The 99,921-nt window shown below is 58.6% G+C and carries 96 protein-coding genes and 1 tRNA gene (1 of these 97 cut by a window edge); 52 read left to right on the top strand and 45 right to left on the bottom strand.

Annotated elements, in window-relative coordinates; translation table 11 throughout:
* Window positions 1–50 precede the first annotated feature (50 nt).
* Window positions 51–1,073: an amidohydrolase family protein gene (locus QNM96_RS08400; protein ID WP_283835662.1), complete on the top strand. Its 1,023-nt coding sequence runs from the start codon at window positions 51–53 to the stop codon at window positions 1,071–1,073.
* A 68-nt stretch (window positions 1,074–1,141) separates the two neighbouring features.
* Window positions 1,142–1,798, top strand: a complete 657-nt coding sequence (locus tag QNM96_RS08395) for a hypothetical protein (RefSeq protein WP_283835639.1) — start codon at window positions 1,142–1,144, stop codon at window positions 1,796–1,798.
* A gap of 35 nt (window positions 1,799–1,833) precedes the next feature.
* Here the strand turns inward: QNM96_RS08395 and QNM96_RS08390 are convergent, their stop codons facing one another.
* The 3 genes from QNM96_RS08390 to QNM96_RS08380 all read right to left on the bottom strand — a co-directional run bounded on the left by QNM96_RS08390 (window position 1,834) and on the right by QNM96_RS08380 (window position 4,600).
* The gene (locus QNM96_RS08390) at window positions 1,834–2,754 is read right to left on the bottom strand and encodes a formyltransferase family protein (RefSeq protein ID WP_283835638.1); all 921 of its coding nucleotides are present in this window, start codon (window positions 2,752–2,754) and stop codon (window positions 1,834–1,836) included.
* Window positions 2,755–2,935: 181 nt separating this feature from the next.
* A complete protein-coding gene (locus QNM96_RS08385) occupies window positions 2,936–3,715 on the bottom strand; it encodes a 4-phosphopantoate--beta-alanine ligase (RefSeq protein ID WP_283835636.1) in 780 nt (259 codons plus the stop codon).
* Between the two features lie 57 nt (window positions 3,716–3,772).
* Window positions 3,773–4,600 carry a pantoate kinase gene (locus QNM96_RS08380; RefSeq protein ID WP_283835635.1) on the bottom strand — a complete coding sequence of 276 codons (828 nt, stop codon included), beginning with the start codon at window positions 4,598–4,600 and terminating at the stop codon, window positions 3,773–3,775.
* Window positions 4,601–4,817: 217 nt separating this feature from the next.
* Between QNM96_RS08380 and QNM96_RS08375 the strand changes: the two genes are divergently transcribed.
* The 3 genes from QNM96_RS08375 (at window position 4,818) to QNM96_RS08365 (ending at window position 9,199) form a co-directional block, all read left to right on the top strand.
* Complete coding sequence (locus tag QNM96_RS08375) at window positions 4,818–6,536, top strand: cation:proton antiporter (RefSeq protein WP_283835633.1); 1,719 nt, start codon at window positions 4,818–4,820, stop codon at window positions 6,534–6,536.
* Entirely contained in the window at window positions 6,529–8,181 is a 1,653-nt protein-coding gene (locus tag QNM96_RS08370) for a cation:proton antiporter (RefSeq protein WP_283835631.1), read from the top strand. Before QNM96_RS08375 ends, QNM96_RS08370 begins: the two co-directional genes overlap by 8 nt.
* Window positions 8,182–8,311: 130 nt before the next feature.
* Complete coding sequence (locus QNM96_RS08365; RefSeq protein ID WP_283835630.1) at window positions 8,312–9,199, top strand: alpha/beta hydrolase; 888 nt, start codon at window positions 8,312–8,314, stop codon at window positions 9,197–9,199.
* Window positions 9,200–9,786: 587 nt separating this feature from the next.
* Here the strand turns inward: QNM96_RS08365 and aspS are convergent.
* Window positions 9,787–11,091, bottom strand: coding sequence for an aspartate--tRNA(Asn) ligase (gene aspS, locus QNM96_RS08360; RefSeq protein ID WP_283835629.1), 1,305 nt, complete (start codon window positions 11,089–11,091; stop codon window positions 9,787–9,789).
* Window positions 11,092–11,162: 71 nt separating this feature from the next.
* Complete coding sequence (locus QNM96_RS08355; RefSeq protein ID WP_283835628.1) at window positions 11,163–11,483, bottom strand: antitoxin VapB family protein; 321 nt, start codon at window positions 11,481–11,483, stop codon at window positions 11,163–11,165.
* A gap of 102 nt (window positions 11,484–11,585) precedes the next feature.
* Between QNM96_RS08355 and QNM96_RS08350 the strand changes: the two genes are divergently transcribed.
* Window positions 11,586–12,473 (top strand): Sir2 family NAD-dependent protein deacetylase, encoded by an 888-nt coding sequence (locus QNM96_RS08350; RefSeq protein WP_283835627.1) that lies wholly within the window; start codon window positions 11,586–11,588, stop codon window positions 12,471–12,473.
* 27 nt (window positions 12,474–12,500) lie between these two features.
* On the opposite strand, the gene QNM96_RS08345 is transcribed toward QNM96_RS08350, so the two are convergent.
* From QNM96_RS08345 to QNM96_RS08310, 8 genes are all read right to left on the bottom strand, one after another.
* Window positions 12,501–13,151, bottom strand: coding sequence for a helix-turn-helix domain-containing protein (locus QNM96_RS08345; RefSeq protein ID WP_283835626.1), 651 nt, complete (start codon window positions 13,149–13,151; stop codon window positions 12,501–12,503).
* A gap of 124 nt (window positions 13,152–13,275) precedes the next feature.
* Window positions 13,276–13,977, bottom strand: coding sequence for a phosphoglycerol geranylgeranyltransferase (locus QNM96_RS08340; RefSeq protein WP_283835625.1), 702 nt, complete (start codon window positions 13,975–13,977; stop codon window positions 13,276–13,278).
* A 122-nt stretch (window positions 13,978–14,099) separates the two neighbouring features.
* Complete coding sequence (locus tag QNM96_RS08335; protein ID WP_283835661.1) at window positions 14,100–14,417, bottom strand: AzlD domain-containing protein; 318 nt, start codon at window positions 14,415–14,417, stop codon at window positions 14,100–14,102.
* The gene (locus QNM96_RS08330) at window positions 14,410–15,183 is read right to left on the bottom strand and encodes an AzlC family ABC transporter permease (RefSeq protein WP_283835624.1); all 774 of its coding nucleotides are present in this window, start codon (window positions 15,181–15,183) and stop codon (window positions 14,410–14,412) included. Before QNM96_RS08330 ends, QNM96_RS08335 begins: the two co-directional genes overlap by 8 nt.
* Window positions 15,184–15,325: 142 nt before the next feature.
* Window positions 15,326–16,075: a class I SAM-dependent methyltransferase gene (locus tag QNM96_RS08325; RefSeq protein ID WP_283835623.1), complete on the bottom strand. Its 750-nt coding sequence runs from the start codon at window positions 16,073–16,075 to the stop codon at window positions 15,326–15,328.
* Window positions 16,076–16,192: 117 nt separating this feature from the next.
* Window positions 16,193–17,386 (bottom strand): threonine synthase, encoded by a 1,194-nt coding sequence (locus tag QNM96_RS08320; RefSeq protein ID WP_283835622.1) that lies wholly within the window; start codon window positions 17,384–17,386, stop codon window positions 16,193–16,195.
* Between the two features lie 122 nt (window positions 17,387–17,508).
* Window positions 17,509–17,685 (bottom strand): 50S ribosomal protein L37e, encoded by a 177-nt coding sequence (locus tag QNM96_RS08315; RefSeq protein WP_283835621.1) that lies wholly within the window; start codon window positions 17,683–17,685, stop codon window positions 17,509–17,511.
* Complete coding sequence (locus tag QNM96_RS08310) at window positions 17,682–17,909, bottom strand: LSM domain-containing protein (protein ID WP_283835620.1); 228 nt, start codon at window positions 17,907–17,909, stop codon at window positions 17,682–17,684. Before QNM96_RS08310 ends, QNM96_RS08315 begins: the two co-directional genes overlap by 4 nt.
* 399 nt (window positions 17,910–18,308) lie before the next feature.
* On the opposite strand from QNM96_RS08310, the gene QNM96_RS08305 reads away from it, so the two are divergent.
* The 3 genes from QNM96_RS08305 to QNM96_RS08295 all read left to right on the top strand — a co-directional run bounded on the left by QNM96_RS08305 (window position 18,309) and on the right by QNM96_RS08295 (window position 20,154).
* Window positions 18,309–18,608: a hypothetical protein gene (locus QNM96_RS08305; protein ID WP_283835619.1), complete on the top strand. Its 300-nt coding sequence runs from the start codon at window positions 18,309–18,311 to the stop codon at window positions 18,606–18,608.
* A gap of 57 nt (window positions 18,609–18,665) precedes the next feature.
* Complete coding sequence (locus QNM96_RS08300) at window positions 18,666–19,622, top strand: zinc-dependent metalloprotease (protein ID WP_283835617.1); 957 nt, start codon at window positions 18,666–18,668, stop codon at window positions 19,620–19,622.
* 196 nt (window positions 19,623–19,818) lie between these two features.
* Window positions 19,819–20,154 carry a hypothetical protein gene (locus QNM96_RS08295; protein ID WP_283835615.1) on the top strand — a complete coding sequence of 112 codons (336 nt, stop codon included), beginning with the start codon at window positions 19,819–19,821 and terminating at the stop codon, window positions 20,152–20,154.
* A gap of 47 nt (window positions 20,155–20,201) precedes the next feature.
* Here QNM96_RS08295 and QNM96_RS08290 read toward each other — a convergent pair whose 3' ends face one another.
* The 3 genes from QNM96_RS08290 to QNM96_RS08280 all read right to left on the bottom strand — a co-directional run bounded on the left by QNM96_RS08290 (window position 20,202) and on the right by QNM96_RS08280 (window position 21,467).
* Complete coding sequence (locus QNM96_RS08290; protein ID WP_283835665.1) at window positions 20,202–20,402, bottom strand: hypothetical protein; 201 nt, start codon at window positions 20,400–20,402, stop codon at window positions 20,202–20,204.
* Window positions 20,399–20,788 (bottom strand): nuclear transport factor 2 family protein, encoded by a 390-nt coding sequence (locus tag QNM96_RS08285; protein ID WP_283835613.1) that lies wholly within the window; start codon window positions 20,786–20,788, stop codon window positions 20,399–20,401. Before QNM96_RS08285 ends, QNM96_RS08290 begins: the two co-directional genes overlap by 4 nt.
* A 127-nt stretch (window positions 20,789–20,915) precedes the next feature.
* Window positions 20,916–21,467 carry a hypothetical protein gene (locus QNM96_RS08280; RefSeq protein WP_283835612.1) on the bottom strand — a complete coding sequence of 184 codons (552 nt, stop codon included), beginning with the start codon at window positions 21,465–21,467 and terminating at the stop codon, window positions 20,916–20,918.
* A gap of 127 nt (window positions 21,468–21,594) precedes the next feature.
* Between QNM96_RS08280 and QNM96_RS08275 the strand changes: the two genes are divergently transcribed.
* The gene (locus QNM96_RS08275; RefSeq protein ID WP_283835611.1) at window positions 21,595–21,840 is read left to right on the top strand and encodes a hypothetical protein; all 246 of its coding nucleotides are present in this window, start codon (window positions 21,595–21,597) and stop codon (window positions 21,838–21,840) included.
* A gap of 16 nt (window positions 21,841–21,856) precedes the next feature.
* Here QNM96_RS08275 and QNM96_RS08270 read toward each other — a convergent pair whose 3' ends face one another.
* Together QNM96_RS08270 and QNM96_RS08265 are read right to left on the bottom strand one after the other, a co-directional pair.
* A complete protein-coding gene (locus tag QNM96_RS08270; RefSeq protein WP_283835610.1) occupies window positions 21,857–22,429 on the bottom strand; it encodes a hypothetical protein in 573 nt (190 codons plus the stop codon).
* Window positions 22,430–22,569: 140 nt separating this feature from the next.
* Window positions 22,570–24,999 (bottom strand): MEDS domain-containing protein, encoded by a 2,430-nt coding sequence (locus tag QNM96_RS08265; protein ID WP_283835609.1) that lies wholly within the window; start codon window positions 24,997–24,999, stop codon window positions 22,570–22,572.
* A gap of 356 nt (window positions 25,000–25,355) precedes the next feature.
* Here QNM96_RS08265 and QNM96_RS08260 point away from each other — a divergent pair, with 356 nt between their 5' ends.
* Window positions 25,356–26,336, top strand: coding sequence for a tyrosine--tRNA ligase (locus tag QNM96_RS08260; protein ID WP_283835608.1), 981 nt, complete (start codon window positions 25,356–25,358; stop codon window positions 26,334–26,336).
* 462 nt (window positions 26,337–26,798) lie between these two features.
* On the top strand, window positions 26,799–27,914 hold the full coding sequence (locus QNM96_RS08255; RefSeq protein WP_283835607.1) for a M24 family metallopeptidase: 1,116 nt from the start codon (window positions 26,799–26,801) through the stop codon (window positions 27,912–27,914).
* A 145-nt stretch (window positions 27,915–28,059) separates the two neighbouring features.
* Here QNM96_RS08255 and QNM96_RS08250 read toward each other — a convergent pair whose 3' ends face one another.
* The 6 genes from QNM96_RS08250 to QNM96_RS08225 all read right to left on the bottom strand — a co-directional run bounded on the left by QNM96_RS08250 (window position 28,060) and on the right by QNM96_RS08225 (window position 33,746).
* Window positions 28,060–28,719 (bottom strand): helix-turn-helix domain-containing protein, encoded by a 660-nt coding sequence (locus QNM96_RS08250; RefSeq protein WP_283835606.1) that lies wholly within the window; start codon window positions 28,717–28,719, stop codon window positions 28,060–28,062.
* Between the two features lie 81 nt (window positions 28,720–28,800).
* Window positions 28,801–29,883, bottom strand: coding sequence for a glutamate--cysteine ligase (locus QNM96_RS08245; protein WP_283835605.1), 1,083 nt, complete (start codon window positions 29,881–29,883; stop codon window positions 28,801–28,803).
* Between the two features lie 128 nt (window positions 29,884–30,011).
* Entirely contained in the window at window positions 30,012–30,653 is a 642-nt protein-coding gene (locus QNM96_RS08240) for a fibrillarin-like rRNA/tRNA 2'-O-methyltransferase (RefSeq protein WP_283835603.1), read from the bottom strand.
* Window positions 30,646–31,572 (bottom strand): NOP5/NOP56 family protein, encoded by a 927-nt coding sequence (locus QNM96_RS08235; RefSeq protein WP_283835602.1) that lies wholly within the window; start codon window positions 31,570–31,572, stop codon window positions 30,646–30,648. The genes QNM96_RS08240 and QNM96_RS08235 overlap by 8 nt, the downstream gene beginning before the upstream one ends.
* Window positions 31,573–31,723: 151 nt before the next feature.
* The gene (locus QNM96_RS08230) at window positions 31,724–32,845 is read right to left on the bottom strand and encodes a DUF63 family protein (protein WP_283835601.1); all 1,122 of its coding nucleotides are present in this window, start codon (window positions 32,843–32,845) and stop codon (window positions 31,724–31,726) included.
* A gap of 97 nt (window positions 32,846–32,942) precedes the next feature.
* Window positions 32,943–33,746 carry an inositol monophosphatase gene (locus QNM96_RS08225; RefSeq protein WP_283835600.1) on the bottom strand — a complete coding sequence of 268 codons (804 nt, stop codon included), beginning with the start codon at window positions 33,744–33,746 and terminating at the stop codon, window positions 32,943–32,945.
* A gap of 89 nt (window positions 33,747–33,835) precedes the next feature.
* On the opposite strand from QNM96_RS08225, the gene QNM96_RS08220 reads away from it, so the two are divergent.
* Complete coding sequence (locus tag QNM96_RS08220; RefSeq protein WP_283835599.1) at window positions 33,836–34,603, top strand: glucose 1-dehydrogenase; 768 nt, start codon at window positions 33,836–33,838, stop codon at window positions 34,601–34,603.
* Window positions 34,604–34,862: 259 nt separating this feature from the next.
* On the opposite strand, the gene QNM96_RS08215 is transcribed toward QNM96_RS08220, so the two are convergent.
* Window positions 34,863–34,945 (bottom strand) — tRNA-Leu (locus QNM96_RS08215).
* A gap of 123 nt (window positions 34,946–35,068) precedes the next feature.
* The gene (locus tag QNM96_RS08210) at window positions 35,069–35,224 is read right to left on the bottom strand and encodes a hypothetical protein (protein WP_283835598.1); all 156 of its coding nucleotides are present in this window, start codon (window positions 35,222–35,224) and stop codon (window positions 35,069–35,071) included.
* A gap of 138 nt (window positions 35,225–35,362) precedes the next feature.
* Between QNM96_RS08210 and QNM96_RS08205 the strand changes: the two genes are divergently transcribed.
* From QNM96_RS08205 to QNM96_RS08165, 9 genes are all read left to right on the top strand, one after another.
* Window positions 35,363–35,845 carry a DUF309 domain-containing protein gene (locus QNM96_RS08205; RefSeq protein WP_283835597.1) on the top strand — a complete coding sequence of 161 codons (483 nt, stop codon included), beginning with the start codon at window positions 35,363–35,365 and terminating at the stop codon, window positions 35,843–35,845.
* Window positions 35,846–36,071: 226 nt separating this feature from the next.
* Window positions 36,072–36,869 carry a succinylglutamate desuccinylase/aspartoacylase family protein gene (locus QNM96_RS08200; RefSeq protein ID WP_283835596.1) on the top strand — a complete coding sequence of 266 codons (798 nt, stop codon included), beginning with the start codon at window positions 36,072–36,074 and terminating at the stop codon, window positions 36,867–36,869.
* A gap of 167 nt (window positions 36,870–37,036) precedes the next feature.
* Window positions 37,037–37,540, top strand: coding sequence for a YeeE/YedE family protein (locus QNM96_RS08195; RefSeq protein WP_283835595.1), 504 nt, complete (start codon window positions 37,037–37,039; stop codon window positions 37,538–37,540).
* Window positions 37,537–38,004: a DUF6691 family protein gene (locus QNM96_RS08190; protein ID WP_283835594.1), complete on the top strand. Its 468-nt coding sequence runs from the start codon at window positions 37,537–37,539 to the stop codon at window positions 38,002–38,004. Before QNM96_RS08195 ends, QNM96_RS08190 begins: the two co-directional genes overlap by 4 nt.
* Window positions 38,005–38,129: 125 nt before the next feature.
* Window positions 38,130–39,488 carry a PQQ-dependent sugar dehydrogenase gene (locus QNM96_RS08185; protein WP_283835593.1) on the top strand — a complete coding sequence of 453 codons (1,359 nt, stop codon included), beginning with the start codon at window positions 38,130–38,132 and terminating at the stop codon, window positions 39,486–39,488.
* A gap of 169 nt (window positions 39,489–39,657) precedes the next feature.
* On the top strand, window positions 39,658–40,374 hold the full coding sequence (locus tag QNM96_RS08180; protein WP_283835592.1) for an alpha/beta fold hydrolase: 717 nt from the start codon (window positions 39,658–39,660) through the stop codon (window positions 40,372–40,374).
* A 148-nt stretch (window positions 40,375–40,522) separates the two neighbouring features.
* A complete protein-coding gene (locus tag QNM96_RS08175; protein WP_283835591.1) occupies window positions 40,523–40,867 on the top strand; it encodes a glutaredoxin family protein in 345 nt (114 codons plus the stop codon).
* Between the two features lie 145 nt (window positions 40,868–41,012).
* On the top strand, window positions 41,013–41,594 hold the full coding sequence (locus QNM96_RS08170; RefSeq protein ID WP_283835590.1) for a hypothetical protein: 582 nt from the start codon (window positions 41,013–41,015) through the stop codon (window positions 41,592–41,594).
* A gap of 335 nt (window positions 41,595–41,929) precedes the next feature.
* The gene (locus QNM96_RS08165) at window positions 41,930–43,564 is read left to right on the top strand and encodes a BCCT family transporter (protein ID WP_283835589.1); all 1,635 of its coding nucleotides are present in this window, start codon (window positions 41,930–41,932) and stop codon (window positions 43,562–43,564) included.
* 147 nt (window positions 43,565–43,711) lie between these two features.
* Here the strand turns inward: QNM96_RS08165 and QNM96_RS08160 are convergent, their stop codons facing one another.
* The gene (locus QNM96_RS08160) at window positions 43,712–45,109 is read right to left on the bottom strand and encodes an SLC13 family permease (RefSeq protein ID WP_283835588.1); all 1,398 of its coding nucleotides are present in this window, start codon (window positions 45,107–45,109) and stop codon (window positions 43,712–43,714) included.
* 151 nt (window positions 45,110–45,260) lie between these two features.
* Between QNM96_RS08160 and QNM96_RS08155 the strand changes: the two genes are divergently transcribed.
* From QNM96_RS08155 to QNM96_RS08135, 5 genes are all read left to right on the top strand, one after another.
* Window positions 45,261–46,208 (top strand): ribokinase, encoded by a 948-nt coding sequence (locus QNM96_RS08155; protein ID WP_283835587.1) that lies wholly within the window; start codon window positions 45,261–45,263, stop codon window positions 46,206–46,208.
* An 82-nt stretch (window positions 46,209–46,290) separates the two neighbouring features.
* Window positions 46,291–47,289, top strand: a complete 999-nt coding sequence (locus QNM96_RS08150) for a Gfo/Idh/MocA family oxidoreductase (protein ID WP_283835586.1) — start codon at window positions 46,291–46,293, stop codon at window positions 47,287–47,289.
* 104 nt (window positions 47,290–47,393) lie between these two features.
* Window positions 47,394–48,140, top strand: a complete 747-nt coding sequence (locus tag QNM96_RS08145; RefSeq protein ID WP_283835585.1) for a hypothetical protein — start codon at window positions 47,394–47,396, stop codon at window positions 48,138–48,140.
* 137 nt (window positions 48,141–48,277) lie between these two features.
* Window positions 48,278–48,664 (top strand): hypothetical protein, encoded by a 387-nt coding sequence (locus QNM96_RS08140; RefSeq protein WP_283835584.1) that lies wholly within the window; start codon window positions 48,278–48,280, stop codon window positions 48,662–48,664.
* A 247-nt stretch (window positions 48,665–48,911) separates the two neighbouring features.
* On the top strand, window positions 48,912–49,121 hold the full coding sequence (locus tag QNM96_RS08135) for a hypothetical protein (RefSeq protein WP_283835583.1): 210 nt from the start codon (window positions 48,912–48,914) through the stop codon (window positions 49,119–49,121).
* A gap of 114 nt (window positions 49,122–49,235) precedes the next feature.
* Here QNM96_RS08135 and QNM96_RS08130 read toward each other — a convergent pair whose 3' ends face one another.
* The 6 genes from QNM96_RS08130 to QNM96_RS08105 all read right to left on the bottom strand — a co-directional run bounded on the left by QNM96_RS08130 (window position 49,236) and on the right by QNM96_RS08105 (window position 56,254).
* Window positions 49,236–50,207, bottom strand: coding sequence for a phosphoadenosine phosphosulfate reductase family protein (locus tag QNM96_RS08130; protein ID WP_283835582.1), 972 nt, complete (start codon window positions 50,205–50,207; stop codon window positions 49,236–49,238).
* Window positions 50,208–50,435: 228 nt separating this feature from the next.
* Entirely contained in the window at window positions 50,436–51,551 is a 1,116-nt protein-coding gene (gene wecB, locus QNM96_RS08125) for a UDP-N-acetylglucosamine 2-epimerase (non-hydrolyzing) (RefSeq protein WP_283835581.1), read from the bottom strand.
* On the bottom strand, window positions 51,548–52,627 hold the full coding sequence (locus QNM96_RS08120) for a DUF354 domain-containing protein (RefSeq protein WP_283835580.1): 1,080 nt from the start codon (window positions 52,625–52,627) through the stop codon (window positions 51,548–51,550). The genes wecB and QNM96_RS08120 overlap by 4 nt, the downstream gene beginning before the upstream one ends.
* Before the next feature lie 391 nt (window positions 52,628–53,018).
* A complete protein-coding gene (locus QNM96_RS08115; protein WP_283835579.1) occupies window positions 53,019–53,849 on the bottom strand; it encodes an aldo/keto reductase in 831 nt (276 codons plus the stop codon).
* 72 nt (window positions 53,850–53,921) lie between these two features.
* Window positions 53,922–55,298 carry a geranylgeranyl reductase family protein gene (locus QNM96_RS08110; RefSeq protein ID WP_283835660.1) on the bottom strand — a complete coding sequence of 459 codons (1,377 nt, stop codon included), beginning with the start codon at window positions 55,296–55,298 and terminating at the stop codon, window positions 53,922–53,924.
* 215 nt (window positions 55,299–55,513) lie between these two features.
* Entirely contained in the window at window positions 55,514–56,254 is a 741-nt protein-coding gene (locus tag QNM96_RS08105; protein WP_283835578.1) for a PAC2 family protein, read from the bottom strand.
* Between the two features lie 131 nt (window positions 56,255–56,385).
* Between QNM96_RS08105 and QNM96_RS08100 the strand changes: the two genes are divergently transcribed.
* The 4 genes from QNM96_RS08100 (at window position 56,386) to QNM96_RS08085 (ending at window position 59,150) form a co-directional block, all read left to right on the top strand.
* Entirely contained in the window at window positions 56,386–57,294 is a 909-nt protein-coding gene (locus tag QNM96_RS08100) for an RsmB/NOP family class I SAM-dependent RNA methyltransferase (protein ID WP_283835577.1), read from the top strand.
* On the top strand, window positions 57,294–57,920 hold the full coding sequence (locus QNM96_RS08095; RefSeq protein WP_283835576.1) for a hypothetical protein: 627 nt from the start codon (window positions 57,294–57,296) through the stop codon (window positions 57,918–57,920). The genes QNM96_RS08100 and QNM96_RS08095 overlap by 1 nt, the downstream gene beginning before the upstream one ends.
* A 116-nt stretch (window positions 57,921–58,036) precedes the next feature.
* Window positions 58,037–58,243, top strand: a complete 207-nt coding sequence (locus QNM96_RS08090) for a hypothetical protein (RefSeq protein ID WP_283835575.1) — start codon at window positions 58,037–58,039, stop codon at window positions 58,241–58,243.
* A gap of 172 nt (window positions 58,244–58,415) precedes the next feature.
* The gene (locus QNM96_RS08085) at window positions 58,416–59,150 is read left to right on the top strand and encodes an MBL fold metallo-hydrolase (RefSeq protein WP_283835574.1); all 735 of its coding nucleotides are present in this window, start codon (window positions 58,416–58,418) and stop codon (window positions 59,148–59,150) included.
* 83 nt (window positions 59,151–59,233) lie between these two features.
* On the opposite strand, the gene QNM96_RS08080 is transcribed toward QNM96_RS08085, so the two are convergent.
* Entirely contained in the window at window positions 59,234–59,647 is a 414-nt protein-coding gene (locus tag QNM96_RS08080; RefSeq protein WP_283835573.1) for a VOC family protein, read from the bottom strand.
* 326 nt (window positions 59,648–59,973) lie between these two features.
* On the opposite strand from QNM96_RS08080, the gene QNM96_RS08075 reads away from it, so the two are divergent.
* From QNM96_RS08075 to QNM96_RS08065, 3 genes are all read left to right on the top strand, one after another.
* On the top strand, window positions 59,974–63,177 hold the full coding sequence (locus QNM96_RS08075) for an MMPL family transporter (RefSeq protein WP_283835572.1): 3,204 nt from the start codon (window positions 59,974–59,976) through the stop codon (window positions 63,175–63,177).
* On the top strand, window positions 63,174–63,977 hold the full coding sequence (locus tag QNM96_RS08070) for a helix-turn-helix domain-containing protein (RefSeq protein ID WP_283835571.1): 804 nt from the start codon (window positions 63,174–63,176) through the stop codon (window positions 63,975–63,977). Before QNM96_RS08075 ends, QNM96_RS08070 begins: the two co-directional genes overlap by 4 nt.
* Before the next feature lie 159 nt (window positions 63,978–64,136).
* Entirely contained in the window at window positions 64,137–65,216 is a 1,080-nt protein-coding gene (locus tag QNM96_RS08065; protein WP_283835570.1) for a hypothetical protein, read from the top strand.
* A gap of 777 nt (window positions 65,217–65,993) precedes the next feature.
* Here the strand turns inward: QNM96_RS08065 and QNM96_RS08060 are convergent.
* Window positions 65,994–66,668, bottom strand: coding sequence for a helix-turn-helix domain-containing protein (locus tag QNM96_RS08060; RefSeq protein ID WP_283835569.1), 675 nt, complete (start codon window positions 66,666–66,668; stop codon window positions 65,994–65,996).
* Window positions 66,669–67,226: 558 nt separating this feature from the next.
* On the opposite strand from QNM96_RS08060, the gene QNM96_RS08055 reads away from it, so the two are divergent.
* The 3 genes from QNM96_RS08055 (at window position 67,227) to QNM96_RS08045 (ending at window position 69,520) form a co-directional block, all read left to right on the top strand.
* Window positions 67,227–67,787: an isoprenylcysteine carboxylmethyltransferase family protein gene (locus tag QNM96_RS08055; RefSeq protein WP_283835568.1), complete on the top strand. Its 561-nt coding sequence runs from the start codon at window positions 67,227–67,229 to the stop codon at window positions 67,785–67,787.
* Between the two features lie 333 nt (window positions 67,788–68,120).
* Window positions 68,121–68,621 carry a hypothetical protein gene (locus QNM96_RS08050; protein ID WP_283835566.1) on the top strand — a complete coding sequence of 167 codons (501 nt, stop codon included), beginning with the start codon at window positions 68,121–68,123 and terminating at the stop codon, window positions 68,619–68,621.
* Window positions 68,622–69,007: 386 nt separating this feature from the next.
* Window positions 69,008–69,520 (top strand): hypothetical protein, encoded by a 513-nt coding sequence (locus QNM96_RS08045; protein WP_283835658.1) that lies wholly within the window; start codon window positions 69,008–69,010, stop codon window positions 69,518–69,520.
* Between the two features lie 138 nt (window positions 69,521–69,658).
* Here QNM96_RS08045 and QNM96_RS08040 read toward each other — a convergent pair whose 3' ends face one another.
* Window positions 69,659–70,108, bottom strand: coding sequence for a universal stress protein (locus QNM96_RS08040; RefSeq protein WP_283835564.1), 450 nt, complete (start codon window positions 70,106–70,108; stop codon window positions 69,659–69,661).
* Between the two features lie 299 nt (window positions 70,109–70,407).
* Between QNM96_RS08040 and QNM96_RS08035 the strand changes: the two genes are divergently transcribed.
* The 3 genes from QNM96_RS08035 (at window position 70,408) to QNM96_RS08025 (ending at window position 73,993) form a co-directional block, all read left to right on the top strand.
* Entirely contained in the window at window positions 70,408–72,210 is a 1,803-nt protein-coding gene (locus QNM96_RS08035; RefSeq protein ID WP_283835563.1) for a PAS domain S-box protein, read from the top strand.
* 141 nt (window positions 72,211–72,351) lie between these two features.
* On the top strand, window positions 72,352–72,759 hold the full coding sequence (locus QNM96_RS08030; RefSeq protein ID WP_283835562.1) for a response regulator: 408 nt from the start codon (window positions 72,352–72,354) through the stop codon (window positions 72,757–72,759).
* Window positions 72,760–73,087: 328 nt separating this feature from the next.
* On the top strand, window positions 73,088–73,993 hold the full coding sequence (locus QNM96_RS08025) for a hypothetical protein (protein ID WP_283835561.1): 906 nt from the start codon (window positions 73,088–73,090) through the stop codon (window positions 73,991–73,993).
* A gap of 133 nt (window positions 73,994–74,126) precedes the next feature.
* Here the strand turns inward: QNM96_RS08025 and QNM96_RS08020 are convergent, their stop codons facing one another.
* Together QNM96_RS08020 and QNM96_RS08015 are read right to left on the bottom strand one after the other, a co-directional pair.
* Window positions 74,127–75,980, bottom strand: coding sequence for an ATP-binding protein (locus QNM96_RS08020; RefSeq protein WP_283835560.1), 1,854 nt, complete (start codon window positions 75,978–75,980; stop codon window positions 74,127–74,129).
* Window positions 75,981–76,366: 386 nt separating this feature from the next.
* Window positions 76,367–77,275, bottom strand: a complete 909-nt coding sequence (locus QNM96_RS08015; RefSeq protein WP_283835559.1) for a hypothetical protein — start codon at window positions 77,273–77,275, stop codon at window positions 76,367–76,369.
* A gap of 984 nt (window positions 77,276–78,259) precedes the next feature.
* Here QNM96_RS08015 and QNM96_RS08010 point away from each other — a divergent pair.
* From QNM96_RS08010 to QNM96_RS08000, 3 genes are all read left to right on the top strand, one after another.
* The gene (locus tag QNM96_RS08010) at window positions 78,260–79,702 is read left to right on the top strand and encodes a sugar transferase (protein ID WP_283835558.1); all 1,443 of its coding nucleotides are present in this window, start codon (window positions 78,260–78,262) and stop codon (window positions 79,700–79,702) included.
* 91 nt (window positions 79,703–79,793) lie between these two features.
* Window positions 79,794–80,294, top strand: coding sequence for an ArsR family transcriptional regulator (locus tag QNM96_RS08005; RefSeq protein WP_283835557.1), 501 nt, complete (start codon window positions 79,794–79,796; stop codon window positions 80,292–80,294).
* 155 nt (window positions 80,295–80,449) lie between these two features.
* On the top strand, window positions 80,450–81,535 hold the full coding sequence (locus QNM96_RS08000; RefSeq protein ID WP_283835556.1) for a glycosyltransferase family 4 protein: 1,086 nt from the start codon (window positions 80,450–80,452) through the stop codon (window positions 81,533–81,535).
* A gap of 107 nt (window positions 81,536–81,642) precedes the next feature.
* Here the strand turns inward: QNM96_RS08000 and QNM96_RS07995 are convergent, their stop codons facing one another.
* The gene (locus QNM96_RS07995; RefSeq protein ID WP_283835555.1) at window positions 81,643–82,047 is read right to left on the bottom strand and encodes a hypothetical protein; all 405 of its coding nucleotides are present in this window, start codon (window positions 82,045–82,047) and stop codon (window positions 81,643–81,645) included.
* Between the two features lie 243 nt (window positions 82,048–82,290).
* Here QNM96_RS07995 and QNM96_RS07990 point away from each other — a divergent pair, with 243 nt between their 5' ends.
* The 3 genes from QNM96_RS07990 to QNM96_RS07980 all read left to right on the top strand — a co-directional run bounded on the left by QNM96_RS07990 (window position 82,291) and on the right by QNM96_RS07980 (window position 85,445).
* Entirely contained in the window at window positions 82,291–82,527 is a 237-nt protein-coding gene (locus QNM96_RS07990) for a hypothetical protein (protein ID WP_283835554.1), read from the top strand.
* A gap of 1,025 nt (window positions 82,528–83,552) precedes the next feature.
* A complete protein-coding gene (locus QNM96_RS07985; protein WP_283835552.1) occupies window positions 83,553–83,720 on the top strand; it encodes a hypothetical protein in 168 nt (55 codons plus the stop codon).
* A 36-nt stretch (window positions 83,721–83,756) separates the two neighbouring features.
* Window positions 83,757–85,445, top strand: coding sequence for a hypothetical protein (locus QNM96_RS07980; RefSeq protein ID WP_283835551.1), 1,689 nt, complete (start codon window positions 83,757–83,759; stop codon window positions 85,443–85,445).
* A gap of 136 nt (window positions 85,446–85,581) precedes the next feature.
* On the opposite strand, the gene QNM96_RS07975 is transcribed toward QNM96_RS07980, so the two are convergent.
* Window positions 85,582–88,050, bottom strand: coding sequence for an MFS transporter (locus QNM96_RS07975; RefSeq protein WP_283835550.1), 2,469 nt, complete (start codon window positions 88,048–88,050; stop codon window positions 85,582–85,584).
* A 426-nt stretch (window positions 88,051–88,476) separates the two neighbouring features.
* Here QNM96_RS07975 and QNM96_RS07970 point away from each other — a divergent pair, with 426 nt between their 5' ends.
* Genes QNM96_RS07970 through QNM96_RS07955 form a run of 4 tightly spaced genes read left to right on the top strand, consistent with a single transcriptional unit; the run spans window position 88,477 to window position 92,798 of the window.
* Window positions 88,477–89,583, top strand: a complete 1,107-nt coding sequence (locus tag QNM96_RS07970; RefSeq protein ID WP_283835549.1) for an SDR family NAD(P)-dependent oxidoreductase — start codon at window positions 88,477–88,479, stop codon at window positions 89,581–89,583.
* The gene (locus tag QNM96_RS07965) at window positions 89,583–90,536 is read left to right on the top strand and encodes a GDP-mannose 4,6-dehydratase (protein WP_283835548.1); all 954 of its coding nucleotides are present in this window, start codon (window positions 89,583–89,585) and stop codon (window positions 90,534–90,536) included. The genes QNM96_RS07970 and QNM96_RS07965 overlap by 1 nt, the downstream gene beginning before the upstream one ends.
* On the top strand, window positions 90,529–91,716 hold the full coding sequence (locus tag QNM96_RS07960) for a DegT/DnrJ/EryC1/StrS family aminotransferase (RefSeq protein WP_283835547.1): 1,188 nt from the start codon (window positions 90,529–90,531) through the stop codon (window positions 91,714–91,716). The genes QNM96_RS07965 and QNM96_RS07960 overlap by 8 nt, the downstream gene beginning before the upstream one ends.
* 35 nt (window positions 91,717–91,751) lie before the next feature.
* The gene (locus tag QNM96_RS07955; protein WP_283835546.1) at window positions 91,752–92,798 is read left to right on the top strand and encodes an N-acetylneuraminate synthase family protein; all 1,047 of its coding nucleotides are present in this window, start codon (window positions 91,752–91,754) and stop codon (window positions 92,796–92,798) included.
* Here QNM96_RS07955 and QNM96_RS07950 read toward each other — a convergent pair.
* From QNM96_RS07950 to QNM96_RS07935, 4 genes are all read right to left on the bottom strand, one after another.
* Window positions 92,795–93,607 (bottom strand): hypothetical protein, encoded by an 813-nt coding sequence (locus tag QNM96_RS07950; RefSeq protein WP_283835544.1) that lies wholly within the window; start codon window positions 93,605–93,607, stop codon window positions 92,795–92,797. The two genes, QNM96_RS07955 and QNM96_RS07950, sit on opposite strands and share 4 nt — an antisense overlap.
* Window positions 93,608–93,733: 126 nt before the next feature.
* Window positions 93,734–94,723: a UDP-2,4-diacetamido-2,4,6-trideoxy-beta-L-altropyranose hydrolase gene (gene pseG, locus QNM96_RS07945; protein WP_283835543.1), complete on the bottom strand. Its 990-nt coding sequence runs from the start codon at window positions 94,721–94,723 to the stop codon at window positions 93,734–93,736.
* Window positions 94,720–95,466, bottom strand: a complete 747-nt coding sequence (locus QNM96_RS07940) for a glycosyltransferase family protein (protein ID WP_283835541.1) — start codon at window positions 95,464–95,466, stop codon at window positions 94,720–94,722. The genes pseG and QNM96_RS07940 overlap by 4 nt, the downstream gene beginning before the upstream one ends.
* 81 nt (window positions 95,467–95,547) lie before the next feature.
* Window positions 95,548–96,555 carry a glycosyltransferase family 52 gene (locus tag QNM96_RS07935; RefSeq protein WP_283835540.1) on the bottom strand — a complete coding sequence of 336 codons (1,008 nt, stop codon included), beginning with the start codon at window positions 96,553–96,555 and terminating at the stop codon, window positions 95,548–95,550.
* Window positions 96,556–96,672: 117 nt separating this feature from the next.
* On the opposite strand from QNM96_RS07935, the gene QNM96_RS07930 reads away from it, so the two are divergent.
* Window positions 96,673–98,163 carry a hypothetical protein gene (locus tag QNM96_RS07930; protein ID WP_283835539.1) on the top strand — a complete coding sequence of 497 codons (1,491 nt, stop codon included), beginning with the start codon at window positions 96,673–96,675 and terminating at the stop codon, window positions 98,161–98,163.
* Here the strand turns inward: QNM96_RS07930 and QNM96_RS07925 are convergent.
* A complete protein-coding gene (locus QNM96_RS07925) occupies window positions 98,157–99,236 on the bottom strand; it encodes a glycosyltransferase family 4 protein (RefSeq protein ID WP_283835538.1) in 1,080 nt (359 codons plus the stop codon). The genes QNM96_RS07930 and QNM96_RS07925 overlap by 7 nt on opposite strands.
* A 222-nt stretch (window positions 99,237–99,458) precedes the next feature.
* On the opposite strand from QNM96_RS07925, the gene QNM96_RS07920 reads away from it, so the two are divergent.
* Window positions 99,459–99,921, top strand: the start of a protein-coding gene (locus QNM96_RS07920; protein ID WP_283835537.1) for a hypothetical protein. The gene runs 638 nt beyond the window's last position; the window shows 463 of its 1,101 coding nt (coding positions 1–463); it begins with the start codon at window positions 99,459–99,461; the stop codon falls past the right edge of the window.

Raw genomic sequence — 99,921 nt, 5'->3', positions numbered from 1 at the left:
CTCTCGACCGTCAGCGAACGGTTCAAGAGGGAGTCACCGAAAGAGGGAGTATGGAACGCACGGGCACGATCCTCCGAGGGAGGGAGTTCGAACCCGTCGAGGGTCGGATCGTCGTCGATAGCGATGGACGGATTGATCGGATCGAACAGGAACGCGTCGACAGCGACGACATCATCATACCTGCCTTCGTGAACGCCCACACGCACATCGGCGACTCGATCGCGAAGGAGGCGGGTGGCGGACTGTCGCTCGAGGAGCTCGTCGCGCCTCCGGACGGGCTGAAACACCAACTGCTCCGCGAGGCCTCGCGGAACGAACTCGTCTCGGCGATGAGCCAGTCGGTGCAGTACATGGAGCGAGCGGGAACCGCCGCGTTTCTCGACTTTCGCGAAGGAGGGGTCGAGGGCGTAGAGATGTTCCGCGAAGCCACAGCCGGAACGGATATCGACGCGTTCGCGTTCGCTCGCGGCTCGGTCGAAGCGATGGAAGCCGGAGACGGATTCGGGGCCAGTGGCGCGAACGATGATGTTTTCGATCGCGAACGAACCGCGACGCGAAACGCGGACAAACCGTTCGGGATTCACGCCGGCGAGGTCGACGAAAGCGACATCAATCCGGCACTCGATCTGGACCCGGACTTTCTCGTCCACGTTGTCCATCCGCGCCCGCTTCACCTCGAGCGGATCGAAGACAGCGAGGTCCCGATCGTCATCTGTCCGCGTTCGAACCTGGTGACCGGAGTCGGACTCCCACCCGTTTCAGAACTGCTAGAACGGACTACCGTGGCACTCGGTACCGACAACGTAATGCTCAACTCGCCGTCGATGTTTCGCGAGATGGCGTTTCTCTCGAAACTTACCGACGTTCCCGCAGGAGAGATTCTCCGCATGGCGACTGTCAACGGTGCCGAGATCGCCGACCTCGAGTACGGCGTTCTCGAGCCCGGGAAGAAGGGGAAATTCCTCGTCCTCGACGGCGACTCGAGAAACCTCGGTGACGTGCAGGATATCGTCCGTGCCGTGGTTCGGCGCGCGAGCGTCGACGATATCCGCGAGGTCGTCTTTTCGAACTAATCGGTACGCGGGTCCGAATCTGCCGGCCCAACGCTCATCCCCCGCGGCGTCGAAGAACGAGCAACTAGATGGGGTACCGAGAAGACGTCGTCAACGCGTTTCGCAGAAGCTTCCTCCCACAGATTCACTACCTCCTGCAAGGAACCTTCGGGGGGTACGCGGTCAGTCACACGTCCGCCGAGGAGTACGTCCTTACGACGGAGTGTTCGGAGGCCGACCTCGAGGAGATCCTGGCGGAACTGGGCTTTTCACGCAACCCGATCGCCGCGCTGAAGGTCCGCACGGACGGCAATACGGCCGAGGGATCGTGGGTGTGGCGGTCGTCACCGCTGGCTTCGTATCAGCTTCACATCGTCCTTCACGATCTCGAGAACGAGACGGGAGTCGACGTCTACGCCCACTGGGAGTGCTCGTGGATTCGCCATCCCTACAACCACTACGTCGCTCGCGGCTACGACGCCGAGAAAGGCGTCGAACTTGCTCGCCAGTGGCTCGACCAGTACGACGGGGACGTCGTCGGGAACGGACCGGACCTCGAGTACGAGGTCGACACCTCGCTCGAGCGCCGCCTCAGCGAGTCCCTCTCGCTCTCGTACTATCAGGTCGAGGAATTTGCGGCCGGGATCCGATCACGTCTCCCCTTCGTCGACAGCGGCTCGTCGAAGGTTGACGATCGCGACGGCGAACGAGACGATGTTTCGCCCCGAATCACGGACGACATGTAGGCGGCGAAACGAACGCCGCGAAACGGGAACCGATCTCACTCCGAAGATCCGCTGGGCTGTTCGATTGTGGTTTCCGACGGTGATTTCGTTCCGAATCGTCGCCTGATTCGACCGACGACGTTTTTGAACAGAACTCGGCCGGAGAACGCCAGTCCGTGGCGCTGTTTGCGATAGTAAAACTCGCCCAGTTCGTCGTCGGTGAGTCGGGTCGGTTCGAAATCGGGATCGCGGACGTTGGTAATCCCCTCGATCAGGAGCCCGCGTTGTCGACTGAGGACTCGATCGAAAACGTCCCAAAGCGTGTCGCAATCGGCGATGTCGATATCGGCGTACGCGACGATCTCCCCGCCGTCGATCGAGTCGTCCAGTCGTTGCAGCGTCGAGCCGGTCACGGTCCGTCCGTCGTGAAAGACCGCCGGTGGTCCCATCCCCCGAAACCGTCTGATATCGGCGGGATGAAAGCTTAGGACGCCGTACCGCGGTGCCGTCAGAATACTGCCGCGAACGAGTCCGAATCCAAACCGGACGACGACGTCACAACAGTCACGAATTCGAGCGACGATGTCCTCTGGAAACTCGGTCCACCCGTCGTTGGTCTCCGGCGAGCACTGAACGAATTCAGTGTCGTCGAAACACTCGAGACCCTCGACTGTATGCCGTCGGAAGGTTTCTTTTTCAGTTCCGATTACCTTTGCGACATTACGTTCCGCAAGCACCAATGACCACGCTTTTTCCGTTTTAAGCACCTCGAGAAACTGTCTTAGGTCTCCGACGCGGAGTCGGTTTTTTTCGTTCCACGACTCCGCATCGTTTTCGCCCTTCGTTCCCGTCTCCCCTACAACTAACGGGATCGTCACGCCATTTTCGGTTCGAAGTCGCTCGAGGGCGTCGACTTGCCACTCGTAGAGATACGGCCCAACCAGTACCCCAACCGATAATTGGTCGTCGAACGACATGCTTCCGGTTCTCGGCTACCGACGCTTAGTTACCGCGTGCTTTTGCTCGAATGCGCGGTGAAAACTGATCGTAACCGTTGGTTCGTCCGCTGTATGGCCCGCTTGTCTGGAGACATCTGTACGTAATTTGACACGCCAGTTGCCGATAGACGGCGAGGGGATCGGTACTCCCACGCTACACTCAAAGCGACCCGGACCGAATCCGTTCTTCCGCCGCCTCAAGCGCCGCGTCACGATCGAACTCTTCGAGTATCGCTCGAAGTTTAGAGTCCGATGCGCCTTCGAGTTCTCGAGCGTGTTCGGTCACGTTCGGAACGGCTCGAATGATGTTGTCGACGATGGGAATCTCCGCGACCTGTGGTGAACGTGAGAGTGGATTGAGATCGATCACGATCTCAGTTTTCCCCATCGCCTCGAGCGCTTCGGCGCGGTCACCGTCCTCGAGCGGAACGACGACGACGTCGGCTTCGAAAATTCCATCCGAATCGACCTTCGCGCGTTTGTGGTCCAGATTCGGGATCCGAGCGTCCGCGTCGATCCCTTTGATTTCTGTGCCACCGTGATCGCGAAGATGCTCCGCGATGGCGTCGATCCGTTCGGGCGTTCGATTGAACAGATTGACCTCGAGGTCAGCGTCGACGGCAGCCGCGAGGTCGACCATTTCTCCCGGAACCAGCGCCGCGACGTTTCCGTTGATCGAGAGCACCGGATGATCCGCAAGCAGTAGCCGTGCGGCCGCCGCGCGCTCGGCGGCTTCGGCGCTCGGAATCGTCTCCTCACCGAGCAGGTAATCAAAGGCACTACCACGGCCTTCCGCGTGCATTCCCTGCAGGTGGGTAATTCCCTTCTCAACGCCCGCTTCGATTCGATGGCGCGTGAGTAGATCCTGATATCTCGGATGATCCTCGGGAATCTCCTCCTCGTCCTCGACCTCGGCGGGGACGGTCTCGTGATCGGTCACGAATATTCGCTGGCGACCGGCGATAAAAAACCGACCGATTCCCGCGAATGAGCCGTCTTATTTGAGCGTTGCTCCCGCAGGGTGCGTGTGACACGCGTCGGGTTCGTATCCGGCGTCTGAGAGGCCGGTACCGAGTGCGAACACCGTCTCACCGAGCATCGCCATCGAGGCTCGGCCGCCTCGTTCGGCGACGGCCTCGATGGTCTCGAGTACCGCCGGCGTGAGCAACTCCGCTTCGCGAGCGAATCCGATCGAGGCGTCCATGAACGTCTCGAGTGTCGGTTCGTCGATCACGTGCTCGAGCGCTTTCTCCCCTGCCACAGAGAGCGTCTCCGTCTCACCAGAGAGGACGTCCGCGGTCGATAGCTGTCCGAACGAAACGTATTCGACGCGTGCTCGAGCCGGAATCCCGTCGAGCTCGTTCGATCCCGGTGCCCCCGGCTCGAGGCGAATCGGAATACCACCCTGTGCCTGTGCGACGACGTCGCCCAGACCGGTTCCAGCCCGTACTTCAGTCGTGTGAGCGAGCGTCACCAGCTCGTTTCGAGACCGCTTCCGGTCGAAAACCTGGTTGGCGGCCAGTGCGGTTCCGAGCGCCATCGCACCGGAAACCCCGAAGCCCGACCCGAGCGGGATATCGGATCGCGCCTCCACTCGAGCCGACGCGTCGAGGTGTTCGAGCACGGTCGTCACCGGGTCAATGGTAATCGGTTCGCCGTCGAGGATGATCTGCGATTTCGAAGCCGAGGTAACCGTTACCTCGACGCCGTCCGTCAGCGTGAGTCCGGCCCCTCGAGAGCCGGCCCTGGTCGGGTCTTTGTCCGGGTGTGCGCTAAAAAATCCCGTGATGTGACCCGGGACGAACGCCGTCGCTTCCTCGCGCATATGCCCGTGATTTCGGCCCGGCAGGTATAACGTTAAAGATTCTCTCCCTCGTGCCGAGAGCGGTGGTTGCATCTTCAGGCTCTCGGCTTTTCCATCAGCTACCCGAACGGTCGGTACATTGAATTTTGGAAGCGAACGCCGCGGGGTTAGGAGCCGTTTCGCGGGGGCGGATGTGACCGCCGTCCGCGAACCCGAACTCGAGTGAACTCTGCAGAGCATGTCGGCAGAATCAATCGCACTCGCGACCGATTTCGCGATACTGTTGCTCGCAGCCGCAGTTTTGAGTACCGTCGCACGATTGGCAAAACAGCCGACGATCGTCGCGTACATTCTGACCGGGCTCCTCGTCGGTCCGGTCGTCTTCGGCGTCGTAACCGAAGACGCGTTGATCGAAGTCATCGCCGAACTCGGCCTCGGATTGCTACTGTTCTTGCTCGGGATTGAGATGTCGTTCGAGAACGTCAAGGATATCCTCAAACCCGTCGGTGCGATCGCGGTGGGACAGGCGATCCTGCAGGCGTGTCTCTCGACGGCGGTCGCGCTCGGCCTCGGCTTTACGCTGTTCGAATCGCTCGTCATTGCGCTGGCGACCACCTTTGGCGCGACGCCGATCATCGTCAAGGTCCTCTCGAGCAAAAACGAGCTGAAATCCCTCTACGGCCGCGTCGACGTCGGCGTTCTCATCTTTCAGGATATCTACCTCATCGTCGCGCTCGCGATTCTCAGCGTCGAGGCCGCAGGTGATCCGCAGGCGATCGCCCTGAACGTCGGCCGCGTCTCCGGACTTATGATCCTCGTGGGCGTCGTCACGTACCTTTCATACAAGTACGTCCTTCCCGCGATTCTTCGAGCCAGCGCCGACGACGATCGGACGCTCTTTACCGTCGCAGTCGGCTGGGCGTTTCTGTTCATCTACGTCGCCGAAGTCGGCGGACTCACCGTCGAAGTCGGCGGCTTCTTTGCGGGGCTCGCGCTCGCACAACTTCCCTACAGCCTCGAGATTAAAGAACGAATGCGGCCGATAACGGACTTTTTCATCGTCATCTTCTTCGCCAGTATCGGGCTCCAGATGGAGACCGCGCAGCTGCTCGCCTACTGGCAAGAGGCGCTGATCGCCTGCGCCGTCTTGCTGGCCGGCAACTTCGTCATCGTCTACGGCCTCTTCGTGAGCCAGGGGTTCGACAGCGAAACCTCGTTTCTCGGGACCATTTCGATGCTGCAGGTCAGTGAGTTCTCATTGGTCCTCGGCGCGCTCGCCGTCGATCAGGGGTTCATCGAGGCCGACATTCTCGGATTCTTCAGTCTGATGGCGCTGGTAACCATGACGCTCTCGACCTACGTCATCATCTACAACCGGGATATCTACGATCGCGTCGAACCCTATCTCGAGCGATTCGAGCGCGAGGAAACGATCGACTCGAGCGTCGGCGCCCACGAAAACCACGCCGTCGTTGTCGGCGTCGACGGGCTCACTGACAGGTTACTTCCCGCCTTGAGAGACCACTGCGACGAAGTAGTTCTGGTCGATCGCTCCGTCGAGTACGTCGAGGAGTTCGCGGATACCGGTAAAGCCGATCAAAACGACGACATCGAGTTCGTCTTCGGCGACGCCCGCCACGCCGACGTGAGACAGGAACTTAACCTCGAAAACGCGGCCGCCCTCATCTCCGTCGCCGAACGCCCGGCTGTCAATAAACGATTGCTCGAGGAAACGAGAGGGGGAGCGATCGAGGATCCGCTAACGATCGTCACGGCCAACGATCCGGAAACGGTCGAGAGACTCTACGAACAGGGGGCAGACTACGTCGTTGCGACCCAGAGTCTCGTCTCAGACGCCCTCATCTCGTTGCTCGAGGACTACTTCGAGAACGATGACGCGTTCGCAGATCGCCTCGAGACGCGCGCAGCGTCGATCAGGGGTGAGGACGATGATTGAATTCATCTCGATATTGACGGTCGTCTTCGTCGTCGCCGCTATCGTGGTCTTGCTCGCGGCTCGACTGCCGGTCTCCGCGATTCCGCTGTACCTCCTCACGGGCGTCCTCGTCGGCGCGTTCATCGACGAATCGCAGATTCTGGAACTCGCCCAGTGGGGAATCGCCTTCCTCGTCTTCCTGTTCGGCGTCCGAATCGATGCTGAGACGCTCGAGACGACGGGGCGAGTTGGGACGCTCACCGCGCTCGCACAGGCGGTCCTCGTCGGCGGAATCACGTTCATCCTCGCGGTTGTACTCGACCTTTCGGCGTTGAACGCCGGTTACCTCGCCGTTGCCGCGGCGTTGAGTTCGTCGCTCGTCGGCGTGAGCTATCTCGAGCGCGCCGTCGAGTTCCGGACGACCTCCGACCGGCTCGGCGAGTCGATCCACTTCGTCGAAGACGTTCTGGGCGTCGTCGTTCTCCTCGCGCTCGCCGCGTTCGTTTATCTCCCAGAATCGGACGAGGCGGTGGTGATCGGGACGGGAATCGAAACCCTTCTCGTCGGAACGGTCGCGCTCTTTGCGACCGCACTCGCGATACGGCGATGGGTATTCTCGCGGTTGATCGCCCAGTTCGAGGGAGATTCCGAGGTGCTCATGCTCGTCGGAATTACGTTCGTCGTACTCGGAATCGGCGTTTCAGAAGCCATCGGCGTCTCTATCGCCGTAGGCGCGTTCGCCGCGGGACTCGCGGTGGCGGACGAGTACCCCTACTCGCTGGAACTCGTCGACACGGTCGACGATCTCACGGACTTTTTCGTTCCGATATTCTTCGTGACGGTCGGCGCGCTCGTTTCGCTTCCGGACGCCACGACGGTTACGTACACAGTGCTCTTACTCGTCGTCGTCCTCGTCGTGAATCCGTTGCTCACCGCAGGAATTCTCCGCTGGCACGGGTTTTCCGAGCGGACCGCCGTTCTCACCGGACTCCGCCTCGACCAGTTGAGCGAGTTCAGCCTCGTCATCGCGATTCAGGCCGCCATCCTCGGCACGATCGCCCCTTCAGTGTTCGAGGCGATCGTTCTCGCGGCGCTCGTGACGATGCTCGTCTCGTCGTACACGACACACCACGACGAAGCGATCTATCGGCGACTCGCTGCAATCGTTCCCGGCGATCCGACAGTCGGCGGTGCCCGCGTCGAAACCTCGGCGGTCCTCGAGGATCACGTCGTGATTATCGGCTTCGAAACCGTCGGTCGGGTGCTGTTCGAGCACTGCCTCGAGCGCGGCCACGACTGTCTCGTGGTCGTCGATAATCCGGTCCACGCCGAAGCCGTCGCGGATGCCGGTGGCGAGTACGTCGTCGGCGATGTCGTCGATCCGAACACGCGGGAGCACGCGTCACTCGAGTCGGCCGCACTGATCGCCTCGACGCTTCCCCAGCGCGACCTCAACGAATCCGTCGCTGCCGTCGAGACGGACGCGCCCGTCGCTGTCGTCGCTATTCCCAGCGAACACGCCGAGGCGTTCTACGACGCCGGCGCGGACTACGTTGCGGTTCCCGACCTCGAAGCCGCGGACCGCCTCGAAGGATACGTCGAACGAGCGCTCGAGGGGAAGATCGAGCACCTACGAGATGCGGTTGAGAGCGAACGAATCGAGTAGCACTCGAACGATGAGCGAGCCGATTCGCTGGATTGATACAATATGTGGCATGACAGCAGACGCCATATAAATGTATTCAGTATGGAGACGAAAAACACATTCAATAAACATGAGGGATAGTAACTGTCTCATGGTAGACAACGAATCCGACGGACGAAATCGATCGACCGATGACCGACAGACGACCCGGCGAACGATGCTCAAAGCCGGCGGAACGGCGCTCGTCGGGGGTGCAGGGATCGCGGCCGCATCCGGCTCGGCAGCCGCAGTCTCCAGTTGGGATATCGAAGTAATCGATATCGGCGGCGGTATCTGGGGCGGTGGGTCGCCCGATCCGCTTCCCATCGAAGACGAACTGTTCGTCTTCGTACACGGCTGGTTCGGGGACTCGACCGTCGCAAGTCAGGCGTCGGATGTCGCAACGTCGATGGAAGATGCTGGCTACGAGGCCGACGAATACGCCGCCATTGAGTGGGACGCGACGACGATCAACTTCCCCGCCGCAGAGAGTGAAACCGAGGAAGTGGGCGAAGAACTCGCCGAACTGCTCGAGGACTTCTACGACGACGGCGGCGGCGATGTCCGGCTTATCGGTCACTCGTTGGGCGGCCGGGTCGTCCTCGAAACGGTCAACCACATCGACGATGGGTACTCGGTCGAAACCGTCGCACCGCTGGGCGCGGCGGCAGACGGTGACATGGTCTGTAACGGCGGCGGTGGCCTGTTCGGCGACAACTGGTACGACGGGATCGAAGAGAACGCAGACGAGGTCCGGAACTATCATTCCGAGGACGATTCGACCGTCGGCGCAGCCTACGGCGGCTTCTTCGGCGCGGCACTGGGTACCGACGGTTCCGGCTGTCCCAACGATGTTGCGGACAACTACACGGACGTTGACGTGACAGATAGCGTCGGCAGTCACCTCGGATTCCTGGGCGACGAGGCGGTCGGTGCCGACCTTGCCGATGCAGCTGGCGTCGATGTCGACGACGGCGATAACGGCTGGGGATGGTGGTAATCCGGCGATTCGATCGAACCAGTTCCCGACGCGTTGCCGATCACCATCGGCACCTCGAGACGGTATCGACCCGCCGTCACTGATTGTTCACTGTCGACGATTCCGAAGCTCTTCGAAGAGTTTCGGGGCGGCGACAGGCTCCTGTTTTACCCGCCAGAACGTGCGCTCAAGCGTTGTAAGACTGCGACCGAATCTTCGACAGTTGCGCTGTCGCCCCTCGCTGTCGTTTCGCTCCCGCTCGCGTTTTCGAGGACGCTCCTATCGGTCGCGTCCTCGCCTACGGCGAGAGTCGCTGCCGGTCCGGCGACACTCACTTCGTTCGCCTCGCTGGCTCCCAACGTCTTCGCTACGGGCTCAGACGTTGGCGATCTCTCGGGAACACGGTCGGAGCAGGGCTCCTCCCTGCTCCCGATCGACGAACAGCGACCTCGCCTACGGCGAGAGTCGCTGCCGGTCCGGCGACACTCACTTCGTTCGCCTCGCTGGCTCCCAACGTCTTCGCTACGGGCTCAGACGTTGGCGATCTCTCGGGAACACGGTCGGAGCAGGGCTCCTCCCTGCTCCCGATCGACGAACAGCGACCTCGCCTACGGCGAGAGTCGCTGCCGGTCTCTCGGGAAGAGAACAGCCTCTCGAATGTTCTCGAGGCCCAGAATCGTCATGACCAGCCGCTCGCCGCCGAGGCCGAAGCCGGCGTGGGGCGGCATGCCGTACTTGAACATCTTCGTGTAGTACTCGAACTGGTCGGGGTCGAGTCCCTGCTGTTCGAAGCCTTCGATGAGGTTTTCGTGTCGGTGTTCGCGCTGACCGCCGGAGACGAGTTCCATCCGCGGATGCATCAGGTCGAAACCGGTCGAGAGCTGCGGATCGTCGTCGTGGTCTTTGATGTAGAACGGCTTGATCTCGCTCGGCCAGTCAGTGATGAAGTAGTGACCGCCGACGTCGTCGCCGAGGGCCTCCTCGGCCGCCGTCGAGAGGTCGTCGCCCCAGACGAGTTGCTCGTCCAGTTCGCCCGTCGCGTTGATCCGTTCGATCGCGTCCTCGTAGCTGATGCGCGGGAACGCGTCGTCAGAGAGACCGAATTCGTCTTCGAGACCGAGCGCCTCGAGTTCGTCCTGACAATTTTCTGCAATCGCTTCGTAGGCCGCCTTGACGACGCCCTCGACGACGTCCATCGCGTCGTTCTGGTCGCAGAACGCGCCCTCGAAGTCGATCGAGGTCGCTTCGTTCAGGTGCCGCGGCGTGTTGTGCTCTTCGGCGCGGAAGATCGGACCGATCTCGAAGACGCGCTCGACGTTGGAGCCAGCGATGAGCTGTTTGAACAGCTGCGGCGACTGGTTCATAAAGGCCTCTTCGCCGAAGTACGTGATCGGGAAGAGCTCGGTGCCGCCTTCCGTTCCCGTCGCGACGATTTTCGGCGTAGTGATCTCCGTCGCGTCGAACTCGCGGAACTGCTCGCGCGTCGCACGGAGGATCTCCGCGCGAATCTCGAAGACTGCCTGCACCTCGTCTTTGCGCAGGTCGAGGGTCCTGTTGTCGAGTCGGGTCGACATTTCGGCGTCGACCTTCCCCGACGGATCGAGCGGAAGCTCCGGATCCGCGGCCGAAACGACCTCGAGCGACTCGGGCGTCACTTCGACGCCCGTCGGCGCGCGCGGCTCTTCTTCGACAGCACCGGAGACCTCGACGACGCTCTCTCGAGCGACGCCCAGGCCCGTCTCGACGAGGTCCTCGTCCATTTCATCTTTCTCGAACTTGATCTGGATCTTTCCGGTCGCATCCCGAAGGATCAAGAAGGCAATTCCGCCGAGATCTCGGATCTCGTGGACCCAGCCGGCGACAGTAACGTCGTCACCTGGCTCGGCGTCGGCAGTGTAGGTTCTGTCCTGCATACCCACCGATTCTCGGAGCCGAAACTTAAGCGCCATCGTTCGCGATCGAGGGAGAAATACCGATACGAGAATCAATACGGCGTCACTGAAGCGCTGGTTCGTTGAAATTCCCCGACGTTCCGGGTGACAACCGGCTTGTTTGCTTCGATCGCCGTCCCCGCAATCATGACGTCGACTGCGCCGATTGTCGCTCTGCGTTCACGAAGGCGTCGCCGTTCTTCGATCGCCCGATGACTTTCCTCGTCGACGAATCCGATCAGTTCTCGGAGCGGATTGCCGTCGTCTGTCGTGAGAAACCGATCGATCGCGTCACTAAAACTTTCGTCGTCCCGCTTTTCTCGAGTAAGACGACGATAGGTTTCGTGTTTGAGACAGACGGTTTTGCTCTCCATCTGTGTATCTATCATTTCTATTCTGTGTATGTGTATTTTCTGCCGCCAACCGCTTGCTGGTATCGGCCGACCAACTTTCACAGTTCGGTACGACTATCGAACATGAACGACCTCGAGCGACTCGCTGACGAAATCGAACGGGATGCGACGGTCGTCGCCTTGACCGGTGCAGGAATCTCTGCACCCTCTGGTGTCCCGACGTTCCGGGGCGACGGCGGCGTCTGGGAGCACTTCGACGAAGGTCAGTTCACCTACGGGCGGTTTCGACGCGATCCGGCCGGATTCTGGGAAGATCGTCTCGAGTTACAGGTTGCGATGTTCGGCGACGGCTACGAACCAAACGTGGCACACGAGGCGCTGGCGGAACTCGGCGAGGAAGGGTATCTCGACGCGATCCTCACCCAGAACACGGACGGGTTACACGAGCGTGCCCTCCGCGCGGTCGGATCCCCGACGGACGCGACCGACGAGGCTCCGGCGGACGCGACGGACGAGGAAAGCGGAGATCCCGAGGAGGGCAACGGCGACTGCGACGAAACGGTCGGTGGAAACGACGATCCTGGTGAGCACGGTGGGGAGACGACGCTGATCGAACTCCATGGCAACGCTCAGCGTGCGGCCTGTACGATGTGCGGTCGTCGTATCGACGCCGAAGTCGCCTTCGAGCGGGTCGACGACGGCGAACTGCCCCCGACCTGCGACTGCGGCGGGACCTACAAGCCCGACGTCGTCCTCTTCGGCGAGCAACTTCCTGGGCCAGCGATCCAGCGCGCTCGGTCGCTGGCCCGCGACAGCGACGTATTCCTCGCTATCGGCTCCTCACTGGTCGTCGAACCGGCGGCGTCGTTACCACAGACTGCGGCCTCGACCGGCGGAACGCTCGGTATCGTCAACCTCGAGTCGACGCCGTGTGACGACGCTGCGACGGTCGTCTGTCGAGCGGACGTGACGACAGCGCTTCCAGCGCTTCGGGACGCCGTGCTCGAGTGATCGGCGAAATTCCGGTATCTCACCGCGCTAAACGAGGTACTCCTCGATCAGCCGTGCCTGTCCCCGACGAATTCGCTCGCTCACGGCTTGATCCGAGATATCAAGTGCGCCGGCGATATCGCTCAACGTCGCTTCGCGAGGAACCGAAAAGAACCCGTACTCGTTCGCGAGCGTCAGCGCCTCTCGCTGTGAGCGAGTCAGGATCGTCTCGGTATCGCGTCTCCGTTCACCGTCGAATATTCGTTGCAGGTCGAACTCGACGCCGTGGCGCTCGAGAAACTCGTGATACTCGGTGAACGAGTCTCGGTCCGGAAACCGCATCTCGAACTCCCAGCGGCCATCCATCGTCTGACCGGTGAGTAACTCCGCACCGAGTGACACCCAGCGCCGATAGCTTTCGATGACCTTCGTTTGCTCCGCACGACTACGTTTGAGCCGGTACAAGTCCCGTCCACCGGTTCGTTCGAGCTGGGAGAATTGTGCGATCGTTCGATCCTGCTCGAGCATTCGGTCGACGTCCGTCTCGTCCGAGAATCGGATCCAACAGAACAGGATCGGCTGATCCGGTTCGAGCGCGTACTGACGCTCGAGTTCGACATCGAGCGACGGGACCGACTCGAGCGTCGGCCCCAGGGTAAGGTCTGGGGACGAAACTTCGAATTCGGCGAGGAGACTCATACTGCACATCTCCGGCCGACACGCAAAACAGTTTAGGCCACTGATACTTTTTCCAGCCGATTCGGTGTAAGTACAACACCCCGTACCGACCGGATACCCGTGGTGTTACTCCCTCGCACCTGAGCTACGCGTCGTTAGCGGCTTCGACGGTTTCACGAACCGCCTCGACGCTCGCCTCGTGGGCGAGGTTGCCGACCACAACGACATCGGCGTGTGACGCCATACGGTGTGCAGAATCGTAGCCGTCGATTCCGCCGCCGTAGAAGAGCGTCGACTCATCAACCGCCTCAGCCGCCGCTTCGACGATCGACGGCTCGCCGAAGGTTCCCGAGTACTCGAGATAGACGATTTCCTGTCCGAACATTCGCTCGGCGACCTCCGCGTAGGAGGCGACGTCTTCCGCCGAAAGATCACAGTCTGCTTCCGTGTAGGTCGCGACGTCCGCATCGGGGTTCAAGACGATGTAGGCCTCCGTCGCCGTTTTTTCCCAGTCGAGATCGGTGTCCAGGCGAACCCACTCCTTGTGGGCACCGGTGATCCAGAACGGAGAACCGGCGTTGAAAACGGTCGGGATGAGGTAGCCGTCCAGCGCGTCGTCCTCGACGACGACATCGGGGCTCGAGGGCTCTTGATAGAGCGCGACGTCGTGTTCGGCACAGGCTTCGATAACGGCGCTCATGTTCTCTTCAGTAATTCCCATCGTACCGCCGACTTCGATGGCGTCGGTCCCGGTTGCACAGAGATCGCCGTAGGTGACACCCTCGGGAAGATCCTTGTCGGGATCGATCTTGAGGATGTGGTTCCAGTCCGCCCAGGGCGCAGTCATACCGCTCCGTTTCCCGACAACGAGCAAAAGCCCTGCGAATCGGCGCTTTCTCGAAGAACGGTCGAATCGAGTAATTTGCGACCGTCGGGCGTCGACACCGATCGTGACAACGGCGACAAGCGTCACCCGATCGACCGGAACGCGACGACGGCGATAACCCCGGCAACGAGGGCCAGCAGGATATTCTCCGTTCGCCACATGACCAGCACGACGACGGCGGCGGCCCCCCACTCCGCGGGACCCCCTTTCGCGAGTTCGGGCCCGAGGAGTGCGACCACGATCGCGCCGGGGAGCACCGATAATCCCGCTTCGACCCGGTCGCTCACGTCGAATCGACTCAGGAGCCACAACCCGCCGACCTTCGTGACGATCGTGGCGGCCGCCATCGCGAGGATAACTGCGACGACGATCGGCTCGAGGGAGAGGAATTCCTCACCCATCATGGCGAATCACCTCCACGAGAGCCGCTGCGATCCCGCCGATGAGGATGTACCATTGTCCGGGAAAGACGTTCGCGGCGGCGATCGCGGTTCCGAGTGCGACGAGCCACGGGAGGAGCGTCGACGAACCGTCCCAGAGTTCGACCGCGAGGGCGACGAAGACAGCCGCGAGGATGAAATCGAAGCCGTACTGTTCGGGCTCGCCGATCGCGCCGCCGACGGTCGCGCCCAGAATCGTCGAGGCGACCCAGAACAACCACAGAACGATGCCGCTCCCGAGGAGAAATGCGCCGAGGCTCCCCCCGGATTTGAACTCGCGCATCGTCAGCGCCCAGTTTTCGTCGACCATAAAAAACAGGCTACCGTAGACCTGCTTCGAAGTGAGGTGGCGAAACCACGGCTCCAACGCCGCTCCCATTAACGAGTACCGAAGGTTGATCGCGAACGTCGCGAAGACGACCGTCGCGATCGGAATCGGATCCGCCCAGAGTTCGACTGCGACGATCTGGGATGCACCGGCTAACACGACCGCGCTCATCAACGCGGCCTCGGCGACGCTTAACCCCGACTGTCGGGCGAGCACGCCGAACGCAACGCCGTAGCCCGCGACGCCGATCGCGATCGGAGCGCACGTAAGAAATCCGATGCGGATTCCCTCCCTGCTGAACGTCACGGAGTCGGTGTCGACCTCGGATGCTGACCGCTCGCTGACGGTCTCGCTCGGTTCTGGAGGGGATGACTCGTCTGTATCCGGATCAGTAGACATCGACTGGGCCTCCTCGAGTCGAACACGCTCGGCGGATAAATCGCTCTCGAAATAGCGTGCAGTCTGCCGGTTGTCCCCATGTGACTAGTCCACATGAGATCGAAAGAGCGCCGGCCGCTTTTTCCACCCGTCCAGGAGGTGCCTACTTCTCGGCGATCCAGACCATCTCCTGGTTCGCGTCTTCGATCGGGTCCCAATCGAAGCCGCCGAAACCCTGCCACGATGAATACGACGAGAGCCGAAAAAGCAACTCGAATTCTCGCCGCGAGACCAGGTTCAACGGTGTATTCGTCCGGAAGCGTTTGTCGCCAGATTGATCGAGAACCACCGTCCGAATATGAGCGAGCTGTTCCACCTCGTTGACAACTTCGGTCTTCGTTCGGTACATGTACGTCTCTCCCTCGATCTCGAGCGTTCGTTCTTCCCACGTGCCGTACTGTTCGCAGATCACCTCGAAGCTCGGGACGAAGGCGTTGAGGACGAGACGGCCGCCGGGCGCGAGGGCGTCGTGTATTCGCTCGAGCGCCTCGAGTTGGTCGTCGATCTCGATGACGTGCAAGAACGTGCGGAACGGGACGATAACGAGCGCGTACTCTCGATCGGCCTCGAACGCAGTGACGTCGACTTCCCGAACGGTGGGATCGAGTTCGTCTTCGGCCGCGTTTTCTCGAAGGATCTCGAGCATGCTACTCGAGATGTCGATTCCATCGGCGTCAACGCCGTCGCGAAGCAGTTCGAGGTAGATCCTGCCCGTACCACAGCCGACCTCGAGCACCGGACCGTCCGCTTCCCGCGCGAGATCTCGGTAGAACTCGAGATCGCCGTCGACGCTCTCGTCGTAGACGGCATCGTAAAACGCGGCTGTCTCGTCGAAGTATTCGTCAACGTCCATGCGAACTGCAACGAATCGAGACACAAAAACGGTAGCCGTGGTATGGGCCACGATACCAATGTAGTTTCCTCTAATCGCTCGCCAACTCAGGGGCCGCTTTGCTCCTCCCCGAGCCGGTCAGATTCCGTGACCCATCAAATGACTTCGCAACACGTCGGCTTCCTTATTCCCGGTCCCCGTGTTCAGGATCACGATCGTCTCGTCGCCGTCGAACTCGCCGTCTTCGGCAAGGTCCCACGCGCCGCTCGCGGCTGCGGCGCAGGTGGGTGCCATCTCGAGTCCCTCGCCTTTCGCGACGGCGATAGCCGCCTCGAGGATGTCGTCGTCGTCGGTGGCGACCGCGCCGCCGTCGGTCTCCCGGAGCGCTTCGAGAATCCACGGACCCGCGTCGGGATCGGGGATTTCGATTCCGCCGCAGATCGTGTCGGGATGCTCGACGGGTTCGTGTACGTCGCGTCCGTTCTCGAACGCCTCGACGATGGGCGCACAACCCTCGGCTTGGGCGGCGTAGAGTCGCGGCAGTTCGTCGGTTATGCCGAGTCGCTCGAACTCCCGTGCGGCTTTGTACATCCCGACGAGGCCGACGCCGCCGCCGGTCGGATAAACGATCGCGTCGGGAACCTCCCACTCGAGTTGTTCTGCGATCTCGTAGAACATCGTCTTCTTGCCCTCGTGGCGATAGGGCGTCGAGAACGTCTGGAGCGAGTACCAGTCGTCGTTCTCCGCGAGCGCCTCCGCGAAGGCCGCGCCCGCGTCTCCGATTCGACCCCCGACGACGTTCATGTCGCCACCGTGGACGTTGATCATCGCCTTGTTCGTGAAACTCGAGCGCGAGGGGACGAAGACGTGCGAGTCGATATCGGCCCGTCCGGCGTAGGCCGCTCCGGCCTGCCCGGCGTTGCCCGCCGTCGCCAGTGCAACGTCGCTCGCCCCGTGCTGTGTCGCGGCCGTCACGGCGACGGTCTGACCCCGATCCTTGAACGTCCCCGTCGGATTTCGGCCCTCGTCTTTGAGCAGGACTCGCCCGACGCCCAACTCCTCGGCCAGCTTTTCGCATTCGACCAGCGGCGTCGTTCCCTCGTCCATTGTCACGGCCGACTCTCGCGTGAACGGCAACAGTTCCTCGTACCGCCACAGCGAGTCGAACGGCCGCGACTCGAGTTGCGTTCGATCGAGGTCGATCGCCCCGTACTCGTAGCTCGGATCGAGAATCCCGCCACACTCCGGACACTCGTGGCTCGCGTCCTCGGCGTCGAACGTCGCCTCGCAGTCGACACACTCGAGGCCGCGAAAGGCGTCTGTCGTCTCCATACCGTTCGGTTCGTCGCCCAGAACTAAGGACTGTCCATTGGCCTCGCTACGCACGGATTCGACCGGCTACACAGATTTCACTTTGGGTGTCTCGAGAACGGCAGACGCGAATACCTGCAGAATTAGTTGTCGCCGGTCTTCGACTGCCACTCGTAGCCTCGCCGTTTGGCCGATTTGCCGAAGCCACACGAGGAGCATTCGCCTTTCTTCACGTGGTACGATTTGTTGCCACAGCGTCGGCACTTGACGTGTGTCGTCTTGTTCTTCTTTCCTTGGCTCGGGGTTCCTGCACCAGTCATGGAGTGATCGAAACGACGTTATCGCCGCGTATAATGGTTGTGTCTTCGCCCGGCGCTTCCTCTGCGAGTTCGTCTTCGACGGGAATCGTCACGTCTTCTAAGACGAGGTTCATGTGTTGGTCATAGCCGGTGAGGTCGCCGACGTACTCGTCGCCGCTCTTCAATCGGACTGTAACCCGTTCGTCGAGTGACGCCTCGAGGACGTCCAGCGGTCGTCCACTCATACGAAAGACCGCAGGTGATGGACACTTAATCGTACCGGTCGTCTCTGGAACAAGATTACCACCTCAAAACCGGCAATAGCGGGCCTGAATTGCCGAGGAACATGAATGTACTGGCCAAATAAATTGGAACATGTCGACACATTCACCACTCAGTTTGGAGTTCAAAGAAACACCAAAAATTGGTCGTTCTCTCTCTCGAATCAAGTCAACCACTTGATGACCGAGGTGCAGTGGTCGACACCCGAAGTGTATCCGAGCAGACATCCCTCGAGTTCGTTGCGAGCGCTACGCCGGCTTCCGTGGTTCTGGGCGTCCACGCTCCCGTTCGCTTCCGTTTCACTGGCCGTTCTCGCTTCGATCAGCACAACGGCTAAGTGCGCTCCCGTGGATGTCCATCGTATGGGCAACAAGAAGTTTACCCTCATCGAGTTGCATCTGGACGGCGACACCCAATTCGGTCCGAAAGTGATCGACGACGCGCTTCCGTTCGGCGAACGGGTCGAAACGGAAGCGCTCGATTCCGAGGAAGAGGACGAGGCCGCAGCCGCCGAAGACGACTCGAGTGGCAAGGGTGCAATCGGCGTCCTCGTCGGACTCGCCCTTCTGGTCGGCATCGGCGTCGCCCTGAAGAAGTTCCGCGGTGACGACGACGAAGACGAGTTCGAGCAACGTGAAGAGCCGGACGTCATCGTCAACTAAGTTCCGCAGACAGCGACCGGGCCGAACGCTTTTGCGTCCGCTCGTCCTAGTTCAGCTATGAATCTTTATCGCAGCGCCCGGGCAGTCGCCGGGGCCTCCGGTGACGATGCAGTCGACTGGCAATCCGCCGCCGACGCCGCCAAGGCTGCAACTGATCCCGGATCGCTGGATCTCGCGTCCGGCGAACGCGAAGCGTACGCCGAGGATGTCCGCGAGGCCAGAGCAGGCGTTCGCGAGGTTTCGGGAGCCGACTTCGACGTCCCCGAAACCATCGAAATCCAGAACCGCCACCACTGGATCGACGCCAACGTCGCCACCTTCGAGCGGGTAATGGCACCGGTCGAGAACCACACCGAGGTGTTCCCGGGCGTCGCCAGAACGATCAACACGGGAACGATGACGGTATTGCTGTCTTTTCTCGGACGCAACGTACTCGGCCAGTACGATCCGTTGTTGCTCGCCGACAGACCCACCGATGACCACGCCCTCTACTTCGTCAGGCCGAACATCCTCAACGCCGCCGAAGTGCTCGAGGTCGACTCCGACAGGTTCCGCCGCTGGATCGCCTTTCACGAGGTGACACACGCCGCGGAGTTCGGTGCCGCTCCGTGGCTGTCGGACCACCTCGAGAGCCGCATGGAGGACGGGATCGACGCGCTCGCGGAGGGGAGATTCAACAAGGCCGCGTTTCGCGATCTCGACGCCGCGATGACCGTCGTCGAGGGCTACGCGGAACTACTGATGGACCACGCTTTCGACGACGAGTACGAAGACCTGCGTCGAAAGCTCGACGCCCGCAGACAGGGTCGCGGGCCGCTCCAGCAACTGTTCCGTCGACTGCTCGGACTCGGACTCAAGCAACGACAGTACGAACGCGGAAAGAACTTCTTCGAACACGTCGTCAGAATTCGGGACCTCGAGACCGCGAGTCTGGTGTGGGAACGGCCGGGGAACCTTCCGACCCACGACGAACTCGACTCTCCGGGAACCTGGGTTCGGCGAGTCGAGCGGTAACCACTGCCGTTCGGGAAAGCGGTCACCGACCACTCCGTTTCACACGTCTCTCGTTCCTGTTGCTGTCCATCTCGACTGTTGCTGTCCAATCTCGGTCACGTAATCTTCCCCTCAATGTCATCCGCGGTTTTCGGCGGCCTCCCCGTTGAGGACGACCGCCGAGACAGCTATAGCGATCGGATGCGACTAGACACTAATGGTTTCGCTCGATACGGTTTTCGACCTGCTCAGTGACGAACGTCGGCGGTACGCTATCTATTATCTCAAAGAGCACGGAGGCGAAGTTACCGTCGAGGAGCTACTCGAAACGGTCGCGTCCTGGGAAACGGATACCCACCCGCCGAACATCCCGGACGACTTTCTCCGGGAGATCAAACTCGAACTGCAACACCTCCACCTCCCGAAGGCGAGCTCCGTCGAATTTATTGAATACCTTCCGGAAGACGACGTCGTAAGAGTTCGTGGACAGCCCTCGGAATTCAAGACGGTCGTAACAATCGCTCGACTCATCGAACAACCCAGCGAAGAGTGACCGTCCTCGCCGTTTCCGACGGACGGCCGAAATCGAAGCCGGGGAAATCATCGAAGGATCCAGCGAAGATACCAGAGTAGACAGCTCCCAACCACCAGTCCGCCGATCGTCGCCAGCCCGACGACGGGGACGGAGGCGTCGCCGAAGATCGCCATCAACCCGCCCGAAAGGCCAACGAGACAGACGAAACTGATCATGAGCCGATTATCGTCCGAAAGCTCTCTCGACGTCGTGTCTCGCCGGCTCACAGTTGGTGTGGGGCGCTGACGTGCATCGTTCTGAACTTCCATTCCGCTTGATCGGCATCCAGGCCCTGCCGCTCAAGCGTTCCGCTCCACCGGGTGTCGAATCGCCACCGCTGCCCGCTCTGCGTGTCGGTCCACGCGAGGGTAACCTCGTCGGCGAAAATTGCGTACTCGTCGCGGTCGTCGACGACGAGGTTTTCGCTCTCGACGGTCCACTCCGCGGTCGATTCGGCCTGTTCGCGAAGGGCGTCGGCGACGTCTTCGTAGCCGAAAACCGCCTCGCTCACCCCGAACTTGGTCGTCGAGTCGCCCTCGAGGAAATACGGATGTAGTTGCCCGCCCCGGCGTAACGTCTCGTAGTACTCACGAATCGTTTCCTCGACGTTCATGTGTGGATGCTCGAGACCAGTACACAAAGCCTCTCCGGCGGACCGTCGCCCCAAATTGGGAGCGAAAAAACTGGTTGTGGAGGTTCGATTCTGTGGAGGGAGAGAAAGCTGTTGGAATTATCAGAAATTACATGAATCCGCGGTCGACCTCGTCGGCCTCGATGAGATCGTCGAGTTCCTCGCTCAACAGTTTCTCCGCCTCGTCGAACTGGTCTGCGAGACCGTCGAGTTCGTCGGGGCGGTCGTACTGATCGTACTCCATCGGACCGAACGCCGGACTCTCGAGGGCGTCCATCATGTCGTCGAAGAAATCCTCCGCGGTCGTCGGCGCGTCCGCGTGGGTTTCGACAACCGTCTCGAGCCGTTTCGCGACGGACTCGGCGTGATCCTCGTCTTCGGGCGGAGACTGGACGGCGAATCGACCGCCGCTTTCGCGTTCGGGCAGGAACGAGCCGATTTCGTCGTCGAGGCTTCGAGCAACTCGGGTCCCAACGCCGTGGACCTCGAAGGGATTCTTCGCGTACGTCTTCAGGAAGAACACCCCCGCATTCGGGTGGGCGAGATACATGTCTTCGCCGACCCCGCCAGCGCGGTCGCCGGCGACAGCGCGCCAGTCCTCCGGATCGGCGCTGTGATCGGTGACGTCCTCGAGTACGTCTTTAAACTCTCGGATCCGCATAATTGGAGATTGGAGGGCGTGAAGAAAGAACGTATCGGTCCGACCGAAGCCGGTTCGAACTGCTGACGATCGAACCAAAAAGAATACGACAACCCGCCCCTCAACAACCGTAACCCCTGTTTGAATCATGGTCTGGTCTGAAACAATCAGTTATTCCGAACTGTTTCGCGAATCGCCGATCGAATGCTCGCTCATCTCTATCGGCCCGGTTGCACTCGCGTTCGGTCAACTCGGAAATAGTTACATCAACGGCATCTCTCCGGTACTCGCGATCGCGTTTGCGATTGCGATGATCACCTTTGCAGTCGTCGCGACCGGCCACTACGCCGCAGCCTATCGACTTCGACAACTCGAGTCGTCAGCCACCCGGTGAGAACGAACTGTTTCTCTCATCGCGTCCCGGTATCGGGATCTGTCGCGACCGTCGTCGCTTCGCGAGATTCGTAGGCGTTGTACCCGGCCAGCCCCGCGATAAGTAGTCCCGAGACGGCGGTGCTCCAGAAGAGGCCCATCGTCATCTCGAGAAGTGCCGCCGCAACGATCAGCCAGATACCGAGGAGCGCGACGAGCGTCGCGATACCGGTGCTAAGCGGGATGTCGTTCGATAACCGGTAGTAGTTGTAGCCTGCGGCGAGGAAAACGACGGCACCGACCGCGACGTTGTTCCACAGCGATGCCGTCGCGACATCGTAGACCAGCACCGACAGCGCAACCCAGGCACCGATCACGGCGACGATACCGCTGACGAACGCCGTGTTTCGCCGGCGCTCTTCGTTCGCGATTTGCGTCGACTCGTTTCGCGGATCCCCACCCGCGTCGACCTGCGCGGCGTTCGTCGTCCGTTCGTCGGATCGAATCCGGTCGTCTGCGCCGATATCGTCGTCGGTAAACTCGTCTCCGGCCCGGTGATCTGAACCCACGCTCGTCTCGCCGTCGTCGTCGTTGGGACTGGGGTCACTCATCGCGGGATCGGTTCGAGTCGGATCCCAAAAGCGCCGGCGACTGTTCCAATCGCGTTCGCATCACTGTCGGTGGTAATACCGTTTTACTACGGAAACGGTTCGATCTTCACCCCCTCCAATCGATGCGGGTCCCGGTGAGATCAACTCGGCCGCGTCGAGGCGAATTCCCCGGAGGTTTGCAGCGAAAACGAAAACGTCGACCCCTCGCCGGGTTCGGATTCTACCCAGATTTCGCCACCGTGGCGTTCGATGATCCGCTCGCAGATAGCGAGACCGATACCGGTGCCCGCGTACTCCTCGCGGCTGTGCAGCCGGTCGAAAACATCGAAGATCCGATCCGCGTTATCGGAGTCGATCCCGATCCCGTCGTCATGGACCGAAATAATCGTTTTCCGACCGTGTTGTTCGGCAGATACGTGAATCTGGGGCGGCTCCTCGCCGCTGTACTTGATCGCATTACTCAGCAGGTTCTGGACGACCTGCTGGAGCTGACTCGAGTCGCCCCTCACACAGGGGAGTGACTCCGTGGAAATCGCCGCGTTCTGCTCTTCGACCTGAATCTGGAGGCTTTTGAGAACCCCTTCGAAAACGTCGTCCATCTCGACCGGTTCGAAGGACTTTCCGTGGGTTTCAACGCGGGAGTACGTGAGCAACGCATCGATCATTTCCCGCATGCGATCAGCTCCATCGACGGCAAACTCGAGGAACTCTTCGCCGGTGTCGTCGAGCTCCTCACCGTAGCGTCGGTCGATTAGTTCGAGGTAACTCGAGACCATCCGGAGGGGCTCTTGGAGGTCGTGAGACGCCGCGTAGGCGAACTGTTCCAGCCGTTCGTTCGACTCCTTGAGGTCCTCCTCTCGGTGTCTTTGCTCGAGTTCGTATTTGATCCATTGGCCCATCAAGTGATGGAAGGTTCGCTCGGCGGCGGAGAATTCCCGCGACCGTTCCTCGTCGGAGACGAAAAAGAACGTTCTGTCCTGACACGCCTCGAGTTCGATTCGCGTTCCGAGGTAGGTCTCGATCCCGTACTCGTCGTAGGCGGCGGTCTCTTCGAATCCGTCGCCTACCGGATCGGTAACGCTGATGGTTTCTTGGCCGTTCACTATCGACTGACAGTACGCTTCCGAGAGCGGGACTTCTCCTTCCGGAACAACCTCGCCATCGGATTCGCTCGTCAGTTCGACCTCCAGCGCATCGTTCGGTTTGTCGATCCGGGCGATACAGCCGACATCGAGATCGAAGCGTTCGCAACCGAGTTCGAAGATCGCGTCTAGTTTTTCCTCGAACGTCCGATCCGTATCCGCTGCGATCTCGTACAACGTTCGCTGGTGGCGCTCGCGTTTCTCCTGCTCGAGTTCGTATTTGACCCACTGACTCAGCAACCGATGAAACGTGCGTTCGTCGTCGCTGAACCCTTCGCTTTTTGGCTCTTGAGAAACGAAGAAGAACGTTCGGTTTGTCGTCGCCTCGAACTCCAGATACGTGCCGAGATACGCCGATACGCCGCATTCTTGATGCGCGATGGTTTCGTCGAAATCGTCCAGCGATGGATCGGTCACAGCTGTGACGCCAGATCGATCGATCACTGCGGGACAGAACGTCTCCGAAAGCGGCATTTCGAGACCGGGTTCGAACGCGTCCTCGGTCGCGTTTGTATACTCGAGTTCGAACGAATCCGTTTCGGGTTCGACGCGGGCGAGGCCGCCGAAATCGAGTCCGAACCGTTCACAGCCGAGTTCGAACAGATCTTGAAGTTTTTCCTCGAAGGTCTGTGTCGAGTCGGCCATGATTTCGGTTTGCTCGTGGAGCGACTGTTGGCGTTCCTCCAGTTCGTTCTTCGCCGTCGATCGGTCATAGAGCGTGTCCATCATCCGATCGACAGTGTTTTTTGGGGTTTCAGGACCGAAGAAATCAGCAGGGGGCGTGTAGTAGAAATTCTGGCAGATTGTCTGTTGTTGGACCACGTAGGGATGTGTCTTGATGATATCCCGGATTATCTCCGGGGAGAACCGCTCGCGGTTGTACTGACAGAGTGCGATGGCGTTAGCCTGTGGGAAAAACTGGTTGAGTTTCGTTTCGTATTCGATGAGATCCTCGAGGTCGGTGCTCTCGCTGAGCACCCACGTCATTTCTCCCGTAATTCGGAAGCCGTCGTACGATTCGGTGGCGTCGTCGATCGCCGTCGAGAGACTCGACAGCATCTCGTCTGGATCGAACGCTCCGTTTTGGAGGTAGGAGTTTGCCGCAGTGTCAATGGTGAGCGCGCCCGACTCGAGTGTTGCTTCCGTATCGATTCCCGCGGTCTCCATCGCCGCTCGAACCTCCGCCTTGCTGTTCTCATCTGCAAGGTATAGACATCGTTCGCCTCGCTCGAGTCCTTGCCGGACGAACGGAATCGCGGTCTGGAACTGCTCGTCTCGGGATTCGTAGACGAGCGCGAGGTGATCGTTCGACTCGTGATGTCTCGAGGATTCGACCGGTCCTCGAAAGTCGGGACTCGCTTGAAGGGCCTCGACCCCGGTCTGGGCAGTCGGATCGTCTGTTTCCGCGTGTTGTCTAATTTCGCTCATGATCTCCCCGTGTTCAGTCAGTTGAAGGCATCGACGTTCACGGCAGCCGTCCACCAACGAGATCAGCAGAGATCGGCGTGGATATCGTCTTCGGTACCCTGTGAGGACGCATTCGGGTAATTTCAGCTGTAGTTCTGAAGGGCAATTCGCGTACTAAGGGATCAACAGATGAACACATAAAAGTCCGCGGGTGGTTCCCATTCGATATTCTAGAACTCTTCGAGAGCGTCTCCTCCTCCTGCTTTCTCCTTTGAACGTTCTCTCTTTTCTGAGCGCTCGAAAGGGAAGCCCCACACTATCCGAAGTGGTGGCATCGTTCAAGAACGCATAAATCCCTGCCCCGGTTGCGTCCACGTATGGACGCGTACGAGTTGATTATGCGAAACGCCGAGGAGGTTGTCACCGACGAGGAGGTGCGGGAACTCGCTTCGAATCCCGACGGCAAGCGCGCCTACGTCGGCTACGAACCCTCGGGTGTGCTCCACCTCGGGCATCTGCTGACCGCGAACAAACTGATCGACTTACAGGAGGCCGGCCTCGAGGTCGTCGTCTTGCTCGCGGATGTCCACGCCTACCTCAACGGCAAGGGAACCTTCGAGGAAATCCGCGAGACGGCCGAACAGATGCGCGCGCAGTTTCTGGCCTACGGACTCGAGGAAGACCAGACCGAGTTCGTCTACGGCTCGGAGTTCCAGCTCGACGAGGAGTACACGCTGGACTTGCACACCTTGGAGCTCGAGACGACGCTGAACCGCGCTCAGCGCGCGATGGCTGAGATTCAGGGCGGCGAGACGGCGAAGGTGAGCCACGTCGTCTACCCGCTGATGCAGACTCTGGACATCGAGTACCTCGACCTCGACCTCGCCGTGGGCGGAATCGACCAGCGGAAAGTCCACATGCTCGCCCGCGAGGAGTTGCCTGAACTGGGCTACGACGTCCGGCCATGCCTCCACACGCCGATCGTCGCCGATCTCACCTCGGGCGAGGGCAAGATGTCCTCGAGCGAGGGCGTCACCATCTCGATGGAGGACTCGACGGACGAACTCGAGGACAAGGTCAACTCCGCGTTCTGTCCGCCGACGGCCGATCCGGAAGGCGACCTCGAGAACCCGGTTCTCGAACTGTTCGAGTACCACGTCTTCCCCCGCTTCGAGGAAGTCGTCGTCGAGCGACCCGACGAGTACGGCGGTGACATTACTTACGAGAGCTACGAGGCCCTCGAGGCCGACCTCGAGTCCGGCGAACTCCACCCCGCAGACGCCAAAGGAACCCTCGCGAGTTACCTCGACGAACTGATCGCGCCGGGCCGAGAGAAGCTCCGAGAGATTCGGTCCTGACGAATCACTTGAGACGCGCGAATCCCTCGACAAACGAACCACTTGTCAGCGAAGTAGTCACGGCATACGCGCCTCTGGACCGACCACAGCACGCGCGGCGGCGCGCGCTGGATCGGGGTTCGATCGAACCCCGATCAAAACCCGTGCGAGGTTTTCGATCACAAAGTGATCGAACGGCTTGGAAGTCGTAAAGCGTCTTCCAGTGGATGAGGGAACGAGCGTGCGAGTGACCGAATCGGTTGGGGAGGATGTGGAAATCCCTATTGTCGGCGATAGTGGGGTGTTAAAATCATTTTGCAGCTGAACCGTGGAAGAATATCAATTACCCAAAACACTATCGAACGAACAACTACCGACTCCAGATTGAACTCCTGTCTTCGAGTGAGTATAGCGAAGAAAATCGCGAGACGAGTAAACGAGCGGCTTCGTCGCATTCAAGAACCACCCACGCAAGCACCCGACATGGAGAAACTCGAGCGGCTCGACGACTATCTCGAGAATCGCGACCTCGCGTCGGTCTGGTTCGCCCGTCCGAACTCGTTTACCTGGCTCACCGGCGGCTCGAACGTGATCGACCGAGCCGCGGACGCTGGCGTCGCGGCAATCGGTTACGACGGCGACGAACTGACGCTTCTCACCGACAACATCGAAGCCGACCGCATCCTCGACGAGGAGTGCCCGAACCTCGAGGAACCACCTGTAGTCGAACGATTTCCGTGGCACGAAACGTCCCTCGAAGACGCACTCACGGAGTACACAGGGAAAAACGCCGCGGCGGATATCGACATCCCGTGGTTCGAACGGGTCGATCCGACGACGCTTCGCCAGCCGTTGACCGAGCAAGACTGCGAGCGATACCGCGATCTCGGGGCCGAAACCGCCGCCGCGGTCGAATCCGTTTGTCACGAGCTCCGTAGCGAGGACACTGAACACGAAGTCGCCTCCGCGCTCCGGGTTGCGCTATCAGCTCGAGAAATCGAAGCGCCCGTCATCCTCGTCGGCGGCTCCGAACGCGCCACCGAGTATCGCCACTACACGCCCAAACGCGAGGAGCTCGGCGACTACGCGCTCGTTTCGGTAACCGCACAGCGAGACGGCCTGCACGCGAGTTGTACAAGAACCGTTGCGTTCGACCCGCCGACGTGGCTCAAGGACCGCCACGCGGCCGCGACTCGAGTCGAGACGACGGCGCTTGCGGCCACGCAAGAACTCGCAACTGCAACCAAAACACCGGAGACGACCCCAAGGGCGGGCGATGTCTTCGACGCGATCCAGCACGCCTACGACGAAGTCGGCTGGGACGGCGAGTGGGAACTCCACCACCAGGGCGGTGCCGCTGGCTTCGCCGGCCGCGAATGGATCGCCACGCCGGATCACGAGGCGGCCGTGCGAGCGCCGATGGCCTACGCCTGGAATCCGACCATACAGGGTGCAAAAAGCGAAGGAACCGTTCTCGTTACCGACAACGAGTTCGAACCGCTGACGGCCACCGGCCAGTGGCCGACCGTGACCGCCCGAGCCGTCGACCGCGATCTCGAACTCGAGCGACCGGGTATTCTCGGAATCCACGACGAGTGACTCACAGTGACCAGTGCCAACCGAAGTTTCGGAGATCAATGAGACGTGAAGCGACAACGCGTTAACCGACAACACTGAGCCGTTGAAGTCGACGAGACCGGTTCTCGAGACTGTCACCCGGCCTATCTTACTACCGTCGGTACAGTTATTCTGACCCTAAATCCGACGCGTCATCAGCCGATGAGTCTTGATCCTCAGAACTGGGGTCTTCCGTAGCGGAATCCGTTTCTGTGGTATCGTCGGACGCCGCGTCGTTGCTCTCACCGTTCTCGAATTCTTCCTCGAGTGCGGCCACGTCGTCCTCGTCGACCGTGATCGTCACGGGTTCGGCGTCTTCATCGTCCTCGAGCTCCCGCTGGCCGTCTCGATCGAGCAGTCGGTCGAGCGTGAAGATGGTGTTCAGTTCCTGTTGGACCTGATCGACGACGCCGCCGACGAGGTCGCTCGGCTGGATCGCCGTGTACTCGTAGGGATTGTTCCCCGCGCCTTCGCTGGCGCGTTTTTCCCGGATAACGCGGTCTTCGTCGTTGAGCTCCGCGAGTGCTTCTCGGACGGTACTCGGATAGAGGCCGGTCCCCTTGGCGACCTCCTCCGACGTGCTTCCTGGATTCGCCAGCAAGTAGACGTAGATCTTCGCTCTCGTTTCCGTGTCGAGGATCCACGAGAGGAGATCGACGATCCGCTGGTCGACCTCGTCAGCCGCCGTTTCACGCATTCGTTCGCCAGTCTCGGATGAATCGTTCGGACCGTCCGCTCGGTCGTCCGGACCATCTGGCTGGTGCTCGTCGATCTCGTCTGAAGCCATGTGTCCTCTCGTCGGGGACAAAGTTGTCCGCGGTGTTAAAGCTTTGCAGCGGCTAGCGAATCGTTCGCAAGCCGATTCTACTCACTCTCCCTCGAGAAGCAGCGACTCACACAGCGCATCCGTCCCCTCCTCCTGTCGAAGCCGGCGCTGGGTGTCCGTCCCGCTCGGGGAGTCATAGACGTCTTTGATGCCGTCGATGCCCAATCGTTCGCACTCTCGATCGACGACCTCGCCAAGCCCGACGGTGCCCTCGAGATCGCGATCGATGAACGTCGCGTCGTGACCGTTCCGGATCGCCCGCCACTTGTTGTCGTCGAGGAGTTCGCGCCGGTGGCGTTCGCCCGTCGTTCCGTCCTCGTACTCCTCGGCCAGCGCTTCGACGAGCGCGTGGCAGTATTCGACGAATGCCAGCACGATATCGGGATCGGCTTGCCCATCCGGCGTTCGAATCTCGACTGTTCCGTGCTCTGTGTGCGGGCGAACGTCGTACCACAGCTCACCCCTGTCGCGAATCGAATCGGCCTCGAGCATCCGCCGCTCGAACGTGTCGAAGGCCTCGTAGTCCTCAAAGTGGGTCGGCATACCCGTGTTGGGCAGCGCTTCGAATATTTTTCCCCGTGCAGACTCGAGGCCGGTGTCGAACCCGTTCCAGTACGGCGAGTTCGCCGAGAGCGCGAGCATGATCGGGACGTACCAGCGCAGTTCGTTCGCGATCCAGACCGCTTTGTCAGCGTCGTCGACGCCCACGTGGACGTGGACGCCAGCGGTCGTGTTTCGGTGCTGTGGGTACTGAATCCGATCGAGTTGCGACTGGTACCTTGGCTTCTCCGCGTGCTCGAGTTCGCGCCACTTCGCGAGGGGATGCAATCCCGCGGCGGCGATCTGGTACCCGTGTTCCTCGGCGTATTCGACCAGCGCCCGTCGAATCTCGAGGAGCGCACCGCGGGCGTCTTCGGGACGTTCGATCAGCGGCGTCTGTGTTTCGATGACGAACTTGAACAGCTCGTGATCGAGCCGACCCTCGAGAACTTCGGGTGGGTCGTGCTCGTAGACGAGTTCGTCCGTCCCGCTCGTGGGCCGTCCGTCGCCGTCGACGACGAAACATTCCTCTTCGATGCCCAGCGTGCCCATCCGTGTGAACGATTCCGACGACCCGCGTTCCATCGTCTGTGGCTTTCGGCCGAGGTGGTAAATACGGTTTGGACTCGGAAGCGCTCTCGGTGATCGGAACCTGGTACGCTCGAGAGCGGTCTCGAGCGAGCGTTTCGCCGAAGAAACACGCTACTACCGCGTTACTGGGGGCGCGCGACGATCGCGAGGTGGTCAGTGTGGTAATCGTCTAACCGCTCGGTCTCGAGGATCTCGTAGCCGTCAGAACTCGCCGTTAGCTCCTCGCGAACGTCCGCGAATACGTCCTCTGGGTCGCGCGTCACGTCTTCGCTCCTGGCCTTGACCGCGAGCAACAGGCGTCCGTCCTCGGCCAGAAACTGACGATTTTCGAGTGCGACTCGGGCCTGCCCTCGAGTCGCGACATCTTGGACGATAACCTCGACGTCCGACTCCACGACGTGGGCATACGTCTCGGGTTTCCGGGCGTCTTTCAACAGCGGAAACAGGCGCGGCCGCGACTCAGCGGCCGAAAGGAGGTCTCGAGCGGGTCGCGGGGCGAACTCCACGGCGTAGGTCGGTCCCGAGAAGTCCGCGACGTGGCTCACCGTCGTCCCGCTCGCCGCGCCGAGGTACAGAACCGTCTCCCCGCCCTCGAGGCCGTGATCCAGCCCGAGTTCGATCATCGCGCCGAGTTTCGATCGGTGAGGGTCCCACGCGCGCCACTCGTCTTCGATCGGTTCACCGTAGACCGGCTCCCCTCGAGTGGCGAGTCGCTCCTCGCCGTCGATTTGGCGTCGCTCGACGCCCTGTGGGAGGTTACTCATCGTCGGCACCTCCGTCGGTATCGTCGACCCCATCAGCATCGGCGACCGCATCACTGCCCTCGCCCCCGCCGTTGTACTCGTCACCGGTTCGAGCCCGAATCGTCTCGAGGCGCTCGGTCAGTTCGGCCTCGAGGTCGGGGCGGTACTCCCCCGAGTAGTGGTCGACTCGCGCACCGATCGAGAGCTTGCCGGCGAGCGCCCGCGCCGCCGAGCCCCGATTCTCCATCGGGGTCCGACGAACGCCGTCGTGCATGTAGATGATGCCGTGTTTCGGCGACGGAGCGTGCCCGCGGAGGTGGGCGAACAGCGCGTCTTCGGCACCCAGGACTTGCACGGTCCCGCTCGGTTTCTTCGCCAGCGACTCGAGGCCGCCGGCCAGCGAAATCAGTCTCGCGCCGAGGACGGGCCCGGCAAGCGCGCTTAGATTCGGCGCGACGGTCGGCATCGTTTGTTCAATGTACTCGCCCAAACGTTCGGCCTCCTTCTCGAGTTCGACGACCTGCTCGGCCAGCGAAGTGACGGCCGTCTCGTCGGGGTCTGGATCGTCGCTCGCGAGCGCTCGAGCGTATTCGATTCCCGTTCCGGCGTCGGGGTCGAGCGTTCCGCCCCACTCCGCGACCCGTTCAGCCAGCTCGTTCGCGGTTCGCTGGCAGTCGTCCATCGCGCGAATCGCGTGGATCAACTGGCTGTCGTCAGCTCGCTCGCGTTCGGTGACGGCCGCTCGAGTCGCGGCCATCGTCGCTCGGTGGAGGAGATCGTAGTACTCGTTCTCGTCGTCGACGATCCCTGCGTCGACCGCCCGTGCGGGCCAGGAATCCGATTCGCTCGCGGCCCCCTCGCGTATCGTGGCGGCGAGTGCGTCATCGCTCGCGTCGGAATCGGATGCGACGGCCGCAAACCATCCCGCTGTCGTAGTCATACGTGCCCGTTTCCGCCGCGTGCGATTAAAGGCCCCGTTCGGAGCCGTCACAGCTCAGGAGCGAGTCACTCGAACGCGAGCAGATCGAAAAAATCCCGTAGCCGCCCGACGTTTGCTCGAGCGAACCGCCCAGAAACGCCTCGATATCGAATCAGACGCCGAACGTCGCTCGAAGCATGTCTCGCGTTCCCGGCCCGAGTCCAACCGCGACGACGGTGATCATGAGCAAGATTGCATAGCGCGGGCTGTCCTCGAAGACCGTCTCGTCGAAGATCCAGATGACGAAGACGGCGGCGGCCAGTTTGACGAAGAGGAAGGGCCAGGCTTCACCGGTCACCGCGACGATATCTGCGGGCAACAGCGCACCCGTCGTGTCGACGATCCACGCGTTGACCGGATGCTTGGGGACGAGATTGTTCGCGTGGCCGAACGCGGTCGCCCAGTCGAGTCCGATGACGTTCGCGACGCCGTCGACGGCGTGGGCCCAGATGACGACGAGTCCCATGTACTCCGTCCCGCGGTTGATTCCGGGTATGAACGTCTGGATGAGCAACCAGGTAATCCCGGTTGCGACGGTCGCGCCGACCAGCGTGACGACCAAAAGCCACCCATAAAACGTCGCGTACGGCTCAGTTGCCGTGAGGTAGCCGAGATACCCGACGGTCACCACGAGAAGCACCGTCCCGATCCCCGCGAGCGGGTACTCGTAGCCCGAGACGTGGTCGTTTCGCTCGAGCCACACCGAGACGGCGACCGCGATCGCGGCGACGATGAAGACGACGAAGTAGATTAGCGGACTGATGAGAAATCCGGACCACGGCAGTTCGATCGCGAGCTCCCCGGTGTCTCTGTAGGCCGCGACGTTCGCGTCTTCGACGACGCGCAACGCACCGCCGAAGAGCATGAACGGAAACAGCCCGTAGAAGCCGGCCCGATAGCGGTCGATATCGAGGCGCTTGATCAGGAAGATGATGCCGATGACGCCGAGGATGAGCGTCGGGATGTAGCCCGCGTACGACTGCCAGGTGTACCCCGGAGATGCCGTTGGTCCCTCCGCACCGGGTTCACACTCGATCTGTTCGCCGCCAGCCCACGCGACGCAGTTCCAGCCGTGGGCGTCGGCGACCACCGGTCCCCAGTAATAGTGCCAGATGACGTCGACGTACACTCGCTGCGGAAAGAAAATCGCCAACAGGGCGACCGCGGAAGCGAGGATAGCGACGGTCGCGGCCCAGACGTGTTCTGGACCGAACCGCTCGATGAAGTCGTCCATGACCGATATCCGTGGCGGCGACCGCTTACCGTTTCCGGTTTCTCGTACGCGTTGAAACCGGCCGATTCGAAACGAGAGACCGCCTCGAGTCCTGCGCTCAGCCGTCGATCGCTTGCGTCGCCTCGAGTAGTTCGTCGTGAATCTCCCCGTTAGAGGCCACGAGCCCGACGCTATCGTGCCTCCACCGTTCGCCCTCGAGATCGGTGACGGTTCCACCCGCCTCCTGGATCATCTTGACCCCAGCAACGGTATCCCAGGCGTTCGTCGGGAGGTTCGTCATCGTCCCGTCGAGGCCGCCGCAGGCCACCATCGCGAGCGTCGCCTGTGCGCAACCGAACCGGCGCATGTCGCCGAAGCGCTCGACGACCTCCCGGTTGGCCGCGGCGTACTGGTCGCGCTGGTCGAAGTTCCACCAGAAGGTCGGGCAGACGGTGGCCGCTTCGGGATCCGCCGTCTCGCTGACCGAAATCGACCGATCGTTTCGGAAGACGCCTTCCGGACCCGCGCGATACGTATCCTCGAGCGCCGGAAGCACGGTCGCTCCGGCGACCGGTTCGCCGTCGATGACCGCCGCGACTGCGGTCCCGAACACGCGGAGGCCGCGGACGTAGTTGTTCGTGCCGTCGATCGGATCGACGATCCAGGCGGGGCCGGATTCGGGGACCTCCTTGAGTTCGTCGTCTTCCTCGCCGACGACAGCATCGTCGGGGAACTCCTCCCGAATCGTCTCGATCACGGCGACCTGCGCGTCGCGGTCTGCCTGCGTAACGACGTCCGTCTTCCCGTCTTTCGTTTCGACGTCGAGTGTGGTTCGAAACGAGTCTTCAGCGATAGAAGCGCCCGCTCTGGCTGCACGGAGCGCACAGTCAGCTCTGTCGTCGGCCCGCTCGAGTTCGTCCATTACTCGAGTATCGGCGGTGGAAACGAAAAGTTGTGGTGGTTTGATGGCTCCCGCGCGACAGGGGTGAGACAACGGATCTCAGACAACGTATGATAGATGCCTTCGATCTCGACGGACGAGTCGCAGTCGTAACGGGCGGCGGACGCGGTATCGGCAAAGCGATCGCACTCGAGTTAGCCGCCGCGGGAGCGGCGGTCGTTCCGACCGCTCGAACGACCGCGGAAGTCGACGCCGTCGCCGAAGAAATCGAATCCAGCGACGGTACCGCGATGGCCGCCGACGCCGACGTAACCGATCCGGACGCAGTTTCGGCGGTGATCGACCGCACTGAAGCCGAGTTCGGCGGTATCGATATCGTCGTCAACAACGCCGGGTTCAACCCGGACGACGCGCTCGGCCGCCCCGAGGAAATTTCGACGGAGAGCCTCGAGAACGTCCTCGAGGTCAATCTCAGCGGAGCGTTCGAGGTGACGACCGCCGCGGCGGAGTCGCTCCTCGAGAGCGACGACGGATCGGTGATCAATATCGCGAGCGTCGGCGGACTCGTCGGGCTTCCCAGACAGCATCCGTACGTGGCTTCGAAACACGGGCTCGTCGGCCTGACCAAGAGTATGGCGCTGGACTGGGCCCCTGAAGTGAGAGTCAACGCCGTCGCACCCGGATACGTCTCGACGGAGTTGACCGAGGAGCTCGAGGCGAACGACCAGCTCCGGCAGTCGATTCTGGATCGAACGCCGCTCGAGCGCTTCGCCTCACCCGAAGAGATCGCAGGTCCCGTCGTCTTTCTGGCGAGCGACGCCGCGAGCTACGTGACCGGTGAGTGTCTGGCGGCGGACGGCGGGTGGACCGCACGGTAGGTGCAGTTCCCGTATCGAACGGAGCGATCCGGTGTGCCGAATTCGACCCTCTTTGTCGACATTTCGCCCACCTCTCTCGACGGAGTCCGCGATTTCACTCGAGAGCCGTCGCTCTCGCTCAAGGCTTGGTTCAGTAGTAAGTTGCGAGGGAAGATCGCTTCGTGCTGATCTTCCGCATCGTGCGTGGCGAACGACGATATCGACTCGACCTGCGCTACCGTTAGTAGCCCGCTTCGAGCGGTCGTTCGCAACGCTGTGATGCGAGGGGAGGGAATTGAACCCACGAACGTCTACACGAACGGATCTTGAGTCCGTCGCCGTTGACCGCTTGGCTACCCTCGCACACACGCCACTGTTAGAGACTATCGTTTGAATACCCTGCGATTCCGCGGTGACTCGAGTCGACGCCGAGGCTGGGAACGGAACACTCCTCGCTCTCGAGTGCGGACACCGGCCCTACGTTACTCAGTGACCCGCCACTGCGACTTTCGACGATTCGGGGTCGGCGTCGAAAAAATCCTCACTGTAGCGCTCGCCACAGTTTGTACAGTTGTACCCACCTTCGATATGTTCGTAGAGACGCTCACCACAGTCCTCACAACGACCGTACGGCTGTTGCATTACTCGGAGATAGCAATGGGGTGCGGATAAGTACAATGGCCGTTTTGCTAGGTATCTTCCTCGAGGAGGATATGAGCCGATCGAACGTTCGACGGAGCCGACCCGAACCGATATTCCGCTGGCCGGGCTGGTGTCTCCATGGACGAGCACACGAACGATCCAACGGTCGGGCCGCCCGCGGGGAATCCCCCGGGCTGGCTCGAGGAAGACGACCGCTGGGAGCACGGAACGCTCCGACGGGCGACGATTCACGGCGTTCGGCTGTTCAACTCGAAAGCGTACCACGAGAGTCACGACTGCTTCGAAGCGGAGTGGTACAACTACGGCCGCGGACGGACCGAGAGTGCGTTCCTCCACGGGATGGTTCAGGTCGCCGCCGGGGCGTACAAACACGTCGACTTTCGGGACGACGACGGCATGCGCTCGCTGTTTCGGACGGCGCTTGAGTACCTCCAGGGCGTCCCTCAAGATTACTACGGGGTCGACCTGCGCGACGTTCGCACCGTCCTGACCAACGCTCTCGAGGACCCCGAACGGATCGGCGACTGGCAAATTCGACTTGACAGCTCGAAACCGGCGGCTCGCGATGTCGATTTTGCGTACGCCGAGGCGCTCGAGTGATGGAGTGTCTGGCTCGAGTACCTACCTGATCGGGTCGATGAGGCGGTAGCCGTCGAGTGAGAAATCGCCGTCTCGAGGAACTGTACTGGTGCTTATTGTCCACGAAAGACTGACTTGACATCCGATTGTACGGTTCCGTATCGGGGTATAGCCGCGTTGTGCTACTCGATACCGCGCTTCGCTCCCAACCGAATTGCCTTTGAGGCTGACCGACCTATATCCGACAATGAGAGTTGCACAGATCGGGTCGGGTACGCCGGAGTTGGCGATTCTCGCCGGCGTTCACGGCGACGAGCCTTGCGGCGTTCGAGCCGTCGAACGACTGCTCGAGCAGCGGCCGGCCGTCGAACGTCCCGTCAAGCTCGTCGTCGCGAACGAACGAGCGCTCGAAGCGCAGGAGCGGTATATAGATGAGGATCTCAATCGCGCGTTTCCCGGCGATCCAGGCGCGGAAACTCACGAAGAACAATTGGCAGCCGAACTGACCGACGAGCTCGAGGGGTGTTTTACCTTCTCGATGCACTCAACGCAGAGTCACAGCGAACCCTTCGCAATCGTCAAAAGCGTAACCGAAACCGCCAGAGAGCTCTGTCCGCAACTGCCCGTCGCGGCGATGGTCGAAACCGGGAACTTCTCGGAAGGGCGGCTCTTCACCGAGATCGACACGATCGAAGTCGAATGCGGGCTCCAGGGCAGCGAAACGGCAGCGGAAAACGCCTACAGCCTCACACGCGCATTCCTCACCGCGACCGGCGCGCTTCCGGGCGATAGGGTCAGTCGCGAGCTCCCGGTTTACCGGCTCATCGACTGTATCTGGAAGGACCAGGCCGATACGTACGAAGTGTTCGTCGATAACTTCACTCGAGTCGACGAAGGCGATTCCTTCGCGGCTGCGGACGGCGAGAAGCAGGTCGCCGACGAATCGTTCTATCCCGTTCTCATGTCGGCCAACGGCTACCGCGACGTTTTCGGCTATACCGCGGAGAAACTCGACGTTCTCTCTTCACAGGCGACTGCGGACTGATCCGATCGCCGGGCAACGGACTGTTACCGCCCGACGCCGCTCAACGATGGGCGCGCGACTAATCGACCATACCGCGACCAGCCGGCCCATACCGCGACCAACCGAGTTACACACAATTTTCCCCGCGGGTGTCACATTGATACCCGCTGACTGCTTTCTCGAGAGTAATGAGTGAATTACCGTTATTCGTGGCGCTCCTTTCGGACCCGTTCCCGAACGGAATCAGCCACTACGCGGCTGGGGGATTGCTCGTCGGACTCGGGGTTGCGGTGATCTACCTCGGCACGGCGATACCGGCTGGTGCAAGTACGTTTCTCGAGTCGACGCTATCGTACACCTCGAACCTCTCTCGGTTCCAGCAGTACCGTCCATCGCGCGACTGGCGAGTCGTCTTCACGCTCGGCATCGTCGCCGGGGCGGCGATATATGCTGTCACGCTCTCGCCACAGGACGGGCTCTGGGTAACCGAGGTCGAGTGGTGGCGACTGCTTATCGGCGGCGTCCTCATCGGAATCGGGACTCGAGTCGGGAAGGGCTGTACCTCCGGCCACGGCGTCTGTGGCGTCGGGTCGGTTTCGGGGGCGTCGTTCGTCGGCGTCGCAACCTTTCTCCTAATCGCGATCGGAACCGCACAGCTGGTTCAGGCCGTGGGGGTGGCCGGCCTGCCATGAGCGCCGAACACGACCAACACCCGCTGTTCATGCCGCTGGTGTTAGTCGGCGGGCTGATCTTCGGGTTCGGACTCGGCCTAAGCCAGATGGCACAGCCGGAGGTTGTCCTCTCGTTCTTACTATTCGAGGACTTCGGCCTGCTGTTCGTCATGGGCGGTGCCGCCGTCGTGACGGGTATCGTCTTTTTCACCGCGCCGCGACTGGTCGGTCGGGCACCGATGACCGGGGCGTCCTACGGTCGCCGACTCAAGACACTCGACAAGAACGTCGTTATCGGCGGCGGCATCTTCGGCGTCGGCTGGGGTCTCTCGGGCATCTGTCCCGGCGCGGCCTACGCCAGTCTCGGGGTCGGAAACTACGCCATCCTCTGGGGGATCGCGGGGATGTTCATTGGCGCGTACGCGCAGGGATTCTGGCGGTCGGCGAGCGCGGACGACGCTCGCTCGGCGGCAACTGCCGACTGACGGCCGACTGACGTCGTCTCGTTTTCGCGACCGGCCAGATGGAGATTCGCTGGCACACGAATCGGATACCGGAAGAGCCCGCACGTACCGAAGCACAGTCGTGACTTCGGGTCGTCTCGGTTCATATGGACCGTCCGTCCCGACGGCGTTTCATCCAGACGGTTGGCGCGACATCGACTCTGTTCGCCGGTTGTCTCGAGGATTCGAACGAAACGGAACTCACGGAGCCGGGAGACGCACCCGAATATGAGTGGTCCGAACCCAGTTGGGAACCCGCTGATGGCGTGCCCACCGAAACGGACGTCGAATCGACGACGGTCGTCTCCGGCCTGGAGATCCCGTGGGACCTCACCTTCGCCGACGACGACGCGTTCGTCACCGAACGAGACGGTGGTGTCAGGCGTTTCGACGCGGACTCGATGCGAGAGGACGCACAACTCGAGGCGGCGGACGGCGAGGTGATCCTCGAGGCCACCGACCTCCCGGATCGATCGGCACCCGGCGAGGGCGGGACGCTCGGCCTCGCGGTTCACCCGTCCTATCCGGACGAGTTGGCTCTGTTCGTCTACTACACCGTCGATACCGGCGAGATCGAAAACCGCGTCGTTCGATACGATCTCGAGACCGAGGATCTCGAGCCGATCCTCGAGGGGATACCGGGAGCGACGACCCACAACGGCGGACGCATCACGTTCGGTCCCCAAGACGATCTCTGGGTGACGACCGGTGATGCGGAAACGCCGGCTCTCACACAGGATCCGAGTTCGTTGGCGGGAGCGATTCTCCGCGTGACGACCGATGGCGATCCCGTCTCGGGGAATCCCAACTTCGGCGACGAAAGCGATTCTCGGACCTACTCACTCGGCCATCGAAATCCGCAGGGAATCGACTTTTGTCCGGATGGGGTCCCGTTCGTGGCCGAACACGGCCCGGTGGCTCGAGACGAGATATCGATCGTCAACCCCGGCGGCAACTACGGGTGGGACGTGCTTCGCGGCGGGCCCGACGACCCGGAGTACGAAGCGTACGGAGACGGCGAGTACGACGAGGTGACGCCACCGGTTCTCAACACGGGCCCCGACAAAACGTGGGCGCCATCCGGCATCGACTTTTACGACAGCGACACGATTCCGAACTGGAAAAACCGACTGTTCGTCTGCGGGCTCACGTCGGAAACGCTGTACGCCGTGTCGTTATCGAGGGATGACGAATTTTCGAGAACCGGGAACGAAGCCGAAAGCAACGGCAGCGAAACGAGCAACGGAGACGGAAGCGAGGAAACTCGAGACGACGGAGAGTGGCTCGACGACCGGTTGACGGCGACCGCCCAGCCGCTTTTCGGGGACGAGTACGGTCGACTTCGCCACGTCGAGCAGGGACCCGACGGAACGTTGTACCTGCTCACGTCGAATCGCGACGGTCGAGCGGACGGGGAGTTCCCGCTCGCGGACGATGACCGAATCGTACGTCTTGAGCCGTCGTGAAATGGATCTTCGAACGAAAATTACACTCGTTCTGTCTCTGTTTTTCACACGTCTTGTGCTGGGATAACGGTACTCTCGTCGGAATTTTCAAGCACAATAACACTTTTGACCCAGCTATTGGATTTCCCCGTATGGAAAACCCAACGCAGCTCGTTTCCGGTGATCAACTATGAGTACGTTCGTTTTAGTTCATGGAGCATGGCATGGCGCCTGGGCGTGGTACAAGGTCGTACCGAAACTCGAGGAAGCCGGTCACGATGTCGTTACGATCGATCTTCCTGCACACGGAACCGATACAACCCCGGTCGAGGAAGTCACCCTCGAGAGCCACGTTGAACGCGTCGGAGATGTGCTCGAAGCCCAGGATGACCCGTCGATTCTGGTCGGCCACAGCATGGCTGGCGTGATAATTACGCAAACGGCCGAGTACTACGCCGACGAGATCGATACGCTCGTCTACCTCACGGCGTTCCTTCCCGAACACGGCAACTCACTTGTTGACTACTCGAAATCGGACGAGGAATCGGTAGTCACGCAGAACCTCGTCGTCGACGAGGACGCCGGAGAGGCTCGTGTCCCAGACAGTGCAACTCGAGAGGCGTTCTACGGTGACTGCTCGGAACCCGACGTGGAACTCGCTCAATCACTGCTTCGGCCCGAGCCCTTGGCGGGAATGGTTACGCCGGTGGAAACCACTCCGGACGAGTTCGGGAGTGTCCCACGGGTCTACCTGCGCTGCGATCAGGATCGGGCAATCACTCCCGGAGCCCAACGGGAGATGCTCGAGGCACTCCCCTGCGATGAAGTTCACACACTCGAGGCGAGTCACTCGCCCTTTTTCTCCGCCCCGGAAACGGTAGTCGAAAAGCTACTCACTGCGGTCTAACTGCCGCGAATCGACTTCGAACGCGTAGATCCGCTTCGACGAAGACTGTATTCGCTTCAGCGGAAATCGTGTTTTCCGACAAATACCGGGCCGGTGAATGCTGGATAATGACGCAAGGCCTATCTGATACACTCCCGTATGATGTGGTATGGAATTCCCACCAAATCAGGGCCACGATCAGGACGAAGTCGACGAGCACGTCGAAGAAACCCTCGCAGAAAACGAGGTCGTTCTGTTCATGAAAGGAACGGAACTGATGCCCCAGTGTGGGTACTCCCGAAGTGCACTGGGTCTCATCAGCGAGCACCGCGACGAGTTCGAGACGGTCGACGTTCTCGATTCGCTCGGTGAGTACCGCGCGGCACTCGAGGAACACAGCGGCTGGGAGACTATCCCACAGACGTTCGTCGACGGCGAGTTCGTTGGCGGCTCTGACATCCTTACGGAACTCGAGGAACGTGACGAACTGGCCGAGACGCTCAACGCCGCCTGAGCGCGCCACCCACTGTGGCTCGAAACGCGTATCGGACGAATAACTACATTGGTACGGGCCTGATATGTCCGTATATAACAGCAGGTCATATATGGCACGCTCCCGTACTAGCAACCAGCGACTATCGCCGGCACACCTTCCCACCATGTCAACAGAGGATTCACGACACGTATATCGGCTCCACTCGACCCTCGAATTGCCACTCGAAGATCTTCGCGACCATCTGGACGAGGCGGTCTATCCAGACGGCGTCACCGACGTCGAACTCACGCGTCGAAACAACACACTCATACTCAAGGCCGTCTCCGAAGACGAATCGGTGAGCAAGTACACGCCCGCCGCCCAGCTCAAAGCCAGCGTCACCGAAAACAGAGTCTACGAAGAAGACCCCGAAGAGCGACGCAACTCCTTCCGCTGGGACGAGGAAGAAGAGGAGGAGATCGAATCCGAACTCGTCGAGTTCGCCGCGTTCAAAGGCGACCGCGAGACGGTCCTCCAGAACTCGTTGCTCCAGTACGAAATGTTTCTCGTGCTCTGTGATATCGCACAGGCCGCAGAGAAGGGGACACTGACAGCCATCTCCGAACACGACGGCGACCTCGAGGCCACCCGAATCGTCGACGGCGAGCCGCGTCCGGCGGACGTCGAAGTTGTGGAAGGACCGGGAGACCGGAAGGCCGCCCAGACGGGCGTCAACTGGCGAGATAACAAGTTCATTAGCGACTAACTCAGACATTTTTCTAGCGTAGACGAAGCCGGCCAGTAGCGACTGGGTCGACTCGAGCGGTCCTCCGTCGTGTTCCTGAGGGTTGAGAGCGTGTTGAAGTTTGAATGGTGGTCGGAACAGATAGTGAGTCGTGCGAATTCCCGTTCGAAGTTTCACGAATTACCACGATAGTGCAAGCCCAGCACACTTACGCAGTCTCGGAAACACTCAGGTAGACGTGAATAGCGGTCTCTCGACTTTATACCGTTCACAGTCGGTGATAATCGCACGACTACGGCGAGTGTACCGAGCCGCATTCAATCACCGTCACCAACCGAACTGGTGCACACCATCTAATGGGTAAATCTGGTTCCAGAGGTTCGAAAGCCGCCTTTCTCGAGGAGTTAGACCCGGTCGTGTTCGGCGTCGGGTTCGCAATCGCAGCGGCGGCAGTGCTCGCGTTCGTCTTCGCGCCGGACGCGGCGACGAATTACATGGATACCGCGAACGAGGTCATCTGGACCGGGTTCGGCTGGTGGTATCTGATTGTTATGTTCTTTCTCGTCATGTTCGTCCTCTTCTTGATCTTCGGTCCCTGGGGGAACATCAAACTCGGCGAGGAGAATGAAGACCCGGAATTTTCGTTCCTCTCGTACTTCGCGATGTTGTACTCGGCGGGAATCGCCGCGGGAATCGTCTTCTGGGGACCCGCGGAGGCGGTTTCGCACTTCGATGTCGTCTCCCCGTTCATCGGTGCTGAATCCCAGTCTTCCGAGGCCGCTGTCGGCGCGATTCAGTATACGTTCTTCCACTGGGGCGTCTCCGCGTGGACGGCCTACGTCGTTGTCGCCTTGCCGATCGCTTACTGTGCGTACCGCTACGACGCGCCGATGCGAATTTCGACCGTGCTTGCCCCGTGGATCGGTATCGATAACCTCGACAGCGCCATCGCGAAGGTTGTCGATATCCTCGCGGTGTTCGCGACGATCGGCGGTGTGGCGACCACGCTCGGGCTTGTCGGGAGCCAGTTTCTGGTCGGTATCGAGTGGACGACCGGAGCCTCGGTCGGTGATCTGGGAACCGTCCTCATCATCACCGGAATGACCATCGCGTTTACGGCCTCGGTGGCGCTCGGGGTCCAGAAGGGAATCCGCCGAATCTCGTACGTCAATCTGGGCCTGTTCGGACTGCTGACGGTCGTGACTTTCATAGTCGGACCGACGAACTACATCACGGCGATCGGAACCGAAGCGCTCGGCACCTACATCAGCCAGTTCATTCAGATGAGTTTCTACACCGGGACCGCCGAGACGGGTGCCGGCGGCGTTTCGACCTGGATCGGCGACTGGACGATCTTCTACTGGGCGTGGTGGTTCTCCTGGACGCCCTTTGTCGGCCTGTTCATCGCGCGGATTTCACGTGGCCGGACCGTTCGACAGGTCGCCGCGACCGGCGTCCTCGCCTCGACTGGCATCACAATCCCCTGGTTCGCGACGATGGGTGGAACGGCGATCTTCCTCCAGCGAGAGGGGGATGCCGACGTGCTCTCCGCGATGGAGATGTACGACGAAGCGGGTGCTGGATACCCGCTGTTCGAGGCGCTTCCGCTCGGCGAGGTCTTGACGGGGATGTTTCTTTTACTCGTTCTCCTCTTTCTCATCACGTCCGCGGACTCCTCGACGCTCGCACTCGGGATGCTCACCACCGGCGGCGCGCAACGCCCGTCGACGATTAACCGGATTATCTGGGGCTTTCTGATCGGCGCGCTCGCCTCGCTGTTGATCGTCACCGGCGGCGTCGACGCGCTTCAGGCGGCGGCGATCATCACCGGCGGGCCGTTTTCGATCATCGCCCTGATCGCCGTCGCGTCGATGGCGCTCGCGTTCGGAACCCAGCGGTCGCTGTTTCTGAGAGACGAGGACGAAGTCTCGGTACCGAACGCGAGCGAAGTCGCTTCGACGGACCCCGACCCGGAGACGGACGACGATTGACGACGGCGACTGACGATGGAAGGCGACGAACTCGAGGGGAACACCCCACGATTGGGAGGTCTCGAGCCAGCGAGAGACGATGGTTGATAGCGGTCTCGAGGGCGTGTGACTCTCACCGGCTGTCATCGAGAGAAGGGTGACTCTCACTCAGTACAGCAACGCAAACACCGCAAACTGGAGCGGGAGCAAAAACACGATCGTCGCGAGCGAGCACGCCACGGTGGTGTAGATCAACTCTTTGGTGTCGACGATACCCTCCGCGAGGATGACGATCAGTACCGCCGACTGATATGGGAAGAAGTACGTACTCAACGCCATTGCCTCCGACATCAACACAGGCGTGATCGGGAGCCCAGCAGCTTCCGCGTAGGGGATCAGTATCGGCGTGAGGACGCTCGCAACGGCGAGTCCCTCCATCAAGAACGTGAGGATGATCGTGATGAAGAAAATAAACGCGAGAATTACCGCCAGCGGTGCGTCCGTCGGAATCAACTCGAGCAAATAGGTTGCGGCATTGTCGGAGAATCCGGTGTGGACGAGCCCATCACCGATCGCGAAGACGGCGGCGATGAAAAACAGGATCGAGAAGTCGGTTTCGCCGCCCACGTTTTGAAAGTCGGCGGCTCCAATCTGCGGGAGGAACGCGAGCACGACGACGACGACCGCACCGATGACCGGGTGAAAGCCGTGGGCAAAGTCGGTCGCCCAGATGAACGCGCCGACGAGCAGGAAGCCGAACATCCGCTTTTCGGTTCCGCTGGCGGCCAGTCCGTCGGTCGCCGGCAGTTCGAACGACGATTCGGGTTCGGGACGGAACAGGTAGTACACGACCGCGATGACGACCAACACGCGTGCAATCCCCATCACAGGGTACATGTGCGTGAACCACTCCGTCCAGGAGATCTGCTGGCCGGCAATCGACTGGCCGAATCCGGTGAGGATAATGTTCGGCAGATCGGCGGTCAGAATGCCCGAAGAACCGTAGAACGTAACGAATAGCGGCCCGAGATAGATCCCCACTCGAGCCTGCCGTGACTCGAACAACTCGCCGGTTTCTTTCAGAATCGGGGCCAGCACGAGAACGCGAACGAGCGACGAGGGGACGAGCAACGCGAGTGCGTGTGCGCCCAACGAGAGCGCGAGCAACAGCCGCCGGTAGGCTTGCAACGGATTCGAGCCAACTGCGGGCGAAATACTTCGATCCGTGATTCGTCGTCCCGCCCAGTTTGCAAGCCCGCTCCGTCGCGTCGCTTCACCCATCAGCAGTCCGAACCCGACGAGCCAGGTTGCCGGCTCTTGGAACCCAGTGAGCGCCATCTCGGTCGAGAACGCGACCGCGATGAGGCCGATCCCAATCAAACCGGTGTAGGCGGGCGGAATCGGCGTCAAAATCCAGAGAACGATACAAAATAGCGTGATCGAAAGCATCGTTGCAGTCGTTCCGGTATCAGCAAGCGCGGCCCACGAAACGAGTGCAACAACAACAGCGAGAAGAAAGGCGGTTGGTGGTGACTGTATTCCACCGACTACCGTCCGACGATCCATTAGCGTGACTCAACAGTCCCGATTTAAATCACCCCTGATCGCGGCACTCGTCGCCGCCTCACTATCAGACCCAGTGACCAGTCGATCTGGTACGATTTCTCGTAGAGACCAGAACGAGGATATAGCTACACCGATCTAGAATCGAATACGAATGTCGAACGTCGTCACATTGGGGAGCATCAACGTCGACAGGGCCACCTACTGTTCTCGAGGCGAAATCCGGTCGCTCGAGTCAACCTACGAATGGTTTCCCGACATGGGTGAAACCGTCCGGACCAGTGACGTTCCTGCGGCGATCGCCGAGACGGAGTTCCGAAACCGCATCGGGGGAAAGGGTGCGAACCAGGCCGTCGCGGCCGCACAGTGCTCGGTCGAATCGACGCTGTTGGCGAGGGTCGGTTCGGATCAGAAACGGTACGATGTCCTCTCGACGCTCGAGGAACGGGGGGTAACGGTCGAACAAATCGCCGAGGACGAAACAGAAACCGGAAAGGCGTACATCTTCGTCGACGAGGACGGCGAATCCTGGATCGGGATTCTCGGCGGTGCAAACGAGAGCGTCGATGCTCGCTACGCAGACAACCACTACGAGCGGATCCAGCGAGCGGACGTTTTGCTCATGCAAAACGAAATTCCGGTACCCGCGATGAAATCCGTGCTGGGGCGACTTGACGAGGAACCGGTGCGGCCGACGGTCGTCCTTAACCCCGTCCCAACCGACGGCGTCGAACCGCTCCTCGAGGAGCCCGCCGTTGATATCGTCGTCGTCAACGAAACCGAGTACGACACGCTCGGGGGCCACCTCGAGACGTTCGACGGGACGGTCGTTCGAACGAGAGGTGGTGACGACGTGATCGTTTCGGGAGAGACGGACCACCGCGTGAGTCCACCGCCGGTCGACCCGGTCGACACGACCGGTGCGGGCGACGTGTTCTGCGGGTATCTCGGCGCGCAGTTGGCGAGTGGTCGTTCGGTCGAAGACGCAACGGAACTCGCGACGGTCGCCGCCTCGCTGGCGACCGAAACGGAAGGTGCCCAGGAGTCGATTCCCTCTCTCGAGGACGTGACGGGACTCGAGTCCGCAGTCGCGCGGCGATAGCACCGGCATGCCGTTGGGCCCGTCGAACTGATTCGTTGTGAACACATACAGGTTTTAATACCGTTCCGCCCACTGTTGATCCATGGATTTCGGAGTTCTCAGTACGGCAGGGATTGCACAGAAAGCGTTCCTTCCGGCCGCACAGACCAGCGACCACGATGTCGTCGCGATCGCCTCGCGAAGTCAGGACCGAGCACGGTCGATCGCGGACGAGTACGAAATCGAGCACGTGTACGACGGCTACGGTCGATTGCTCGAGGACGCACCGATCGACGCCGTCTACGTCCCGCTTCCGAACGCTTTGCACGCCGAGTGGACGAAAGCCGCCGCGGACGCGGGCGTTGACGTTCTCTGCGAAAAGCCGCTGGCTGTCGACACGGTAGAGGCCCGCGAACTCGTCGAGTACTGCGAGCAACGGAACGTCACGCTGATGGAGGGATACATGTACCAGTACCATCCGCGGACGGAACGCGCACTCGAGATTGCGGACGAACAGTTTGACACGGTTCGGTCCGTCACGTCGTCGTTCAAGTTCTCGTTGACCGGGCGTCCGGACGATATCCGTCTGTCACCGGAACTCGACGGCGGCAGTCTGATGGATGTCGGTTGTTACCCGGTTTCGGTCGCCCGCCAATTCCTCGGGGAGCCGTCCCGCGCCTACGCCCATACCGACGATTCGCGCGATTCCGGCGTCGATACGGAACTGGCCGGCATCCTCGAGTACGCAAGCGGCGCGTCGGCCCGCATCGCGTCAGGCTTCGACACGCAGAAAGTCCAGTACTACCGGGTCGAGGCCGAAAACGGCTGGCTCGAGGTTCGCAACGCGTTCGACGTTCCCGCGGACGAACCGCTGGAACTCGAGTACGCTGTCGACGGTCGCCACGCCGTCGAAACGTTCGATCCGACTGATCAGTACCGTCTCGAGATTGACCACTTCGTATCGTGTATCAAAAACGGAGAGACGCCCCGAACGGACGGCGCCGAGGCTGTCGCGAACATGGCCGTGATGGACGCGCTATATCAAAGCGCCGACGACGGGACCCCGGTCGACATCGGAGCCGCGGTCGATGTTGACTACTAACCGGATCGAATGCGTTCTCGAGCCGAACAAACGGCCATGAGTTCGGACGACATCGCGAGTTCGGAGCAGGAAAACTTACGGTGGATGGGTAGTTTGGATGTCGTATGTCTACCCGGTCTCGCTCTGGTGGCGGTGGTATCGTCGGCGCTGTGAGGGTCGATTTACAACGGTTACACGGTGCGTGGATGGAACTCGTCTTTCCTCGGCAACGCGGTCGCGGCCACTCGGTTATGGGCAAGTGGGAACCCGAAACGCTTCCACAGCAGATCGTCTACCGAGTGTGGAGTGTCCTCGGCGTCGTCGGCTTGCTCGCGATGTATCCGCTGACGGTTCTCGGTCTCGCGACGCGATTTTACGCCTCGAAGCTAGACTCGACGACGACGCGTATCGGCGTGGTCGGCGTCACGGCAATCGCCGTCCTCGTCTGGGGTGGCTTGACCGTCGTCGCCCACCTCCAGTTGCCGACTGAAGCCGTCATTCCGATCGCCGCGGCCAGCGGTGTAGCCGTCGTCTCGACGGCGCTCGCAGCCGGGTTCTCGAAGATCGGTGGACGACTCGTCTCGGTGTTGCTGGCCTACCCATTCGCGATGACGGCGATCTTCCTCCCGCCCGTCGTCGCCGCGCTCGTCACGCCCTCGCTCGAGGGAGTGATCCTCGAGCCAAGCTACGACTTCGCGGTCTGGATACTCGACAACGTTTTGTTCGTCGGCGGGGCCAACGAGTACCTTCGGGCGAACTTCGAACTCGAGGGAGCGGCCTACGCGGGGATGTGGCTCGGGCTATCCTTCCCGCTCGGATGGTTCTTCGGGATAGTGGTCGCGTTGGCGAATCTCGTGCGACCCTCCGGATAACAGTAGCTAGTAGCGCGATTTCTCATTCAAAAACATATTTGAAATAGACCGAGACAGGTCGGTAACTACGCGTGAATGTAACTTGCGTTCAGCGAGGTAGGAAAACATATATGTCCACACAATATGCAATTCTCCTTATGAACGGCCCCTCCACTGAGACACACCCGTTACTGGGTGCTGACGAGCGGGCACGGATTCTTCGGTCGCTTCTGTTTTCGGTCTCGCTAACCCCGATATTGCTGTTGATTGAGCCTGCCCGTCGGATTGTTTCGCTCGAGGCAACGGTAGCGGCTATTGGACTAGGGATATTTTTCGGAATTGTGGCGGCCATTGGACTGGCCGATATCAATCTTCAGGATGCCAACAGCGTGACGGCATCAATTGTCGTCCTCGTTTGTATCTGTGTGGCCACCATCGTCGTGTGGTTGATTGTGCCCCACCGACATATCGGGACAGTACTTCAGTTTACAGTCGCATTCATCTGGGCGATGCCCATTACCGAACTGCTTTATCAAACGGTATAGGAGAATACCTCGAGGCTTGACCCCGAGGTGATTCATCATCACCTCTGGGCACCCAAACACAGCTAAGGGCACGATCACCTTTCTGACACACCCACGCCCTGTACTTACCGCGAGTCACACGCCCAACTTTGAATAACGAAATAATAGTGCCAACTACTGATGCCGATTCGCCGGTCATCACAATCCACTTTTTTGAACTGTGTTCTGATTCCGTTCGACTTAGGTCGACCTGTTACCCAGATTTGCTATGGAACTCGACTTGACCAAGACGATCGGCGCGTTCGCGCTCGTTCTCGCCGCCGGAACCGGAGCGCTATTTGCACTTCCCGAACTGACACCGATGGCCCCGATGGCCACGGACACGATCATGATGATGGTCCTGCCGTCGATGGCGATTTTCGGTGCGATCATGCTCGCAATCGGTGTCAAACACGGCGAGTACCGGGCGACGAACTGAGCGAGAGCGCGATAGGAACGACCGACGATTTTTCGAACGTCAGTGCAACGCCTCGAGCGGCGAACTCGAAGAAAGAACAGCGACTGTACGCTTCGTCGTCGACGTTCGACCGTCTTACATGTAGCCGAGATCGCGCAGGCGCTCCATCAGGTCCTCTTTGTCCTGGGCGCGGCCCGCGCGTTCGGTCGTCCCCTCGAGGTCTTGCAACCACGCGGGGTCGTTGTCTGCCTTTTCGGTCGACACTTCGCTCCCGAGCGATCGGAACCCGGCGAAGTACTTCGGCGAGACCGGGATGTCGTCCTGCGTGAGGTCGTTCGGCAGGTCGTCGTCGCTCTGTGGGACGTAACCGTCGTCGGGGAATTCGGCAACAGTATCCGGTACCGCGAAGTTCCAGAAGGCTTCCCAGACGGCCGCCTCGTCGAACTGCAGGATGGGCTGGACGCGGTCGTGTGGCGGGTAGATGTCCGGATCGTGTCGCGGCGAGAAGAACGTCTCGTCGGCGCGGGCCTCCTGTTCGTCCCAGCGCACACCGGAGATGACGCCGTCAACGTCGTACTCCTCGAGCGCGTCGTTGAGCGCGACCGTCTTCAGGAGGTGGTTGCCCGCGTAGGTATCGAGCAGGAACGGGAAGCTGTCCTCCTCGTACTCGAGGATGTTGTCGACGTGGTGCTGGTTGTGTTCGGAGAGCTCGGAAATCTCGATGTCGTCGCCGGGTTCGAGGCCTCGTTCATCGACGTACTCGCCGATGTCCTCGTTTCGGGCGTAAATCACTTCGAGATCCCATTCGTCCGCCCAGTGGTCGACGAACCCGTGGATCTCGTCGAAGTGTTGGTAGTGATCGATGAAGATCGCGGGCGGGACCTCGAGGTCGAACCGATCCGCGACCTCTTTGACGAAGTAGAGCACGAGCGTCGAGTCCTTGCCGCCGGTCCACATGACCGCCGGGTTCTCGTACTGCTCGAGTCCCTGTCGGGTGACCTCGATCGCCTTCTCGATTTTGTCGTGTATGTGTGGATACTCCTCGGGCGTCTGTCCGTCGCCGTCGTCGTAATCGACGTCGACGTACTCGGGGAAGTTCTCGGTCATCGTCTGTAATTAGATATAATTACTTCGGTTAAACGCTTTGGGGGAGCGGAAACGTCTGTCGGAAGTTCGGATCGCCGGTGAATCTATCGTACGAGGCTCGTCCCCATTGAACTGCCTCGGTTCCGACGACCGCATACACTGATCGGCAACACCGTCGATTGTCATCTTTATGGTCTCTCTCAGGTCGTTTGTGTACCGGTTTAGCGCGCGGAGGTGAGTCGGGGGCCATCAGTCCGTGAGGTTGTTCGGGAGCGGTTCCACGTCGGGGCTCGAGTCGTCGTCGAACGCTTGCTGGAGGAGCCCGACGATTCGAAGGCTCGCGACGCCGTCGCCGTAGGGCTGTGGAGTCGAATGCGTTCCCCGCTCGCGGTCGAGCGCTTCTCGAATTTGACCCTCGTCGGGCCCGACGAGTTCGTTCCAACCGCACTCGACCGTCTCGGTCCACTCCGTCTCCTTCCGAAGCGTCACGCACGGGGTCTCGAGGAAGAACGCCTCCTTTTGGACGCCGCCGGAGTCGGTCGCGACGCGTTCGGCCGCATCCAGCAGTCGAACGAAGTCGAGGTATCCCTGCGGTTCGACCAGTTCGAGTTCGTCGGTTGCACGATTCCAGAGTTCGTACTCCTCGAGTCGCGCTATCGTTCGCGGATGGGCGGGGAAGACGACGGGCAACGGCGAGGACGCGAGTCCCTTGAGGATCGACTCGAGGTTCGACCTGTCGTCGGTGTTGCTCGCTCGGTGGACCGTCGCGAGGACGAACTCGCCGGGTGTGAGATCGAGGTCATCGAGGATACCCGACCGATCGTGTGCCCGGGTGCGGGCCTCGAGAATCATATCGTACATGACGTCACCCGTCCAGTAGACGCCGTCCGTGATCCCCTCGTCGGCCAGATTCTCGACGGCGGCTTTGCTCGGTGCGAAACACACGTCGGAGGCGTGGTCCGTGAGGATCCGGTTGATCTCTTCGGGCATCTCGCGGTTGTAACTCCGAAGGCCCGCTTCGACATGTGCGACGGCGACGTCGCGCTTCGATCCGATGACCGCACCCGCGAGCGTCGAGTTAGTGTCGCCGTACAGCAGGAGAACGTCGGGTTGAGTCTCCTCGAGAATGGGCTCGAGTTCGGCGATCATCGCCGCTGTCTGTCGGCCGTGGGTGTCCGACTCGACGCCGAGGTTGTACTCGGGCTCCGGTATCTCGAGTTCGTCGAAGAAGACGTCCGACAGCTCTTCGTCGTAGTGTTGGCCGGTGTGGACGAGCACCTCTTCGCCGACCTCTCGAAGCTCTCGGGAGACGACCGCGGCCTTGACGAACTGCGGTCTGGCCCCGACGACCGAGCAGACGTTCATCCGCTCACCTCCGCGACGTCGCCCAGAGTTGTCTCGCGCGCCGAGTCGGTGAACGTGAGCGCGACGGTACACAGGAGGTCGGTCAGGTTCACCATATCCGAGACGTACTCGTCGCGGCGGCGCTCCCACCGCCGTGGGGTGGATTCATCCGCGAGTAGCGTCTGCGATCGCTCGAGCACCGCCTCGAACGAGGAGAGGTTGTAGATGAGCCCCTCCTCTTCGAGCTCGAGGAAGTTGCCCATATCCGACTCGCCGACGAAGGAATTCGACCTGATCGCCGGCGTTCCGAGCAGGGCGGCTTCGGTGACCATCGTCTGGGTGTCCGCGACCAGCAGGTCGGCCTCCGAAAGCGCGTCGTGGAGCTTCGCCGGATGGAGGTCGAACGAGCGCACGTCGAGGCGCTTGAGGTCCAGTTTGCTTCCCTCGTCGGAGACGAAGACGGTCGTTTCATCCGCGAGCGTCTCGAGGAGCCGTCGGCGTTGTTCGGTCGAGAACCCTTTTTGGCCCACGTCGTGGTGGCCGTTGAAGGAGTTGAGCCGAACGATCGCGAACGATTCGTCGGGGTCGACGTTGAGGGCGTCGCGGATGTCGGGATCGGCCTCGAAGATTTCGGGGTGGAGGTACGCCGATTCCTTGAACCCCTTGAACCGGTAGTGGTTCTCGCCGAGTTCCTTCTGGAACGCCTCGGGGGTGAGAAACGCGCGAACGAACGGCCGGGCGACGACGTGATCCAGCGAGGGCTCCGAGTCGAGGACCGCGATAGCGGGCGAACCCGTTACGATCCCCGTGTACGCGGCGTAGGGTCCGATTCCGAAGATGACGTCCGGGTCGAAGTTCCGGGCGCGGCGGACGATTCGTCCGAGTTGGATGGGAAGTTCCCACAGCAGTGAGTGCTTCGCGTCACCTCGACCGCCGTAGATTCGATACGGCAGGTCGTGAGCGCTCAGCAACGCCTCCGTACACTCGTCACTTCTGGCGAACACCAGGACGTCGTGGCCCAGTTCCTCGAGACGTTCGATGGTGTGTTTGTAGAGATGAACGTGTGCAGGCGTGTTCGTAAAAAAGAGACAGTTCATTCAGGAACACCTCGTGTATTCATTACACGTCGGGCTATGAGTTGACCGTATATTGTTATGGAAATGCTATGGTTCGGAATTTTCCTGAAACGGGATAAATGCCCCATATAGGGGCCATAGATGGCTTTTATCGTATGTAAGGAGCGCCATCCGCTCCTGAAATCATCACCTTCTCTGATACGTATTTATCCGCTCGTCGATCACGTGGTTCATTCCGAGCGGTCAGCCGTCCTCGTCTCGAGGAGGACCGCCGATCGCTCCGAGGTTCATCGGGTCGTCCTGTCTCTTTTGCGATCGCTGATAGCCACTCGTTTGGTGCCATAACGGCGGCATACCCGCGTTAACGAGATCTATCGGGTACGCCGAAGGACACTCTGGTCGTCGGTCTAACTCAGTTCCACGGACCGAACGCCGGGTCGACCTCTCGATGCGTCTCCTCGATTGCATCGATCGCCTCGAGATCCGCTCGATCCAGTTCGAGGGTGATCGATTCCCAGTTGTCTCGGATGTGAGCCTCACCGGTCGCTTTCGGAATCGCGCTGACGCCGCGCTCGCGGAGCCACGCGAGGCTGACTTGCACTTCGCTCACGTCGTGTTTGGCCGCGATTTCTTGTAACACGGGTTGATCGAAGACGCCGCCTCGAGCTAACGGGGAGTAGGCAACGACTTCGATGTCGAGTTCATCGCAGGTCTCCCGAATGTGCTCCTGGGGGAGCATCGGGTGTAGTTCGACCTGGTTGGCGAAGATCGGCGCGTCGCAGACGTCGACCGCGACCTCGAGCTGTTCGGGTTCGAAGTTACTAACGCCGACGTTGTCGATGAGCCCTTCATCGTATAATTCCGAGAACGCGCCGAGGGTCTCCTCGTGATCGTAGGCTTTGGTCGGCCAGTGGACGTACAGCAGGTCGACGGAATCGACGCCGAGGCGCTCGATGCTCTCGCGCCCCGTCTCGAGTACGTCCTCTCGAGCGAGATTCGCCGGGACGATTTTCGTCGCGAGGAAGATATCCTCCTGGTCGACGTCGGCCCGGGCGATACCTTCCCCGACGGCCGCCTCGTTGTCGTACATCTGGGCGGTGTCGATGTGTCGATACCCCATCTCGAGGGCGGTTCGGACGCTTTCGGCGCACTGCTCCGGATCGGTGTTTTGCCACGTGCCGAGCCCGAGCATCGGCATGCCGTTTGCGGTTGGACACGTTCCGGGGGCGATATCGCTTGTCATGTGTAGCCACTCAGTGACGAGTAAAAAAGGGGGTTATGAAAGCGGAAGCGGACGGGGGTGAGTGATGGGCGTTCAGTACTTCGACTCTGCACCAGTCAGCTCGTAAACATCATCCATTACGGCGTCTCGTTCCTGCCGCCAGGCGTCGAAGTATTCGGGATCGTTCGGATAGCTATCGTAGACGTCTTTGAGGGAGTTCGCTTCCTGTTGGAGTTTGTAGAGCTTGTAGAGGACATCCCAGTGGCCGAACGTCTTGAGGATCGTCTTTAATTTGAGCCCGAGGGTCATGTCGGCCGTTCCTTTCTTGCCGAGCGCATCGACGAGTTGCTGTCCCGGCAGTGCGGTGATGACGCCGATGAGGTCGTCGATATCGTGTGCTCCGCCGAAGATATTGTACAGGTCCATCGCGGCGAAGCGTTTGCCGAAGTCGGTCTGGACGCGGCGGTTGTACTCCCAGAGCGCGGCCTCGCTCACGTCGCCGTCGCTGATCGCCTCAGTGGCGACCTTTGCCGCCCAGTGACCGGCTTTCGCCGCTCCCGGGATGCCGCCGCCGGTACAGGGATTGACGTGTCCGGCTGAGTCGCCAACAGCGACGTATCCAGGGTGTACCGCGGAGTCGTACGGTCTCCGCGTCGGAAGCGCCGCACCGAGCTTGTTCTTGACCTCGGCGCCCTGAAACTCAGGATGGTTCGCGAGGTCGTCCTTGAGGACATCGACGAGGGGCATCGAGGGCTTGTTCATCTGGAAGCCAAGTCCGGCGTTGATCTCGGTCGAGGAACGCGGGAAGTACCACAGATAGCCAAGCTCTTCGGTTGGCTTGAAAACGAGCGCGTCGTCCCACTCGACCGGCTCGGGGACCTCGACAACTTCGCGGTAGGCCGAACAAAATTGCGAGTAGTCGACGCGCGTGTCGAACGTCGAAGTGGAGAAATCGGCTTTATCCTGCAACAGCGAGAGCGCACCGGCGCCGTCGATGACGATATCCGCCTCGTACTCGATATGGTCCCCGTCTCGTACGGCCGTTACGCCCTCGACCCGTCTGTTCGGCTGAATAACGTCTTTGACGACCGTGTTGTAGTGAAGGTCCACGCCGGCGCGATCCGCCTCGTCGAGCAGGATCTGTCCGTACTTCCACCGGTCGATGACGGCCCCGGTCTCGTTGAAGGGGATGTCGACTTCTTCACCGGATTGGGGGTTTTCGAAAATCGCCCGCTCGATATGTTGATTGGTGAACGACTCTGATTTGAGTCGATCTCGGTCGATAACGTCCGGGAGTGAACTCTTGCCTTTCAGACCGTCACCGCAGGCGATCTTCCCACCCTCCTCCTCCGTTTTCCGCTCGAGGAGGACGACGTCGAGCCCCTCCCGTGCTGCGGTCGCCGAAGCGAAACAACCGGCGGTTCCGCCGCCGACGACCACGACATCGTGGGATTCGGTAGTCATCTCTATCCTTCCTGAACGAACCCTGCACTAAAAAACACGTGGTACCTTTCTGACGCAAAACAACCGACAGGAACGGAACGCCAGTGTGAAAGTCAGTTTTTCGGAAACGCCGTCAAAACCGGATGGCAGCGCCGACCGAAACGAGTCGGTTCAACTCTGAACCCGAATATATTTCATCCACGATATACCGACCAGAGTGATACGTTCGTACCGGTCTGCACCTACTGATACATCCGAAGCGGCCTCGCCTGCGTACTTTCGTCCTGCCCGATCTCTTGCATTCGCTGGGCGAACTGTTCGCGGTGTTCTCGGATCTCCTCGTCTCGCTCGAGAAGCGCCTCGATGTCGATCGAGAGATTCGCGATTGGGGCGATCGCCTTCTCGAGGAGGGCACTGGCCGCTTCGGGGTCGGGAAAGTTCGGATTGCATTCGACGATCAGACCGAGACTGTCGTAGTCCAGTTGGGCCGCTCGATTGATCAGCGCACCAGTTGGACCGCTGACAACCCCGTTTTCCGAGGGGGGATCGATTCCGATTTCATCGAGTTCGTCCCCGGCGTTTCCGGTCCCGATACCGCTGATCGTCGGCGTTCCCTCTCGTTCCGTGGGACGGCCGCTCAGGTAGATCGGTCGTGCATCCTGATCGACGATCCAGCTCGTGACACAGTCGGCGACGGTGTCGACGGCGCTCGCGCTGATTGGCGTGTCGCTCTGCAGTGCGAGCACGTTGTGTTCTTCGCTCACGTGGAGGCGAACCGGCGGCTGAACGGTTCGGTCGCCCTCGCGATAGACGCCGACCCGGGGCAACCCTTCGCAGTGAACGCTGGCGTAGTAGCGCATGTCCAGTTCCTCGATGAGGTGGTCGGTTGCGATCTTTCCAACCAGCCCGATGCCGGGAAATCCCTCGACGAGCGTGGCGTTTTCGAGGTCGGCTTGTGCCCCCTGTAAGCGAACACGTGACATACGTGTTGAGACCGGCGGGATCACTATAAATCAATAGGCAAATCGACGCCGAACGGATCGGATGGCGGTCGAATCGGGCTCTCGCCGGCGGTTCGAAACCCACAAACGAGGTGCGAACGAAAGAGGGTGCAATGGAGCCATTCGAGCGGTATCGACCGATTATCGACGATTTCGAGGCGTTTCTCGAGGCGTGCCGGCGGCCGCTCGGGACGGCCGTCCGTGTGAACACAATCAAGGCGTCGGTCGACCGAACGATCGCGGTGCTCGAGGAGACGGGCGTCGCGTACGAACAGGCCGACTGGAACCCGCGCGTATTGACCCTCGAGACCGATTCGCCGGGATCGACGTGGACGTCGTTTCACGGGTTCACCTACGGACAGGAGGAAGTCTCGGCGGTGCCGGCGGGCGTGTTGGACCCCCAACCCGGTGAGCGCGTCTGGGACGCCTGCGGCGCGCCGGGCGGGAAGACGACCCAGATCGCGGCGCTGATGGACGACCAAGGAACGGTCGTCGCGAACGACAACAATCTCGGACGACTCTCGGCGCTCCGATTCAACGCGGAACGACTCGGCGCGACGAGCCTGGCGGTGACTAATCAAGACGCCAGAAACTTTTCGATGAAGCCGTTCGACTTCGATTCCTTCGATCGGGCGCTCGTCGACGCCCCGTGTTCGTGCGAGGGAACCATTCGAAAGAACCCGGACGCACTCGAGGACTGGTCCGAGGACCACCTTCACTCCGTCGCGGGCATTCAGAAGGGGATCCTTCGACGGGCGATCCAGACGACTCGAGAGGGTGGCACCGTCGTCTACTCGACGTGTACGTTCGCCCCCGAGGAGAACGAGGCCGTCGTTCAGCACGCCCTCGAGACCGAATCTTGCGAAGTCGTCGACTTCGACCTCGCCCTCGAGCACTCGTCCGGCCTCGAGAGCTGGGACGACGAGGAGTTCGATTCGTCACTCGAGAATGCCGCGCGGATCTACCCCCACCAGAACGATACTGGTGGCTTTTTCGTCGCGAAACTGGAGGTGACCGCGTGATGGCTGGAGAGCGTTCGGAGGGCGACGACGAGCGTGCGAGCGAAACGCCCGAGAGCGGCGAACTCGAGGAGAACGTCGGTTATCGATTTGATCGATTACCGGCGACCGCAGACGAGCGTCGGGTCGAAGGGCGGGCGAGTCGGGAGGAAGTCATCGAGTACTTCCACGACCGCTTCGGGATTCCGCCGGAGACCTTCGACGAGTACACTTTCTGGGAGAAGGGCGCGGGCAAGATCTGGGTCTACGCGGGCGAAGCTCCCTCGCCGATCGAGATCGAAGCGATCGGGATGACCTGTCTGCGAACGCGTCAGGAACACTGGAAGCCGACGACCGACGCGGTCCAGCGGTTCGGTCCGTACGCGACCGACTGCGTCATCGAACTCTCTCGGGAGGAAGCTCGAGCGTTCACCGACGGCCAGGATCAGGAACTCGAGTGGGACGGCGACTGGGGGTACCTGATCGCCGCCCACGAGATCGGGGTCGAGCCGGAGGGGCGACCGGGGCGAGACGGCGATGCCGTCGAAGGAGGGAAGCTCGAGCCCCTCGGTGTCGGACTCTACGTCCACGGCGAACTGCAGTCGGTCGTGCCGAAGGGTCGCCAGCGATCCGTCTCTGACGCGCGCTAAGGGCCTCTCTGAGGAATGGAACTCGAACGGGAGTCCGGTCGAAGTCTCAGTCCACTCTCGGTCAAAGTTCTACCCGCCTCAGTCACATTTTTGACCGTTCAATTCGATGGTATCTTATGGTCCTCTCAACCGAGTCTGCCGTCGACTTTGATCTCGCCGAGTTTCTCGAGCAAGAATATGAGGACGCCGTCGTCTACGGCGATATCGACGGCGAAACAGTTCTTCACGAAGGCCGTGTCCGGATCCTCGCGAACGGATGGGTCAAGCTCCCGACGGGTCGCCTGCTGTCTCCCGAAGCGGTCCATCACATCGACACGCACTGACCGAGCGGCCGAATTGGCGGGATAATAGGGCCCCTGTTACTGGAGAGGTAATCCTACTCGAGAGGCATCGTTGCTCGAGTCCATCACCGTTTACCGGGACGAACCGAGCGGCCCGCCTCACACGGGGTTGCAGAGAGCCACGTTTATCGGGCAGGGCGGTGTCGAGCCGACCATGCGAGTGACCTTTCTCGGGACGGGAAGTGCAATGCCTACCGGCGAGCGATTCCAGACGGGGATCGTCGTACAGGAGGACGAACACACGCTCCTGATCGACTGCGGATCGGGCGTCCTCCACCGGCTCCAACAATCGGGGATCGGCTACGAAGAAATCTCGAGCGTCCTGCTCACCCACCACCACCTGGACCACGTCGCCGATCTGCTCCCGCTAATGAAAGCCCGCTGGCTCGCGGGCGAGGAGACCTTGGAGATCGTCGGTCCACAGGGGACGAAGGCGATGATCGACGGGCTTCTCGAGGTTCACGAGTACATGCAGGACAAACTCGAGTTGCAGGTCAGGGAGGTCGTCGCCGGCGATTTCGACGTTGCCGGGTTCGACGTTTCGGCTTACGAAACCCGACATTCACTGCCCTGTCTCGCCTATCGATTCGACGATCGGTTCACGTTCAGCGGCGACAGCGAGGCCTTCGCCGGACTGGTGAACTTCGCCGAGGAATGCGCCATTTTGCTCCACGACTGTTCGTTCCCCGACGACGTCGACGTGTCGAACCACCCGACGCCCGAGAAACTCGGCGCGGAACTCGCCGGCTCGGATATCGGACGCGTCTATCTGACCCACCTCTATCCCCACACCGAGGGTCGTCACGAGGAGATGCTCGAGTCCATTTCGGCCGAGTACGACGGCGACGTTCGATTCGCCAAGGACCTTCAGACGGTCACGATTACGTGATTTTGGCGGCTCCTCGACGGAGAGGATCCTCGAGATCTGGGGATTGTCACATTCGGTCGGAACTCCTTCGGAACTCGGTGGACTCACTCGGGCCCGACGAGTTCGATCTTCATCCCGTCCGGTCCCTCACAGTAGAGCGCGTAGTAGCCGCCGGCGTAGGGGTGTTGATCTTCGAAGAGAACGGTTGCATCCGACCGGTTTCGAACGCCCGCCGTGAACTCGTCGACCTGTCGGCGTGAACGGGCGTGAAAGGCGAGGTGGTCCAACCCGGGAGCCCGGCGATCGAACGGGTGGTCGGTGTCCTCGGCTTGCACGAGGACGATATACAACGACCCATTGGTCCAGGAACGGCCTCCGTCCCACTCGCTTTTCGGTTCGTAACCGAGTTCGCCCAGCCACCACTCCCAGAAATCGACCGCCCGCTCGAGATTCGACGCGGAGAGTTCGACGTGATGGAGTCGTCCGGCGTACTCGGGATCTGCGTGATCGTGACCCATGGACGTACTGTGTTCGCCGCCGATATTTTTGTTACCCAGCGCGAGCGCTATTCCTGACGAATGGCCTCACCTGAAGACGCAGTTTCGAACCCGAACGGCACGTTGACTCGATCGATTGGTATGTCATATTTTGGTGATGGTTTCTCCAAATATAATTGTGATTGCTGTATGCGCTACTGTTGGCGCGCTTTCTCCCGAATTATCAACAGTTGTGACTTTCACAATAGTGTTAGATTCCCAATAAGTACTTGAGCGAGCGTTTTGTAGGATCGTAACAACAGAATGGTTTCCGCCGATTTCCCACCCGTCTCCGGAGGTCCGTCTCGATGAGCGTTCCCGAACGTCTCGCCGATATCGTAACGACGCACACCAAAATCGTCCTCGTCGTCCTCTTGCTCTTGACCGCGCTCGTGGGCGCGGGAGCGACGATGGTCGACGACGATTCCTCGCTCGACCAGTTCGAGAGCGACTCGCCCGAAGGACAGGCCCAGGAGTACATCGATGACAACTTCACCGTTGAGGAGTCCGAGAACACGACGAGTCTCCAGCTAATCTATACAAACGAGCACGACGGCGATCAGGCCGGCGAGAGCGTCCTCACGCAGGAGTCGCTGATCGAATCGCTCGAGTTCCAGGAACAGCTCCAGGAGAACGAGTCGATCAACGAGACCCTCGTCGAGGACGATCCGATATTCGGCGTCGAAAACATGGTCGCGTTCGCCGCGATCACCAACCAACAGGTCACCGAACTCGAGGAGCGGGGCGAGGAGATCGAGAACCGAAGCGCAGAACTTGACGCGACGAGCGAGCAACTCGAGCAAGGGATCGACGACGTGCGAGATACCCAGCGGGACTACGAGGAGCTGAACGCGACGACCGACCCGGATGATCCCGAGTACGAACAACAGGCCGAAACACTGGAGAGTGATTTCGACGAGGCGATAGAGGAGGCCACAGTTGGTCTCGACGACGAACAGACCACCCAGTTCGAACAGGCGGCTGACGACGCTCGAGATATCGAGGCACAGCTCGTACAGCTCGAGGCCGAGTACGGCGAGGAAGCCACGGAGCAGGACGCCTACGAGGAAGCCACGGAGCAGATGGAGGGCGTCTACACCGCCGCGACGATGGGGGTTCTCGAAGACGAGTACGCCCAACTCGAGGAGGACTCCGAACAGCTCGAGGAAGACCAGGAGGAGCTCGAAGCGGGTGGTGAAGGCGGCGAAGAAGACGACCAGCCGTCGCTCGACGAACAGATCGAGGCGCTCGAGGAGCTCGACGACGAGGCATTCGAGGATATCGTCGAACAGACGCTCGACGACGACGAAGGCAACAACGACGCACTCGGACTCATGGCGTCGTCCTACGAGCCGGGCTCGACGGACGCCGACGCTCGGATGACGTCGATCACGCAGTCGGCCGACGGTGGCGTCGACGCGGAGATGGGTGCTGTCGACGACGAAATCGTCGACAGCCAACTCGACATTCGGGAACTCGCGGGCGAGTACGACGACGAAATGGCCGGCGAGTACATCGTCTTCGGCGGCGGCATTCTCACCGACGAGATCGACGGCTCGATGGAGGACAGTCTGGCGATCGTCGGACCGCTCGCACTGTTGTTCGTCGTCGGTGCCCTGCTGGTCGCCTACCGAGATCCGATCGACATCGTCCTCGGCGTCGCGGGAATCGGAGCCGTCCTGGTCTGGACGTTCGGTTTCATGGGCTGGGTTGGGATTTCGTTCAATCAGATGTTCGTCGCCGTCCCCGTCTTGCTCATCGGGCTCTCTATTGACTACGCGATTCACGTCTTTATGCGCCATCGAGAGCAACGCGGGGTGCAACGCACCCCGGATGAGCAAGGGGAGGCCGACGGCGTCACGGACACGGTTCGGGGCTCGATGACCATCGCCCTCGCGGGCGTCGGCGTCGCGCTCGTCTGGGTCACCGCGACGACCGCGATCGGTTTCCTCGCGAATCTCGTGAGTCCGATCGGTCCTATCCAGGAGTTCGGCATCGTGAGTTCGGTCGGTATCGTCGCCGCGTTGATCGTCTTCGGCGGCCTCGTTCCGGCGGCGAAAATCGAGATCGACACGTTCCTCGAGTCCCGCGGCTACGATCGCCGGAAACGAGCGTTCGGGACGGGTGAGGGCCGGTTCAGCGACGTTCTCACGGTCGGTTCGACCGCGGCCAGAAAAGCGCCGGTAATCCTCCTCGTGGCGGTCCTGTTGCTCACCGCGGGCGGCGTCTACGGCGCGAGTCAGGTCGACACGAGTTTCGACGAGGAGGACTTCCTCGCCGAGAGTCCGCCGGGGTGGACGGAGAACCTGCCCGGGCCGATGAGCCCCGGCGAGTATCAGGCGACCGACGACCTCGAGTACGTCAACGAGAACTTCCAGCGGGAGGATTCTCAGGCACAGATACTAACCCAGGGTGATGTCGCCCACGACGAGACGCTAGAGCGTATCCACGCGGCCGAAGAGGACGCTTCGGAGAGCGACGTCGCGTACACGCTTCCCAACGGCGAGGCCGACGTTCAGAGCCCGCTTTCGGTGATGGAAGACGTCGCCGCCCAGAACGAGTCGTTCAATGAGTCGTTCACCGCGGCGGATACGACGGGTGACGACGTTCCCGACGAGAACGTCTCCGCGCTGTACGACGAGCTGTTCGAGGTGGACGAAGACGCGGCGAACGAAGTCATCCATCGCAACGCCGACGGTGAGTACGAGTCGATCCGGCTCGTCGTGGCCACCGACGGCGACGCCGCTTTCGAGGATACGACCGATGAGATGCGCGAGATCGCGGCAGGGATCGGCGATAGCGGCGGGGGCGGCGATCAGTTCGTCACCGATCCGGACGAGCGCTGGAGCGCCATCGCGACCGGCGACCCTGTCGTCAACTACGTCGTCGAGCAGGACCTCCTGGATACCGTCCTGCAGAGTCTGATGATCACGCTCGTCTCCGTCTTCGTCTTCCTCTCGGCGGCCTACCGGCTCACGGGTAACAGCGCGACCCTCGGTGCGGTGACGCTCCTGCCGGTGGCGTTCGCCGTGAGCTGGATCCTCGGAACGATGTACCTCATCGGGATGCCCTTTAACGTCCTGACCGGAATGATCACGAGCCTGACGATCGGGCTCGGCGTCGCCTACAGCATCCACATCAGCGCGCGGTACACGCTCGAGCTCGAGCGCCAGGGGAACGTCTGGCACGCGATGCGAACGACCGTGACCGGAACCGGCGGCGCACTGCTTGGCAGCGCGGCGACGACGGTCGGTGGCTTCGGAACGCTGGCGTTCGCCATCCTGCCCGTGCTCAGACAGTTCGGCATCATCACCGCACTGACGATCACGTACGCGTTCCTCGCGAGCGTCGTCGTCTTGCCCACCTTGCTCGTGCTCTGGACGCGGTATTTCGGCCCGGACGTCTCCTTCGATCCCTCTCGGAGTCCGACGTCGACCCCGGCCGCGAGCGACGGGGGCCGGGTCGAGTCCGAGGAGTCGGACGCGAATATCGGCGGGGGTAAGAACGAATGACGACCGGAAGCGACGAAGCGCGCGGCGGTGATGAGACCGGTTCCAACGACCAGGGAGCCGCCGTCGACGCGTTCGAACGCCTCGGACTCACCGGTTACGAGGCCAAGGTCTTCATCGCACTCCACCGCCTCGGCTCGGGAACGGCCCGGGACATCGCCGAGATTACCGACGTTCCCCGATCGCAGGTATACAGCGTCGCAGAAAACCTCGAGCAACGGGGACTTCTCGAGGTCCATCACGCAAGTCCGATTCGGTATCGGCCGGTCAGCGTCGAAGAAGCTCGAGAGACGCTTCGCGAACGGTTCGAAAACGAACAAGAGCGCGCGCTCGAGTACGTCGAACGGGTGCAGGAAGATACCCCCGCGGAGGAAACCACCGAGGAGATCTGGACCGTTCGGGGAAGCCGCCGGATCAACGATCGGGTCGCCGATCTGCTGGCGAACGCCGAGGAGCGAATCGTCTTCGCCGCTCGCCTCCCGAGCCTGCTCGATTCGTCGATCGAACAGGTCCTCGAAGAGCGTGCGACCGGCGGCGTATCGGTAACCGCGTTCAGCAGTTCGGAACCTGTTCGTGACCGGCTCGAGGCCCGCGAGAACGTTCGCGTCTACGAGCCATCGGAGCCGCGAGCGGAGGACGAACGCTCCGGTCGAATCGCGGTCGTCGACGACAACAGTATTCTCCTTAGCGTCGTCGACGACGACGGCAGTGAAACCGCGATCTGGAGCGTCGAATCGCTGTTCGCCTCGGTCCTGATCCAGTTGATCGAAGCGAACGAAGAGACGCTCGAGCGAGCGGCCTGAGTATCGACAGGGCGGTATGCCCAGTAACAGTGCGACGTGAACGAGGAGTTGCCGCGCAATAGTATCCGTATATAAATAATAAACCTATTTTATCGTCAATAATTCTGAGTTTCACTTGAATCGGAATTGTTATTCAAGTTGATTGTAACCGTGGTGAGTATGGGGGAAGACCTATCACGCCGGGATCTCATCCGGCACAGTAGCACAGGCATTGCAGCGGTGGGTATCGCCGGATTGGCCGGCTGTACTGGAAGCGTTCCGTTTCTCAGTGACGAGTACGATAGTGTACCGATCGGCAACTGGCTCGTCGATCCGACGCTCGAGGAGATACTGGACACGAGCCAGTACGAAGATCGGGTCGAAGACTTCGAGTTTTCGGATGGAAACCGCTCCGAGGTGAGCTTCGAAAGTGCGGTTCCCGAAGCGATCTTCGATAACGCGGACGAACTCGACGATTACGGACCGCTCGAGGGAGGGTCGGTTTCCCGACTTCGGTCTCGAGTGAGCGCGCCCGCGTCCGAAATCGACTGGCAACTGACCCAGTCCATGACGTGGGACTGGGAGTTTACTCACACACAGACATCGTTCGGCAGTCAGTCCGAAGCAACTGAATCGCAAAGCTCTAGCATCAGCGTGGACGTTATCGGCGGCTCGTTCGATCCCGAGGAGATTGAGGAGAACCTCGAAAGCTGGGCCGACGACAATCTCACGGATGAGGGCCAGTACGAAGGGTTTGACTTCTATGAAACTTTCGACGCGGTGTACGGTGTCTCCGGCGAAACGATCGTCCAGGTCACGTCCGATCAGGGGGATATCGACCTCCTCGAGACGCTCGAAATCGTCATCGACGCAAACGTCGAGGGCTCCTACCGGCTCACTGATGATGACGATGCCAACGAACTGTTGTCGCAGTTCGACCAGGGACACGTCAATTCCGGGTTCTTGCTCGAATTCGATGACGATTCCGAGGAAACGGAGGACGAACAAGAGGAAAACGACTGGCGTACGGGACTGCTGGGCGGAACGAGCGCCGAGTCGATCGACGGGCAGACGACGGACGTTTCTACCGTCTTCTTGTTCGATTTGGAGCGGTATGCGGTGGCAGACGACGTCGAAGAATACGTCCGCCGGAACCGAGATATCACCGACGAATTTGCGACCCTCGAGGACTACTCGGTCGAGGAAGACGGCCGAACGGTAACCGTGACGGGTACCGTCCAGACGCAGGCGTACTTCTGATCGGTCCGTCCATCGGCGAATTTCAACGCTAGAAAAGGAGAATCACGACCGAGGATTGGTTCTAGAACATGCGGAACGGATCGAAAACCCGTCCGATGTCGCTATCGGACGTCCTTCCAACTCTCTGTTATTGCCGTCGGATTCCACCCGTTCGCCGTCGAATCCGTTCAGAGGACAACAATGCTCGTTGACTAGATAAACTCCTTTCAGCCAGTTATACCCGCTCGACGAAAGATCGCTCTCCCGATGCTGTCGTTGGCCATCAGTTCGGTGCGGACTGTTTCCGGGAAACAGCCGGATCGAACACCCTCCGGAGAGGGTGACCGGCGCTCACAGGGCGAAACGATCGGAGCCGTTCGACCGGCCCCGACGCTTGCAGACAGCTCTCGCTATCGACGTGGACAGTGTGATCTTCGGGCGATCACGGGGTGTCCACACCGTCACCACCACGAACTCGCACCTATATATACACCGGCTGCTATCGCGTCAGGGAGCGGAGAACCTTCGTGGGTGTTTCACTACAGTTCCTGTATGCTGGCCGATCCGTCACTACAGCGAGACTAGCGTGAGAACTAACACGTTCGTTCGCGAAGCCGAAGAGGGACAGATCAGTCAACACCGGCCGTTAAACTGTCTCTCTGATGTATGGATTCCTTTCTCGGAGCATCGAATACGAGACATGCCCCACCACTCGAGAAGTAATCGTTGAATCGACAGGAAAGCAAATCGCGTCATTCAGCTATTGACAGGGCCGGTTCTATCGGCGAGGGACTGCACTCAGTTCCGGATAATCTCGCCTCGAGGTTGGTTCAGTTGCTCCCCGGCGAGCACGCGGTTCGCTCGGCGGAGTCGTTCGGAGAGCGCCTGGTGAGAGATGTTCAGTTCTCGAGCGAGTTCCTCCAGAGAAATCTCTCGCGGGACGTCGTAGTATCCCTGCTGGTAGGCCTCGGCGATCGCTTCACGCTGTGGTTCCGTTAGTGCGGCGGTCGCCTCGAGGTCAGCGTTTCGACCCGCCTCGACCATGCGCCGAACGTCGACGACGACGTCGTAGCGTTCGATGGCCTCCATCGCACTCGAAAGGCTCTCTCGTCGCGGAAAGAGCAGTCTGAGCGTCCACTGACCGTCGGAAACCTGCGCGTCGAGTATCGCCCCGTCGTACTCGAAGACGCAGTTACATCGATCCGCGACCGCCGAATCGTACTCGAGGCGGTAGAGCCATTCCGCGCCGTCGGAACTGGTTAGCAGTTGTTGGAAACCGCCTACCGTCGGATCGTTCGTCAGTGCGGTCTCTAACTCGTCGCGTTCGGTGTTCGAGAACCACACGAGCGGCATCGTTTGTTGCCCTTCTCCGACCACGCTCTCGACTCGAAGCTCGAGATCCGGATTCGACTGACACGTCTCGGCGAGCGCGAAGTCAGCCGCTGTGATCGTGATCTCTGCGATCGTCGTCATCTGTCTCCACCCCCGGACGTAACTTTCGAGTCCGAGTGGGTGTTCATACTACTGACGCGATCTGGGTGGGACTCGAATTGTATCATGGGTAGTCCAGTCGATCCTGCCGTTGGGACGAACGAGAGATGTGACCATCGACGGTGTCCCGTTCTGTTGGGATCGAACTGATGCGAACGAACAGCGCCAAGCCGGTTGATGAACGGGCTTGGGTACTCCGGTCATTTAAGTCAACATGTGGATTAATATAATTGTCTGTGTTAGGAACCGGTTACTACACCCCGACAACCGCGCACGTTTGTTCACCATTTGGCCCCGGGTCTTGTGAAATGAGATCGTATGGTAGTAGTGGCAGGCCGGCACAGTGATGTCGTTGGCACCGGCGGTTGGGCCGATACTCTCACGACAGCCGCTGGCGGGAGCCGGCTGGCACACTGTGTTATCCGTCGAGGTAGCTGGCTGGCACACTATGTTATTTATTGCCGATAGCTGGCTGGCACACACGGGTATGCCCTCCGAATCGAGCCGTACTATTTTCGTTGTGTGCGTCGAGGTGGTCGTATGGTATCACCGCTCCTGAAAACGGCGGTCTTTTCGGTCCTCGTTCCCGGAACGGTCGCGGGGCTCGTCCCCCGAGTGCTGGCTCGGTACGATCGCCGATCACCGACCCTCAAGCGCCGAAGCGTGCGAACGGTCGGCTACGCGTTGCTCGTCTCCGGAATCGTTCTGTACCTGCACACGGCGGGGCGATTTGTAACCGAGGGCTCGGGAACGCCGTCGCCGAGCGACGAACCTCCGGAACTCGTCACAGGCGGTGTCTACGCGTACTCACGAAATCCGATGTACCTCGGCGTCGTGCTGGCCATCGGCGGCCAGGCCGTCCGGTACAAATCGCTCCACGTCCTCTGGTGGGGCGTCGTCTGCTGGCTCGGGTTTCATCGGCGCGTGCTCGAGTACGAAGAGCCACACCTCGCGGACAAACACGGCGAGGCCTACGAGGAGTACTGCGAGCGGGTTCCTCGATGGTTCCCCGGGCCGGGTCGGCTCGGAGCAACTCCCATCGCGGGTCGAGATCCGCCTCTCGATTCGCCGTCGTCGGAGACGGAGTTCGAAGGCGAGTGAGTACGCGTGGTGGATCGTCAATCCCTCGAGCGAATCGCTCTCTTCCTCGATTCCTCGCGCCGAGACTCGTTTTATCGATCGGTTTTCGGTTTGGACGCGCCGAACGCGCTCGACTCCGTTGGCTCTTTCGACGGCGTTACGCGGAGCACGCCCCCTCGAGTTCGAGTGCCATCATCGGACACCGCTGTACAAGTGTCTCTGGCTCTCACAGTCCGTCGCAAACGCAACTCACACTGCGGATTCGAGCAGGGGCGGGACGGAACACTCGCAAACAGGTACGCCGCAGTATTCTCCCCATAACAATCGAACGACGACCCGTCGGTTCCAGCAGGAATGGCCGTCGAACAAGCGGTGGGTATTCGAGACGCGGAGAACGAAGCGTTCACCAGCGCCGTGGTGGGTGCACTCATCGCAGGAGCCGCTTTCGGGCTGTTGTTACACGAAACGGGACGAATGGAGTCCGTCGCGGCTCTTTACGGACAGGACGGAGTTCACGTCGGGTGGCTGATTCACACCGCTCATAGCATCTTCGCCGGGGTCTTTTTTCTCGGCGTGATAACACTGCTGAGCGCGACCAACCTACCCGGGGTGGGGGTACTCGAGCGGTACGCCGGCTTCCCGACCGTGACCGCTCTGGCCGGGGTAGTGTACGGGCTGATGCTCTGGGGTGTTTTCGTCGCGACGCTGATACCGCTGTGGGGGTTCGCCGTCGGCCTCGAGCGACCGCTCCCGTACGTCCATCAACCGAGCCTCGTCGGCTTAGTGATCTTCGGCGGAATACTTGGGGTGGTCTACGGCGTTCTCTTTCGAGTGTTGACTCGGTTAGCCGGGTGAGAACGTCCGATAGTTCCTGAGGGACGAATCCCGTTCTCGCGGACCACTGCTCGAATCTGTTGGTCGTCGTCTCCCTTGTCTCCAAGCGAAACGTCGACTTCGGCCGTATTGCGGTTAATTCCACGTCGTTCACCGCGTGGAGGAGGCCAACTCAACGGACCCCACGAAGCAGTATCGGTAGATCAGTCTCCGGGTGACGAACCCAGCCGTCGATAGCCGGCCGCGGCGAACCGTGCTTCTTCTCGACGTCGGGGACCGATTCAGGGACGGGGAAATCGAGTAACGAAACTCGAAGGGATCGATCGACGGTTCGGTCTGAAATGAAGGGCCACTCGATCACCGTGGCGGTCCCAACTGACTTGCACTCGGAGTTCGAACGGTCGGGCATGGGCGAGGACGACGCGGAGACGGTGACGGTCGACGAACTCGTCGAATACTGCCGCACGCAGGCGGGGCTTCTCTCCGGAGCCGTCGAAACGATGGGAGCAGAAGCCGACGAGTTACTGGACGAGATCGACGACGAAATGGCGGAGATCAGGACTCGCCTCGAGGGCCGATCGGACGCCGTGACCGAACCCGAATCGCCGTCCTCGGCGGCGGCTCCCGGCGGTCAGGACCCCGATCTGGATATCGCGGCTATCGAAGAGCTCGAAGCAGATCTCGAGGAAAAACAGACGATCGTCGAAGCCAAGCAGGTACGGATGGAGGCGTTTCAGGAACTCGCATCGGCCTACACTGAACTCGCCACGGAGCTACAACGAGACGCCGACGACAGCCAGGCGGCACTCGAGCGGCTCGTCCAGTTCGAGGCCGATCGCGACGCACCGGCGTACTTTCCGGACCGACAGACGCTCCTCGAGGCCGCCGTCGCCGAACCGGAACCCGACGAGGGCGCGTAACTTCCTTTTCGCCCTCGATGCTTCTGTTCGCCGTCCTCGAAAACCCGCCTTCGGACAGCGAGTGCGGAGTTTCGTCGTGCCCGTAAAGCCCGACCTTCTCCGGAGCTGTCAGAGAGTCGCGACCCGAAGATCGAAGCCCTAGGCCGCATCGACGGTCCCATCGGGTCGGACGGTAACGACCGGAACGGGAGCCGTTCGAACGACTTTGTTGGTGACGCTCCCGACGACCATTCGCTCGATGCCGCTTCGACCGGCGGTTCCGATGACGATCATATCGGCATCGACCTCCTCGGCGTAGTCGGCGATCTCCCTGGCCGGCGTTCCCGTTCGGACGACCTCCTTCGCCTCGAGGCCCTCCGCTCGAGCCAGTTCTGCAAGTTCGGTCGCCCACTCGGCTGCGATATCCGTGACGTCGTCTTTCGTTTTTGGCGGTCCCCCGCCGATCGAGGAGATCTGTGTCAAGTTCACGTCTCCGACGGACAGCGCGTGGATGGTCGCGTTCATCGTTGTGGCGATACCGAATCCAACTTCGGCCGCGGATTCAGCGTGTTCGCTCCCGTCCGTTGGGATAACTATTGTGTTATTCATCGTTTGTGTTCTAATTTCGCCTTTCGGATGGCGTTCGTATAGTTTTTGCTACTAGCGTAGTTCTTTCGCACTCGAGGCCGTTCGCTCGTCCGGCACGCGCGCCATCCGAAACAATACACAAGGCAGAATCTCCGCTCGACGGTCAGGCGGATCGGACGTCCGTCTCGAGGGACCCAAACGGGACTCCGACGGGAGCCGGAACCGTATCGGATCGGCTTCTCGCAAAAGTGACAATTCCCTTTCCAGAAGGACAAATTTTACGGGTGGAACCGATAACTGTGCACTAACTGTATTCGTTCATGACTCTTTATTCTGACACGATATCCGTATTGCATGTCGACGATGACCAGCCGTTTTGCGACATGGTTGCAACGTTTTTAGAGCGGAACGATCCGCAGTTGGCGGTTCGGACCACGACCAGCCCTGTGGACGGACTCGAGATCCTCGCCGAGAGGGATATCGATTGCGTCGTGTCCGATTACGATATGCCGGAGTGCAACGGGATCGAGTTTCTCGAGCGGGTTCGAGCCGACCATCCGGAGCTGCCGTTTATTCTGTACACCGGAAAGGGAAGCGAGGAAATCGCAAGCGAGGCGATCTCCGCGGGCGTCACGGACTACCTACAGAAGGGGGGCGGAAGCGGTCAGTACGCCGTTCTCACCAACAGGATCCAGAACGCAGTCGAGCAATATCAGACGAGGCAATCCGCGAGAGCAACCAAGGAGAAATTCGCCCGGATCGTCGAGAAGACCGACGAAGTCCTCTACATGTTTTCGGCCGATTGGACCGAACTTCTGTTCATGAACTCGGCGTACGAGGACGAATGGGGCGGTTCTATCCGAAAAATTAGCGACGATCCGATGGCGTTTCTCGAGCATATCCAGCCAGCGGATCGCGACCGAGTCCGATCGTTTATGGAAACACTCTCCGGGGGCGACCGCGACGACATCGAGTACCGAATCGTTCTCGAGGAGGGGACGCGGCGCTGGATGCGGGAGGAGGCGACCCCCATCATTGACTCCGACGGCGACGTTTCGCGGATCGTCGGGACTATCCGCGATATTACCGCTCACAAGGAGCGCGAGGAGCAACTCCGCTCGAGTAAGGCCCGACTCGAGGCGTTGTTCGAGAACTCGCCGGACCTTATCGGAATTCACGATGCGGAGGGGAGATTACGGGACGTCAACCGGCGATTCTGTGACGAGTTGGGATACGAACCGGAGGAACTCGTCGGAAAGGCCGTTTGGGATCTCGATACGACCGTAGAGCCGTCCGAAGCACGGGCGTTCTGGACCGATCTTCCCACGAATTCGCCGCGGCGATTCGAAGGGGTCCTGGAGCGGAAAGACGGCTCGACGTTCCCGGTCGAGATTCACCTGACGCGACTCAACCTTGACGGGGAGGATCGGTTCGTCGCGATGGATCGCGAGATCACCGAACGTAAACAACGGGAGGAGGATCTCGTTCGGCAGAACGAACGCCTGAATCGGTTCGCAAGCGCCGTCTCGCACGACCTTCGAAACCCGCTACAGATCGCACAGGGTCGGTTGACGGTACTCCGAAGCGAAGTCGAGAGCGAACAGCTCGACGACATCGACCACGCACTTCATCGGATGGAAACGCTGACCGACGACCTCCTCACACTCGCCCGGCAGGGCTCGAGCGCGATCAGTGCCGAACCCGTCGAACTGGCTCCGCTCGTCGAGCGATGTTGGAGCGCCGTCGAGACGGCCGCTGGTACGCTTATCGTCGAAACCGATCGAACCGTGTCCGCCGACGAGGATCGCCTCCGACAGCTGTTCGAAAATCTGTTCGCCAACGCGGTCGAGCACGGGGGAAGGGACGTTACCGTCACCGTCGGACAGACGGAGACCGGTTTTTTCGTCGCGGACGACGGCCCCGGTATTCCCTCGGCCCACCGAGATGACGTCTTCGAGCCCGGCTACTCGACGGCTACCGACGGAACCGGATTCGGGTTGCGCATCGTCGAGCAGGTCGTTCAGGCACACGATTGGGAGATCTCTCTCGCTGATGGGCCGGCTGGTGGCGCGCTGTTCGAGATCTCGAACGTCGAGTCCGTGGACGAAAGCGACCGGGCGTGAGCGCTCGCTGCGGGTTGCTTCGACGCTCTACCGGGCGCAAGCGGCCTGACAATGCAGTTTCCCGATCGTGAAGTCGGCGGTTTTCGGGCCAGTAGAGTTATCACGACACCATTGGACATATTCGATAGAGAGGAGAACAGCGTGTCAGGAAATGGATTAGTTACTCGGTCCGATCCGATTCGGGTGTTACACGTCGACGACGACGAGGCACTGGTAGACCTCGCCGCAATCTTCCTCGAGCGAGAGAGCGACCTGATCGAAGTGACGACGGAGTCGTCCGTCGAAGATGCACTCGACGTTCTCGATGCCCAGCCGATCGATTGCGTGATCAGCGATTACGATATGCCGGGCCACGACGGGCTGGAATTTCTGGAATTCGTTCGGGCACGCTCGCCCGATCTTCCCTTTATTCTGTTCACCGGCAAGCCTGCCGAGAGCCTCGAAACCGCTGCGCTTCGTGCAGGTGCAACCGAATTCCGACACAAAGGCACCGACGCCGACCAGTACACCGTCCTAGCCCAACGTATTACGGAAGCAGTCGGTAATTGAGTCGTCACTGCTGCTTTCGGAGGCAGAACGGAGTATCCATCGCCGGTCCCTCGAGACGCATTCCCTCGAGGGGCGAACACGTCCATTTTCCCACCGTCATGGCCAACGCGTGGCCCGTTTTCGTCCGCCGATGGGCCCGAGGAAGGGCGACTCGAGTCAGCCGGCGCGTCTCGTTCGATTCAGCCGTTTGTCCTGTTAGTTGAACACCGAGTCGGTATCTGCCCGATAGAAACACTGATCCGGCGGGATTCCGTTGTTGTATCTACGAACATCTAGCGTATCGAAAATGTCCAGAAAACGGAGACGGTCCCGAGGGAAGACAGGGGTGATGAGCCGCCGGTCTATCCTGACGATGCTTACTGCCAGCGGGGTCGGACTCGGAGCGGTCCACGCGAGCGGGGCATTCGATGTCGCCCAGGCGTCTCGCCAGTTCAATCTCGGCATCTCGAGCGATGACGAGGCCCTGCTCAAAATCGAACCTAACGAGAATATTTCGGGGGAAGCAGGCGAGGAGGTCGAACTCGCGACGGTCACGAACGAGTTCTCAGGGACGCTCTCGTCCTTCGAGATAACGACGGGTGACGGAGATCAACTGACCCTTGACAGTTCCAATCAACCGACGACACTGGCGTCCGGTGAGCGAGCACCAATCGTCGGTGAGCTATCGTGTGCGTCCACTGTGGCGGATCTCGTCTCGTTACAGATCGTCGCCGAGGGGCCCGACAACTCCGTCGAGTTAGAGCGGGATATCGACGTTCACTGCGAACCGGCCGACGAGACGTGCGTCGACGAGTACACCGCCCCGACGACGCTCCACGGAGACACGAGCTGTGACGTCGTGGTGGAGACGATGAACGCGCATCTGACGATCAATCCGAACACGACTGTTTCGGGAGACGTGTATATAGAGGGGTCACAGTCCGGTTCGCTGGATATGAGCAATAGTGCAATCGATGGCGATGTCACCCTTGTCGTCCCCGCAACTAACGGTATCATCGATCTACGGAATAGTACGATCGACGGCGACGTCACAATCGATGCCGGATCAGATGGGACACTGAATATGAACAACAGTACAATCAACGGCGACGTCGCTATCGATGCCGGCGTCAACGGGAACCTCTCGCTTAGGAACAGTACGATCGACGGCGACGCCAGTATCGATGCCGGATCCAGTACTAACGTGAGCAAAACTCCCCCAAGCACGATCACGGGCGACTCTCCCGAGTCGTGAACGCGTTCGGATCACTCGCTCTGAAATTCGATATCGTCGCTTCATAGAAGCCGTTTGCAGGGGGTTGTTTCTTTGGCTCCCGATTCGCGGTACTACACCGGCGTATGCCGTCCTGACGACGCTTGAGGCGTCTTTATCGCTGGCTCTCGACACCCTCGAACTCGAACCGCGCACCGCCGTCCGTTCCGTCAGTGACTCGAACCGTCCAACCGTGAGCCTCGGCGATCTGCTCGACGATGGCCAGTCCGAACCCGGACCCGCCGCCGTCCGTATAGCCGAGCTCGAGCACCTGTTCGCGCTTCCGGTCTGGAATCCCCCGGCCGTCATCCTCGATATAAAATCCATCCGCGGTATCGCCGACGCGGACCGTCACCTCGGAGCCGCCGTGTTCGATGGCGTTTCGAAAGACGTTCTCGAAGATGTGATAGACCTGGCCCCGAGCGGCGCTGATCTCCGCGTCGGTATCGACTGTGAGCGTGGCTTGCGCGGTCGAGACGGTCTGCCAACAGTCCCGCGTAATCGCCTCGAGATTTACCGTTGACATTTCGTTGACGAGCGTCCCCTCGGCGGTGAGCGTGAGCGTGTCTTCGATAATCGCCTCCATGCGGGTGACCATCTCCGTCGCGGTCTCGATGTGCGGTGAGTCACACTCCTCGCTCGCGAGTTCGAGCGACCCGTCGAGGACGTTCAACGGGTTTCTAAGATCGTGCGAGACGATCTGCGTGAACTTCTCGAGTCGATCGTTCTGGTACTGGAGCTGTTGTTCGCGCTCAAGGCGATCTAACGCGCTGATGGTGTGACTGACCAAGAGTTCGGCGAGTTCGAGATCGGTTTCGTCGAACAGTCCGGGCTCCTCTGCGACGGCTTGGAAGACGCCGTAGGTGTCGACCGGGATGCTGATCCCCGACTGAAACGGCCCCTGCGGGTTGGCTTCCGGGATGTCGGCGATATCTTCGATCAACATCGATTCGCCGGTGCGGTACGTTTTGCCGGCGATCCCTTCTTCGATCGACATCGACGCCGTCTCGGCCTGCGCGATGTTTTCGGAGATCGCCGCTTTGGTGAGTCGGCCGTCTTCCTCGGTGTCGATCACGCTCAGATCGAACTCGAGGATGTCCTCGCTCGCGTCGATCGTTCGGCCGAAGATATCCGTCTCCGTTCCGGCGGTGTTGAGATCGACCGCGACATCGTTGAGCGCCTGCAGCGCCTCCTCGCGCTCTTTGTGTTCGGTGATATCCCGGACGAAGCCGACAGTCCGTTCGACGGTGCCGTCGTCGTCGAACACCGGTTTGCTGTCCATCCAGACCCAGCGGGTTTCGTCCTCGATTCCAGTGACACGACATTCGATATCGACGGAGTGGCCCGCGGATAGTCGGTCCATCGCATCCCGAACCCGCTCTCGATCCGCCGAATGGATCGTCTCGAGAAACCGTTGGGCGTTCTTCCGTAGCTGGTCGGGCGTAAGACCGAACAGATCTTCGACGGCGTTGCTGACGAAAATCAGCTCCTGCCAGTCGCTAGAAGACATCCACAGCATGTCGTTCGATTTCTCGGCGAGTTCCTGCAGTTGCCGCTCGGAGCGCTCGGCTGCCCGTCTGGCGCGATGTCTCTCGACGCCGTCGTGGATCTGGGTCGCCAACTGCGAAAACTGTTCGACGCTCCCCTTCGGGAGATAATCGGTGACGCCGGCGGTGATCGCGTCGCTGGCGACCTTCTCGCTCCCGGTCCCGGTGAAGAGGATAAACGGGAGATCTCCGTACTCCCGTCGAACCGTCTGCAGGAACTCGAGGCCGTCCCGTTCGGACAGCTCGTACTCGCTTACGATACAATCGATGTCGGAGGCGTTCCCCTCGAGGACAGCTACCGCGTCTTCGACGGTCGTTTCGGTGCTGACCTCCATTCGATCTCCCTCACGCTCGAGGTGCGTCGCTGTCAGATCCGCGAATGACGGATCGTCGTCGACGGAGAGCACACGGATCTGAGTCATCATTGCACTAGTATATGTATTCCTGAATAACGCTTTGGGTTATGGATATTTTGTCGATCGACGCGAAATTGTTATTCGTTCACCTCACACCGAATCCACTTCGATTACTGGTCACTCAGAACCCGAGCTAATTTTGCAAAAACCCTCTCAAAGAGGTCCTCGGGAAGAATTGCTCCATCGGGATCGACGCGATCTCTCCGCCAGTTTGTGCCGGTCGACTCTGATCCGTCTTTACAATTTGTGTCATAGATGAAATGAAATAGTACTGGTGGGAAACGATACGTATCGGATACATCGGACGGATGAGGGCACGTATTGTTGTTACCAATCGGCTCATCGCGAACGCGCGATTTTCAGCTGCACTACGGAAACGAGGCGTTCCGCAGTTACCGGTGTCGAACGTAGACGACTCCGGCGGCCACGATCCCGACAGGAATCGCCATCACAACGAGTGGAACCACGAGTTCACCGACCTCGAGCAACTGGAGCTCGCTTCCGCCTGCTTCCTGTCCGTTCGGTTCGGGCTCGCTCGTCTCACCGCTATCGGAACTGGGCAGGAACGTAAGCGTAATCACCGCTCCCAGAACCGTCATTACAACGTAGCCGATCGTGCCGGTCGCAGCGGCCGTAATCATCGACTCTCGCGTCTTCGAGATGTCTCTCGCTGCGAGTAAGCCGGTGATCACTCCGAACACCGGCCCGGAAAAAAGCATCACCGCGAGCACGAACAAAATAAGCGTAACCCCTAGCAATTGACCGAACGCCGAACCATCGAGTAACAGTCGGGCACTGAACGTACTGGTCAGGCCAAACCCGATGCCGGCAACGGCGAAGATTCCGACTCCGTTTACGAGGCGTCTCTGTGTGCTCGATTGTGAGAGGATATCCGAGACTCCCTGGGGACCAGATGACGGTTGTGTCGGTGGCTGGGTATCCGACGACAGCGACCCCTGATCGAGACCGCCTGAAGTCCCGCCGAGCTGATCGGAATCGATAACCTCCACGTCGTAGTTGTCTGCGGCCCGTCTGGCATCGTTGGAGATCCCGACCGTGTGGGACAACAGCACGTTGTTAATCTGATTTTCCCGGCAGGTCTTGACGAGATACTCGAGATGGGTCGTGGTGGTGGTCGGTTCGGGCGCTGTTACGACGAGCCCCGCACACGTGTTCGGTTCCGAGTCCGCTCGAGTGCCCTTGAACAGGACGACTCCCTCCTGTACCTGGGTGGTTGTCGTTTCCCACCCTTGTCGCGATAGATACTGTCTAACTTTGCTTACGTAAGTGTTTGATGACATGTATTGATGTTGCTATTTTAACCGTGGGTTCCGGTACACTCTATGCTTCTCCCGTGATGAAGGAGATCGCCGTGAGCAGTTCGCTCATCGTTTCGTGCGTGCCTCGATGCTTTCTTACCCCCAATCTCCGTCCTCCGGTTGACTCTCATGTAGGATTGGGAAATAAGAATATATAAAATGACGTGTTCGTCTTTCAGCAGTAGTGGTTATTCGGATCGGAGAATGGGTCCGTCCAGGAGGTGTGTTGCTGGAGTCCCAATTCGTTCCAGACCGTCACGCCGCCGACGGATACCTCGACTCGAGACGGAAAATCGCTAGCAGGGGCGCTCGCGTCGAAGGCAATCTCCGTTCTGACGTACGACGGGGCGAATGCTCGAGACGACCGTCGCCCGTGCGAACGCACAGTTCGCCGAATCTGCTCACCGCCTTCCGCGTTGTGACGACTCGCGCTCACCGGCGGATGAAAGCGCACCTAACAGCACCTGGGCCAGGGGAAGCCACCCCCGGCGATCATTCGAGTTCCCGCTGGTCCAGAACGCGTTCTGGAGCCGGCCTCGGAGCTGATCGGCCGGCAGTTCAGGATCATGTGGGCTATCGGGTTCGGTTCCGGGTTCTCCCCTCAGTTTGTCCCGGATTGTTTCAGCCGGGGACACGGCGTTACTCACCACCGGCCCGTCGGCTGGTCGGGATAAAACGGGGTAGCCGCGTGCGTTCACGAGCTAATCGTGCCGTTCGTCAGGACATTCCGGATCGTCCCCGGCGAGTACCTCGTCGGAGAGACGTACGAGCGTTCTCCGTTTCATGGGGACCAAACAACACGACTGCGCGGATATCCCGAGCCGACAATACGTGTCCGTTTCTCACTGTATTGTCCGAGTTCTCTCGAGCGATAGCCGTCGGCCGAAAAGATGATGACACAACACCAAATCTGACCGATGGGAATACAACAGGTGTTATATACGATCCGTCTGATCTCTGAAACGCATGCTGACTGGATGGCGCTATCGAGTCGTCAGTGCTGTCGGAGTGGTCGGTCTGACCGTAGCCGCCGTGTTCATTGCAAACCATTCAGTCACCCAACAGTTCTTCACGAGCTACGTTCCCCTGTTCAATCGACTGGAGGTCCAGACGCTCGGCGGAAGCCTCTTTCTGTGGGCCATCTTTCTCTGTTCGGTCGTCATGCTCGGGTGTCTGATCCCGCTTTACAAGCCCCGGCCGCGTCGCGTCCTCGATACGATCCTTTTGACCCAAAAACGAGTGGTCACCGGCGGACTCGCCATCGCCACCTTCGGCTTTTTCAAGTGGTCCCACCGCCTGCCTCGAGCAACCCTCGTGATGGTCGTCGGCTTGCTGTCGATCGCGATGCCACTGTGGTTCGTCTGGATGCGACGCCGACCCAGCGGCGATCCGGGCCGGACGCTGATCGTCGGCGACGATCCGGACCAGATCCACCAGATCACGCCCCAGGTAGCCGGCCCCGTGCTGGGCTATCTCTGTCCCACGAACATCCGTTCGTCCCAGGGAGTCGAGGAGGGAGCCGGCATCGAGGCCGTCCCCGATGGCGGGGTGCAGGAAGGTGAGGAAGTCCTCCTCGAGTACGGCAGACACAGTAGTCTGGAACGACTCGGTGGCCTCTCGCGGATCGAAGACATCCTCGTCGAGTACGACGTCGACACCGTCGTGCTCGCGTTCCACCAGCCCGATCGGGCCGAGTTCTTCGGATCGCTGGACGCCTGTTTCGAGCACGGCGTCGACGCGAAGGTCCACCGCGAGTACGCCGACAGCGTGCTCGTTTCGGAGGACGAAATCGGGGAGTTGGTCGATGTCGACCTCGAGCCCTGGGACCCGCTGGATTACATGTTCAAACGGGTGTTCGACGTGGCGTTCGCGCTCGTCGGCATGATCGTGTTCGCCCCGCTAATGATTCTGATCGCGCTGGCGATCACGCTCGACAGCCCGGGCCCGGCGCTGTACAGTCAGGAGCGGACCGCCGGCTTCGGCGAGACGTTTACCGTCTCGAAGTTCCGAACGATGGTTCCGGAGGGCGAGTCTGCTAACCCGTCCGAAGACGAGGAAAACGACCGTATCACTCGAGTCGGGCGCGTGCTCCGGAAGACCCACCTGGACGAACTCCCGCAGCTGATGGCGATCCTGCTGGGCCGAATGAGCGTCGTCGGCCCGCGAGCGGCCTGGACCGACGAGGAGCAGGTCATCGAGCGTGAGACGACGTCCTGGCGAAAGCGCTGGTTCGTCAAGCCCGGTTTGACCGGACTGGCGCAAGTGAACGATGCGAACAGCACCAAGCCCGATGCGAAGTTGCGTTACGACCTCGAGTACATCCGCCGACAGTCGTTCTGGTTCGACCTGAAGATTGTGCTCCGACAGATCTGGAAAGTGTGTCGGGACACGTGGGCGACGATCCGGTAGCAGTTGTCGGGCACTCAGTCCGCTTTCCCTGTGAATTGTCGATCTTGTCTCGAGCTTCGTAATAAAGTGGATGCTACGAGGACAGGTAATTATGGCGTCGCTACTTGTAGAGACACGTATTAGCGAGAGCCACAGCGGAACGGCCGATTTGGGGCCGTTTGCGGAACAGCAGCGACTGTTCAAGCTGCTGTCACAGGATACGCGTCACCTCATCATCCAGGAGCTTCTGGGTCATCCCGCCCACCTTATGTCTCTCGCCGAACTCGAGTATATGATCGGGAAGAGCCAGGCAGCCATCAAAGACCAACTGGAGACGCTGATCGAGGCCGGAATCCTCGCACGCTATACGCACGAACCGAGCGAGGAGAAACGCGCTCTTGCCTCACAGTTCTACGGCTTCACGGAGCGAGGCGTCGAGATTCTTCACGAGTACAAGTATCTGCGCGGCCTCCCAGTCGCCCGCGCCCTCTATGAGAAGACCCGCAAAACCGAGAAAATTGAACGCCACGAGTCGGCACCGCGCCCTAAGCTTCCCGAAACTGTTGGGAAAGCACTCGAGTTCGACGAGCCAGATCTTGATCCCGTTGACTAGGATATCGATCGTGTATTCCGCTCCATAAGAGATGGTTTCCTCGAGGGTGGTTCGGCTCAGTAGCTGTGAACGGTTATTTTTCACGCACCGACCACCGAACTCTCTCGGTGTTTCGAACCGAATAACATAACAGGAGAGTTGAGAATCAGTACCTAATGCGGATCCTTCGTATTGCACAGAAGATCTATCCGGACGTAAAAGGCGGCGGTCCCTACCACGTCCACGCGATGAGTCGCGATCAGGCCGCGATGGGCCACGACGTGACGGTGGCGACGGTTCGAACCGATCCCGAGTTACCGCACGTCGAAGAACGGGACGGGTATACTCTGGTTCGATACGATCCGGCTGTGAAGCTGTTGGGCAACGATATCAGTCCGGGGCTGGCGCGGTATCTGGCTGGAGCCGACGATTTCGACGTGATGCACGCTCACTCCCATCTGTACTTCGCGACGAACCTGGCCGCGTTGAAGCGATTTGTGGGAGATATTCCGCTCGCGATCACGAACCACGGGCTGTACTCACAGAACGCGCCACAATGGGTGTTCAACCTGTACCTGCGGAGTCTCGGACGGTGGACGTTCAACCGGGCCGACGTGGTGTTTTGTTATACTGAGACCGATAAACGGCGGGTACGGGAGTTCGGCGTCTCGAGTCGGATCGAGGTCGTTTCGAACGGGATCGATACGGAGCGGTTCACGCCGACCGGTGCGGAGAGTGAACGGATTACATCGACGGGACCCGCGCTGTTGTTCGTCGGCAGATTGGTCGAGGGGAAGCGACCCGAAGATGCAATTCGTGCGCTGGTCGACGTTCTGGATCGCTATCCCGACGCGACGCTATCTCTGTGCGGGTCCGGCGCGTTACGCGAGGAGTTAGAGACGCTGGCAGCCGAGTTGGGGATTCGTGACTCCGTGCAGTTTCTCGGGCACCTTTCCTACGACGAGATGCCGAAGGTGTATCGGAGCGCGGACGTTCTCGTCCTTCCGAGTCGCGCCGAAGGGCTCCCGCGGACCGTCCTCGAAGCCCAGTCCTCGGGAACGCCCGTGGTCGCCTCGAACCTCGAGCAGATCTCGAGCGCGCTCGGCCCGAACGGGCGGACGTTCGAGATCGGTGATGTGGATGGGTTTTCGAGCAGGCTTCTCGAGTCGCTCGAGGCCGGTGGGTCGGCTGACGGAGGGTCACAGGCATGGACGGAGACGGTGGACCGGACAACGGCGGTGCTGGCGTCGATTGTGGAGTGAATTTTGCCTGCTTGAATGTTGGCGTGCGTTTCGGTGTTACTCGAGTTGGAGTGTGTCTTATCCGAGTTGGAGTTCGTTGCCCTCGAGTTGTCCCGTCGTGACCCGTCTCACTCCCCATTTTCCTCACCCTCCGTTCGGTCGCGTTCCCAGCGCTCGAAGGCAGCCGGCTCCGGGCCGAGAGCCGACCGCGTCCCGCTCCCGCTTCGTCGAACCATCGGCACGTCCGCGTCGGATCGAAGCTCGCGCTCGATGCACTCGACTTCCGCACAAATCTCTCGGAGATGACGCGCGACGACGCGGGTCTCGAGACTCTCGTCGGCTCGGACATCCTCGAGGAGTCGCCGCGCAGTTCGATCGATGGTCTCGAGGCGGTCGCTATAGGACCCGCGGTCGGTATCTGTGTGGTGGGCTGTATTGGTGGTCGTGTCTGTATCGTTAGTGGTGTCTTCGTCGGCTCGAGTCGATTTGGTTCGGTCGGGAGTTTCAAGTTCCCGTGAATCGTCATCTGACATGGCTTCCGTAGTGTGGTTACGGGAGCTTCTCGCGGACCCGGTGTCTCCATCACCGGGTCACGTTTCATTCGTGGATCGTTACGTGATCCAGTATCCCGTTGTTCCCAATTATATTTCTTATAGACATAAAACTATGCTTTACATTTTCAGCACTCTGTAATAGATATCTATGGATATGCTTCAGCGTAGATTGATTGCACTCCCTTTAGCAGTGCTATACAGATGCGAAAGCGAGCCGAGTGGATGACACGGGCGGACGACGAAATTCTCGAATACCTCGAGTCACACGGGGCTGGGACACCCAAGTCTATCGCGGACGAAATCGATCGCAACAACGACTACATCGGAGTGCGTTGTCGGAAACTCGCTTCGTACGGGCTGGTGAAGAAACCCTCTCGAGGGTTCTACGTTCTCTCTGACTCCGGTGGAGAGTATCTCGAGGGCGAACTCGATGCAAGCGAACTCGCGGACACGATATAACTTATAATAGCCCCAAGGTGCTCGAGAGCTGTGACTCGTTGTCGTTCGAGAGGGCTCCACTCTCTCGTTATCAAGCGAGCCCTTCGGGTTCACGGACCTATCGGATCTTCGATCCCGCTTCGCGACGAACGGTGCTTGCGCCTTTCGAACCACGCTCCTCGCGTCGTTGCGGTGGTTGTTCGGAAGACGAGCGGAAACGAGTCTCTCGGCGTTCGGCTTACCATCGTCTCGCACCTCTCGAGCTCGTCGTCCCTTTCTGGCCCACCCGGGTGTTGGTTGGCGGGCTGGATCGCGGCGGTGGTCGAGTACGCTGTACGAGTAGGGCTCTCTAGCAGTAGTTCAGAGACGTACGACTCGGTACTGTGGGAATTTGATGCCACGCTCGAGTTAGCGGACGGTGTGATGGTGAGACTCACGAACATCGACAACTGAGTTTATATATCGAAAGATCGTCGAGATTAATTCGGATACAAGAGACGAAATGCTAATTCAATTCAAGAGCCACATTTCAGGTCACTCAGTACAGACTCGGAAGATGTCACGAACGAGATGAATGTCGGGTCGGTAAGTACAGGGACTGCAAGTATCGGAAGTTCGATCGCCCATTATATCCTTGGGGATGGGTCGTCCACCGATGACATTGATATCCCAGACAGCACGGAGACGGACCTTTATTGGAAACGAGAATATTTCGATGAATTAGGCAGTATGGGACCTGATGACGTAGTTTGGACAGCCAATGAAGCGGGAAAGTATCTATTCAGAATTGATCTGAGGCTCAGGCCACTAAATGGGAGTGATACAGAAGGGCGGATATATTGGAACAGCGACGATGCCATCACATCATCGTTTGAGCACGCCCCTGTCAATCTCATTGGCCAAGGTGGATTCACGGGAGGGGAGCGGTCGATCTTGATTGAACTACCAGAAAATGGAGAAGTGTCATTCGCAACCCGGCATACAAGTGGAGAATCGGAGACTGCCATTTGGCACACTCGATTATTAATCAACAAGGTGGGATGAAAATGAAAGCATACAAAGTCAGAGACGCTGACGGCACAGTTATCGCACAATATTACAGCGTATCAGAACCATCTCAACCATCGGACTGGGACGGTGAGTGGAACGTCGAAAACGTCAGTCTGGACGACCTCAACACCGAACCCGTCGAGTGGTGGGACGAACAGTTCTGATTAATCATCAATCAAGTGAATACACCATAAGTATTATTGGGTATTGATGTAAACTGGATTGAAATGGGTCATTCAAGACATCTTTCTGGGTGCCAGTCCCTAGCGGACTTCTCAGGAATAACCGTTATCGGAAGTCCGCTGCACAAATCGTCAGGGCGACTCCTCTCAAGCTATCAGAAAGACTCTCTCGATGCCTTCATTGACTCCGAACGCCGCTGGTCGATGGGCGACTACATGGTCGTGGATTCGTCTGCTGAATCCTGTGATACTCGAATTATTACAGCACCTGGTTTCTCCGGCCAATTCTATCACGCAGAAGGGAAGGAGGTATTCGTATCCAATTCGATGAGCGAGATAGCGTCGATAGCTGACGCAGAACTCAACGAACACCATGTCCTGAACTATCTCCAGAACGGGACGACACGGACGCCACAATGTAGCACGCTATTCAGTGGGACATCTAGACTCCCACCAGCGGCAGTATGTGAGATAACGGGAACAGACGTCTCGACGCGGTCATATCTTCAGCGTACGCCAAACGATCTTAGCGTCGAAGAAGCCCTCGCTGAGATTGGTGCCAGACTTAGCAAGACCGTTTCTGGGCCGTTGTATGTGATGTTCTCCGGTGGCGTTGATAGCCTTCTCTACCTCCTCTTATTCGATCAAGTCTATGATGACGTTGTCCCGGTAACGTTCGGTATTGAGTCGCCAACGAACGGGCCGGCAGCCCACCAACTCAACGAGAAGTTAAATCTTGATGTCGAATTCGTCGATCATGAATACCCATTCATAGACACCGGAGTAATCAATCATATTGAGTCAACGATGCGAGACCGTCTTGTCAATCCTCGCAACCCACATTTCGGCTTCACGTCCGAACTGGTCTCAGACGGTGTTATTGTCTCTGGACAAAATATGGATGCAGCAATGACTATCAATATGGGAACGCCTGGCGTTCATCTGTCGTTGCCAGAGGCTCCTCTCTACAAACGATGGTATCGGGCAACTCGACTAGCCCTCTCCAATCTCCGATACACCGATTTCTATATCAATCGAACGGGTTCAAATAGCTTGTTTAGACATCTCACAACTGTCCGACAGGAACGAAAGTTCGTCCCTGGCTCTGGAGGATTCGTGTTGGGGATGCAAAGCACTGGAAAGCCAAGTGTGATACAGACAGATAACCTATCAGAACATCTTCTTGACAGCGTCTGGCGTCCGGACGTTAAGGAATTGCTGAACTTCACACCGACTGACGACAATCTTGAATCGATAGAACTATTAAATTTCTATCACTACTCTCGAAGTTGCCAAGAGACCATCACCGGAACCGGAACTCCCGCATCTGTTCCCGTCCACTTACCGGTGATGTGGGGTCCGATGCAATCGGCATTGTTTGGGTCAGGAACTCCAATTACAGATGTATTAAACCCAAAACGAGAACTATACAACCTCGTTGAAGAACTTACTGGCAGTTCGTACCGAGAGTTGGTTACCCGAGATGGACTTTTCCGAAATAGAGAGACCAGTACCCGATCGCCACTCGTAGATCGACACGAGGATAAACTAACACAAAACCAATCCCTTGTATACGAAGAAGCGACCTTAGATGAATTGTTAAACCAGGTTGAGTCAATACTTGAACAGGTCCAAGTTAATCCATCTTCTAACAGGTCCATCAACCGTCTGTTAAACATTGAGTTGCTCCTCCATGCTACACGTTGAGTAATGACGCATATACATAATGCTGACTGTTGACAAACAGGTTATTTTGATGTGGAGCTATCGCTATTAGTTAGTAAGAAAATTAAGGAATTTTTTGCAGACACATATCCCCTGCTCCCTTTTAAGTGCGCTACCATCACTCGAGTTCGATCATATTTCCCTTGAGGACGTCTTCTTCCTCGACTTCAACCGCGTCGTCGCCGATTGTGTACTCGCCGTCGTATGGGACCGTCACCTCGAGGGTGCCGTCCTCGGGCTCGACCTCGCGTTCGTAGGTGATGGCCTCGTCGCCAATCGTTTGTTCGGTGGTGACCGTGACTTCTGATTCGGAGTCGGTGGTGGTCTGGATGGTTGCCCCGGGGACGATGGCGAAGGCCGTGGCGTCTTCGTTGGCCTCGAGGAGTTTGTAGTGAGAGAGCGCGTCGGCTTCCTCGTTGCCGGTCCCGAGGTTCTCGTGGAGCTGTGATTGGGTCGTGTTTTGGGGAACGTCATCATCGGTTCCGGTCATCACGACGTAGCCAATATTATCTCCTTCGAACTGCTCGTACCAGCCGTCCGGATCACCGTCGGTCTGGAAGTCCTGGAAGTTATTCATCGCGTAGCCGTACCCCCTCGCCTCACCGTTTACCAGGTAGTTGTACATCCGGCTGTCCGGCCATTCGCTTAGGACAAAATTCTCGGGATACTCGCGGTCGACCGCTTCCGCGTGGTCGTCGATTACCATCGTTGCTTCGTATTGGCCGTCGGTGTGTGCCGTCTGGGCGACCAACGACGGCACGAAGATCAAGCTCATTCCGCAGACGATCAGCGCGATCAGTGCAAGGTGAAAAACGGTCGAGAAATCGCTGGGGAAAACGATGCTCGCTTCCTCGTCGGTGCCGCCGTTCGCTCTTAGCCCATTGGTTTGTGATGGGAGTCGACTCGAGCGGCCACCGGCTTTGTCCTCGCGGAACGGGGCGGGCACTCGAGCGAGGTCGACCCAGGCGATCATGTGGACGAGGCCGAGTCCGCCCAGTACCGAGAGCGGGACTGCTAGCTGGGCGGCGAACCGGACCTGAAAGGCCGCCATAATGATCCAGAAGACGACGTAGACGCTGAGAAGCAACCAGGCGGGCTCGTACCGTTTGTACGCTACCCAGCAGGTCCAGATGAGGACCGCGAGCGCGACGTAGAACTGGATGCCGAGCTGTGACAACGGGCCGTGGATGACGGCGAGGTCAGCCGAGAACAACGAGGCGGATTCGGTAAACCCCTCGCGAAGAAGGAGATTATCCGCACGCTCTCGAAGTCCCGCCCAGTCTTCGGGCCGGATCTGTTGAAAGAGGAAGACGCCAACTCCAGCGAGGAGTGCCTCGAGGCCGACTAATGCGCTAGCGGGCCATTTGACTCGAGCCCAGAATTCGGTGAGTGCCATAACGCCGAGGGTGCCAAGAACGGTGAGAATCGGTACGATCGCGACGAATGTGTCCTGCCAGCCCCAGCGGAAATGGAGAAAAGCCGTGAGGGCGCTGGCGACGATGAGACCTCCGACGACCGGAATATTTGCTCCGGTTGGGGAGACGCCCTCTCGAGCGTCCAAAGCGACCTTGAGGCTGATGTAAGCCGCCGCAGGAACGAACATCACGATGGAGCCGCCCCAGGCGAGCGAGGAGAGACTCAGACCGAATCCGAGTGCAAGTGCCCCGACCCACGTCCAGGGAGAACGGAGATGATTTCGAAGCGGTGTCGTGAGTCTCGAGTCTGGCTCGTCGGTATGGGCGTGTTTTCTGCGACGCTGCAGGTCGACGGCGAGCCAGGCGAACGCGACCAGTGTAACGCCGAGCCAGAGATACTGGTGAAGTCGATGCTCGAGGAACCCGATCCCCGAATAGACGGCGTGAACTGGTGTCAACGCCAGCAGGATGACCGAGGCAATCCCTACGCGGACATCATCAGTGACGATGACCGCGAGCCAGTAGATGAGGAGTCCGAGGATGAGTGTCGCGACGACGGGCAACCACGCGGCAACCATGTCCGCGGCCCACTGGTTGCCACCGAGGAGTTCGGCAAGAAACCAGTTTGCGGCGTGGGTGAGCGGGCGCGTGTTTGTGGCGTCACCAGGCATGTCCGCGAGTAATCCGAGATCTGCAATCCCGTTCGATTCTGCAAGTAGTTCGTCCATCTGGTACCGGTAGTAGTAGGGATCGTTTCCCGGTGAGAGGACATCGTCACCCCGGAGAACGGATTGAATATTGAGGATTCGCATAAAGAATAGGAAGATCAAGGATCCAAAGACGGCTATCACCGTGCGGCTATCGAAGCCGGTTATACTCGGGAATTCAAAACTGGTTCCGGTGGAGTCGGTGTCCTGTGAAAGGGATTCTCCGTTGAGCCCTGCTCGAACTCCTTTTCGACTCGAGACACGGTACTCACCGTCGGTTTTCGTTACGAGGTTTCGGGAGACGAGTTCGCCGAAGGTTCCCGAATCAACAGGGAGATCTTCGAACGTCCACGTCTCGTGGTTCGCGTCGGTCTCGAGGAGTATCTCGAGGGTTTTCTCGCCGTCGGCTCGTTCCTCGCGGTAGGCAACTGCCGCATCGGCGACCTCGGCGGCGTCTCCGGCCATTACACCGTACGTCCGAGTGTGGCTTGATTATGTTTTCGTTCTACTAGGCTTTTCGAGAGGAAGTTGGGACAATTCGGTCCCTGAAAGCGGAGCCGCTTGAGGTGATTAGGACATTTGTCGATTTACTTCGTAGCTACTTGATTGGTGTGTCGTGATGAACACGCTCGGTACGTGTTCGCAAGTACAAAACGAGACAGTCACTGTGCTGGATCGAGACGGTGGAACGAACGACGAATGCGTTGAGAGAGACTCGAGAGTTAGCAATCAGTTGCGGGAGTGAGGTTTTGTGGTTAGTTGCTTCTTTGATTGCTTTGATTTTGTCTCTTTTGTTGGACATTGGTGGTGAGATAATCGAGTTTAGCCAACTTGGTCAAATTTCGGCAGTTTCCAATAGGTTGATGTATGGGCTGTGCAACTGACCAAACGATGATTACAGGTCAAAACGTTCTTCTCACGGGTGGTGCAGGTTCGGTTGGCCGGACACTTATTCCCCGGTTTTTGAATCAGGATCCAAACGTTCTCAGGCTATTGGATAATAACGAATCAGGGCTTGCAGAAATCCGATCGGCAATCGATGATGATCGATGTCGGTATCTTGCAGGTGATGTTCGAGACAAGGATCGACTTTCTCGCGCAATGGAAAACATCGATATTGTCGTTCATACAGCTGCAATGAAACACGTCGATGTTTGTGAATACAACCCGTTTGAGGCTGTTAAAACGAATACACTTGGACTTCAGAACGTGGTTGATGCGGCGATTGATGCCAATGTCCAGCGTGTCGTCTTTACCAGCAGTGACAAGGCTGTAAATCCAGCGAACACGATGGGAACGACGAAACTCCTTGGGGAGAGACTCATTACGGCAGGAAACAACCATCGTGGTGATCGAGACTTACGGTTCGCATCAGTCCGTTTCGGCAATATAATTAATTCTTCGCAGTCAGTCATTCCGATTTTCACTGAACAGATTCGAGAGGGCGGCCCCGTCACCCTTACCGATGAACGAATGACTCGTTTTTTCCTCACCTACAATGATGTGTTCGGCCTGGTCTCACAAGCGATCGAGAAAATGCAGGGTGGTGAAGTATTCGTTTACAAGATGCCAGCGATCAAGATCGAAGATCTCGCCGAGGCAATGATCGAGATCCTCGCACCAGAATTCGGTTATGATCCCACAGAAATCGATATCGATGTGATCGGTCGCCGGCCCGGTGAAACCTTCCACGAAGAGATCATGACGAGCCGTGAAACAAGACGTGCATACGAAAACGAGTCGATGTATGCAATTCAACCGGAAATGGACGCGTTCCAAACAGAGCGACACACGATCGGATTCACGGATTCCTCGGAGATCACACTGTCGTCGGAAAATGCTCCTAAACTTTCGACAGACGAGATTATCGAACTGTTGGACGAAAACGGTGCGCTGGCTGCAGCAGGTGCACCGATTTCTACGACTGATGGTGCGCTAGAGCCGTCGTCGGAAGAGCAAAGTGCCACCTTCGACGAAGAGACCTATATAGACCAATAATGAGCAAGACCATTGTCGTTACTGGTGCAGCAGGATTTATCGGTCGCTGGGTCGTGCGTGAACTGCTCGAGCGTGGCCATACCGTTCGAGGACTGGACGACTTCTCGAACGGCTCATACCGAAATATTGCAGCGTTCGAGGACCACGAGCGATTTGATCTTGTTGAAGGCGATGTCTGTGATCGAGAGATTGTCGTAAACCGTTTCGATACGGGTGTCGATGCCTGTATCCATCTCGCTGCGGAAATCGACGTCCAGGAGAGTCTCGACGATCCGGACGCACATTTCGAGTCCAATCTCATCGGCACGCAGAACGTCCTCGAGGCCTGTCGGCAGACCGAGACACGACTCGGGCTGGTCGGTACGTGCATGGTGTACGACATGGTCGACTCCGAAGATGGGATCAGCGAGGACCATCCCGTGAAGCCGGCTTCACCATACGCGGGATCGAAACTCGCCGCGGAAGACCTCGCTGAAGGATACTATCATGGGTACGATCTGCCGGTGACGATTCTCCGACCGTTCAACACGTACGGCCCGTATCAGAAGACGGGAATGGCAGGCGGTGTCGTGTCGATCTTTACGAATCTCGACCTTCAGGATAAGACCCTGAAAATTTTCGGCGACGGCACGCAGACACGCGATCTGCTGTACGCGACTGACTGCGCTCGATTTATCGTCGAGGGGACGTTCTCGGACGACGCCGTTGGTGAAGTATTGAACGCCGGGACCGGCTCGGACATCTCGATCAACGAACTGGCAGAGACGGTTGCAACCGAGGGGACTGACATTACCCACGTCGAGCATCACCATCCACAGAGCGAGGTGCAGAAACTCCTCTGTGATCCGTCCAAAGCCGAAGCGATGCTCGGCTGGGAACCGCAAGTATCTCTCGAGGAGGGAATCGATCGACTGCGCGACTGGCTTCGAGAACAAAACGAGGCCAATGTCTGAGGTGCCAGCGTACTACGGTGGTGAACCGGTTCGAGAGACGGTCCTCGGCTATGGCAGCCAGAGTATTACCGACCGGGAAAAAGAGGCTGTTCTGGAGGCTCTCGAGGGAGATTACATTACGCGTGGACCGACAGTAGACGAGTTCGAAGCGCGGGTTGCAGACATGGTCGGCGTCGAACACGCAGTCGCGACGACATCGGGAACGACGGCGTTACATCTGGCGGGGAAGGCTGCTGGCTTCGGTCGGGGTGACGACGTGATCACTACGCCGCTGACGTTCGTCTCGACGGCACACACGGCGACGTACAACGACGCAACGCCAGTGTTTGCCGATATTGATCCACATCGGCGCACGCTCGATCCGAATGCAGTTCGAGAGCAGGTGACCGAGGACACGGTTGGACTCGTTCCGATGCACTATTCCGGTCACCCAGCTGATATTGACGGATTGCTCGAAGTTGCCGACGAGTATGATCTCACGGTCATCTGGGATGCGTGTCACGCCTTCGGTGGCTCCTGGCGCGGCGAAGCGATCGGTGCCCAGCGCGACATGGCGGTGTTCAGCTTCCATCCAGTCAAGAACATCACAACAGGCGAGGGTGGCATGATCGTGACCGACGACGACGAGCTGGCGGAACGATGTCGCCGGCTGCGCTCGTTCGACATGGAGTACAGTCCCGACGGGCACGATGACGAGCCGTGGTATCAGGTATCCGAGGATGTTGGGTACAACTACAACGTCACCGACCTGCAGGCGGCGCTTGGTCTGGCGCAACTAGATCGGCTCGAGGAATTCAAACAACGGCGAGATGAGATCATCGCACAGTACGACGAGGCGCTAGCTGGGATCGACGGCGTTCGGACGCCTCCGGAGCCACTTGAGTCGGATCCGATGTATCACCTCTACGCGGTCGAAGTGAACGAGGAATTCGGATGTGATCGCAAGACGTTCGTGAATGCAATGCACGCCGAGAATATTGGCGTCCAGGTACACTACGTGCCGTTGCACTATCATCCGCATCTCCAAACCGAGTTTGGATACGAACGAGGGATGTTTCCCGAGACCGAACGTGTGTACGAGGGGCTGGTGAGTCTGCCGTTACACGCCGAGATGACCGACGAGGATGTGTACGATGTTGTGACGGCGATCGAAACGCTCTCGGACTCTCATCGGGAGTAGGTGCGTTTATTTTCCTCCCGGATCGGGATAGGTGCATGGAGACGTTCGATATTGGAAACCGATCGGTTGGGCCAGGCGAACCTACGTACGTGATTGCCGAAGCTGGCTCGAATCACAACGGCGATCTCGAGATTGCCAAAGAACTCATCGATGTCGCTGCGGATGCTGGTGCTGATGCTGTGAAATTTCAGACGTTTCGAGCGGAGGATCTCTATGTCGATGATCGAGAACTAGTCGACGATCCCGCGGAGTCGACATATTCGTTACTCGAAAGTCTTGAACAGCCTTACGAGTGGATCCCCGAACTGTACGAGCATTGCCAGTCGCGGGGCGTGCAGTTTATGTCCTCACCGTTCGACGAGCGCTCTGTGCAGGAGCTCGCCGAGTACGTGCCAGCGTTCAAGGTGGCCTCGTTTACGCTGTCCCATCATCCGTTTCTCGAGGAACTTTCCGAGTACGGTAAACCCGTGATCATGTCGACGGGGGCTCATGAACAGGATGAAGTCGAGGAAGCGGTTGCAGTGCTTCGGGAGAACGGCGTCGAGGACATTGCATTGCTTCACTGCGTTTCGTCGTATCCGACGCCGCTCGAGGAGATCAACGTTCGTGCAGTCGACACGTTAGATCGAGAGTTCGATACTGTGGTCGGGTTCTCGGATCACACGACCGATCCCGCGACTGCTCCCGCTGCCGCCGTGGCGCTCGGTGCATCTGTGGTTGAAAAGCACTTTACTCTCGACAAGGAGATGGACGGGCCGGATCACTCATTTGCGCTTGAACCAACGGGATTGAGGCAGTTAGTCAAACGTGTTCGACAAACGAAACAGTGCCTTGGTAACGGAAACCTCTCTATTTCGGAAGTCGAATCTGATACTGTGAAGCGTGGAAGAAGACGACTTTATGCTGATCAAAGCCTTGGACCTGGTGAAATCATTGAGAAAGATTCTATCAAAATTCTTCGTGCTGGACACGAAAACAGCGAAGGGATATTTTCATCAGAAATAGAAGAGGTAATTGGCTCATGTGTTAAAAAGAGGATAGAACCTGACGAACCAATTCTGTGGAATAATATCGATAATTAGACCCGACTTGCCGGAGTACCTACTACCTTAGCTTCCGCTGGAACATCATCGAGAACAGTTGAGTTCATACCGACGGTCGCTCCTTCTCCAATATTAACGTACTGCCCGATTGCTGCAGCGGGATTAATTCTTGCACCCTCTTCAATTGTGACTCTGCCACCAAGCGTAACATTACAGGAGATCCATACTCGTGGTTTTATGTTTACTCGGTGTCCAACGTGAATCTGATCATCCAATATACATTCCTCACCGATTATAGTGTTATTGAAAACCGATCTATTGATACAACAATTTTGCCCGATTTCTACTTGATTTCCTACTTCAACCCCACCGCGGTACTTGTGGCGATACATTTCATAATCATCACCTTCAACGATACCTACCGGGTCTCCACCGATAGTGGTTCCAGCTCCAATACGGCACTGATCACCTATCTCAACAGTCGATCCAATATATACATTTGGTCCGATTAGGCACTGTTCGCCGATTTCTGCTCCTGATTCTACTACTGCTGAAGAATGTATCTTGGTCTGATTCGGGCTCTGTTTAAAATACTGTTTTACAGCTTTGAGGAACGCAAATTGTGGATCTGAGTGTTGAATGGTAGTCATTCCTTCTGGAGGTGCTACCCCTTCAGAACAAATTATGACCCCTGCAGAACTTTCTAACTCGTCTAAATTAGTCCCTATATAAAATGACATCTCATTATTGTCTGCCCTCGAGATATCATTTACGTCTTCTATATATACGACTGGTCCTTTATGCGGTGCTGATAGATACTCCGCTATCTCTTTTGATTTGACAGCCATTTATCCTAGATTGTCAGTAGGGGCATATAATGTTATTCGAGATGTGATCTCATAAATGTATGACATGTGGTTATCTAGTCTTATTGATTCTATACAATCGTGAATGTAACTATAAAATAGAAACTACTAGATCTGGGATTGGATTTCTTGGAAAATTTGTTCAGTACCATTCCCGTCGATCAATGAGTCATACTTTTCACCGAATCTATGATATGTTGCTGGCGTACACATCATATTTTGAATTCCTTCCACGAGATCCTCCTTGCAGTATTTAACTATTGCCAGCTTGTTTTTCTCGAAAATTTGGGCACTTCTCTTCTGGTTTTTTACGACTGGAATGCCGATAAATGGTGTTTTTGCAGCGAGCAACTCATACGCTGTTGTCCCGAATCCACTTACAGCAATATCTGCGTTTGCCATCCTCGCTGGAAGATCAGGCGGATCTTCAATCAAATCAAATTGACAAGAGATTTCAGACGCAACTGTCGAAATTTCCTCTTGGTTATCATAGCCAGGGCCGATAATAACATCAATTTCTAAATCGTAGCCATTGAACGCACGCATTGCAGTTGGCGTTGTATTTGTTACATCGCTTCCTCCCATTGTGATGAGTGCTGATTCAGGCGATGAACGGTATTTTGGAGACTGTTTTGCAAGCTCTTGAAATTTTTCTTGGAGTAACACATAATCAATGCCAACACACCATGTTGGTTCAGAACCCTGCCACTGATACTCAACATCTGGGCCGAAGAGATTACCGTTTACGAGAATATCACAGCAAAGGTCGTGGCGATCGTCAACCTGAATAACAACAAAACAGTCTGCTACACCAGCTATCGCTTCTTGTGTTGCTGTATCAACATCATAGCAGTCGCTAATGACGATTTCAGTACCAGTGTTTTCAATCCATTCGATAGCATCTTTTTGCGGATGCTGTGCATCTAATTCGTACGTGTTGACTCTTGATGAGCATACATCAACAACTGTCCCCGGTGTTCTCGTGAGGTAGGTCACTTCGTATCCTTCTTCAAGAAATCGATCGGCGAGAACGCCGGAACGGACTAGATGGCCGATTCCCCTTTTAGACCCTCCATCGGCTCTGATTCCTACTTTCATTTGACGGATTTTTGATTAACGTGCTGATTAACGGTTGCAAGATCATGCTCGTCGCTATAGTTGATGACATCGGGGATATCGAGTATGCCATCGAACTCTATCTCTCGATATAGGGTCTCGAGCAACTGATAATCTGCTGGTTTATCAAGCGTGAGCCGAATATCGGTGCGACCCTGAAGCCATGGTTCGTCGAACACCTCATTCGACTCGAGATTGTACAGCTCGAACTCCTCGGGATGTTCCCGGTAATACGGCGTCACGTGCTCGCGGTGGTGGGGGTCGGTCGATTCGACACACACCCGCTCGAAGGACTCAGCGGTGAACGCCTCGCAAGTCAGCCCGCGGGGGAACGTTCGGTCGAACCCAGCGGACACGTACTCGGTATCGCCCTTCTCGATACGACGGATACTGGCATCGATAAATCGCGGGGAGATCAGGGGGCAATCGGCCGTCACTCGAACGATGATTTCCGGGTCGTACTGCTCGAGCGCCTGTTCGAATCGACTCAACACGTCCGATTCGCCCCCTCTGATGACATCTGCACCGAACTCGGGTGCGTACTGTTTGATGACGTCGTCCTGGGGTTTCGTGGAGGTCGCGACGACGACGTTGGTTACGGTGTCGGCGTGACTGACTCGAGTGACGACGTGCTCGAGTGTTGGTCGGCCGTCGAGTGGATACATGACTTTGCCTGGGAGGCGGGTGGAGCCGACTCGAGCTTGGATAACTGTTACTGCTCTCATCGTAGTTGATGAAACAATCCGATCACATATGTCTGATGGTTATTTTGTTGCAGGTTCCAATTTAACCTACCTGCAAGGCACTCACTCTGATTTCATTGTGATCCCTAACTGATCGAAGGTATCGTACAAATTCTGATCAAAGCGACCAACAGCAGGCCCGTATGAAATAACATCGATATCACTTCGAAGCCACTTTGCAGTTAGTAAACTGGTGGATAAATCGCCGATAACTTTATTGAGATCTCCACATTTCATGTATAATATTTCTGCAGGTATCGATTGTGGTATTTCAAATCTTGGATCGAAACCAAACCGGCTCTCGTGTTCTTCCCGTGGATGATATTTAATCGCTGTGTTATTCATGTTATACGTAGCGATCACGTTCTCTAAGGTTCCTTGTTTATACTCATCTGACTGTAGTATTGAAGAGTGGGGCAAAAGGACAACGCTTTCTATTTTCGGAACTGTTTCCAAACTCCATACTTCTTTGAGGTATTGATCAATCCAACCAACATCCTCGAGTAGATTTTCACTGGGTATTTGTTTGTGATCTAATGTTGATAGTTCATGTCTCGTCATTTCAGAGTGCGTTGTCCAAATGGTATCACTATACCCGCCTGTACCGATTACAGTTATCCGTCTCCACCACGGGCCAAAGAAAACTTTTCGAGCAATGATTTCGGTAGTTGACCAATCTCGAGCGGAACCGTTGTAGGCTGCAGACCCGTCTTCAATATATGCTACGTCAACATTGCTTCTCAGTAGAGACAGAAACATCTGGACATCACCAGAGATATCGTTGAAAACAAAAATGGTCTTCACATCATACTCTCTGACTATTTTAAGGACTTTGAATGCAGAGATCGCTTTTAACAGCCGCTTTTTATTTGTGCTCTGTCCATAACTGTTTGAGAGATAGTAGACCTCCTCGAAGGGTGATGAGGGATGTTTCTCGATACACCGTGTGAGAACCGCAACTCCTTCTGAACTTGATCGAACGCAAAGAATATTCTGTTCATCTGGATGTTCACGAGCAACTGCAAATGACAAAAGAATATGGTATGGGGTTGATGAAAAATAGAAGTCCATATAGACACACATAAACATTCAACTAATATATGTTACGATAAGTGTTGCTACCAGTAGACCCGCTTATTGAAGTTGTAGACAGCAAAGTGTATACGAAAGTCATACAGAGTCAAAACCATGACTAAACAAGTTATAATATCTGGGGTATCTATAACTGATTGGATACAGGCAATTAAACAATTATCCGATAGCATTGAACCGTGCTATTGGATATGCAGAGGGGAAATTAAAAACAAAGTCGAAGAACGCTTCCCGAACTGTATCACTCATCAGTCTATTGATTGTATTCAAGGGCGTCCTGTGAAGGAATATGATACAGATGAACCATTTTATCACCCACTTGATAAAGATATATTAGAAGACCATCTTTTTAACGAATCAATTGCTCTAAAAATGATGGACCGGTTAGATACAGGGAATGTAACTAATTCTAATTTCACATATGGTGGACGAATTCGCCACTTTCATCGTATGGTTACGTACTGGGAAATGGTCCTTGATGATCTAAGTCCAGACTTGGCTATTTTCGGAAGTACACCTCACTTAGTATCAGATTATATATTATATAGTTGCTGTAAAAGTCGGGGAATAGATACACTAATATATTCGTCTGTATCTCTTCCAGACCTATTTTATGTAAGAGAGTGTATAGATGGTCCACCAGTGTTGTCTTCAGGTACTATCAAAAACTCAGGAGGAATATCTGACAAAAATGATCGATATATTAATTCTTTAAGAAAAGAATATGAAGAAGCAATTCCAGAATATATGACTGAAAGCCAATCTAATAGCTCAATCATACCATCTCTGGAGGGACTAACAAAAATATCAAAAAGTGTAATCCAGAATGCTATTACAGCATGTGAACCGTTTCCAACAGCGTATGTAAAGGAACATAATAATCAGATCGAGGATTCACGTCTAACGAAATATCAATGGTATTTTTATCGGCTCAAAGCCTGGATCTATAGAAGAAAATTATACAAACACTATAGGAGATATACAATAGATCCAGATATTTCTACGAAATATATATATTTCCCATTACATTACCAGCCAGAAAGAACCACTTCACCGGAAGGTGGTTTATATGTCCATCAATATTTAGCAGTGAATCTTCTATCACAGACACTGCCTAAAACAACGATATATGTCAAGGAACACCCGTCACAGTTTTCAAAAAGAATTAAAGGAGAACAAGGTCGTAGACCCTATTTCTACCAGGATATGTCTAACATACATAATGTGGAACTGGTCCCATTGAAAACACCTGTGTTTGATTTAGTTGACAATTCATGTGCTGTAGCCACAGTTACTGGCACTACTGGTTGGGAAGCTCTTGTGCGAGGGACGCCTGCGTTAGTATTCGGTAATGCTTGGTATCGTAATTCCCCAGGATGTTATCATATTAAGTCCCAGTCTGACCTGATAGAAGCCATAGAGAAAATAAATAGTAGCAGTCGTTCCGGACCAACTATAGAATCAATAAAAAGATTCGCATCTAAAATGGAAGAAATATGTTACCAGGGATACATAAAGCCGTACGAGGGGGACAATACTCAGGAGAATTCGTCTGTATTAGCCAATTCAATTATCGACAATTATTGAAGGTTGGATAGGACTGCTCTTTCAAACTCAGATGTAAGTACGTTCTGTGTATAATATTCTTCAACAAGGTCACGGCTAGCCCTACCAAAATCCGTCCTTCTCGTCGAATCATCCGCCAATATCCGAATCGATCTACTATATCCTTCTACATCGTTCGTCTCGTGGAGGTAGCCATGTTCGCCATCTGTAATGTTGTACTCGATACCCCCAACAGCGCTTCCAATAATGGGAAGGTCTGCAGCCATCGCTTCGATAACGGTCATACAGAGTCCCTCTCTACGTGATGGTTGAATATAGATGTCCAGGGTATCTAAAAACGAGGGTACGTTTTCGACCTCACCAACGAGTTCTATATTATCGAGACCTTCTGCCCGAATTAGATCTTCAAGTTCGGTGCGAAGGGGCCCATCACCAGCAACCCGAAATAGAATACTCTCATCGGAGAGTTCGTCAGCAACCTCAATGAGAGTACGATAATTTTTTTGTGGCACCAACCTCCCAACACTTCCGACGACTACCGTGTCTCTGTCTCGATGGGATCGAGAATTATAATTCTCTAAGTCCACACCTGCAATTGGGACTGTCTGTACGAAGTTCTCATCCACGTCGAACTCGCTTCGGTACATCTCTGCAACCGGCTCCGAATCAGCAAGGACGACATCGCTTAACCGATTCGTGATCCCGATCACCTGTTTCCGCCGCTTCGTTTTGAAAATCTCGTTATGTTGCCATGTTGCGACAACTGCATCCCTATTTACTATCCCGGCCAACCTCGAGAGAACAACAGCGTGGAAGAGTGAACCGACAATAACGTCTGCCGCTCTTGTTTTTGAAATCGCGGTTACTATGTCTCGGGTACTTTCGTCTTTAATATCAATCACGGTCACGTCATCCGGGATTCGTTTGACAAACGCGCCATTGCTTCCGTTGAGCGAAACAACCGTGACATTGTATTTTTCAGCATCTAACCCATCCAACAACCGACACATTCCCACCTCAGCACCACCTGTATCGAGTGCGTTGATAATATAGACAAGAGAGATTGGTTCCTGATGTTTTTCGCTCTCATTCATTTGAAACGTGACTACTACGCTTACTTACTTCAGAGACTCGAAACAGACGACAGAGCAAAATAACGCAGGTATTTTATCGCGTTGGTGCCCACAACCCGATTAATGGTGATCTTAGCAGTTATTGTTTTTTCCTTGGCGTTAGCCCTTCTTGTGAGGAAGTATCCGGATCCCTTTTATGGGTTGGTTGCTGTCATCGCCTATTTCGGTCATTTGTTCGTCGCCTTGGTTGTTCTTCAATGGGTACCATACAATTGGGACATCGGTAGTTTCCATAGCGCAGGGGTTGATCTGATACAGGGATCACTTCCAACTGCGTCGACCACGGTCACGTCCTTCGGCACGTTTCAGGGACTCCTCTACGTCGCCTTCGGCGTCAACACGACCGTCGTCTCTATCGCCAACAGCTTCATCGCGGTCCTAATCCCAATTCCCGTCGTCTACCTGGCGTCGAAACTGTACGGCGATATCCTCACCAGTACGCGTGGCCTCGTCGCCCTGGTGTTGTTCCTCCCGCTGCCGTTTTTCTTCCTCACGATTCCGATGCGTGACGCCCTCTCGACGTTTACTGTTCTCTGTACGCTCGCACTGATCGTTCACGTCCTTTCGACCCGTGACGTGTTGATGGGGCTTCCGCTGGCCTGCTTGCTCGCCGTAACCTACCTTCTTCGACCCGAGTGGGGAATGG

This window comes from Halostagnicola sp. A-GB9-2 (assembly GCF_030068615.1).
Lineage (GTDB): Archaea > Halobacteriota > Halobacteria > Halobacteriales > Natrialbaceae > Halostagnicola.
This window is presented reverse-complemented; position numbering and strand designations above follow the sequence as displayed.

Coding starts and splice junctions, on each gene's coding strand:
- QNM96_RS08280 (WP_283835612.1), bottom strand. CDS start 21,467: ATGCGGATCCGAGAGTTTAAAGACGTACTCGAGGACGTCACCGATCAC.
- QNM96_RS08220 (WP_283835599.1), top strand. CDS start 33,836: ATGATAGATGCCTTCGATCTCGACGGACGAGTCGCAGTCGTAACGGGC.
- QNM96_RS08240 (WP_283835603.1), bottom strand. CDS start 30,653: ATGAGTAACCTCCCACAGGGCGTCGAGCGACGCCAAATCGACGGCGAG.
- QNM96_RS07955 (WP_283835546.1), top strand. CDS start 91,752: ATGGAGACGTTCGATATTGGAAACCGATCGGTTGGGCCAGGCGAACCT.
- QNM96_RS08055 (WP_283835568.1), top strand. CDS start 67,227: ATGGTATCACCGCTCCTGAAAACGGCGGTCTTTTCGGTCCTCGTTCCC.
- QNM96_RS08260 (WP_283835608.1), top strand. CDS start 25,356: ATGGACGCGTACGAGTTGATTATGCGAAACGCCGAGGAGGTTGTCACC.
- pseG (WP_283835543.1), bottom strand. CDS start 94,723: ATGAAAGTAGGAATCAGAGCCGATGGAGGGTCTAAAAGGGGAATCGGC.
- QNM96_RS08150 (WP_283835586.1), top strand. CDS start 46,291: ATGGATTTCGGAGTTCTCAGTACGGCAGGGATTGCACAGAAAGCGTTC.
- QNM96_RS08285 (WP_283835613.1), bottom strand. CDS start 20,788: ATGAACGTCGAGGAAACGATTCGTGAGTACTACGAGACGTTACGCCGG.
- QNM96_RS08205 (WP_283835597.1), top strand. CDS start 35,363: ATGGACGAGCACACGAACGATCCAACGGTCGGGCCGCCCGCGGGGAAT.
- QNM96_RS08175 (WP_283835591.1), top strand. CDS start 40,523: ATGGAATTCCCACCAAATCAGGGCCACGATCAGGACGAAGTCGACGAG.
- QNM96_RS08120 (WP_283835580.1), bottom strand. CDS start 52,627: ATGAACTGTCTCTTTTTTACGAACACGCCTGCACACGTTCATCTCTAC.
- QNM96_RS08025 (WP_283835561.1), top strand. CDS start 73,088: ATGAGCCGCCGGTCTATCCTGACGATGCTTACTGCCAGCGGGGTCGGA.
- QNM96_RS08040 (WP_283835564.1), bottom strand. CDS start 70,108: ATGAATAACACAATAGTTATCCCAACGGACGGGAGCGAACACGCTGAA.
- QNM96_RS08310 (WP_283835620.1), bottom strand. CDS start 17,909: ATGAGTGGACGACCGCTGGACGTCCTCGAGGCGTCACTCGACGAACGG.
- QNM96_RS08185 (WP_283835593.1), top strand. CDS start 38,130: ATGGACCGTCCGTCCCGACGGCGTTTCATCCAGACGGTTGGCGCGACA.
- QNM96_RS08065 (WP_283835570.1), top strand. CDS start 64,137: ATGGGGGAAGACCTATCACGCCGGGATCTCATCCGGCACAGTAGCACA.
- QNM96_RS08370 (WP_283835631.1), top strand. CDS start 6,529: ATGATTGAATTCATCTCGATATTGACGGTCGTCTTCGTCGTCGCCGCT.
- wecB (WP_283835581.1), bottom strand. CDS start 51,551: ATGAACGTCTGCTCGGTCGTCGGGGCCAGACCGCAGTTCGTCAAGGCC.
- QNM96_RS08275 (WP_283835611.1), top strand. CDS start 21,595: ATGGTCTGGTCTGAAACAATCAGTTATTCCGAACTGTTTCGCGAATCG.
- QNM96_RS08090 (WP_283835575.1), top strand. CDS start 58,037: ATGGTCCTCTCAACCGAGTCTGCCGTCGACTTTGATCTCGCCGAGTTT.
- QNM96_RS07970 (WP_283835549.1), top strand. CDS start 88,477: ATGATTACAGGTCAAAACGTTCTTCTCACGGGTGGTGCAGGTTCGGTT.
- QNM96_RS08105 (WP_283835578.1), bottom strand. CDS start 56,254: ATGTCACGTGTTCGCTTACAGGGGGCACAAGCCGACCTCGAAAACGCC.
- QNM96_RS08355 (WP_283835628.1), bottom strand. CDS start 11,483: ATGGAGAGCAAAACCGTCTGTCTCAAACACGAAACCTATCGTCGTCTT.
- QNM96_RS08250 (WP_283835606.1), bottom strand. CDS start 28,719: ATGGCTTCAGACGAGATCGACGAGCACCAGCCAGATGGTCCGGACGAC.
- QNM96_RS08270 (WP_283835610.1), bottom strand. CDS start 22,429: ATGAGTGACCCCAGTCCCAACGACGACGACGGCGAGACGAGCGTGGGT.
- QNM96_RS08045 (WP_283835658.1), top strand. CDS start 69,008: ATGGGCGAGGACGACGCGGAGACGGTGACGGTCGACGAACTCGTCGAA.
- QNM96_RS08255 (WP_283835607.1), top strand. CDS start 26,799: ATGGAGAAACTCGAGCGGCTCGACGACTATCTCGAGAATCGCGACCTC.
- QNM96_RS08145 (WP_283835585.1), top strand. CDS start 47,394: ATGTCTACCCGGTCTCGCTCTGGTGGCGGTGGTATCGTCGGCGCTGTG.
- QNM96_RS08295 (WP_283835615.1), top strand. CDS start 19,819: ATGGTTTCGCTCGATACGGTTTTCGACCTGCTCAGTGACGAACGTCGG.
- QNM96_RS07960 (WP_283835547.1), top strand. CDS start 90,529: ATGTCTGAGGTGCCAGCGTACTACGGTGGTGAACCGGTTCGAGAGACG.
- QNM96_RS08330 (WP_283835624.1), bottom strand. CDS start 15,183: ATGTCTACTGATCCGGATACAGACGAGTCATCCCCTCCAGAACCGAGC.
- QNM96_RS08245 (WP_283835605.1), bottom strand. CDS start 29,883: ATGGAACGCGGGTCGTCGGAATCGTTCACACGGATGGGCACGCTGGGC.
- QNM96_RS08050 (WP_283835566.1), top strand. CDS start 68,121: ATGGCCGTCGAACAAGCGGTGGGTATTCGAGACGCGGAGAACGAAGCG.
- QNM96_RS08015 (WP_283835559.1), bottom strand. CDS start 77,275: ATGTCATCAAACACTTACGTAAGCAAAGTTAGACAGTATCTATCGCGA.
- QNM96_RS08265 (WP_283835609.1), bottom strand. CDS start 24,999: ATGAGCGAAATTAGACAACACGCGGAAACAGACGATCCGACTGCCCAG.
- QNM96_RS08395 (WP_283835639.1), top strand. CDS start 1,142: ATGGGGTACCGAGAAGACGTCGTCAACGCGTTTCGCAGAAGCTTCCTC.
- QNM96_RS08020 (WP_283835560.1), bottom strand. CDS start 75,980: ATGACTCAGATCCGTGTGCTCTCCGTCGACGACGATCCGTCATTCGCG.
- QNM96_RS08190 (WP_283835594.1), top strand. CDS start 37,537: ATGAGCGCCGAACACGACCAACACCCGCTGTTCATGCCGCTGGTGTTA.
- QNM96_RS08155 (WP_283835587.1), top strand. CDS start 45,261: ATGTCGAACGTCGTCACATTGGGGAGCATCAACGTCGACAGGGCCACC.
- QNM96_RS08365 (WP_283835630.1), top strand. CDS start 8,312: ATGGTAGACAACGAATCCGACGGACGAAATCGATCGACCGATGACCGA.
- QNM96_RS07940 (WP_283835541.1), bottom strand. CDS start 95,466: ATGAGAGCAGTAACAGTTATCCAAGCTCGAGTCGGCTCCACCCGCCTC.
- QNM96_RS08300 (WP_283835617.1), top strand. CDS start 18,666: ATGAATCTTTATCGCAGCGCCCGGGCAGTCGCCGGGGCCTCCGGTGAC.
- QNM96_RS08140 (WP_283835584.1), top strand. CDS start 48,278: ATGAACGGCCCCTCCACTGAGACACACCCGTTACTGGGTGCTGACGAG.
- aspS (WP_283835629.1), bottom strand. CDS start 11,091: ATGCAGGACAGAACCTACACTGCCGACGCCGAGCCAGGTGACGACGTT.
- QNM96_RS08340 (WP_283835625.1), bottom strand. CDS start 13,977: ATGACTGCGCCCTGGGCGGACTGGAACCACATCCTCAAGATCGATCCC.
- QNM96_RS08195 (WP_283835595.1), top strand. CDS start 37,037: ATGAGTGAATTACCGTTATTCGTGGCGCTCCTTTCGGACCCGTTCCCG.
- QNM96_RS07935 (WP_283835540.1), bottom strand. CDS start 96,555: ATGGACTTCTATTTTTCATCAACCCCATACCATATTCTTTTGTCATTT.
- QNM96_RS08135 (WP_283835583.1), top strand. CDS start 48,912: ATGGAACTCGACTTGACCAAGACGATCGGCGCGTTCGCGCTCGTTCTC.
- QNM96_RS08315 (WP_283835621.1), bottom strand. CDS start 17,685: ATGACTGGTGCAGGAACCCCGAGCCAAGGAAAGAAGAACAAGACGACA.
- QNM96_RS08225 (WP_283835600.1), bottom strand. CDS start 33,746: ATGGACGAACTCGAGCGGGCCGACGACAGAGCTGACTGTGCGCTCCGT.
- QNM96_RS07975 (WP_283835550.1), bottom strand. CDS start 88,050: ATGGCCGGAGACGCCGCCGAGGTCGCCGATGCGGCAGTTGCCTACCGC.
- QNM96_RS08100 (WP_283835577.1), top strand. CDS start 56,386: ATGGAGCCATTCGAGCGGTATCGACCGATTATCGACGATTTCGAGGCG.
- QNM96_RS08005 (WP_283835557.1), top strand. CDS start 79,794: ATGGCGTCGCTACTTGTAGAGACACGTATTAGCGAGAGCCACAGCGGA.
- QNM96_RS08160 (WP_283835588.1), bottom strand. CDS start 45,109: ATGGATCGTCGGACGGTAGTCGGTGGAATACAGTCACCACCAACCGCC.
- QNM96_RS07930 (WP_283835539.1), top strand. CDS start 96,673: ATGACTAAACAAGTTATAATATCTGGGGTATCTATAACTGATTGGATA.
- QNM96_RS08390 (WP_283835638.1), bottom strand. CDS start 2,754: ATGTCGTTCGACGACCAATTATCGGTTGGGGTACTGGTTGGGCCGTAT.
- QNM96_RS07925 (WP_283835538.1), bottom strand. CDS start 99,236: ATGAATGAGAGCGAAAAACATCAGGAACCAATCTCTCTTGTCTATATT.
- QNM96_RS08320 (WP_283835622.1), bottom strand. CDS start 17,386: ATGGAGACGACAGACGCCTTTCGCGGCCTCGAGTGTGTCGACTGCGAG.
- QNM96_RS08000 (WP_283835556.1), top strand. CDS start 80,450: ATGCGGATCCTTCGTATTGCACAGAAGATCTATCCGGACGTAAAAGGC.
- QNM96_RS08305 (WP_283835619.1), top strand. CDS start 18,309: ATGGGCAACAAGAAGTTTACCCTCATCGAGTTGCATCTGGACGGCGAC.
- QNM96_RS08375 (WP_283835633.1), top strand. CDS start 4,818: ATGTCGGCAGAATCAATCGCACTCGCGACCGATTTCGCGATACTGTTG.
- QNM96_RS08170 (WP_283835590.1), top strand. CDS start 41,013: ATGTCAACAGAGGATTCACGACACGTATATCGGCTCCACTCGACCCTC.
- QNM96_RS08210 (WP_283835598.1), bottom strand. CDS start 35,224: ATGCAACAGCCGTACGGTCGTTGTGAGGACTGTGGTGAGCGTCTCTAC.
- QNM96_RS07990 (WP_283835554.1), top strand. CDS start 82,291: ATGACACGGGCGGACGACGAAATTCTCGAATACCTCGAGTCACACGGG.
- QNM96_RS08400 (WP_283835662.1), top strand. CDS start 51: ATGGAACGCACGGGCACGATCCTCCGAGGGAGGGAGTTCGAACCCGTC.
- QNM96_RS08115 (WP_283835579.1), bottom strand. CDS start 53,849: ATGACAAGCGATATCGCCCCCGGAACGTGTCCAACCGCAAACGGCATG.
- QNM96_RS08095 (WP_283835576.1), top strand. CDS start 57,294: ATGGCTGGAGAGCGTTCGGAGGGCGACGACGAGCGTGCGAGCGAAACG.
- QNM96_RS08200 (WP_283835596.1), top strand. CDS start 36,072: ATGAGAGTTGCACAGATCGGGTCGGGTACGCCGGAGTTGGCGATTCTC.
- QNM96_RS07950 (WP_283835544.1), bottom strand. CDS start 93,607: ATGGCTGTCAAATCAAAAGAGATAGCGGAGTATCTATCAGCACCGCAT.
- QNM96_RS08165 (WP_283835589.1), top strand. CDS start 41,930: ATGGGTAAATCTGGTTCCAGAGGTTCGAAAGCCGCCTTTCTCGAGGAG.
- QNM96_RS08085 (WP_283835574.1), top strand. CDS start 58,416: ATGCGAGTGACCTTTCTCGGGACGGGAAGTGCAATGCCTACCGGCGAG.
- QNM96_RS08010 (WP_283835558.1), top strand. CDS start 78,260: ATGCTGACTGGATGGCGCTATCGAGTCGTCAGTGCTGTCGGAGTGGTC.
- QNM96_RS08345 (WP_283835626.1), bottom strand. CDS start 13,151: ATGAGTCTCCTCGCCGAATTCGAAGTTTCGTCCCCAGACCTTACCCTG.
- QNM96_RS07995 (WP_283835555.1), bottom strand. CDS start 82,047: ATGTCAGATGACGATTCACGGGAACTTGAAACTCCCGACCGAACCAAA.
- QNM96_RS07965 (WP_283835548.1), top strand. CDS start 89,583: ATGAGCAAGACCATTGTCGTTACTGGTGCAGCAGGATTTATCGGTCGC.
- QNM96_RS08060 (WP_283835569.1), bottom strand. CDS start 66,668: ATGACGACGATCGCAGAGATCACGATCACAGCGGCTGACTTCGCGCTC.
- QNM96_RS08335 (WP_283835661.1), bottom strand. CDS start 14,417: ATGGGTGAGGAATTCCTCTCCCTCGAGCCGATCGTCGTCGCAGTTATC.
- QNM96_RS08080 (WP_283835573.1), bottom strand. CDS start 59,647: ATGGGTCACGATCACGCAGATCCCGAGTACGCCGGACGACTCCATCAC.
- QNM96_RS08070 (WP_283835571.1), top strand. CDS start 63,174: ATGACGACCGGAAGCGACGAAGCGCGCGGCGGTGATGAGACCGGTTCC.
- QNM96_RS08130 (WP_283835582.1), bottom strand. CDS start 50,207: ATGACCGAGAACTTCCCCGAGTACGTCGACGTCGATTACGACGACGGC.
- QNM96_RS08235 (WP_283835602.1), bottom strand. CDS start 31,572: ATGACTACGACAGCGGGATGGTTTGCGGCCGTCGCATCCGATTCCGAC.
- QNM96_RS08230 (WP_283835601.1), bottom strand. CDS start 32,845: ATGGACGACTTCATCGAGCGGTTCGGTCCAGAACACGTCTGGGCCGCG.
- QNM96_RS08380 (WP_283835635.1), bottom strand. CDS start 4,600: ATGCGCGAGGAAGCGACGGCGTTCGTCCCGGGTCACATCACGGGATTT.
- QNM96_RS07985 (WP_283835552.1), top strand. CDS start 83,553: ATGAAAGCATACAAAGTCAGAGACGCTGACGGCACAGTTATCGCACAA.
- QNM96_RS08350 (WP_283835627.1), top strand. CDS start 11,586: ATGAACGACCTCGAGCGACTCGCTGACGAAATCGAACGGGATGCGACG.
- QNM96_RS08035 (WP_283835563.1), top strand. CDS start 70,408: ATGACTCTTTATTCTGACACGATATCCGTATTGCATGTCGACGATGAC.
- QNM96_RS08325 (WP_283835623.1), bottom strand. CDS start 16,075: ATGGACGTTGACGAATACTTCGACGAGACAGCCGCGTTTTACGATGCC.
- QNM96_RS08180 (WP_283835592.1), top strand. CDS start 39,658: ATGAGTACGTTCGTTTTAGTTCATGGAGCATGGCATGGCGCCTGGGCG.
- QNM96_RS08075 (WP_283835572.1), top strand. CDS start 59,974: ATGAGCGTTCCCGAACGTCTCGCCGATATCGTAACGACGCACACCAAA.